Origin of the sequence: Microbacterium sp. SCN 69-37, from assembly GCF_001724435.1 — a bacterium.
Classification (GTDB): Bacteria; Actinomycetota; Actinomycetes; order Actinomycetales; family Microbacteriaceae; genus Microbacterium; species Microbacterium laevaniformans.
The window spans coordinates 1-113,845 of the sequence record NZ_MEEL01000017.1 but is presented as its reverse complement, the minus strand read 5'-3'; the positions used below and the strand labels follow the sequence as shown (position 1 = coordinate 113,845).

The following is a 113,845-nucleotide window of genomic DNA, read 5'->3' as shown; positions in this document are numbered from 1 at the left end:
TCAGAGCGGTCGAAGGAAGCGATGAGGCGATTATTCCGCCACGAGCTGCTTCGCCGCAGCGCACTGTTCTCCCTCTCGATAGTGGCATCCACTGTGGTCGGTGTCTTCTCGCTGCCTGTGCTCATCGCGGCCATCGGGGCAACGCAGTGGGGACATCTGGTCGTGATGCAGGCGGTTACTCAGTTCGCCTCCGTCGTGATCGCCTTCGGCTGGGGAGCGACGGGCCCGAGCATGGTTTCGGCACTCGCGGCCAGTGAACGCAAGACGATGTTCACTCAGTCGCTTCAGGTGCGCGGCGTCCTGTTCCTCGTCGCGCTCCCACTGGCGGTCTCGCTGTGCATTCTCCTGACCGGTGAGTCCCTGACGAACGCACTGCTGGCCTTCTGCACATACGGGTTGGGCGGTCTGAGCGCGGCGTGGTACTTCATCGGGACCAACCGTCCGATCGCGCTCTTCTCTCTTGACGCGCTTCCGGTCATCGTCGGGCAGGTCGTGGGACTTCTCGCGGTGACGGTGATGCGGGATCTGACGGCCTACCTGGCGTGCACCGCTGTGTTCGCGCTCGTCGGCACGACCGCATCGGCCATCTACGTGATGACACGAAAGCAAGATGGTTCAGCGAGTTTCCGGGGAGGCACAAAGTGGGGGCCGGTGCTCCGCTCCCAGTCCGCGGGAGCGCTGAGCACCGTGTCTGCGAGCATGTGGACATCTGCGCCGACGGTACTGGTCCAGGCTTTCGCGCCAAGTGCGGTACCGGTGTTCGCAATGGTGGATCGACTGATGAAGTACGGGGTCTTGGCGCTGGCTCCGGTCCTGCAAGCGGTTCAGGGGTGGGTCCCGGAATCGGGGCGGGAGTCCGTCGCGGCCCGCGCCGTGACGGGACTGAAGGTCGCGGCTGGTGTCGGTGTGCTGGGCGGAGTGACACTCGCGTGCCTGTCGACTCCGGTATCCGCGTTGCTCAGCGTCGGGCAGGCCGTCGTGCCCTGGTCGCTCGCCGTGATCGCCGGCGTCGCCTTCGCGTTCGAATGTCTCGCTCAGGTCGCCGGTCTGTCTGGGCTGGTGGCGTTGGGAGGTGCGCGAGAGCTCGCTGCTTCGTCCATCGCGTCCGCGCTGGTGGGCATTCCCCTCATCGCGGCCCTCGTGCTGTGGCTGGGTCTCTACGGTGCGGTACTCGGAATCCTCGTGGTCGCCATGTCGCTCGCGGTGTATCGCGTGGCATACGTTGTGCGCTATGCGGCCAGGTACGGGTGACGTGGGGGTGCAGGTAGCCTTGACGGGTGCGCGCCTCGCGCGCGGGAATGGGTGTCATGGATCTTCTTATCGTCGGCTCTGGTTTATTCGGTCTCACGATCGCTGAGCGGGCTGCCGCGGCCGGCCGCAAGGTCACGGTCATCGACCGTCGTCCCCACATCGGGGGGAACGCGTTCAGCGAGGCTGAGCCGACGACGGGGATCGAGGTGCACCGGTACGGCGCGCATCTGTTCCACACGTCGAACGCGACCGTGTGGGAGTACGTCAACCGGTTCACGACGTTCACGAACTACGTCCACAGGGTTTACACGAACCACAAGAACGTGGTCTTCCCGCTCCCCATCAACCTCGGCACGATCAACCAGTTCTTCCAGGCCGCGTACTCGCCGGACGAGGCCCGCGCGCTCGTGCACGAACTCGCGGGGGAGTACGACCCGAAGACCGCGCAGAACCTCGAGGAGCGCGGCATCGGGCTCATCGGACGCCCCCTGTACGAGGCGTTCATCCGCGACTACACCGGCAAGCAGTGGCAGACCGATCCGAAGGAGCTGCCGGCGGAGATCATCAGCCGCCTGCCGGTGCGGTACACGTACGACAACCGGTACTTCAACGACACGTGGGAGGGTCTGCCGACAGACGGCTATACGGCGTGGCTCGAGCGGATGGCGGATCACCCGAACATCGACGTCAAGCTCTCGACGGACTTCTTCGATGAGTCGCAGCCGTTGAACAAGCGGGCGACGGTCGGGCAGGTCCCCGTCGTGTACACGGGTCCGGTGGATCGCTACTTCGACTACACCGAGGGGGAGCTGTCCTGGCGGACGCTCGACTTCGAAGAAGAGGTGCTCGAGGTCGGTGACTTCCAGGGCACCAGCGTGATGAACTACGCGGATGCCTCGGTGCCGTTCACTCGCATCCACGAGTTCAAGCACTTCCATCCCGAGCGCGCGGACCGGTACCCCAAAGACCGGACGGTGATCATGCGGGAGTTCTCCCGGTTCGCCGAGCGCGCCGACGAGCCCTACTACCCCGTGAACACGCCCGATGATCGGGCGCGACTGCTCGCCTACCGCGACCTCGCCAAAGGCGAGGTCGACGTGCACTTCGGCGGCCGTCTGGGCACATACCAGTACCTCGACATGCACATGGCCATCGGATCCGCACTGTCGATGTGGAACAACCAGCTCGCGTGAGCCGCACCTCATAGACTCATCCCCGTGACCACCGCAGTCGTCGGCGCCCCTGGCTCCGCCCGGCGCTACCTCCACTCGCTGTGGTTGCTGTCGGCGCGCGACCTCAAGGTGCGGTACGCGACGAGCGCTCTCGGGTACCTCTGGTCGGTCCTCGATCCGCTCGTGATGAGCGCGATTTACTGGTTCGTGTTCACGCTGATCTTCCAGCGCGACGGCATCGGCGGCGAGCCGTACATCGTGTTCCTGCTCGTGGGGCTTCTCCCCTGGGTGTGGTTCAACGCATCGGTCATCGACTTCACGAAGGCGTTCCGGAAGGATGCCAAGCTCGTCCGCTCCACGGCCATCCCACGCTCCATCTGGGTGGGCCGTATCGTCCTCAGCAAGGGCATCGAGTTCCTCTTCTCGATCCCCGTTCTCATTCTCTTCGCACTGTTCGCGCAGCCCCGCGTGCAGTGGAACCCGCTCATCCTGCTCTTCCCGCTCGGCATCGTGCTGCAGGCGGTGCTGCTCGTCGGCCTCGGCCTGCTGGTGGCGCCGCTGTGCGCACTGTGGGGCGACCTGGAGCGGACGACCCGGCTCATCCTCCGCGCCCTCTTCTACGCGTCGCCCATCATCTACGGACTTTCCGACCTCCCGTCGCCCTTCCACGAGATCGCTCTCTTCAACCCCCTGTCGGGAATCTTCACGCTCTACCGCTCCGGTATGTTCCCCGAGGAATGGAACCCGCTCGCGGTGGCTGTCGCCGCGGCGATGTCGCTGGCCTTCCTCGTGCTCGGCGCTCTCGTCTTCCGGCGCCTCGAGCCGTCGGTGCTGAAGGAGCTGTGATGAGGGAGGAATTCGCCATCCGCGTCGACGACCTCGGCGTGCGCTTCCGCCGGGGTCGCCGAGGCGGCCGCACTCTGAAAGATCTCTTCGGGGGCGCCGCCCGTCGCATGCGGCCGGGAGAGTTCTGGGCCCTCCGCCACGTGACGTTCGACGTCGCCCAGGGCGAGGCGATCGGCGTCGTCGGTCGCAACGGGCAGGGCAAGTCCACACTCCTCAAGCTCGTCGCGGGCGTGCTGCTGCCCGACGAAGGCTCGGTCACGGTTCATGGGGGAGTGGCGCCGCTCATCGAGATCACCGGCGGCTTCGTCGGTGACCTGACCGTGCGCGAGAACGTCCGCCTCACTGCGGGCCTGCACGGCATGTCGAAAGCGGCGATCTCCCGTCGGTTCGACGACATCATCGGCTTCGCTGAGCTCGAGGAGTTCGTCGACACGCCCTACAAGCACCTCTCCAGCGGCATGAAAGTGCGCCTCGCCTTCGCCGTGGTCTCGCAGCTCGATGAGCCGACGATGCTCGTCGACGAGGTGCTCGCCGTCGGTGACAAGGCCTTCCGGGAGAAGTGCTACCGGCGCATCGACGAGATGCTCGCGGAGGGGCGGACGCTCTTCTTCGTCAGCCACAACGAGAAGGACCTGCGCCGCTTCTGCACGCGGGGCCTATACCTCGACAAGGGTGCGCTAAAGCTCGATGCGCCCATCGCGGATGTCCTCGCCGCGTACAACGCGGACTACGCGCCGCGCTGAGCGGACTCCCGCTCGAAGTACGCCAGCCACGCGTCATGCGAGGTCAAGTCGCCGAGCGCCCTACGGTACTGGCGCGACAGGCGCGGCCAACTCCGCTGCAGACGCCAGTGCAGGCGGACGGTCTCGGTGAGCATGCGGCGGAAGGTCGCGCGATCGCGCGTGTAGATGTTCTTGCCCGAACCGTCCGCGGCGCTGACGAGTGCGCTGTCGTAGAGGGGGAGGCGCCACCAGTTGGCATCCCCCTTGCCGAACTCGACCTCGGGTTGGGCGACGTTTTCCGGCCGGGGGGAGTGGAACCAGTGCGAGAGCAGGACGCTCGCCGTGAAGGTGCGCAGGCGCAGGCCCGTGGGACTGTCGAACACATTGCGCTTGAGGCGGCTGAAGACCTGACGGCCCCTGCGCGCGCGGAGGAGGCCGTCGATGTCCTTGTGGATCACGGTCTCCGGGAAGCGCTTCGCGACTTCGCGCGCCGCGGGCATCGCCGTCGCGAGGTTCCGCCACATGTGGTCGGGGCCGGAGAGCACGTCGCGCAACGCGCGCAGGCGCAGCTCCACCGGGTAGTACTGCATCATCATGAGGTGCTTCAGGTCGACGCGGCGACTGTGCCGGATCAACGTGCCGCCGCGATCGGCCCGGGAGTGCAGCAGCGCCGCGACCAGTCGATTGCGCGCGTGGAAGTACGCCTGCCAGTCGATCGCGTCGTCCTTCCCGAGCCAGGACACGTGCCACAGCGCGACGCCCGGCATCGACACGATGGGGAAGCCGGCCTCACCGGCGCGGAGGCAGAACTCCGCGTCGTCCCACTTGATGAACGCCGGCAGCGACAGGCCGACCTCGCGGATCGCGGCGACGGGGATGAGGCACATCCACCAGCCGTTGTACTCCGCGTCCATCCGCAGGTGTAGCAGCGGCGATTGGCGGAGATTCTGCGTGCTGAAGTCGTGCGGCATCTTCTCCTGGAAGAGATTGCGCCACATGAAGGGGGTGTTGTCGACCACCTCGGCCCACGCGTGCAGCTTGGGCCGGTCGAGCAGGTCGAACATGTGACCGCCGACGAGCATGGGCGTTCGCGCGAAGCGGCCGAAGACGATCGAGCGCCGGATGGACTCCGGCTCGACCCGTACGTCGTCGTCGAGCAGCTGGACGAAGTCGCTCTCCGGCCGGGCGAGGGTTTCGGACATCGCGCGGGCGAAGCCGCCCGAGCCGCCCAGGTTCGGCTGGCGCAGCACCTGGAGCTGGTCGCCCAGGAGCTCTTCCAGCTTCGGGTACTCGGGCCGGTCGGCGACGAGCTGCGTGCCCTGATCGACGACGAAGATGCGGTCGACCAGTTCGAGCACATCGGGGGAGTCGGCAAGGGTCGCGAGCGTTTCGACGCAGTACTCGGGCTTGTTGTAGGTGGTGATGCCGAGGGATGCCTTGCCGGCGCGGGCAGGCTCGTCTTCGGTGACCCACTCGGCGCCCGTGAACTGCGCCGTCGCGTCGTCGGCGACGACGTCGAACCAGATCCAGCCGCCGTCGCTGTACTGGTTGAGGATTATCGGCAAGGACACCTCGCTCACGCCGTCGACCTCGAAGGTCTCGATGCGCTGGCGCACGCCGCCGCCGTTCGACCGGTAGACGAGCACCGTGACCTTGCCCTCGGTGCGCACCCGCAGGGTCACGCTGCGCACGGTCGTCCAGTGCTGCCAGTACGACGCCGGGAAGGCGTTGAAGTACGTGCCGAACGACACGCGCCGTCCGGGCAGGATGCGCGCGCGATCGCGACCCAGGATGTTGCCCAGCTGCGCGCGGCTGGAGACGCGGACGGGCTCCTCGTCGATCGTCGACCAGGTCTCGGGGTCGACATACAGGGGCAGGATGTCGGGGTCACGATCGAGCGGCAGGACGGTCTTCTGCAGCAGGTATTCCACGCTGTGAACTCCAAAGTGTCGAGGGTTGATGCCCGCATGGGGAGACGAACGATGGGTGCGGGTCGGCGGTCAGCCGCGCGCCGGGACGAGCGCCGGCATCGGCTGCCAGTCGCGGTCGCGGGAGATCTTGCGCCCGTCGCGGAGGCCCCGGAAGAGGTGCGAGGTGCCCGACGCCTTCCGCTCGACGAACAGCAGGCGGATGACCTCCTTGCCGAAGGTCAGCGTCGTGCCGAGCGCGAACGAGACGGGGTGGTAGACGCCGAGCGCCCGGTAGTACTGCTTGATGTGCGCGCGGTTGCGCATGATGTAGTACCGGTACGCGTCGCTTGACGCGTTCATGTGGCGGATGCCCATGTCCCACTGCTTGATCTCGCGCGTGCGGCGCAGCACGAACTCGTCGACGATCACCGACGTCGTCACCCGCGACGCGAGCCAGCCGTAGGTCTGGTCATCCCAGTAGATGAAGAACCGCGGATCGGGCAGGCCGATCTGCCCGACGACGTCCCGATGGATGAACATCCCCTCGAAGCAACCGGAGTTCATCTCCTTGTAGCCCGACTCGTCGAATCCGCTCGGCGCGAAGGGGATGGGGATGCCGAGGCGCTCGGCCACCCGGTACTGCCAGTAGAACTCGCTGCCGTCGAAGTCGTAGCGCCGCCCCTGGATCGACCGGAACCGCGGCGCCCACTTGCCCATCTTCGCGAGACCATCGGGCACGACCTCGACGTCGTCGTCCATCAGCCAGATCCACGTCGAGCCCAGCTCGTACGCGACTCGCATCCCCTCGCTGAACCCGCCCGACCCGCCGGTGTTCGTGTCGAGACGCCGGTAGACGATCTCGGTGCCGATCGAATCGCGGAACGACTCCACGACGTCGGTCGTGTCGTCGGTCGACGCGTTGTCGATGATCACCACGTGCCCGGGCTTCGGGTCCATCGCCGCGATGCTCGTCAGCAGGCGCGTCAACAGCCCGGAACGGTTGAAGGTGACGATCGCGATCGTCGCGCTCGACGGCGCGAACTGCTCGTTCTGAGCCGCGTCGGGGCGCGAAGAAGTGAGTGTCATGACCGGAGCATTCTACCCCGGCGCTCTGTGAGAGCCTGAGTCACGAATCTGCGCGAACGCGCAGAAATGGATGCCGACGCGGCCGACAGCCAGCCTCCAGCATCCTGAATCTGCGCGATCGCGCCGACCGCAACCGCTTGGTCGCGCGCACTCTCGCCCACCGCCGCCAGCTGGCGGCGTGAGCGGTCAGGGGCGAAACGGCGGCTGGAGGCCCTCGAACATCGGGAAGTGTCTGGTGTTCAGTGTCGCCACCGTCGCTCCGACCGTGTCTGCCGTCCCTGCGATCAGATAGTCACCCAGGGAGATGCCTTGGTGGCTGCGTCGGAACTCCCGCTGCAGATCGCCAGCGCGTGCCCCGATGACCTCGCTCACCGGTATCGCGGGCAGCGCTGACAGCAGCGCGCGCACGGCTGTGCGCTCAGCCGAGCGCATGCCGCCCATGATCTCCGCGACGGTCACGACGCTGATCGCGAGATCCTCATCGGCAGCAACGCGCCGGAGCCACGCGTGAGCGCTTGTGGAGCCTCGGAGATGGGCGATGAGCACGTCGGTGTCGACGATGATCACACGGTGTCCTGTCGCAGTCGCTCGAGCCACTGCTCGCGCTCGCTCCCTGCGCGTGCGGGCACAGACAGCTCCGGGGCCGCACCCGCCGACGCGTCGATGGCCGCGAGGAGAAGGTTTCGCCGATCCGCGCCTGTGTCGAGCGCACGGTCGATGAGTCGACGGATGATCTCCGCCCTCGACGTCCCCTCTGCGTCGGCGAGCCTGTCGAGAGCGCGGGTCTGGCGCTCCTCCAGGTAGATGTTCGTGCGCCGCATACACCAGATCATACGCCGCCATCCGCGTCGCTGGCGGCGTGCGAGGCTACCGCGGCAGCGAGAACGACCCCGTCGGGACGTCGCCGGTCAGCCGGTCACGCCATGACCGCGACTGCCCGGCCCGCACCGCGCACAGGCACAGCAGCATCCACCCCACCCCGAACAACGCAACCGACTCGAACACGCTCGTCACCGCGAGCGCCACGAGCATCAGCGGCGTCCACGCGTAGACGATCGAGCGCCGCTGGCTCGCGGTGATCCACGACCGCACGAGCGCCACGCCCCCGAGCGCGCACAGCAGCAGCAGACCCGCCCACCCCAGCTGCAGCAGCACGTCGACGTAGGCGTTCAGCGCGGTCGTGTGATGCTGCCCCAGCAGCTGATTGATCGTGAAGAACGGCTGCTCGCCCGGCTCCCACGGCCCGAACCAGCCCCAGCCCTGCACCGGCCGCTTCGACGTGTAGAACCCCGCCAGCGACCACAGTCGTGTCCGCATCGACAGGTCGTCGGTCGCTCCGAGCGCGTCGAGGATCCGCGCGCGCTGCACGTATCCCGCGACGGATGCCGCGGCCACCACCGCCGCGAGCGACCACTGCACCGCGCGGCGGCGCTCCGCCGGCACGGCGCGCACCAGCATGAGCACCGCCGTCGCCGTCCCCACCGCCACCGCGAGCACGAGCACGGTCGGCGACGCCGACAGCAGGCCGAGCGCGGCCGCCAGCGTCAGCGACGCGGCCGCCGTCCCCGGGTGCACCGACTGCGTGCGCATCTCCACGGCGAAGGTGATCATCGCGACCACCGTGATGATGCCCAGCATGTTGCGCGTGCCGAAGATCCCCTGGATGGGGCCGAGCGCCGCGATGTTCCCCTGGATCCCGAGAAACTTCAACGGCACGTCCAGCAGGATGCCGGAGAGCACCTCGAGCCCGAGTGAGAGCCCCAGCGCGGCGCGGAGCACGTCGCCCAGCGCCCGCACCGTCTGCAGCGTGTCGCGGATGTGCCCGATCGTCACCGCCAGCAGCGCCACCGCCGCCATCGCGGTCCACCGTCCCAGGCTTGTGAACGGGTCGGAGCTCCAGAACACGCTCGCAAACGCCCACGCCACCAGCAGCAACAGGGTCGTCGGCACGAGGCGCAGCAGCGAGATCTCCTCACGCCGTGCCCAGAGGATGCCGAGGGCGAACACGCACAGGCCCGCCACCACCGCCCGCAGCGTCACGATCCCCGCCACCCGCTCGATGAGATGCGAGCCCACGAGCGCCGCGAACGTCGTCAGCGTGAACGCCCGCGCGAAATCGGCCGACCCCAGCAGCCGTCGCACCGCTCCGCGCGCGTCGCGGCCGCGACCGGCGTCGCGGGGGCCGGTGCCCGCGGCATCCGCCGTCATCGCGCCATCCGTGCGAGCTCGCCCTGCTCGCCGATGAGGCGCTGCTCCGACGGGCCGCGACCGAGGAGCGGCGCCTGCTTGATCTTGAACGCCAGCATGATGACGAAGAACCAACCCCACCCGAGAAGCGGCCCCGACTCGGCGAGCCCCTGCACGAGCAGAATCGCCGCGACGAGCGTCGGCAGCAGCGTCACCGCCGAGTACGGCCGGTCGGCGACGAGGTCCCACCGGGGCCGGTCGACAGCGAAGAACCACGACCGCCAGACGTAGGCGAGGAAGGTCAGGGCAACGAGGACGAGCCCGATGATCCCCAGCTGGAAGTACACGTCGAGCCACATGTTGTGCGCCTGCATGACCGTCTCGCCGTGGTCGGTGATCCAGCCGTCGAAGAACGGGTCGCTCGGCACCCACGGCGTGGAGAACCCCCAGCCGACGACGGGGCGCTCGGCCGCCTTCTGGGCGACGATCTCCCAGATCCCCTCCCGCCCGGTGAGGTCGGACGACCGACCCAGCGCCGAGAAGATGCGCTCGCGCAGCAGCCACAGCGCCGTGAGCCCGCCGATGCCGACGACGGCATATGCCACGTAATACCGGGTGCGCTCGCCGGCGCGCCGGGTGGTCCGCATGAGCAGCGCCGTCGTGAGCACCACGACGACCGCCACCGCGGCGAGCCACGCCGTCGCCGATCCCGCCCGCACGAACAGGAACGCCGCCAGCGCGAACCAGGCCACGAGGAGGCTCCGCCGCGGCGCCCGCGACGCGAAGCGGATGGCGAACACGACCATCCCCAGCAGCGCGGCGTAGGCGAGCGGGTTCGCGTTGCCGAACACGCCCTGCAGTCGTCCGCCGTCGAACAGGTTGTCGCGCACCCAGTACACGATCGGGTCGTGCTTCGTGCCGGGGTCCGGCCGCACGAACTCCGGCAGCATCGGGCCGTGCCAGAAGAGCGAGACCCACAGCTCGAGCAGGAGCGACAGCGCGAGGATCCACTTCAGCGCCGACGCGATCGCCCGCACGAGTTCGCGCCAGGTCAGCACCGACCCGACGAACATCGCCTGCACGGTCGTCGTGAGAAGCAGCAGCAGCGTCAGCGTCGTCGCCGACGGATACGCCGTCCAGATGAGCGACGTCACCGCCCACACCACGTAGAGCACGCCGAACCACGGCAGACGGCGCCACTGCACCTCGGGGCGCAGGACGATCCACAGCACGATCGACACGATCCCCGAGCCGAACGCGACGACCCCCGAGCCGACGGTCCCGAGCGCCATCAGCCAGGAGGTCCCCGCGATCGCTGCGGCGATGACGAAGATGCACCAGCCGCGCAGCAGGATGTGGCCCGTCTTCTCCCGGATCGGCGCGGACGGCGGCGCCGCGACGGGATGCTTCGTGTGGACGGCCATGGTGGAATCAGGGTATCGCGCGCACCCGTGCCGGATCGGGCTGCGCCGGCGCCGGTTCTAGGCTGGTCGCATGCTGATCCCGATTTCCAACACCCCGCGCGACTACTCCTGGGGATCGGTCGATCTCATCCCCGCGCTGGAGGGGCGCGAGCCCACCGGGCGCCCCGAGGCCGAGGTCTGGTACGGCGACCATCCCGGCTCCCCCTCCGTCGTCGCCGACGGGTCGGGACAGACCCTCGACGCGGCCCTGTCGGCCGCGGGCGAGCCGCCGCTGCCCTTCCTGCTGAAAGTGCTCGCGGCGGCATCTTCGCTGTCGATCCAGGCCCATCCGACGATCGCCCAGGCCCGGGAGGGCTTCGCGCGCGAAGAGGATGCCGGGGTGCCCCGCGACGCCGCGGATCGCCTCTACCGCGACGCCAACCACAAGCCGGAGATCATCGTCGCGCTCAGCGACGAGTTCCGTGCGCTCGTCGGGATCCGCCCGCTCGACGACACCCGGCGCCTCGTGGCGGCGCTGGGGGAGGGGCCCGCCCGCGCCGCGCTGATGCAGCGGCTCGGGGCGCCTGTCGGTGCGGAGGGCGCCGACGGTGCGGCGACGGGGGCGGATGCCGCGGCCCCGGCATCCGTCGTCCGCGATCTGCTGGCGTGGGCGCTCACCGACGCCGATGCCGACCTCGTCGCGGACCTCGTCCGGGCGCTCGAGCGCGCCGACAGCGATGAGTTCGCCGAGGAGATCGCCACGCTGCGCGCCGCGGCCGCCGACTTCCCCGGCGACCCGGGCCTCATCGTCGCGCTGCTGATGAACCTCGTGATCCTCCGGCCCGGTCAGGCGCTGTTCGCCCCCGCCGGCGTGCTGCACGCCTACCAGTCGGGGCTCGGCGTCGAGCTCATGGCCGCCAGCGACAACGTGCTGCGCGGCGGACTGACCCCCAAGCACGTCGATGTGCCTGAGCTCATGCGCGTGGTCGACGTCGCAACCGGGCCCGCCCCGCTCGTCGTGCCGCAGGAGATCGCGCCGGGCGTCCGCGAGTACGCCCCGCCGGTCAGCGATTTCGCGCTCACGGCCGTCACCGTCACCGCCGACCAGCCGGTCACGGTGGCGCTGCGGGGCCCCGCGATCGTCTTGGCGACGGCGGGCGGGGCCGAGGTGCGCACCGCGGATGCCGTGGTCTCGCTCGTTCCCGGCGCCGCCGTGTACGTCGGACGCGAAGACCGCGTGGACATCGCCGGCGCCGGCGCGGTGTTCGTCGCGCAGCCCGGTCGTGCGTGAGGTGCGGCGCGCGCACCTCTCGTGCGCGCGTCTCACGCCGGTTCCGCGCGGGCGACACGCCGGGCGGGACGCGGGTGAAGGTTCAATCCGGCCTTGAGGGTTTACGATCTGCGACTTGACCGCGGCGAATGACAAGGGTGTAATTATCCCAACACGCGCACCAGCGCCAGCCGAAAACGTGGGGAGAACGATATGACGGGTTACCGCTCCGGCGTCCCCGACAACTGGTTCGTCGACCCGGTCAATCTCGGCGTCCCGGGAGTCCGTCGCCCCTCCGCTGTCGATGAGGACAGCGCCCTGGCGTGGCAGGCCGATGCGCTGTGCGCACAGACCGACCCCGAGGCCTTCTTCCCGGAGAAGGGCGGCTCGACACGCGACGCGAAGCGCATCTGCACCTCGTGCGACGTGCGCGGCGAGTGCCTCGAGTACGCCCTGCAGAACGACGAGCGCTTCGGCATCTGGGGTGGACTCAGCGAACGCGAGCGCCGCAAGCTCAAGCGTCGCGCCTGATCGCGGCGACCGCTTCGGCGGCGTGACCGATCACGAGACTCGCGGGCGACGTCCGCGTTCTGCGCCGGCTCCCGCTTAGGCTGACGACGTCATGCCCGCCCGAGTTCACGCACTACTGGTCGTGCGCCCTGATGCGCGCGTGGCCACCGACATCCGTCTCGACCGCGTCCTTTCCGCGCTCGCGGCCCAGGCGCGCCCGGTGGACACGCTCACCATCGTGCTGTGCGGCCCACACGCGACCGATCGCGAGCTTCAGCGCATCGCGGGCGAGTCCGCCGCCGAAGCCGTCATCACCGCCGATCGCGGGACGTCCTTCGCCGACGCCCTCGCACTGGCGAGCCGACGGCTCGGTGGGGATGCCGTGTGGGTGCTCGACCAGGACACCACACCCGCGCCCGACGCGCTCGTTCGCCTCATGGGCGCTCTCGAGACCGCGCCCTCGGTCGCGATCGCCGCGCCGAAACTCGTCCGCGCCGACGACAACGACCGCATCGTGTCTCTCGGTGTGTCGATGACGCGGGGCGGCCGCGCCGTCGGTCTCGCCGACGGGGAGCATGATCAGGGTCAGCATGACGCCAGCGAGGACGTTCTCGGCTCGGATGTCCGCGGCATCCTGGTGCGCACCGACGCGTGGCGCGCGCTCGACGGTCTCGATTCGGCGCTGGCGGGCGCGGACGAAGGCCTCGACCTCGGTGTGCGCGCGCGTCTGCGCGGCGGCCGTGTCGTCCTCGCGCCCCAGGCTTTCGTCGCCATCGCAGATCCCGATCGCACCGACCCGCCGACCCTCGGCGACCGCTTCGAGCCGGTCGGGGTGCGTCGGGCCTACAGCCGCCGCACGGCGCAACTGCACCGCCGACTCGTGTACGCGCCGGCGGTCGCCGTCCCGCTGCACTGGCTCTCCCTGCTGCCGCTGGCGGTCCTCCGCTCGGTCGCCCTGCTCCTCGGCAAGCGTCCGTCGATGATCGGTCCGGAATGGGGCGCCACGCTGACGGTGCTGCTGCGTCCCGCCGCCGTCGCCCGCGCACGACGCGGCATCCGTGCCGGCCGCCGCGTCTCCTGGGCGCAGCTGGCACCGCTGCGGGTCAGTCGGGTCGAGCTGCGTCAGCGTCTCGACGACGACGTGATCATCGACGGCACCGCGCGCGGTGAACTGCACTTCTTCTCCGGGGGCGGTGCCTGGATCGTCCTCGGAGCGCTGCTCGTCTCGGTCCTCGCCTTCCTGTCCCTGCTCGCGTGGCCGGTGCTCGGCGGGGGAGGCCTTGCGCCGCTGCGGGCGACCGTCGGCCAGCTCTGGGCCGATGCAGCATCCGGGGCCCGGCCTCTCGGCTGGGACACGCAGGGGCCGGCCGACCCGTTCAGTGCCGTCGTCGCCGTGCTCGGCTCGCTCTGGCCCGCCGCGCCCTCGCGCGTCCTCGTCGTCGTGTGGGTGCTGGCGATCCCCCTGTCCGCCCTGGGCGCCTGGTTCGCCGCCACGCGTCTGACCGACAACGCGCTCTCCCGCGCCGTCGTGGCCGTGGGCTACGCGCTCGCGCCGAGCCTGCTCGACGCCCTGGCGTCGGGACGGCCGACCGTCGTCATCGCACACCTCCTGCTTCCGTGGTTGCTGTGGACCGCGGTCGCGGCGCACCGCTCGTGGACAGCGGCGGGCATGGGATCGGTGATCGCCGTCGCGGTGCTCGCCAGCGCCCCGTCGCTGGCTCCGGCCCTCATCGCGCTGTGGCTCGTGGCGATCGTGCTGACGGCGGCGCTCGGTCGGGGGCGAGGCCTCGCGCGCGTCGTCTGGCTGCTCGTTCCGTCGGTGATCGTCTGGGCGCCGATGATCTGGCGTCGCCTCACCGCCGGCGAGCCGTGGGCCCTGATCGCCGACCCCGGCGTGCCGCTGCCGTCGGGGGAGTCGACAGATCTCGCCCGCCGTGTCGCCCTCGCGCTCGGATTCCCCACCGCTCGCGGTTCGGAGTGGGGTCAGCTCCTCGACGGCACGGGGGCGTGGCCGTTCCTGCTCGTCGTGCCCGTGATCGTGCTCGCGGTGGCCGCCCCCATCGTGTCGCGCACGCTGTCGTCCGCGATCGTCCTCATGATCGCGCTCAGCGCCCTCGCGACGGCGGTCGCGGTCATCGGCATCGTCGTCACCTCGGATGCCGGGACTACCATCGCGGTCTGGCCGGGCGCCGCCCTCAGCCTGTACTGGCTCGCCCTGCTGGGATCGGCAGCGATGACGATCGACGCGCTGCCGGCGCGCCCCCGACTCCGTGGACCGCTCGCCGCCCTGGCGCTGACCGCCCTCGCGGTCAGTGCGGTCCCCGTGATCACCGCGCTGCCCCGCGGCACGTCGGCCGTCACGAACGGCCCGAGCAGCACCCTGCCGGCCTACGTCGAGGCGGAGGGGCGATCGGGGTTGGGCAACGCCACCTTCGTGCTCGCCGCCGCGGCCGACGGATCCGTCGTCACGGATGTCGTCTGGGGTGAGACCTCGGCCCTGGGCGGGCAGAGCACCCTGCGCTCGGCGCGCTCCTCCACCGACGCCGGCGACGCCGAAGCCGCGGAGCTGACGGCCGAGCTCATCGCCGTGCCCTCGGGCGACGCGGTCGCGCGTCTGGGGGCGCACGGGGTCGCGTTCGTGCTCCTCGGCGGCACCGCCGAGGGTGAGAGCGACGCGGCGCGCGCGGTGCGCATCGCGGCCGAGACCGCCCTCGATCAGCGTCAGGATCTCGAGATCGTCGGCGACACCGCGAAGGGCAAGCTGTGGCGGGTCACCGCCCCGGTCACGGATCGCGTGGCGGCGTCGGCGGTCGACAACGCCCGCACCGCCGCGGTGCAGATCGGGGTCGTGCTGATCGCCCTGCTGCTCGCTCTGCCCACCCGACGCTCGCTGCGGCTGAACCGTCGTCGCCCGCGCGTCATCGGCGCGCGGCGCGCGTCCGGAGGAGGACTCCGATGAGCACCCGCCTGCCCGGCGTTCGTCGCCTCACGACCGTGCGGTTCGCCGTCGGCACCGTCATCACGGCAGCCGCGGTGGCGGCGGGCGTGGCATTGGTCGCACTGCCGCTTCCCACGCACACCGACGACTCCGACCTCTCGATCGCGGCGCACCCGCCCGCGACGGCATCGATCGCGACGTGCATCGGTCCCGTCCTGGCCGCGGGACGCGACGCGACCCGCGCCGCCCAGCTCACCGATGCCGCCCCGGCCGCGCTGACCTCCGCCGCGCTGTCGAAGGCGGCCTCGACGGATGCCGCGACCTCCACGTTGGCTGCCCCCGACGTCACCGGCGGAACGGGGCCGACCACCTTGCGCGCCGCTCCCGTGGACGGGGAGCCCGCCGACATCGCCGCAGCGACCTCGGCGCAGGTGAGCGCGGACGACCTCGCCGGGTTCGCCGCGTCATCCTGCGCGCGGCCCGAAATGGAATCGTGGCTCGTCGGCGGCTCCGGGGCGACCGGCGCCTCGGATCTGGTCGTTCTCGAGAATCCGGGTGTGGTCGCGGCGCGCGTCACGATCACCGTGTACGGCGCCGGCGGCGGCGCCGTCCCCGTCGCGGGCAACGCGATCGTCGTCGCCGCCGGCACGCAGCGGATCATCCCGCTCGCCTCCCTCGCCCTGCGTGAGGACAACCCGGTGCTGCGCGTGACATCGGCGCAGGCCCCGATCCGCGCCGCTCTGCAGACCAGCCTCACGCGCGTGCTCGTGGCCGGAGGCGTCGATCAGGTCGGCGCCACCGCCGTCCCCGACACGGATCTCGTGATCCCGGGCGTTCCCGTCGTGACGACGCAGGGCGGCGCAGGCGAGAGCAACGCCCCGACGTCGCTGCGGCTGCTCTCCCCGGGCGCCGACGCCCAGGCGACCGTCACCGTCGTGCGCGACGGTGCGGCAGTGGGCGCACCGCAGGCGGTCCCCCTGAAGGCGGGCGTACCTCTCAAACTCGATCTGGGCGGACTCGCCACCGGCACGTACGCGGTGCGGGTGAGCGCGACGGCCCCGGTGACGGGCGCCGCCTGGGCCACGTCCGGCTTCGCAGCCGGAAGCGACTTCGGCTGGTTCGTCGCCGCCGACGCGATCTCCGCGCCCGCGCTCGTCGCCGTCGCCGCGGGAGCGGCGCCGACGATGACCATCGTCTCGTCGACAGGCGAGCCCCAGACGGTCGTGCTCACGGCGGCATCCGGTACCGGCGCGAAGACCGACATCTCTGTGCCGGGTGGCGGCGCCGTCACCGTCTCTGTGCAGGCCGGGGACGTCTACCGCCTCGATCCGGGAACGGGAAGTGTCCGCGCTGCCATCACGTACGCCGGTGCCGGCGCTATCGCCGGCTACCCCGTCGCGCCGAGCGCGGCGGCGGCGTCGGCGGTCACCGTCTACCCCCGCTGAGCGCCCCCGACACCGCCCGTCGGTGCGGAACGCTCAGAGAAAGCGGAACCGCTCCGGCCCGAGATCCCACGGGTCGCGGTCCAGATACTGCGCGGCCGCGCGGAAGACGCAGCCCTCGATGGCCATGCGCCGGTGCAGCTCGTCCTCCCGATGCAGGCTCCCGAGCCGTTCGATCGGCAGGCGGTACAGCACGATGCGCCGCTCTTCGGTCGAGACCGTCCACCGCGGGATGCCGTCCTCATCGGATGCCGGTGGCATGGCCGCCACCTCGAAGCGGACCTCTCGCAGCTCCGGCCAGGCGCTGCGCAGGAACTCCGCCGCCGTGCCGACGACGAAGTCGAAACGTTCCTCGCGCGTCTCCTGCGCCGGAAGCGGCGGCCGCACCACGGGACTGCGGTCCTCCCGACCGTGGCGTCCGTGGCGGGACGGCCGCACCCGCGGGGGAGTGCTCGCGCGCCGCCTCATCATGTTCCGAGTCTAGGTCAGCGTTCCCCGCCCGGGTCGGCGATGCGTCCCGCGGCGGCGCGGCATCCCACGCCTCGTGCGCCGCCGCCGGTAGCGTGAGGGCGATGCGTACCCGACTGTGTTCGAAGGTGGGCTGTGCCCGCGAGGCCGTGACGACCCTGACCTACGACTACGGCGATCAGATGGCCGCCCTCGGCCCGCTCGGCGCAGCGACCGACCCGCACGCGCACGACCTCTGCGCCATCCACACCGACCGCCTGTCGGTGCCCAAGGGGTGGGTCGTCGTCCGCCACGAGACGCTGCGCGTCTGAGGCTCGGCCGGCGTCCGGACGAGGGTGCGAGAATGGGCGGATGCCGACCACTGCCGCCCCCGCCCGCATCCATGACTTCGTCGTCGCCGACCTGAGCCTCGCCGAGGCGGGTCGTCATCAGCTGCGCCTCGCCGAGAACGAGATGCCCGGCCTGATGGCACTGCGCGAGGAGTTCGGTCCCCTCCACCCGCTGGCCGGTGCCCGCATCGCCGGCTCGCTGCACATGACCGTGCAGACCGCCGTGCTCATCGAGACGCTCGTGGCTCTGGGTGCGCAGGTGCGCTGGGCCAGCTGCAACATCTTCTCGACGCAGGACGAGGCGGCCGCCGCGGTCGCGGTCGGCCCGCACGGCACCGTGGACCAGCCGGCCGGAGTTCCGGTCTTCGCGTTCAAGGGTGAGACGCTCGAGGAGTACTGGCAGCTGGCCGATCGCATCTTCGACTGGTCGGCCGAGGGCTTCGACGGGCCCAACCTCATCCTCGACGACGGCGGCGACGCGACCCTGCTGGTGCACAAGGGCGTCGAGTTCGAGAAGGCGGGCGCGGTGCCCGCGGCATCCCCGTCCGACTCGCACGAGTACCGCATCGTCCTCGACACGCTCCGCGCGAGCCTGGCCCGCGACCCGCAGCGCTTCACGCGGATGGCGGCGCAGATCCTCGGCGTCACCGAGGAGACCACCACCGGCGTGCACCGGTTGTACGAACTCGCCGCAGCCGGGACGCTGCTGTTTCCGGCCATCAATGTCAACGACTCGGTCACCAAGAGCAAGTTCGACAACAAGTACGGCATCCGCCACTCGCTTCCGGACGGTCTCAACCGCGCCACCGACGTGCTCATCGGCGGCAAGGTCGCCTACGTCGTCGGCTACGGCGATGTCGGCAAGGGAGCGGCCGAGGCGCTCCGCGGTCAGGGCGCCCGCGTGATCATCGGGGAGGTCGACCCCATCTGCGCGCTGCAGGCGGCGATGGACGGTTTCCAGGTCGCCCGCTTGGAGTCGGTCATCGGCGATGTCGACATCCTCATCACGGGCACGGGGAACACCCGGGTGGTCACGGTGGATCACCTTCAGAACCTCAAACACCTTGCCATCGTCGGCAACGTCGGACACTTCGACGACGAGATCGACATCGCCGGGCTCGAAGCGATCCCGGGTGTCGAGAAGATCGAGATCAAGCCGCAGGTGCACGAGTACCGGCTGCCGGGCGGTGACGACCGTGCGCCGCGCAGCATCCTGGTCATGAGCGAGGGGCGACTGATGAACCTCGGCAACGCGACCGGGCATCCCTCCTTCGTGATGAGCGCGTCGTTCACCAACCAGGTGCTGGCCCAGATCGAGCTGTACACGAAGCGGGAGCAGTATCCCGTCGGCGTGTACGTGCTGCCGAAGATCCTGGATGAGAAGGTGGCGCGACTGCATCTGGCGGCGCTCGGTGTTCAGCTCACCGAGCTCACGCCGGAGCAGGCCGCGTACATCGGTGTTCCCGTGGAGGGGCCCTACAAGCTGGAGCATTACCGCTACTGACGGTCGATGTTCCCCGGACCGGGTGCAGGCGACCCATAGCTGCGGCACAGCGAATGTTCACCCCACTTTTGTTTTGATTTCTTCAAAACTAGGTAAGGTGGAGGCATGGCCTCGCTCGCAACACCCGCGCACGGCGCAGACGCCGTCGACGCCGCGGCGGCGCTGCGGGCGGCAGGGCTGAAGGTCACGGATTCGCGTGCAGCGGTCTACGACACGCTGCGAACGCACGCGCACGCCAGCGCGGAGGACGTCTTCCTCGCGATCGTGGAGCGGATGCCGCGTGCGAGCCGCCAATCGGTGTACAACGCGTTGGGTGATTTCGCCGATGCGGGGCTCGTACGCCGCATCGAGCCGGCGGGCCGGCCGATGCTCTTCGAGCTGCGGGTCAGCGATAACCACCATCACCTCGTGTGCACCTCGTGCGGCGCGGTCGTCGACGTGGACTGCGCCATCGGCGCGGCGCCGTGTCTCGAGCCCTCCGACAGCCACGGCTTCATCCTCACCACGGCGGAGGTGACGTACTGGGGCGTGTGCCCCGCGTGCGCACGAGCCGCCACCCCACCCCTCACGGAAGGAACATCATGACAGACCAGGACCCGACCAGCGCCGGCATCGGCGCTGACGCGACCGACATCGACCAGTCCGTCACCGTCACCGACACCGGCGAGGCGTACGCCGAGGAGGCCGCGACCTGCCCGGTCATCCACGCGCAGCCGCACCCGACGAGCGGGTCGGCCAACCGGGTCTGGTGGCCCAACCAGCTCAACCTCAAGATCCTCGCCAAGAACCCCCAGGTGCGTAACCCTCTGGACGCGGACTTCGACTACGCCGCCGCCTTCGAGTCGCTCGACCTGGCGGCCGTCAAGAAGGACATCGAGGACGTGCTCACCACCAGTCAGGACTGGTGGCCCGCCGACTTCGGCCATTACGGGCCGCTGATGATCCGCATGGCGTGGCACTCGGCCGGCACCTATCGGGTGACCGACGGTCGCGGTGGCGGCGGCGCCGGTCAGCAGCGATTCGCCCCGCTGAACAGCTGGCCCGACAACGTCAACCTCGACAAGGCGCGGCGACTGCTCTGGCCCGTCAAGAAGAAGTACGGCCAGTCGATCTCCTGGGCCGACCTCATGATCCTCGCCGGCAACGTCGCGCTGGAGTCGATGGGTTTCCGCACGTTCGGCTTCGCCGGCGGCCGCGCCGACGTCTGGGAGCCCGATGACGACGTGTACTGGGGTCCCGAGACCACCTGGCTGGGCGACGAGCGCTACTCCGGAGACCGCGAGCTGGACAAGCCTCTCGCGGCCGTGCAGATGGGCCTCATCTACGTCAACCCGGAAGGACCGAACGGCAATCCCGACCCGCTGGCCTCCGCCCGCGACATCCGTGAGACGTTCGGTCGCATGGCGATGAACGACGAGGAGACCGTCGCGCTGATCGCGGGCGGCCACACGTTCGGAAAGACGCACGGCGCGGCATCCGACGACAACCTCGACGACAACCCGGAGGCTGCGGGCCTGGAGGCTCAGGGCCTCGGCTGGAAGAACAACCACGGCACGGGGCGCGGTGACGACACGATCACGTCCGGCCTCGAGGTCACGTGGACCTATCACCCCACGCGCTGGGACAACGAGTTCTTCCACATCCTCTACGCGTACGAGTGGGAGCTCATGAAGAGCCCCGCCGGTGCGCACCAGTGGCGGCCGAAGGGCGGCCAGGGCGCCGACATGGTTCCGCTCGCGCACAGCGACGGCAAGCGCGAGCCGCGCATGCTCACGAGCGATCTCGCCCTGCGTATGGACCCGGAGTACGACAAGATCTCGCGGAAGTTCAAGGACGACCCCGACGCCTTCGCCGATGCGTTCGCCCGTGCATGGTTCAAACTCACGCACCGCGACATGGGACCCGTCACCCGTTACCTCGGACCGGAGGTGCCGGCGGAGGAGCTGCTCTGGCAGGACCCGGTCCCCGCGCCGACCGGCACCGGGCTGGACAGCACGCAGGTCGCCGACCTGAAGGCGCGCGTGCTCGACTCGGGTCTGACGGTCTCCGAACTGGTCGCGACGACGTGGGCGGCGGCATCCTCCTTCCGCGGCAGTGACAAGCGCGGGGGCGTCAACGGCGCACGCATCCGCCTCGCGCCGCAGAAGGACTGGGAGGTCAACAACCCCGCCCAGCTGCACCGGGTGCTCGGCGTGCTCGGCGGTATCAAGACGGATGCCGCCCAGGCCGGTATCGACGTCTCCCTCGCCGACCTGATCGTCATCGCGGGCAATGCCGCCGTCGAGAAGGCGGCGGCCGATGCGGGCGTCGCGGTGGACGTGCCGTTCCACGCGGGACGCACCGACGCCTCGGAGCAGCAGACCGACGTCGAGTCCTTCGCCTACCTGGAGCCCGCGGCCGATGGCTTCCGCAACTACCAGGGTCCGCTGGCCCCGATGCCCGCGGAGTACCACCTCATCGACAAGGCGAACCTCCTCACCCTCACGGCTCCGGAGATGACCGTCCTGGTCGGAGGCCTGCGTGTGCTGGGCGCGAACTGGGACGGTTCGCCGTACGGCGTGTTCACGGACCGGGTCGGGGTGCTCTCGAACGACTTCTTCGTGAATCTGCTCGACCTCGGGACGACGTGGACGCCGCTGGACCCCGGCTCCCACGCCTTCGCGGGGGTCAAGGACGGCTCGGGCGAGAAGGTCGGCGTCGGCACGCGCGTCGATCTGCTCTTCAGCTCGAACTCCGAGCTGCGCGCGCTTGCCGAGGTGTACGCCTCGGACGACGCGACCGAGAAGTTCGTCCGCGATTTCGTCGCCGCGTGGACCAAGGTCACCGAGCTGGACCGCTTCGACCTCCACCGCTGAGCACGCATCCACACGACGCCGGGGCCCCTTCCGATCGGAAGGGGCCCCGCCGTCGTCCTGCGCGGCACGCGGTCTCAACCCAGACACGTCGGATACTGTGTTGTTGCGCCCTGCCGCGCCGCGGCATCCGGCCCACCCGAAGGACGAATCAGGCCATATGACTTCCCGCATCCTCGTTGTCGACGACGACATCGCGCTCGCCGAGATGATCGGTATCGTGCTGCGCACCGAGGGCTTCGAACCGCTGTTCTGCGCCGACGGCACCGCCGCCGTCGAGATGTGGCGGGAGGAGCGGCCCGACCTCGTGCTCTTGGACCTGATGCTGCCCGGCATGGACGGCATCGAGATCTGCACGCGCATCCGCTCCGAATCGGGCGTTCCGATCATCATGCTCACCGCGCGCACCGATACGGCCGACGTCGTCCGCGGGCTCGAGTCGGGCGCCGACGACTACATCGTCAAGCCGTTCAACCCGAAAGAGCTCGTGGCGCGGATCCGCACGCGGCTTCGTCCCGCCGCCGAGGCGACCGGCGGCGATCTGCGCATCGGCGACGTCATCGTCGACGTCGCCGCCCACGAAGTGCGCCGGGGGAGCGAGGTCATCGCGCTCACCCCGCTGGAGTTCGAGTTGCTCGTGGCGCTCGCCTCGAAACCGCAGCAGGTGTTCTCGCGCGAAATGCTGCTCGAGCAGGTCTGGGGCTACCACTACAAGGCCGACACCCGTCTCGTGAATGTGCACGTGCAGCGGCTGCGCGCGAAGGTCGAGATCGATCCCGACAACCCGCGGATCGTCATGACGGTGCGCGGCGTCGGCTATCGCGCCGGCGCGGTGGTGTGATCGGCCGCTCATGACGCCGCAGACGGCGACCGTGCCGACGTTGACCGGCTGGCGCGATTGGCGCAGCTGGCCTCGCCGGGTGGCGTACGCCTGGACCCGGTCGCTGCGTTTTCGCACGCTCGTCATCACGATCGGTGCGACGGCTCTCGCCATCCTCATCGCCTTCGTCGCGATGGCGCTTGCGATCCAGAACGATCTCTTCGAGTCCCGCGTCCAGCAGGTGCAGGAAGCCGTGCAGCGCGCCACGCAGTCCACCCAGCAGACGCTCAACGCCGCGCAGATCGATGGCGACGGCGCCGCCTTGCAGTCGCTCTGGAACAATGCGACCGACTCGATCGCCCGCCAAGCCGGCACCGACATGATCGCCGCGTTCCGCATTTCGGATGAGCCGTCGACGATCGCCCCGCAGGACTTCCAGCGCGGCGGGCTGAACGCAGGATTGATCACGCCCGGGCTGCGCGGCGCCGTTCAAGGTGACAGCCAGAAGCGCTGGTGGCAGTCCGTCGGTCTGCCGGCAGCCGACGGCAGTACGGTGCCCGGGATCATCGTCGGGCAGCAGCTCGAGTTTCCCGAGGTCGGTGCCTACGAGTTCTACTTCGCCTACGACTTCGCCCCGGAGCAGCAGACCCTGCAGTTCGTCCAGATCACGCTGTGGCTCGTCGGTGCCGGGCTGGTGCTCCTGATCGCCGCGATCTCCTCCTTCGTGCTGCGCTCGGTGACCGTCCCGATCGCCGAGGCCGCCGAAACGAGTGCGACCCTCGCCGCCGGCGATCTCGCCGTGCGTCTGCCGGTACGGGGTGAGGACGAGTTCGCGATCCTCGGCCGCTCGTTCAACGCGATGGCCGACAGCATCGAATCCCAGATCAAGGAGCTCGCCGAGCTCTCGCTCGTGCAGCAGCGCTTCGTCTCCGACGTCTCCCATGAGCTGCGCACACCGCTGACGACGATCCGCCTGGCCAGCGACATGCTCAACGATCAGCGCGACTCCTTCGATCCGACCACCGCCCGCGCCGCGGAGCTGCTGCATGCACAGGTGCAGCGCTTCGAGACGCTTCTGACCGACCTGCTGGAGATCAGCCGCTACGACGCGGGGTCGGTGCAGCTGGAGTATGAGCCGACCAGCCTCGCGCATCTCGCCGAGGACGTCATCGCCTCGATGCAGCAGTTGGCCGATCAGCACGGGACGGATGTGCGCCTGGTCGCTCCGGGAGGCTACTCTCCGGTCGACATGGATCCCCGCCGCGTCCGCAGGGTCGTGCGCAACCTGCTCGGCAACGCCATCGAGCACGGCGAGGGCCGTCCCATCGTCGTCACCGTGGACAGCAACCAGCGGGCGGTTGCGATCGGTGTCCGTGACTATGGACTCGGCATGAGCGCCGCCGACGCCGAGCGCGTGTTCGACCGCTTCTGGCGCGCCGACCCGTCGCGCAAGCGCACGATCGGCGGCACGGGATTGGGGCTGTCGATCGCGCTCGGCGATGCGAAGCTGCACGGGGGCACTCTGGCTGTCTGGTCGGATCTCGGCCGCGGCACGAACTTCGTGCTGACGCTGCCGCGGCAGGGTCAGCCCATCGACGGCTCGTCACCCGTTGCCCTCGACCCGGGCGAGGACGGCGTCTCGCTCGATGACCTCGGCTTGACGCAGCCGATCACCGTATTCGACAAGGGGGGACGCTCATGAGTCTTCGGCGTCTGCGCCGGGCGAGCATCACGGTGCTCGCGGGGGCGCTCATGGTGGCCCTCGCCGCGTGCGCGGGGCTGCCGACCTCCGGACCGGTCAACCCGGGCGTGCGGATCGTGGACGACGGGACCTCCGGTGACATCGCATTCATCCCGAAGGGGCCGGTGAAGGACGCCACGCCCCAGCAGATCGTCGAGGGCTTCATCGCGGCCGGTACCGGCCCCACCAACAACTGGGAGACGGCGCAGCAGTTCCTCGCCCCCAGCTACAAAGGCACCTGGAAGCCGCAGGCCGGCGTCACGATCTACGCGTCCGGGCAGCGCACCCTGCAGCAGAGCGCATCCGGCGACATCGTGCTGACGGTCTCGCCGGTGGCGACGGTGGATGCCACGGGGGAGATGAGCCCGGCATCCGACAACGGCCCCATTCCCCTGACCTTCAAGCTCGCTCAGCAGGACGACGGGCAGTGGCGGATCACCCAGGCGCCCGACGGGATCGTGCTCGACAAGGCCCAGTTCCTGGCCGTGTTCGGGAACTATTCGCTGATGTACTTCGATCCGACGTGGACCTACCTGGTGCCCGACGTACGGTGGTTCCCGCGGTACTACGCCGCCACCAACATCGCTCAGGGCCTCGTCGACGGTGCGCCCGCGCCCTGGCTGCGCGGGGCGGTGGTGAGCGCGTTCACGGATGGTGCACGGCTCGAGTTGACCTCCGTTCCGCGTCAGTCCAACGTCGCGCAGGTGACCCTGCAGGACGGCGCCCGCTCGCTCGACCAGACCGCGCTGAACCGCATGCAGACCCAGCTCGAGGCGAGCCTGGACGTCCCCGGGATCACGAGCGTGGACATGCTGCTTCCCGGGGGCCAGCAGCTGACGGCCCACCGTGTGGACGTGCGTTCCACCGCGGTGGCGGCCAACCCCTTGGTTCGCACCGATGACGCCTTCGGTTTCGTATCGGGCACGACCATCTCGCCGATCGCGGGGCTCTCCGACGCGCTGATGCAGATCTCGGCGACCGACATCGAGGTCAATGCCGATCGCACCGCCGCCGCTGTCCGCGACGTGTCGGGAGCGGTTCTCGAGGTCCCCGCCGACGGCCCCATCCGCCGCCTCGACACGCGTCCGGATCTCGTCGCTCCCTCCATGGATCCCGCGGGATACGTGTGGTCGGTGCCGTCGGACGCGCCCGGATCGGTGATCGCGTACGCACCGGGCGGCACCGCCGTTCCGATGTCCGGGGGATGGGCGGGCGCCTCCGCGGTCATCGCGCAGCGCGTCTCGCGCGACGGGACGAGGCTCGTCGCCGTGGTGCGCGACGGTGACCGCTACGCCGTATGGGGGGCGGGGATCCAGCGGGACCGCACCGGGGCGCCCACCGCGCTCGCGTCTCCCGTGAAGAAGCTCGCGACGCTGTCGGATGCCGCAACGGATCTCACCTGGCTCGATGCGAGCACGCTCGGCGTGCTCGCCGGCACCGGGCAGGACCAGTATGTCGAGGCGGTGCACGTGGGCGGCTTCCCGGACGCGCCGATCCGTACGCCCGGGGACACCTCGACGCTCTCGGGGCAGACGTCGAACGCGAGCGTGAGTGACACCGACGGCGAGCTCTATGCGCAGCGGGGTGCCAACTGGCAGCAGCTGATGGGGGGCGTCCGGGTCCTGGCGGTGCAGCAGGGGATGCCGCGCTGAGGCGGATCCTCCTCCCCGCGTCGCGCTGCGAGAGCGCTCCTCCACAGATGCGCATCGGGGTCCCCGCACGTGACGTGCATTCGACATGGTGGCATCATGCTCGATCCGGCTTGGCTCCGCGCACCCGTCTGGCGCCGCGTGGGCGACGCTGCGGCCGGGGCGCTCTCGCTGGTACTGCCCGTGTGGTGCGCGGGCTGCGACGAGCCGGACGTCGGTCTGTGCGCGCGCTGTCGTGAACTCCTTCTGCCACGGGTGCGCGTACGTTCGCTGCTGCCGGGGCTCGCCGTCTGCTCCGCACTGGATTTCTCCGGCGTGCCGGCGCGCGTCCTGCGCGCGTTCAAAGAGGACGGGCGTACGGGGCTGGCCCGACCGCTCGGCGGTGCCCTGGCCGCTGCTGTGGCGCGCGTCGAAGGCGCCGGCGCCGAGGTGGCGATCGTGCCCGTGCCCTCGTCGCGACGTGCGTTTCGCCGGCGAGGATACGAGACCAGCGCCCTGCTGGCGCGCCGGGGCGGTCTGGAGCCGCTGCGGGCGCTGAGCTCGCGCGGCGCGGTCGCCGACCAGCGTGGTCTCGGCCGCGAGGCGCGCGCGCAGAACGTCGCGGGAACCCTCCAGGCGCGCGGTGTCGCGGGGCTGTCCGTCATCGCCGTCGACGACGTGCTGACCACCGGCGCGACGTTGCGCGAGGCCGCGCGAGCCCTGACGGCCGGCGGTGCGCGCGTGATCGGGGCCGCGACGGTCGCTGCGACCGCGCGACACGCCCCGTGAGCGCGGATCCATTGCGGATCCTCAGGGGATCGGTCCGTTACTCCCGGGATTGGCGCGTGACAGTACCGCCGCACGCCGATAGCGTGGGAGAGACCAAGGCGAACTCAGGGTCCGCCCTTGACCGGCCGGACCCGGAACAAGGAGGTCAGGATGGAAACCAGCATCGTCGGCGTGGGTGTGAGCATCTCGGATCGTTTCCGCACCGTCACCGAAGAGAAGTCCGTCCGCATCGGAACGCTGTCCCCCCGAGCGCAGCGTCTCGACGTCAAGGTCACGCACCGCGCGTATCACAATGGAAGCCGCGAAGAGGAGACGGTCGAGCTGACCGTCACGGGCAAGGGCCCACTCGTGCGTGCGGAGGCCACCGACAGCGACAAGTTCACGGCGCTCGACATGGCGGTCGACAAGCTCGCCGAGCAGCTGCGTCGTGCCAAGGACAAGCGCGTGGACGCCCGAAACCACCCGCGTGGCGCCAAGCTCGACAAGGGCAGCGGTGCGCTGTCCGGCATCGATGTGCAGCCGGCATCCGTGGAGACGCTGCGTGCTGTCGCGACCGGCGAGATTCCGATCGCCGTCGGCGACGAGGGCGAGGACGACTACACCCCGGTCGTGATCCGCACCAAGAACTTCGACGCCGAGTGGATGACGGTCGAAGAAGCCGTCGACCGCATGGAGCTCGTCGGACACGACTTCTTCCTCTTCATCGACGCCCGCACCGACCACCCGAGTGTCGTCTACCGCCGCAAGGGCTGGGACTACGGCGTGATCTCGCTCACGGCCAGCGCTCCGCCGGCCGCGGAGCTCGCGTCCTGACCGACCCGACCGGCCCCCGGAAACGGGGCGAGTGAACAGAATCGGATGCCGCCGCGCGCGGCATCCGATTCTGTGTGCGGGATCCGATTCCGGTGCGCGACGTCGATTCAGCTGGATGCGTCGTGGCGTGGGAAGGTCGCGTCCAGATCCAGCCGTTCCGTCAGCAGCTGTGACCAGAGATCCGCTATCTTCTCGACCGCGTCCGCCGAGGTGACCGCCTTGCGGCAGAACTCGTTGAGTCCGGTGCGGTCATCGGTCACCGGCTCCCCGTGCCACCGCATCCACGCGCGGGGGCCGAAGTAGACGTGGAGGAACTTCTGGTGCACTTCGAGCAGTCCGATGCGTCTGCCGCCGCACTCGATGGTCCAGTGACGAGTGTTCCCGACCTGCATTCCGACGACGAGTTCGAGCCCCCTCGGAAGATCGATGTCGACGAGTCGGTCGACGAGCCGTTCGGCGAGCTTGTAGGTCGTTCGCAGCTTCGGCTCTGTCGCGAAGCGATCCTGCCAGGCGGCGAACCGTTCGTCGGACAGATAGAACTTGTGTCCCCACTTGTGGGTCGGGGGTCGTTCGTCGGAGGAGTCCGAACGTGTGCCCGTAATGGCCGACTGCAGGAGCGCGCTGAGGAAGGACTCGCGGTCGAAGTCCCCCTCCGCGTCGGTGAACACGCGCCGCAGGCACACGGCGAAGGCCTGCATCGCCCGGCAATCGGCCACCGTCGCGAGTCCCCAGTGCTGCCGCAGGCCGGTCGCGGCATCCGCGTCCATCCCGATGTCTTCCGAGAGCGCCTGCGGGAGACTGTCCAAGCCGTCGTCCTGGGCGAACACGGCGAGCAGGGGCTCCGTGAATGCATCGGAGCCGAGGTCGGCGAAGACGTGCGGATGCGCGAGCTGGAGACACAGCACCGCGAACAATCTCTCGACGGGGATCTGCGTGCCGAGGATTCCGCGCAGGAGCATGAGGGTGTTAATCAGTCGCTTGATCGAACGCGGGTTGTTGCGCACCGAGGTGCCGATCAGATCGCGGAACTGTGTCCGCTGATCGTCGTTGAGCTCGATTCCGGCGCTCGCGCAGCTGTGCAGGAGAAGCGTCTCGACCTGATAGTTGGCGACTGGCATGTGGAAGGGGACCTGAATGATCTTGTCGAAGAACGAGCCCGCCTTCTTCGCATCGATCCGATTCGAGCCGTATTTGTCGCTGACGCCTTGAGCGACGACATCGAAGTCGATCGCCAGGACGAATACGCAGTGGTCAAGGTCGAGGAAGATCTTCAGCGTCTCCATCAGTTCGACCGCGCGTCGCGGCTCAAGGCGGTCGAGGTCGTCGACGAAAATCACGATCCGCCCCTTATCGGCCGGATCGGCGGGATTCTCCACGGCTGCGCTCACGAGCTCGGAGAGGTGCTGACGCAGCATGCCCAGGAGCTCGAAGGGAGAGTGGGCCATTTCGTCCGCTTCCGACGTCGTGGGGACCGACACGAGCTCGCCGACGCTGACTCCCAGGGTGGCCTTCGAGACGATGTTCGCCAATGCGTTCGTGAGCATCTTCGCGTACCGGGACGACGCCAGCAGTCGTTCCGCCCACTTCTGCTTCGAGTCGGGCTCCGGGGCGATCTTCTCCAGTTCCGCCACCAGGGTCTGAAGCATCATGACGGCCAGCTGTCCGTCGAGGTCGAACTGGGAGTATTGTCACGTGTTGAAGCTGATCGTGAACAGCGGCGCTGTGCTCGACGCCGTCAGCTGAGCAGCCAGCCGACGACGCTCCGCGTTGCCGTGGACGGTGGACAGACGTGCCGTGGGGGAGAGGGCGCGCTCGATGAGGAGCATCGTGTTGGTCTTTCCCGAACCCCAGTCTCCTTGGATCGCGAGCGTCAGCGGCGTCGCGCACTGGCGAATGAAATCTGCGAGCCCGTCGATGTAGCGCCCGAGTTCGAGGTAGTCCTGCGCTTGCGGCCGGTCGGAGAGTCCTTGACTGGTGCGGGTGCGGCTGACATTCGAGGCTGCGGTGCTCACGCTCGTGACCCTAGCCGCTCACCGCCGCTGGCTGGGTGCGGCCACGCGCCGTCAGTCGAAGATGCCGTCCAGGATGCTGCCGATCACGAGGCCGCCGAGGATGCCGCCGACCATGTCGCCGCCGCTTCCGCCGCGCCGGCTGCCTCCCCAGCCGCCACCATTTCCCCAGCCGCCGTCATTCGGGCGGGAGGAGTCGATGTCGCGCTGGGCCAGCTGCAGAGCCTCCGCCGCCAGCTGCCCGCATCGACGGGCGTCGGCGAGGGCCTGTTCACGATCGTCCTCGCCGATGGGCTGTGCGCTCAGCGCCGCCAGGTCCAGACGGATCCGTTCCGCTTCGGCCAGACGGGTACGCGCATCGGCTCCGATCCATCCCCGGTGACCGGAGATGACGCTGCGCGCGACGCCGAGCTGGCGGTCCGCGTCGTCGATCGCGTGGCGGACGTGGCTCTCAGGCGGTGCGGGGTGGGCCAGACGTGCACGGGCCTTGGCGACCGCGGCATCCAGTGCGGCGTTGGCCTCACGCAGTCGGGTGAGCTCACCGAACGGGTCGGGAAGCTCGCCCGCCGGGGTGAGTGCGGAAAGCTCGTTCTCGAGCGCAGCCATGGCAGCGCTCACGGCGGGGATGCTCTGCAGCTCACGAGCGGCCACGAGGTCGCCGCGCGAATCCTCCACGATGGCGTCAAGCGTGGATTCGGCACGCAACGCCTCCACTTCGAAGGCGTCCACGGCATCCAACAGGGTGGTCGCGCGGCGCACCGCCTCCATCGCCGTCTCCAGCGCGAGGTTCGCCTGCTCCCGCTGACCACTCTCGCGTCGTGCCGTGGAGACATCGGCGCCGTGCGTGGCGAAGGCGAAGAGCTGGGCAGCTTCGGTGGCGTTCTTCTCGATGCGTCGCACAGCGGCAGGCGCGTACCGGGCGTGCACGCGCGCGAGAGTCGCCTCGGCGCGTTCGAGTCGCTGTGTGCCCCGTTCGACGTCGGCGCGGATGCCGGCGATGATCTCCGGAGCGCGGCGGGCGCGCTCGACGGGCTCGGCGAGAGCTTGGAGGCGATCGTCGAGGAGCTCCTGTGCCCAGTCGCACAGCTGGATGATGCGCGCGTTGCGCGTGCGCAGCTCCTCGGGGGTGTCCGGGATGTGGTCGTGGTTGAGCTGGTTCAGCTGGAACGCCTCGCCCATGTGGCTGCGCACCGCGTTCAGCGCCTCGCGGAGGCTCTGGGTGGGCTCGGTGCCCAACTCGATCTCGGCGAAGACGAGTTCGTCCTCCGTGGTGCGCAGGCGCTCGTCGATCTCGACGAGCGCCGCGTCCGCCCGGCGGCCGAGCTCGGCGTCCTCGGCCGCCCGCTGCTCGCGTTCCTGCTTGCGTGCGCCCCAGAATCCGGCCATGTCACGATCCTATGCGCGTGTTTTCGAGGTCTCGCGCAGGTAAGCAAAGTCACAGCCAGGTAACATGGCCCCGTATGCCGTGCCTTCGCGCGCGGTCGAGGCGGCGTCGCGCGTCGCCCGCACCCGATAGATGGAGATGCTCCGTGGCCAACCCTCTCGAGAAACTGCTCCGCGCCGGCGAAGGACGCATCCTGCGGCGGCTTCAGCAGGTCGTGAAGGCGGTCGGCGCCCTGGAGGAGGACTATGCGCAGCTGACCGACGAGGAGCTGCGCGGGGAGACCGCCGAGCTGCGCGCCCGTCACGAGGCGGGGGAGAGCCTCGACAAGCTGATGCCGGAGGCCTTCGCGGCCGTGCGCGAGGCCGCCAAGCGCACGCTCGGCCAGCGTCCGTACGACGTCCAGATCATGGGTGGCGCGGCGCTGCATCTCGGCAACATCGCGGAGATGAAGACCGGTGAGGGAAAGACGCTGACCGCGACCTTCGCGGTCTACCTCAACGCCATCGCCGGCCAGGGCGTGCACGTCATCACCGTCAACGATTTCCTCGCGTCGTATCAGGCCGAGCTCATGGGTCGCGTCTACCGCGCACTCGGCATGTCGACCGGCACGATCGTCGCCGGGCAGACACCCGAGGTGCGCCGTGAGCAGTACAACGCCGACATCACCTACGGCACGAACAACGAGTTCGGCTTCGATTACCTGCGCGACAACATGGCCTGGCAGAAGCAGGACCTCGTCCAGCGCGGTCACTTCTTCGCGATCGTCGACGAGGTCGACTCGATCCTCATCGATGAGGCGCGCACGCCGCTCATCATCTCCGGCCCGTCCTCCGGCGAGGCGAACCGCTGGTTCGTCGAGTTCGCGAAGATCGCGAAGACTCTCGAAGCCGGCGTCGACTACGAGGTCGACGAGAAGAAGCGCACGATCGGTGTTCTCGAGCCCGGCATCGAGAAGGTGGAGGACTACCTCGGCATCGACAACCTGTACGAATCGGCCAACACCCCGCTCATCTCCTTCCTGAACAACTCGATCAAGGCGCTGGCGCTGTTCAAGCGCGACACCGACTACGTCGTGATGAACGACGAAGTCATGATCGTCGACGAGCACACCGGCCGCATCCTGGTCGGGCGCCGGTACAACGAGGGCATCCACCAGGCGATCGAGGCCAAGGAGAACGTCCCGGTCAAGGCAGAGAACCAGACACTCGCGACGGTGACGTTGCAGAACTACTTCCGCCTGTACGAGAAGCTCGCCGGCATGACCGGCACCGCCGAGACCGAGGCGGCAGAGTTCATGTCGACCTATAAGCTCGGCGTCGTCCCGATCCCGACGAACAAGCCGATGATCCGCAAGGACCAGCCCGACCTCGTCTACAAGAACGAGCAGGCGAAGTTCGCTCAGGTGGTGGAGGACATCGCGCGCCGTCATGAGAGCGGGCAGCCGGTGCTCGTCGGTACCGTCAGCGTCGAGAAGAGCGAGTACCTCTCGCGCCTGCTCGCCAAGAAGGGCATCAAGCACGAGGTCCTCAACGCCAAGAACCACGCGCGTGAGGCCGAGATCGTCGCTCGCGCCGGTCGCCTCGGCGCCGTCACCGTCGCCACCAACATGGCCGGCCGCGGCACCGACATCATGCTCGGCGGCAACGCCGAGTTCCTGGCGGTGCAGGAGGTCAAGGCGAAGGGACTGGACCCCGTCGAGACGCCCGACGAGTACGACGCCGCATGGACCGAGACCTACGCCGCGATGCGCGACATCGTCGCCGAAGAGGCGACGAAGGTCGTCGAGGCCGGCGGACTGTACGTCCTCGGAACCGAGCGTCATGAGTCCCGCCGTATCGACAACCAGCTGCGCGGCCGCTCGGGCCGTCAGGGCGACCCCGGCGAGAGCCGCTTCTATCTGTCGCTGACCGACGACCTGATGCGCCTGTTCCAGTCCGGCGCCGCCGAGGCGATCCTCGCCCGCACGAACTTCCCGGACGATGTCGCGATCGAGTCGACCATGGTTTCGCGCGCGATCAAGAGTGCGCAGTCGCAGGTGGAAGCCCGCAACGCGGAGATCCGCAAGAACGTGCTCAAGTACGACGACGTCCTCAACCGCCAGCGCGAGGCGATCTACGCCGACCGCCGGCAGATGCTCGAGGGCGACGACCTCTCCGACCGCGTCCACCACTTCATCGAGGACGCCATCGGCGCGATCATCGACGACCACACCGGTACGGGCCACAACGAGAGCTGGGACTTCGACGCGCTGTGGACGGAGCTGAAGACGCTGTACCCGGTGTCGGTGACGATCGACGAGGTCGTCGCCGAAAGCGGCAACCAGGGGCGCGTCACGCCGGAGGTGCTCAAGCGCGAGATCCTCTCGGACGCGAAGATCGCGTACGCGGCGCGTGAGGAGAAGCTCGGTGAGCCAGCGATGCGCGAGCTCGAGCGGCGGGTCGTGCTGCAGGTGCTCGACCGCCGGTGGCGCGATCACCTCTACGAGATGGACTACCTCAAGGACGGCATCGGCCTGCGCGCGATGGCACAGCGTGATCCGCTGATCGAGTACCAGCGCGAGGGCTACGAGATGTTCCAGACGATGATGGGGCAGATCAAGGAGGAGTCCGTCGGCTTCCTCTACAACCTCGAGGTCGAGGTGCGCCAGAGCGGCGAGGAGGTCGAGGCGAAGGGCCTGCAGGTCGCGCCCTCGGTCGAGAACCAGAAGCTCCAGTACACGGCCGCCAACGATGCGGGCGAGGTGGAGGTCCGCAACGACCGCGGACAGGTGCAGCAGGCGGCGACGAGCAAACTCCGCCAGCAGAGCGCGCCCGCCGCGCCGGCCGCACCCGCCGCCGAGGCTCCGCGCGGGGCATTCGGGCAGCGCACGGATGCCGCGGCATCCGCGCCTGCGGCGAACAACCGTGCCGAGCGTCGCGCCGCCGGCAAGAAGAAGTAGGCGGACGCCCGGGCCACCGGGCGGCGATTGGCCTCGTCGGGGCGGCGATATCCTGATCCGATGAGTCCCCGCATCCTCGATCAGTCATCCAAACTCAAGGACGTCCTCTACGAGATCCGTGGAGCCGCCCTCGTCGAGGCTGACCGGCTCGAGGCCGACGGACACCGCATCCTCAAGCTCAACACCGGCAATCCCGCCGTCTTCGGCTTCGAGGCGCCGTACCAGATCGTGCGCGACATGATCGAGGCGGTCCCGCACGCACACGGCTACAGCGACAGCCGCGGCATCATGTCGGCGCGGCGCGCTGTCGTGTCGCGGTACGAGCAGGTTCCCGGGTTCCCCGCGTTCGATCCGGACGATGTCTACCTGGGTAACGGCGTCTCCGAGTTGATCACCATGACCATGCAGGCGCTGCTGGACAGCGGCGACGAGGTTCTCATCCCCGCTCCGGACTATCCGCTGTGGACGGCCATGACGAGCTTGGCCGGGGGCACCCCGGTGCACTACCGCTGCGACAACGAGAACGGCTGGCAGCCCGATCTCGAAGACATCCGGTCGAAGGTGACGCCGGCCACCAAAGCGATCGTCGTCATCAACCCGAACAACCCGACCGGGGCGGTGTACTCCCGTGAGGTGCTCGAGGGAATCGTGGAGATCGCTCGGGAGCACTCGCTGCTGCTGCTCAGCGACGAGATCTACGACCGCATTCTGTTCGACGATGCCGTGCACATCCCGCTCGCCACGCTCGCGCCGGATCTGCTCTGCCTGACCTTCAACGGCCTGTCCAAGACGTATCGCGTGGCCGGGTATCGCTCGGGCTGGATGGTCATCACCGGCCCGAAGAAGCACGCCGTCGGGTTCCTCGAGGGGATTCAGCTGCTCGCCTCGACGCGGCTGTGTCCCAATGTGCCCGCTCAGCATGCGGTGCAGGCTGCGCTGTCCGGCGTGCAGTCGATCGACGCGCTGATCGCTCCCACCGGACGGCTCCATGAGCAGCGGGATGCCGCATTCGAGGCGCTCACCGCGATTCCGGGGGTGCAGTGCCACAAGCCGCGCGGCGCTCTCTACGCGTTCCCCCGGCTCGATCCTGAGATCTATGAGATCCACGACGATGCCAAGTTCGTCTACGACTTCCTCGTCGCAGAGCACGTGCTGCTGGTGCAGGGAACCGGCTTCAACTGGCCGACGCCGGATCACTTCCGGATCGTGACGCTGCCGGAGGCGCGCGTGCTCACCGAGGCGATCGAACGGCTCGGCAACTTCCTCTCCTCGTACCGCCAGTAGGGATCGGCGACCGCGCCGACCCCGCTTTCGGCGGGTGGTCAGAGAAGCGCGAGGGACGTGGCGCGCCAGCGCCCGTCCCAGCCCTCCAAGCGGAGGGCGACGGCGCGGGTGCGCGCCGGTCCTGCCACGATGACCACTCCTTCGATGACGCCGTCGGCGGGGGAGGAGTGACGAGTCGAGAGGATGTGGTGCACGGGTCGGGCCGGTGCGACGCCTCGGGCGCTGCGTGCGCGAGCCGACAGATTGGCTCGTGTGATCAGAGCGCGGAACGCGTCCTCGCCGAACCAGCGTGCGAGTTGATCGACCTCGCGCACGCCGGCGAGCGCTTCGAGGACGCCGATGGTCAGGTTCTTCAGCAGCGGCTCCGGAGCGGGCAGCGCGTCCGTGCCGGTGCGCTGGGGGGCGAAATACTCGGCGACCTCCAAGGCGGAGCCGCGGCGCGGTGTCGAAACGCTCCGTCGGGTTGTGCCGGCAGCGTCGGGGGATGCGGTGGCCATGCTCCGTCCTCCTCTGTCGTCCTCCGCCCGGTCGGGCGTCTGACGAGTACAGCACAGCCCACGCACAGGGTGGATGAGAATCCTCCAACCTGTGGAGAGGCTGCTGTGGACAGAATCGGCGGGCGGCGGCATCCTTCCCCTAGGGTCACCGCGTGCGCTGGGACCGCTTCTTCGAGGATCTGGAAGACCAACTCGACTCCGAGTGGGAGGCTGAGCGCGCCGCCCTGGACACCGAAGCGGAGCGCCTGCGTCTGGCGCGCGTCCCCGTCCGCGATCGGCTCGTGGTGCTCGCGGAGACCGCCGATGTCGCCGTCGGCCTCGAGCTCACGGACGGCACGACGCTGTCGGGGACCGTCACGCGCGTCGGATCGGACTGGGTCGCCGTCACCGTGGAGGGCGGATCGACGGGCACGGTCTGGATCGTGCCACTGGCCGCCGTGGCGACCATGGCGCTCGCAACGCAGCAGCTTCTCGGCAGTGTGCGCGCCGCTCATCCCGGCGGCGCACTCGCGCAGCGCATGTCCCTGGGTTTCGTCGTGCGCGATCTCGTTCGCCGGCGCATCCCGGTGACGGTGCATCTCGTGACGGGGCGCGCACTGTCGGGAACGATCGACCGCGCCGGCGCCGATCATCTCGACCTCGCACTGCACGAGATCGGTGGGGTGCGCCGCGCCGACCAGGTGCGCGGCTTCCGGATCGTCCCATTCGTGGCGGTGTCCGCGATGCGGATGGATGCGCTCGTCGACCTCGTCTGACGCAGTCGGAGGGCGCGCGGCGATCAGTCCGGGTTGCGCACCGCGCCTCGACCCCACAACTCCGGAAAGCTCGCCGCATTCGACTCACGCCACAGCGCCATCCGCCGCGCGTCCTCCGCTTGATCGTCGAGGTAGACAGCGACGCTGCCGGCATCGATGCGCCAGCGCGCCGGCGAGCCCGCCTTCATGCCGCGAAGACGGCCGTCGATCACGAGAGCGACCACCTCGTCGACGGCGATCTGCAGCATCTCCGCCACTTGGGCAGGTGTCAGCAGGCGCGCGCCGGCTTCGGGTGATTCGGGCATGAGGCCATTATGCGGCCCGCCAGGCGAGGCCTCACGGGTCCACGCCGCGCTGTGGATAACCAGCCCGTGCCGGCGGGACGCTGCGTCACCATATCGACATGAGCGACTCCGTCACGGCCCGACCTCGCCCTCGCGCTTTCTGGGCAGACCTGCGATTCCTCCTCGGGATCGCACTGATCGTCGTCTCGGTGGCCGGCGTCTGGTTCGTGGTCGCCGCAGCGCGCCAGACGGCGCCCGTGTTCGCCGCAGCCACGACGCTGCTCCCGGGCGAGGCCGTCGAATCCGCCGACCTGCGCGTGGTCGATGTCGCGCTCGGGCCCGTGCACGACTCCTACGCGACGCCGACGACGCTTCGGCCGGGAGCCGTCGCGACCCGCGTCGTGCGCGCCGGCGAGCTCGTGCCGAACGATGCGCTCGGTGACGCGGCCGGCGTGCGCAGCACCACGGTCGTCATCACGAGCGCGAGCGAGGTGCCCGCCACCGTCGGCACGGGATCATCGGTCGATGTCTGGGCCGCGGCGCCGCGGGAGCGCGGTGCCTACGACACGCCCCGCATCCTGGTCGGCTCCGCGACGGTCGCATCGGTCGATCGCGACCGGTCGATGATGGGCGCGACCGCCGTCGCGGTCGAGATCGTGATCGACCGCGCCGACGTCGCCGCCACCCTCGCCGCGATCGCCGACGGGTCCAGCCTGTCGATCGTCCCCAGCGGCGGAGCGGGCTCATGAGCGTGCGCGTGGTGCTGGCGTCCGACCGGCTGGACACCCCCGTCGTCGTGGACGGTCTCCGCGACGACGATGCCGAGGTTCTTCTCGTCGTGGCAGCGGATGCTCCGGCGGATGCCGCCGCCGACGCTGTCACGGGCCGCGCCGCGGCGGAACTGCTCGGCGCGCTCGCCGCCGCCGACGTCCTCGCCGTCGACGCCGGCCGAGACACGCTGACTCCTCAGCTGGTCACCGTGTGCGACCGCTTCGGAGTGCGCATCGTCGCGGTCTGCGGCGGCGCGGCCGATCGCCGACTCGCCGAGATGTTCGGCATCACCACGTGCGCGCCGGACGGCGTCCGCACCGCGGTGCTGCACGCGGCGACGGCGGCGGCGACGGCGCCCCCGCGCGGTCGCATCGTCGCGGTCTGGGGCCCCGCCGGCGCACCCGGCCGCACCACCATCTCCATCGAGTTGGCGGCGGAGCTCGCTCGGGATGGCCGCCGTGTCGGCCTCATCGACGCGGACACGCATGCCCCATCGGTCGCGATGCTGACCGGGCTCGCCGACGAGGGGCCGGGCTTCGCCGCGGCCTGTCGGGCGGCGGAGCGCGGGACGTTGAGCGCGGCCGAGCTCGAGAGGATCGCGCTGCCCCTCGGTGATGTCGCGGTCCTGGCGGGGATCAACCGGCCGGGGCGCTGGCCCGAGTTGTCCTCGGCGCGAGTCGGCGGTGCTCTCGAACAGTGTCGTACGTGGGTCGAGGATCTCATCGTCGATGTCGCGGCGCCGCTGGAGCGCGACGAGGAGATCGTGAGCGATATCGAGGGTCCACGCCGCAACGCGGCGACGCTCGCGGTACTGGCCGCGGCGGACATCGTCGTCGCGGTCGTCTCCGCAGACCCCGTCGGAGTTGCACGCTTCGTCAGGGCGCACGCCGATCTGCGCGCCGCGGCCGGCGCCGCGCCCATCCACGTCCTGGTCAACAAGACGCGGTCCTCGACGCTCGGGATCGACGCGCGGTCACAGGTGCGCCGCACGCTCGAGCGCTACGTCGGCGTCGCCGCGTGCTGGTTCGTCCCGTGGGATCCGAAGGCTGCCGATGCCGCGGTCCTGCAGGCGCAGCCGGTCGGGCATGTGGCGCCACGCTCGGCTCTGTCTGGCGCCGTTCGTCGATTCGTCGGCGAGGCGATCGATCCGCCACCGGCGCGCGCTGCGGTGCCTCGATCGCGTGCGGCAGCCGGCGCCGACAGCGAGGGCCAGCGCAGGGACGCTCGGCCCCGGACGCGGCGCACTCTTCGCGGCGTGGCCTGAGGCGCGCTCGGCCGCGTCACCGATGAACGATCTCGCCTAGGCTGGGTGCGTGTCGACGCTCAGCGATCTCGTCTATGCCCAGGGCCGATCCACGGGGGCGGACGTCGAGTGGCTGCACCGCCTCGCCGGCGACGGTCAGCTCCTCGCCGACCTGGCCTTCGCCGACATCGTCATCTGGGTGCCGACGGTGGACGACTCGTTCATCGCCGTCGCCCACACCCGGCCGAGCGGTGCGGCGACGCTGTTCTACCGGGACATCGTCGGCGACATGGTGCGCCCGCAGTGGCGCACGCAGGTGCGTGATGCGTTCACGCGCGTCGAGATCGTCGATTCGGCATCCCCGGACTGGTTCGAAGAGACCCCCACGCGCGTGCGCGCTGTGCCGATCGTGCGCGCTGCCGGCGCCGGTGAGCAGTCGCCGATGGTGGTGGGGGTGCTCACACGGCACACCAACCTCGGCGAGGCGCGCACGCCGTCACGTCAGCAGATCACCTTCAACGACTGTGCCGACGATCTGTTCGGGATGATCGCGAGCGCCGACTTCCCCGACCTCGCCGCACCGACCTCGCCCCGACGGGGTGCGCCGCGCGCTTCCGACGGTCTGATCCGCATCGACGTCGACGGCACCACCACCTTCGCCAGCCCCAACGCCCTCTCCGCGTTCAATCGCCTCGGCTTCGACGACGAGCTCGAAGGGGAGTCCCTGCTCGAAGTGGCCACCGGCATTCTGCCGAAGGGGCGCGACTTCGATGAGTCGTTGCCGATCGTCATGGCCGGTCGCGCACCGTGGCGGGCCGACCTGGAGGCGCGCGGGGTCACGGTGTCGCTTCGCACCATCCCCCTCAAGGACCACGGCAACCGGATCGGCGCCATCGTGTTGTGCAGGGACGTCACGGAGATCCGCCACCAGGAGCAGGAGCTGATCACCAAGGACGCGACGATCCGTGAAATCCATCATCGCGTCAAGAACAACCTGCAGACGGTCGCGTCGCTGCTGCGCATCCAGTCGCGGCGCACGCACTCGGATGAGGCGCGCGACGCTTTGACGCATGCGATGCGCCGGGTCGCGGCGATCGCCGTGGTCCACGACACGCTGTCGGAGGGGCTCGCTCAGAACGTCGACTTCGACGACGTCTTCGATCGGGTGCTCAAGCTCGTCGCGGAAGTCGCCGCGTCACCCAACACCCGCGCGCGGACGCGGAAGACCGGCACGTTCGGCACACTGCCCAGCGAGTACGCCACGCCTCTCGCTCTTGCTCTCACAGAGCTCGTCACCAACGCCGTCGAGCACGGTCTGGTCGATCAGGAGGGCGAGGTCGAGATCATCGCGGAGCGCACCGAGGATCGACTGGGCGTGAAGGTGCGCGACACCGGCGTCGGCCTGCCGGAAGGACAGGTCGGGCGGGGACTCGGCACGCAGATCGTCCGCACCCTCATTCAGGGCGAGCTCAGCGGCACAATCGACTGGCACACGCTCGTCGGCTCGGGCACCGAGGTGACCATCGAGATCCCGATGCGCTATCTGGGGCGCACCCAGAGCTGAGTCCCCGCGACGCCGACGAGATCATCGTCGACGGTGCGAGCGGGAGCGGGCGGGCGCCGTCTCAGCTTGCGCGGCGGGCGCGGGCAGCGCGGCGCTTCAGAGCACGGCGCTCGTCCTCGGACAGCCCGCCCCACACGCCCGAGTCCTGACCGGTCTCGAGGGCGTACTGCAGGCAGACCTCCGTGACGGTGCAGCGCGCGCACACGGACTTGGCTTTCTCGATCTGATCGACAGCAGGCCCGGTGTTCCCCACGGGGAAGAACAGCTCGGGGTCGACAGTCAGGCAGGCGGCTTTGTCGCGCCAATCCATAGGGGGTGCTCCTTGATGCGGGATGAGAAGTCGGGTGGGTGTGACGTCGGGCGTCGATTACCCTGATGGTGTGCGAGCAGACGCTCGCCCCACGCCACTGTGGGAGCACACGGATAGATCAATGCTCCCATGGTCATTCAGATGAATCAAGGGTGAACTCGGCATTTCCCCCGGCGTGTGCTGTGTACTGCCTGTATCGGAGGGCCTGCCCGCATGATGACGACGCCAGCAGAGCGGACCGGTTCGGCCATTCTGGCGCTGGAGGCGCTCGCCGTTCTCCTCGTGACCGGCTGGGAGATCGTCGCGCTGGTCACCGGCGACACCGACGACGTGGTCAGCTCGATCGCGCTCATCGTCCTCACAGCGATCGGGGCGGTGGCGCTCGCCGCCTTCGCGGCCGCCGTGTGGCGGGGTCACTCCTGGGGGCGGTCCGGGGGGATCGTCAGCCAGCTCCTGATCCTGGCGGTGGCGCTCGGCGCCATCACCGGCCCGACTCCGTCCGTCTCCACGGCGTTGGTCACGGCGATTCCCGCCGCCATCGGGTTGGTCGCCCTCGTCGTCGCAGCCCGGACAGTCGCCGCGCGGCGCGACGACGAGCGCCGCTGAGCGACCCCGAGCGCCGCTGTGGACGCGACGGGTCAGCCGACGCCGAGCAGGGAGCGCACCCGGGCGACGTGCCCGGTGGCCTTCACGTTGTACAGAGCGTGCGTGACGATACCCTCGGCATCCACGACGATCGTCGAGCGGATGACGCCCTCCACCGTCTTGCCGTAGTTCATCTTCTCGCCCCAGGCGCCATAGGCGTCGTGCACGGCGTGGTCGGGGTCGCTGAGCAGCGGGTAGGTGAGCCCATCGCGCTCGCGGAACCGGCGCAGGGTGGCGGGGTCATCGCGCGAGATCCCCATCACCGCGTAGCCCGCCGCCTCCAGCGGTGCCAGGCTGTCGCGGAAATCGCAGGCTTCCGTCGTGCAGCCGGGAGTCATGGCGGCGGGATAGAAGAACAGCACGGTCGGCGTGCCGCGCAGGTCGTGGAGGCTGACCGGTGCGTCGTCCTGATCGACGAGCGTGAAGTCGGGAGCGGGGGTACCGGGTTCGAGGCGTGGCATGGCTCCAGCCTACGATCAAGCGAACGTGGAGAGCAGACGCTGCAGCGAATCCAGTCGCGCCGCTCCGCGCTCTCCCAGGCGTCCCTCAGCCACCGCCTCGATCAGTGCGCAATCGGGCGCGTCCGGAAGGTGCGTGCAGCCGCGAGGACACTCCTCGGCGACGACGGCGAGATCCGTGAATGCCCGCAGGATGTTCGCGGGGTCGACGTGTCCGAGCCCGAACGATCGCACGCCGGGGGTGTCGATCACCCACCCGCGGCCCTCTGCCGTCACGTAGCGCAGCGACACGGTCGAACTCGAGGTGTGCCGGCCGCGGCCCGTCACCTCGTTCACGTGCCCTGTTGCGCGATCCGCCGTGGGGACGAGGGCGTTGACCAGCGTCGACTTGCCGACACCGGAGTGGCCGACGAAGACGGTCGAGTGGCCGATCAGGCGTCGCCCGATCTCCTCGACGGGCATCTGGCCGCGGCCGCTCGTGAAAATCTCCAGATCGTCCACGCCCTCGAAGTGCGCAACGAAGGAGGCGGGATCGGCCAGGTCGGTCTTGGTCACGACCAGGAGCGGATGGATGCCGGCGTCCAGAGCCGCGATAAGGTAGCGATCGACCAGCCGAGGCCGCGGCTCGGGATCGGCGGCGGCGACGACGACGAGCATCTGGTCGGCGTTGGCGACCACGACCCTCTCCACCTGGTCGGTGTCGTCGGCGCTGCGCCGCAGGAGCGATGTGCGCTCCTCGAGCCCGACGATGCGCGTCAGAGTGCCCTCATCGCCGCTGGTGTCGCCCACAACGCGCGCACGGTCGCCGGTGACGATCGGCTGCTTGCGCAGTTCGCGCGCCCGGGCGGCGAGAGCGGTGTGCTCGTCGGGACCGTCTTCGTCGATCAACACGGTGTAGCGGCCCCGGTCGACGCCGAGCACCCGACCGATCACCGCATCAGCGTGGGCGGGGCGCCGTTTCGTGCGCGGGCGATTCGCCTTCGGATTGGGGCGTACCCGGATGTCGGTCTCGTCGAACTCGAGTTCGTCGTCATCGTCGTCGAGATCGAGCCAGCTCATTGCACGCCTCGCACCGGCCGGCTCAATCGTTCGCAGACCCGGACAGCATCCCGCTCCACAGGGCGGGAAACTCCGGCATGGTCTTCGCCGTGGTCTCGATGTGGTCGACCTCGACGCCGGGCACGCGCAAGCCGATGAGGGCGCCGGCGGTCGCGATGCGGTGGTCGTGATGCGCGCGCCAGAGGCCCCCGTGGAGGTCAGCGGGCACGATGCGGATGCCGTCGGGCAGCTCCTCGGCGCGTCCGCCGAGTGCCTCCAGATTGGCGATGAGGGCCTCGATACGGTTCGTCTCGTGGCCGCGGATGTGTCCGATGCCGTGGAGGGTCGTTGGGGCGTCGGCGAAGGCGGCCAGCGCGAACAGAGTCGGCGTCAGCTCGCTCGCCGCGCTCAGGTCGAGGTCGACGCCGGCGATGCGGGGACCGCCGGTCACGGTGAGAGCGCCGCCGCGGCGGGTTGCCCGCCCGCCCAGGAGAGTGAGGATCTCGGGCAGGAGCGCGCCGGGCTGTGTCGAACTCGCGGGCCACCCGGGGATCGTCACCGAGCCCTCCGTCAGCATCGCCGCAGCGAGGAAAGGCGCCGCGTTCGACAGATCCGGCTCGATCGCGGCGTCGCGTCCGCGCAGGGTGCCAGCGGGAACGACCCACTCAGTGGGTGTGGGGTGCTCGACCTGGATGCCGCGACGCGCGAGCGTCTCGATGGTCATGTCGATATGGGGGACCGACGGGAGGCGCTCGCCGGAGTGGATGAGGTGAAGGCCCACGTCGAAGCGGGGCGCGGCCAGGAGCAGTCCGGAGACGAACTGGCTCGAGCCGCTCGCGTCGATCGTGACCTCGCCGCCACGGATGTGCCCGCGCCCGCGGACCGTGAAGGGCAGCGACCAGGTGCCACCGTCGTCGATGTCGGCACCGATCTCGCGTAGCGCCTTGATCATCTCGCCCATCGGGCGGTGCAGGGCGCTCGGGTGTGCCGTGAGGGTGACGTCGCCGTGGGCCAGTCCGGCGAGGGGGGCGATGAAGCGCATGACGGTGCCGGCCTGACCGCAATCGATCTCGACGTCACCGCGGAAGGATGCCGGAGGGGTCACCAGCAGGTCGGGTCCGAACCGACCGGAGCCGGGCACCTCGGAGACCTCCACGCCCAGTGCGCGCAGCGCCGCGATCATGCGTTCCGAGTCCTCGGAGTGCAGGGGTGAGGTGAGCGTGCTGGGGCCGTCGGCCAGTGCGGCGAGGACGAGCTTGCGGTTGGTGAGCGACTTCGAGCCGGGCACCGAGACCGTCGCATGCACGGCCTCGTCCGCACGCGGCGCCGGCCAGGGAGAACCTGCCGGCGGAAGAGGGGAATACCCGGTGACTGTCATCGGGTTCTACCCTAACGAACCCGTCCGACAGTGCCGCCTTCGGCGCGACGGGTGCAGCCTGCCGAACGGTGGACGCCGACGAAGAGAGGAGCCCCGTGACCGCGACACTCGCACCCCTGGTGCCGGACATCGCCGACGTAGACTGGGCCCTGATGGAAGAGCACGCGGCCCTCGAGTCGCCGACCCCCGAAACCCCGGCCACAGACCTCGTCCCGGCGGACGAGGTCGACAGCGCCGCGGACGCCCGTGCGCAGTTCGAGCAGCAGGCGCTGCCGTTCATGGATCAGCTGTACGCCGCGGGCATGCGGATGACGCGCAACCCGGCGGATGCGGCCGATCTGGTGCAGGAGACGTTCGTCAAGGCCTTCGCATCCTGGTCCTCTTTCACGCAGGGCACGAACCTCAAGGCGTGGCTGTACCGCATCCTGACGAACACGTACATCAACACGTACCGCAAGAAGCAGCGCGAGCCCTATCAGGGCACGATCGACGATCTCGAGGACTGGCAGCTCGGCGGCGCGGAGTCCACGACAGCCACCAGGAGCCGCTCGGCGGAGGCGGAGGCGATCGACCACATGCCGGCATCCGCGGTCAAGGACGCGCTGCAGTCGATTCCGGAGGATTTCCGTCTCGCGGTGTACCTCGCCGACGTCGAGGGCTTCGCGTATCAGGAGATCGCGGACATCATGAAAACCCCCATCGGCACGGTCATGAGCCGCCTGCATCGTGGCAGGCGCATGCTGCGTGACCTCCTCGCCGACTACGCGCGCGAGCGCGGCATGGACGTGCCGGTGCCCGCGACTTCATCAGGGAGCAAGAAATGAGTGACTGCGGCTGCGACAAAGCACGCAAGGACCTGGAAGAGTACCTCCGCAACGAGGTCTGCAAGACCGAGCACGCCGACATCCGCGCGCACCTGGAGAACTGTCCGTCCTGCCGCGACGAGGCGCTGGTGGCCACGACGCTGACCGCCGTCGTCGCACGAGCCTGCAAGGAGACGGCTCCCGAGGAGCTGCGCGACCAGGTCTTGGCCCGCTTGCGCGCGGAGCAGGCGAGCCACCACTGACCGCAACCGTCGGATCGGTCCGTGACCCGGCCCGGAAACGGGATCAGCGCGCCGCCGGCGCGAAGACGCGGAGCGCACCGGGAACGACGTCGATCTCCAGTGGCAGCATCCCCACCGCATCGCCGTCGCGTAGGCGGTGGTCGCGGGGGCGGACAGTCCCACCCGCCGCACGCGTGCGGTGACGACCTCGTCCAGGCCGGCATGCGTGCCGCGGTAGACGCGGGGCAGCAGCCGGAGCAGGCGCGTCCGTCCGAGCGGGCGCACGAGCGTGACGTCGAGCAGGCCGTCGGCGAGGTCGGCATCCGGACAGATGGGGATGCCGCCGCCATAGGTCGGGCCGTTGCCCACCGTCGCCATGAGCAGGTCCTCGCCGCGGCGTTCGATCGTGCCGTCGTCGTGCTCGAGCTCCACCTCGAAGGCGACGCAGCGCAGTCGCAGGAACTCGATGAGGATCGCGAGGTCGTAGCGGACGTGGCCGCGGGGCCAGCGCATGCGGTTGGCGCGGTCGTTCACCCGCGAGTCGAATCCGCTCGCCAGCACGGTCGCGTACAACGACGTCGAGCCGTCCGCGCGACGCACGCGCGCGAGATCGATCGTGCGTGTGGACCCCGCCGCGACGGCTTCGGCGGCTCCGCGCGCGTCGCGCTCGCGCAGCCCGAGGGCGGTCGCCACGTCGTTACCGGTGCCCGTCGGTACGATGCCGAGGGAGATGCCGGTTCCCGCCAGCTCCTGCGCGGCGAGATTGACCGTGCCGTCCCCGCCCGCGACGAGCACGGCATCGGCACCCGCCTGGAGGGCGAGGCGCAGCAGGTCGGTGGACTCGACGGCGCTGCCGCCCGCGATCAACGTCGTGCGGATGCCGTGGGCGCGCAGGCGCGCGGCGACGTCCTCCGCGGCGTGGCTGCGTGCGGAGGCACGGGCTGTCGGATTGACGAGGAGTGCGACGTCCATGTCGTCCTGTCGGAAGGTCGGCCGGTGCGAGCTCGGCGGCGTGCGGGTGTTCGCCTCATCATGCCCTGTCGCAAGATCGCGACACGGTCGCGACGCGGCTGCGACATCCGATTCGTAACGTTGTCTGCATGAACACGCTACGCCGCCCTCTCGCTCTGTCCTTCGCGCTCCTGATCGCGGGCTGCGCACTCGCCGGCTGCAGTGTCCGGGTGTCCGACGCCGGCGCCGCGACCTCGACGGCCGCCGATGCGGCCGCATCCCCCTCTCCGACGGCAGCGGCGCCCTCGCCGTCGCCGAGCGACAGCGCGAACGTGGGCGGTGTCGTCGATGACGAGCGCATGGCGAAGCTGCAGCGCAGTCGCTGGAGCGACAAGGTCACCCAGCACGTGGCGTGCGTGGACGGCGTGTACACGGTCGACCGCAACGCCGACGCACTGGTCGTGGAGGTGACAGGCGACTGCCGGGAGGTCACGATCCTGGCCTCGGCGGCGACCGTCCTGCTGCCCGCCGTCGACGAGCTCAGCGTTCAGGGCGACGGGAACATCGTCATCGCCACCGCGGCCCGCGAGATCGTGCTGGACGCGGGCGCGGACGCGAACCTCGTCGGCTGGGAGAGCGGCGCTGCTGTCGTCAAGGATGCCGGCACCCTCAACGGCACGACGCCGATCTCCTGATCGGTACGATCCGTTCATGACCTCCGCGCCGCCGCGTCTGCTCCTCGTCGACGATGAGAGCTCGATCACCGACGGCCTCGCCCCGTTCCTGACGCGCAGCGGGTTCGAGGTGCGCGTTGCGGCGAACGGTCAGCAGGCGTGGGACGTCGTCACGCAGTGGGTACCCGACATCATCGTCAGCGATGTCATGATGCCGGTGCTGGACGGTCGGGAGTTCGTCCGCCGGCTGCGCGCGGCCGGAGACAGCACGCCGGCGATCCTGCTCACGCGAGTCGGAGAGTCGGGCGAGCGTTCGGCTGCGCTCGAAAAAGGCGCCGACGACTACCTCAACAAGCCGTTCGACCCGCAGGAGCTCGTCGCCCGCGCACGCGCGGTGCTGCGCCGCGTCGCTGCGGGAGCCGCCCCGTTGGTGACGTCGCAGACGCTCGTCACCGGCGGCCTGCGACTGGATCGCCCCGGACGTCGCGTCTGGCGTGGCGATGCCGAGGTCTCGCTGACGCCGAAGGCGTTCCAACTGCTGGAGTACCTGATGGCGCGCCCCGGCGAGGTGCATACCCGCGAGCGACTGCTGTCGGCGCTGTGGGGCTTCGACTTCGCTTCGCACACGCGAGCGGTCGACCACCGTGTCGCGGAGCTGCGGTCTGCTCTCGGCGACGACGCGACGGACCCGCGCTACGTCGAGACCGTTGCGGGTGTCGGCTATCGGTTCCGTGCCGAGGTGCGCCGCGCATGAACACTCGCGTCGGGGTGCTGGTTCTCGCCGCTGCCGCTGTCGTCTCAGCCGGTGCCGCCGTCGCCGGCGTCATCGGAGGAGACCGGCGATCGATCGTGGTCGAGGCCGGCGTTCCGGCCGTAGGCGTGGGCGCCGCGGTCCTGTTCGCCGCGGCGGCCGCGGCTCTCGCACTCGCGGCTCACCGCCGGAGTCGTCTCCTCGAGACGACACGGCGCACCACGCGCGACACGGCGGCCTCGGAGCACCGACGCTTTCTCGCTCGACTCGACCACGAGTTGAAGAATCCCGTGACGGCGATCCGCGTCGCCGTCGCCGCGAGCGAGGCCGATACGCCCCAGCTCGCGACCATCGATGCCCAGACGGCCCGGCTCTCGCGGCTGGTCGCCGACCTTCGCAAACTCTCCGAACTGCAGACGTCCGAGGTCGAGCGCTCGCGCGTGTCGGTCGCCGCGCTGGTGACGGACGTCGTCGACGCGGTCCGCGACGCTCACGGGCGCGAGGTGGCGGTGACCCTGCCGGCGGCGCCCTGGCCGCTGCCGGACGTGGTGGGCGATCCCGACCTGTTGTTCGTGGCTCTGTTCAACGTGGTGGCGAACGCGGCCAAGTACTCCGAGCCGAGCGATGTGATCGAGATCCGCGGCGACGAGAAGCACGGTGCCGTCGTCCTCGACGTCGCCGACACCGGCCGCGGCATCCCCGCCGACGAGATCGATGCGGTCTTCGACGAGTTGGCTCGGGGCCGAAACGCGCGTGATCGCGGGGGCAGCGGTTTGGGCCTGGCACTGGTGCGCACCATCGTCGACAGGCACGGCGGCGAGGTCACGATCGCCTCCCGCGAGGGCGACGGCACGCGTGTGCGCCTGGCGCTGCCCGCCGCCGGCTGAGCGGCAGTCAGGTCAGACGGTGAGAGCCTTCTCGAGGATCGCGGCCTGCTCGCGCGCGTGCACCTTCGGTGAGCCGGTCGCGGTGGAGGCGGCGGCGGCGCGGGACACGCGGCGGATCGTGCGTCCGTGCAGGTGCTTGACGACCTCGAGCGCGATGAACGGCCAGGCGCCCTGGTTCTCGGGCTCGTCCTGCACCCAGACCAGCTGGGCGTTCGGGTAGCGGTCGATCACGGCGTTCAGCTGATCGATCGGAGCCGGGTACAGCTGCTCAAGACGGACGAGAGCGACCTGCGGGTTCGGCTTCTTGTCGAGCTCGGCCTTGAGGTCCCAGTGGATCTTGCCCGAGTGCAGCAGCACCTTGGTGACCGCCGACGGGTCGAGGTTGCGATCGTCGTCCAGCACGGGCTCGAACCGTCCGGTGGTGAAGGCCTCGACGGGACTCGTCGCTCCGCGAAGGCGCAGCATCGCCTTGGGGGTGAACACGATCAGGGGACGACGGGGACGGGCGTACGCCTGGCGGCGCAGGAGGTGGAAGTACGACGCCGGGGTCGAGGGTCGCGCAACGGTCATGTTCTCCTGCGCGCACATCTGCAGGTAGCGCTCGATGCGGGCGGAGGAGTGGTCGGGACCCTGACCCTCGTAGCCGTGGGGGAGCAGCAGCACGACGCTCGACTGCTGGCCCCATTTCTGGTCGGCCGCGGAGATGTACTCGTCGATGACCGACTGGGCGCCGTTCGCGAAATCGCCGAACTGCGCCTCCCACAGGGTGAGGGTGTCGGGACGCTCCACGGAGTACCCGTACTCGAACGCCATCGCCGCATACTCGCTGAGAAGGGAGTCATAGACGTAGAACCGGCCCTGGCTCTCGGACAGGTTCGCCAGCGGTAGCCACTCCTGGCCGTTCGCCCGGTCGTGGAGCACGGCGTGGCGCTGGACGAACGTTCCGCGGCGGGCGTCCTGGCCGGCCAGGCGCACGTTCGTGCCTTCCATCAGCACCGAACCGAAGGCCAGCAGCTCGCCGAAGCCCCAGTCGATCTGCCCGTTGCGGCTCATGTCGAGGCGCTTCTCGAGCAGCTGCTGCAGCTTATTGTGCACCGTGAAGCCGTCGGGCTTGTTGACGAAAGCGTCGCCGATCTGGTGCACGACCGCGGTGGATACGCCCGTGGTCTCGGGCTCGCCGACGGCCTGCTCCACGCCGCCCGTGACGGCGGGGGAGACGATTCCGGTCGCGCCGGTCTCGGCGGCGTGGGTCTCAGCGAACGCGATCTCGAGGCGGTTCTGGAAGTCCTGCTTCGCCTTGTCGTACTCCTCCTCGGTGATGTCGCCACGACCGACGAGCGACTCCGTGTAGAGCCGGCGCACCGAGCGTTTCGCCTCGATGAGGTTCGTCATCAGCGGCTGCGTCATCGACGGGTCGTCGCCCTCGTTGTGACCGCGACGGCGGTAGCAGACGAGGTCGATGACGACGTCGCGGTTGAACTCCTGGCGGTAGGCCACGGCGAGCTCGGCCACGCGCACGACGGCTTCGGGGTCGTCGCCGTTGACGTGGAAGATCGGCGCCTGGATCGTCTTGGCGACGTCGGTGGCGTAGACCGAAGTGCGGCCGTCCTGCGGGAGCGTCGTGAAGCCGACCTGGTTGTTGACGACGACGTGCACCGTGCCGCCGGTGCGGTACCCGCGCAACTGCGACATCTGCAGCGTCTCGACGACGACGCCCTGGCCCGCGAAGGCCGCGTCGCCGTGCACGAGGATCGGAAGCCACGAGAACGTGCCGATCGGCATGCGGTCCTGCTTGGCGCGGACGACGCCCTCCAGCACCCCGTCGACCGTTTCGAGGTGCGACGGGTTGGCGGCCAGGTACACTGGCAGCTCCTCCCCGGCATCCGACACGAACGTGCCCTGCGTCCCGAGGTGGTACTTGACATCGCCCGAACCGCTCTTGGAGCCGATCGCGACGGAGCCCTCGAATTCGCGGAAGATCTGGCTGTAGGTCTTGCCGGCGATGTTGGTCAGCACATTGAGGCGACCGCGGTGCGCCATGCCGATGGCGGCGCCGTCGAGGCCCGCGCCGGCGGCGCCCTGCAGGATCTGGTCGAGCAGCGGAATGAGGGACTCGCCGCCCTCGAGGCTGAAGCGCTTCTGGCCGACGTACTTGGTCTGCAGGAACGTCTCGAACGCCTCGGCCTGGTTGAGCTTGTCGAGGATGCGCAGCTGCTCGTCGTGGCTCGGCTTCTGGTACTTGACCTCGACGTTGTCCTGGAACCACTTGCGCTGGCCCGGGTCCTGGATGTGCATGTACTCGACGCCGATCGTGCGGCAGTACGAGTCGCGGAGCACGCCGAGGATGTCGCGGAGCTTCATCAGGCGTCGTCCGCCGAAGCCCCCCGTGACGAACTCGCGGTCGAGGTCCCAGAAGGTGAGGCCGTGGTTCTCGATCTCGAGGTCGGGGTGCGTGCGCTGCACGTACTCGAGCGGGTCGGTGTCGGCCATGAGGTGGCCGCGGACGCGGTAGGAGTTGATGAGCTCCTGTACGCGGGCGGTCTTGTCGACGCGTTCTGCGATGTCGACGTTGATGTCGCCGGCCCAGTGGATCGGCGCGTAGGGGATGCGCAGGGCCGCGAAGATGCCCTCGTAGAAACCGCGCTGACCGGTGAGCAGCTCGTGCACGATCTTCAGGAACTCGCCCGAGCCCGCGCCCTGGATGACGCGGTGGTCGTACGTGCTGGTCAGCGTGATCGTCTTGCCGATGCCGAGCTCGACGAGGGTCTTCTCGCTCGAGCCCTGGAACTCGGCGGGGTACTCGAGGGCGCCCGCGCCGACGATGCAGCCCTGTCCCTTCATGAGGCGCGGCACGGAGTGGACCGTGCCGATTCCGCCGGGATTGGTCAGCGAGATCGTGGTGCCCTGGAAGTCGGCCGCCGTCAGCTTGTTGCCGCGGGCGCGCTTGACGAGATCCTCGTAGGCAGCGAGGTACTCGCCGAAGGTGAGCGATTCGGCCTGCTTGATCGAGGGGACCATCAGCGCGCGCGAGCCGTCGGGCTTGGGCAGATCGATCGCGATGCCGAGGTTGATGTGCGCCGGCGCGACGACGGAGGGCTTGCCGTCGATCTCGGCGTAGGACACGTTCTGGCTGGGGAAGGCCTTGAGGGCTTGGATCAGGGCCCAGCCGATGAGGTGCGTGAAGCTCACCTTGCCGCCGCGGGTGCGCGACATGTGGTTGTTGATCACGATGCGGTTGTCGATCATGAGCTTCGCCGGCACGGTGCGCACGCTCGTCGCGGTGGGCACGGTCAGCGACTCGTCCATGTTCGCGGCAAGAGTCTTCGGCATGCCGCGCAGCGGTGTGACGACGTCCTCGCGGGCGGCGGGAGCCGGCGTCGGCTCGGTGCTGGGTGCCTGCGCCGGCACAGGCTGCGGGGAGGCGGGGCGGGCCGTCGTGCGGGCGACCGGCTGGGCGCCGACGACCGGGATCGGTGCCGTCATCGGGCGCGGCTCGGCGGCCGCCGCCGGCGACGCGGCGGGAGCGGGCGCGGCGGCCGGAGCGGTGGGAGTGGGGGCAGCATCCTTCTGAGTCTTCTCGTACGCCTCAAGCACAGGCCACCACGCCCGGTCGACCGAGTCGCGATCCTTCGCGAACTGGTCGTACATCTCGGCGACGAGCCATTCGTTGGCCCCGAATTCGCCGTCGCTCGAAGTTCCCACGCCGGTCACCTGACTGGACACGGTTGCGCCTGCTTTCATCGATGAACTTCAGATCGTGCGAGGCCCGCTGCCGTGTATGGCGCGGCCCACACGCACACGTTCATCAAGGGTATCCCAGGTTTTCTGTCGGTACCGTGGGAGTCATGCAGTTCTCCGGCGCACAGCCCACCGTCGACCTCACGTACTCGGACGTCTTCCTCGTGCCGCGACGATCCGGTGTGACCAGCCGCCTGGACGTCGATCTGTCGCCCCGCGACGGGACCTCGGCGACGATCCCGCTCGTCGCCTCCAACATGAACTCCGTCACCGGACCGCGTCTGGCCGCCGCCCTCGCCCGACGCGGAGGGCTCGGTGTGCTGCCGCAGGACATGCCGCTGCAGGAGATCGACACGGCGATCCGCTGGGTCAAGGACCAGCCCGTGCGGTGGGACACCCCGCTCGTGCTCGGCGCCGACGCGACCGTCTCGCAGGCGGCGGCGCTGCTGCCCGCGACCGAGGGCCACGGCATCGTCGTCGTCTCCGGAGACCTCACGCAGGTGCACGTCGACGACATCCTGGGCGTCGTCCCGGCGACGCGGCTGGGCACGGCCCTGCCCGACGCCCGCCTGGGTGACCTCACCCGCGGTCGCGGTGTCTCGATCGACGCCGACGACGTCACCGACGCCCGCCACGCCTTCGATCTGCTCGTCGCGGCGGATGCCGAGACCGTGTGCGTCCTGCACCACGGCTACCTCGTCGGCACCCTGTCGCAGCGCACCGCGCTGCGCTCGACGCTCTACCGGCCCGCGGTCGACGCGCACGGTCGGCTGATCGTCGCGGCTGCGGTCGGCATCAACGGCGACGTCGCCGCGAAGGCGAAGGCGCTCGCCGCCGCCGGGGTTGACGTGCTCGTCGTCGACACCGCGCACGGCCACCAGGAGGGCATGCTGCGCGCCCTGCAGACCGTGTCGGGGCTCGGCCTCGGCATCCCCATCGCGGCCGGCAACATCGTGACGGCGGAAGGCGTGCACGACCTCGTCGGAGCCGGCGCGTCGATCCTGAAGGTCGGGGTGGGGCCCGGCGCGATGTGCACCACCCGCATGATGACGGCCGTCGGCCGCCCCCAGTTCTCCGCGGTGCTGGAGACCGCGCAGGCCGCCGCCGAGCTCGGGGCTCACGTCTGGGCCGACGGCGGCGTCCGCTATCCGCGCGATGTCGCGCTCGCCCTGGCGGCGGGGGCGGCATCGGTCATGATCGGCTCGTGGTTCGCCGGCACCATCGAAGCGCCCGGGCAGCTGCAGGTCGATGAGGGGGGCCGCGTCTACAAGGAGTCGTGGGGCATGGCGTCCACGAAGGCGGTCCAGGGGCGGTTCGGTCGGCTGGACGCCTACGAGCGTGCGCGCAAGGAGCTGTTCGCCGAGGGGATCTCGTCGTCGAAGATCTACCTCGATCCGCTGCGGCCGTCGGTCGAGGACCTCGTCGACATGATCACCTCGGGCGTGCGCTCGTCGTTCACCTACGCGGGGGCGTCGACCGTCCCCGAATTCCATGAGCGTGCCACGGTGGGACTGCAATCCGCAGCCGGCTACGAAGAGGGCAAGGCCCTGCCTGTCAGCTGGTGACAGCCCGCGGCATCCACTCCCGCTCGCGCGGCCGAAATCGGCTCGCGCTGCGTTGATTTGAGGAGCGGATGCCGGTATCGGCAGCGCGAGCGCGGTCAGCGCAACACCGGATCGCGGGAATGGGGCCGCGGCTTGGTGCTGCGCAGGCCGTCGGCGGTGAGGATGTCGTAGACGCGTTGCGGGCGGTCGGCGTCGGTGGCTTGGAGGCGCGAGAACCCGCGCACCTCGCGGCGGATCTCGTTCTCACGGTTCTTCTCGTCGATGACGATGGCCGCAGGCGTCCGCCCCGCCGTGTACTCGGGACTGAGATACTTCCCGCGCCCGTCGATCTCGAGCCAGTGATCGGCATCCGGGAAGTACAGATCGCCGTACACCAGCCGGCCGCTGCGCAGCACCCGCCGCTCCTGCAACCGCGTCGGCGGAAACCCGAGCGCCGCCACCAGCAGCCGCACGTGGGTCTCACGGACATTTGCCGACAGCGGCGCCGACGATGCGAGCGCACGGCGCGCACGAGCATCGCCCCGCACGGGCCTCTCGTCGTCGAGGAGCGCTTCGATCTCGGCCGCCGTCGTGAGCGCTCCTCCGGCGCGTCCGGTCCAGAACGCCTGATCGATCGCCGTCACTGCGCGCAGGAACGGCAGCAGACGGGCGATATCCAGCGCGGTCTGGGCGGGAGTGGTGATCCGGTGGCGCCCGAACGGCACCGACATCCGTCCATCGCGCCCGAGCGCTCGCCGAGTGATCGCTCCTCCAGAGCGACCGCCCGTGGCGCGGTCGACCGTCACCTCGACCCGCGTCGGCCAGGCGCCGAGCACATCGATGCCCCACACGGCCGCCGCCGCGAAATGCGAGACGAGCGCGGGAGCGCGTACCCGCGCCATCACCTCCTGGACCCGAAGGCAGTGCTGCGCCACGGGGGCCAGCTGCCGCCAGTCGGCGCCCATGACGAAAGCCCCCGGCGCGACGCGCACCCAGGTGCCGTCCGCCAGCATCCGCCGTGCGCGCCGATCGTCCAGCGGTTCGCGCAGTTCACGTCGGCGCAGAACCGCGATGCCCACAGAAGCCGTCATGTGTCGACCCTCGCAGGCGCCGACGCCCCGGCATCCACGCCGACCGGCCCCGTGGACACCCGCGCCCGCAGCCCTGCCGGGGGAGGAGGCTGTGTGCTCCCTCTCGCGCGGTCGAAATCGGCTCGCGTGGCGTCGATTTCGGGCGCCGATGCCGATCTCGGCAGCGGCTGCCCGGTGGATGCCGAGTGGCGGCATCCAGCGCCGACACGGGCCGGGTGCCGTAAACTTCTTCGCACCATGGACGACCCTCCCAGTTGCAGACGATCGCCCCACCGACCCTCCCCGAGCATGATCGGGGGTGACGTGTGATGGAACTCGTCATGCTGGGCGTGGGGCTCCTGCTCACCATCGGAACCGGACTTTTCGTCGCGAGCGAATTCGCCCTCGTCAACCTCGATCGCGCGGATCTCGAGGCGCGTCAGGCGGCCGGGGAATCGCGGTTGTCGCTGACCATCAGCGCGTTGCGGATCACCTCGACGCACCTGTCCAGCGCGCAGCTCGGCATCACGCTGACCACCCTGCTCACCGGTTACACGATGGAACCGGCCCTCACCACCCTGCTCAGCCCCGTGCTGACGGCGTGGGGCGTTCCCGACGCGGTGGTTCGCGTCGTCGCCACGACCGTCGCGATCGCCGTCGCCACGACGTTCTCCATGATCCTGGGTGAGCTCGTGCCGAAGAACTTCGCGCTGGCCATCCCGCGTCAGACCGCGAAACTCGTCATGCCGTTCCAGGTCGCGTTCACCACGGTGTTCCGTCCTGCGATCACCGTCCTGAACGGCTCGGCCAACGGCATCCTGCGGGGGATGGGGATCGAACCCAAGGAGGAGCTTTCCGGAGCCCGCACGGCAGAAGAGCTCTCCAGCCTGGTGCGACGCTCGGCCAGTGCCGGTGTGCTGGAGGAGGACACCGCCTCGCTGCTGGATCGCACGCTCACCTTCGCGCGGCTGACGACCGCGGATGTCATGACGCCGCGTCCCAGCATCCATGCGGTCGCCGCCGGCGACAGTGTCGAGGACGTCATCCAGCTGGCCCGCCGCACGGGCCACAGTCGCTTCCCGGTGTTCGACGAGTCGATGGACGACATCACCGGCATCGTCCACCTCAAACAGGCCGTCAGCGTGCCGCGCGAGCGTCGCGGCGACGTTCCTGCGGCCGCCATCGCGGAAGAGCCGCTGCGAGTGCCCGAAGCCGTCCACCTCGACGCCGTGATGTCGGAGCTGCGCTCGCGCGGCTACCAGATGGCCGTCGTCGTCGACGAGTACGGGGGCACCGCCGGCGTGGTGACGCTGGAGGACCTCGTCGAGGAGATCGTCGGCGAGGTGCTCGACGAGCACGACCGCTCGCGCGCGGGCGTCGTGCGGGTCGCCGGCGCCGTGACGTTCCCGGCGGAGCTGCGTCCCGACGAGGTCCTCGATCGCACCGGCATCCGAGTGCCCGAGGGCGACGTGTACGACACCGTCGGCGGCTTCTTCATGTCGATGCTGGAGCGCATTCCCGTCGTCGGGGACCGCATCGATCTCGAGGACGGGACGCTGGAGGTGCAGCGGATGGACGGCCGGCGCGTCGACCGCGTCAAATTCACGCCGCACCCGCTGCCCCACGCGGCGCTCGACGGCGCCGATGCGTCCGACGCGGCGAACGAGGCAGGTGAGGGTCGATGAGCGACTGGGCCGGAATCGCGTGGCTGGTGGTGCTGCTCGCGTTCAACGCGTTCTTCGTCGGCGCCGAGTTTGCCGTCATCTCCGCCCGCCGCTCGCAGATCGAGCCGCTCGCCGAGAAGGGCTCCAAGACCGCGGTGACCGCGTTGTACGCGATGGAACACGCCACGCTCATGCTCGCCACGAGTCAGCTCGGCATCACCATCTGCTCGCTGCTGATCCTGAACGTGTCGGAGCCGGCGATCCATCACCTGCTCGAAGTGCCCCTGGGGCTGACGGGCTGGAACGAGGCGGTCATCGGCGGCGTCGCGTTCGCCATCGCCCTGGTCCTCGTGTCGTACCTGCACGTGGTGTTCGGCGAGATGGTGCCGAAGAACCTCGCGTTCTCGCTCCCCGACCGGGCCGTGCTCATGCTGGCGACACCGCTGGTGTGGACCTCGAAGCTCTTCTACCCGATCATCGTCGCCCTCAACTGGCTGGCCAACCACATCGTGCGCCTGTTCCGGGTCGAGCCGAAGAACGAGGCGGCGTCGACGTTCACCCTCGACGAGGTGGCCACGATCGTGAACCAGTCACGGATCGAGGGCGTGCTCGACGACGCTTCCGGCGCCGTGACGGCCGCGTTGGAGTTCACCGACAAGAAGGCGCGGGACGTCGCCGTACCCCTGTCGGAGCTCGTGACGCTTCCCGAGACGACGACGCCCGACGAGATCGAGCGCGCCGTCGCCAAGCACGGCTTCTCGCGCTACGTGATCGTGGATGCCGAGGGCATCCCTCTCGGCTACGTCCATCTCAAGGATGTGCTCCGCGCGGCTGAGGGCGCCGGCGCCGATGAGAAGGTCGCCGTGCCGATCAAGCCGAAGCGCATCCACCACATGGTTCCGGTCGCCGAGACGACCGACCTGGAGGATGCGCTGGCCCTCATGCGCCGCACCAGCCGTCACCTCGCGCAGGTGCGCAACGCTCGGGGCGAGACGACGGCGGTGCTCTTCCTCGAGGACATCATCGAGGAGCTCGTCGGCGAGGTACACGACGCGACACGCCGGGGCTACTGAGCCCGTTGCCGCCGCAGGGCCGGGTGTGTGGACCCGGCCCTGCGGCGCTCGCTCACCGAACGGGAGCGATACGGGGGCGTCCGCGCTCGTACTGCGGGGGCCACAGCGCGGCGTCGGCGCCGCCGAGCTCGACCTCGGCACGCAGCGCGAAGTGCGGGTCACGCAGCCATTCGCGACCGGCCAGGATCACGTCGGCGGCTCCGGACGCCAGGATCTCCTCCGCCTGCACACCCGAGGTGATCTCCCCCACGGCGCCGACCGCGACGTCGGCGACGCGGCGCACCTCGGCGGCGAGCGGCACCTGGTAGCCGGGGCCGGTCGTGATGCGCTGGTGGGCGACGAGACCGCCGCTGGAGATGTCGAAGAAATCGACGCCGCGCGCGGCCGCCCATCCGGCGACGGTCGCCGTCTGCGCGGCATCCCAGCCGCCGTCGGCCCAGTCGGATGCCGAGAAGCGCACGAGAGTCGCGGCATCCGGGGCGGCGCTGCGGACGGCGTCGACGACCTCGAGCAGCAGCCGGGCGCGGTTCTCCAGGCTGCCGCCGTACTCGTCCTCGCGCGCGTTCGACAGCGGCGAGAGGAACTGGTGGAGCAGATAGCCGTGCGCGGCGTGGACTTCCAGCACCTCGAAGCCGGCGGCGACCGCCCGCACCGCGGCGGCGGCGAACGCCACGACGATGCGGCGGATGCCCGCGGCATCCAAGGCCTCCGGCGCCTCGAATCCGTCGTAGGCGATGGCGGAGGGGGCGAGCGTGGTCCACCCGCCGTCGGCGGCGGGGACGCTGCCGCGGCGCCCGGAGAACGGTGAGAAGGTCGAGGCCTTGCGTCCGGCGTGGGCCAGCTGCACGCCGGGAAGAGCTCCGCGGGCGCGGATCGCGGCAACGATGGGCGCCCACGCGTCGCGCTGTTCGTCGTTCCAGAGGCCCACGTCCTCGGGGGAGATGCGTCCCTCCGGGCTCACCGCGGTCGCCTCGGCGATGACGACACCGGCGCCGCCGGACGCGAACTGGGCGAGGTGAACGTGATGCCAGTCGTTGGGCACGCCGTCGGTCGCCGAATACTGACACATCGGCGCGACCCAGAGGCGGTTGCGGACGGTGCGTCCGGCCAGTTCGTACGGGGTGAACAGCAGGCTCATGATGGCTCTCCGCGGGCTCGATGCGGGTGGGCGTTTCGACTCGGCGCTGTGCGCCTCGCTCAACGACCGGGGGACGGGGACGGGTAGGGTGGCGCGCATGAGCACACCCTCGCCGTGGACGGCACCCGAGACGGCCACCTTCCTCAGGGTGCCAACGGCGAGCGACGACAAGTATTCCCGAGGCGTCGTGGGCATGCGCACCGGATCGGAGGAGTTTCCCGGCGCGGCTGTTCTGGGCGTCGAGGCCGCGTGGCGGACGGGGACGGGAATGGTGCGCTACCTCGGTCCGCGTCGGGCCACCGACCTCGTGCTCCAGCGTCGCCCGGAGACGGTGACGGCCGACGGGCGGGTGCAGGCGTGGGTGGTCGGTTCGGGGACGTCCCCCACCGCTCGCACCCCTGCCGAGACCGCGGCGGTCCGGACGATCCTCTCCGGGGACGTGCCGGTCGTCGTCGATGCCGGCGCGCTCGATCTCGTCGTCGCGGCATCCGCCGTCACGGGCGATCCCGCGCCGCTGGTGCTGACGCCCCACGATCGCGAGCACGCCGCATTGCGCGATCGGCTGGGGCTGGCCTCGGCCATCGGTCGGGAACAGGCCGCCCTCGAGACGGCCGCTGTCACCGGCGCCGTCCTGCTGCTGAAGGGTTCGACGACGCTGATCGCGACGCCCGAGGGCACGGTGCGCTCGGTGACATCGGGCGTCGCATGGCTGGCGACGGCCGGCACCGGCGACGTGCTCGCCGGCATTCTGGGAGCGCTCGTGGCAGGGGCTCCGGATCGTGTCGCGGATGCCGCCGCGTGCGCGGCCTGGCTGCACGGCAGCGCCGGAGCTGCCGCCTCCGCCCGACACGGCGGAGGGCCGCTGGTCGCTCTCGACGTCGCCCGTGCGGTGTCGAGCATCGTGGGCGAGCTCGTCTCGGAACGCTGAGGTCGCCTCCCTAGGATGGGGGGATGATGAGGCGGAGCGTGCTGTGGGCCGCCTTCGCGATCGTTCACGTCGGTGTCGCCTGGCTCGGCTTCGTCCTGCCCAACGAGCCCATGGGAGACGTCTACCGCGTCTACGAGCCGTGGTCGACGAGCGCGCTGCAGGGGCACGGCATCGTCGGCATCGACCAGTCGTGGGTGTATCCGCAGCTCGCGCTGTTGCCCATGCTGCTGGCGCACGCGTTCGCGTGGATCGCCGGGTACACCGTCGGCTGGGCGATCGTCGTCATCGCCGCGGATGCCGTCGCATTCGCCATCCTCATCGGGCGCGCCCGCTCGGTGGGACGCGTGACGGCGGGATGGTTCTGGCTCGCCTACGTGGCGCTTCTCGGTCCGGTCGGGTTGTACCGGCTCGACGGGTTCACCGTGGCGCTGGCCGTGCTCGGCTGCCTGTGGCTCGTCGGACGTCCGTGGGCGGCGTCGGTGCTGCTGTCGGTCGCGACATGGATGAAGGTGTGGCCGGCCGCGGTGCTGGCCGCTGCGGTCGTCACGCTGCGTCGCCGCGGCGCGCTCGTGGGAGGTGCGGTGGTGGTGAGCGCGGCGACGCTGCTCGTGATCGCCGCTCTCGGGGGTGGGGCGCACGCTTTCGGCTTCATCGGCGACCAGACGACGCGGGGACTCCAGGTGGAGGCGCCGGTCAGCATGCCCTACCTCTGGGGCGCTCTGCTCGGCATCCCGGGGTTCTGGGTGTACTACGACCAGCATCTGCTGACGTTCCAGGTCACCGGCACTCAGATCGATCCCGTGATCGCCGCGATGACTCCCGCGCTCGTCGTGGCGATGCTCGTGGTCGCGGGTCTCGGGGTGTGGGCCGTGACGCGCGGCGTGCGGTACGCGACGCTGTTCCCGACGCTCTCGCTCGCCTTCGTTCTCGGGTTCATCGTCTTCAACAAGGTGGGCTCGCCGCAGTACCTCTGCTGGCTGGTGCCGTCGGTGGTGCTCGGGCTCGTCATCGATCGCCGCCGCTGGATGGCCCCGGCGTCGACGGCGCTGTTCGCCGCGCTGCTCACGCAGCTCGTCTACCCCCTGACCTACAACGGCGTCCTCTACCCGCAGCTCGTGCCCGTGAGCCTTCTGACTCTTCGCAACCTCGTTCTCTGCGCGATGTTCGTGTGGATGATCGTGCGCCTCGTCTCCGTTGCCCGCCATGCCCCCGCCTCGACCCTTTCGACGCGGGCGCTCCCCGAGAACGCCACGACGGGGCTCGTTCCCTGATCCCGTTCCCGCCGACCCGAACCCGCCGACCCGAAGGAGCCCCATGCTCGTCGCTTTCTCCGTCGCCCCGAGCGGCACCTCCACTCCCGCCGGGGCCGCCGCCGACGGCTCTGTGCACGACGCGGTCGCCGCGGCCGTGAAGGTCGTCCGTGACTCGGGACTACCGCACCGCACGACCTCGATGTTCACCGAGATCGAGGGGGAGTGGGACGAGGTCTTCGCGGTCGTGAAGGCCGCGACCGATGCCGTCATGCCCTTCGGCTCACGCGTCTCGCTGGTGCTCAAGGCCGACATCCGCCCCGGCCGCGTTGGAGAGCTCGACGGCAAGATCGAGCGGTTGGAAACCGCGATCGCGGCGTTGGAGGTCGACGGGTAGGCCGCCCGGGACGCCGCCGGCGCCCGGTAGCATGGCCGGGTGATCTCCTCGACCCCGTCGAGGGGTGCGGCGATGTGGGCGCTCCTCTCCCTCGCCATCGGCTCGTTCGGCATCGGCATGACCGAGTTCGTCGTCATGGGCTTGCTCCCGAACATCTCCGCCGACCTGCTGCCGACGACGTGGGCCTCCTCTCCCGAGGATGCCGTCGCGCAGGCGGGGTGGCTCATCACCCTGTACGCGCTCGGCGTCGTCATCGGCGCCCCCACGATCGCGGGAATCGTCGCGAAGTATCCGCGCCATCGCGTGATGCTGGCTCTGGCGGCGGCTCTGACGCTCGGCAACACGCTGACGCTGCTGGCTCCGACCTTCGAGCTGGTCGCGGCATCCCGCGTGCTGGCGGGCCTGCCGCACGGCGCATACTTCGGTATCGGCGCCCTTGTCGCCGCCGACGTCATGGGGCCGGGAAACCGCGCCAAGGGCGTCGCCTTCGTGCTCACGGGCCTCACGGTCGCCAACGTCGTCGGTGTGCCGTTCGGCACCTTCCTCGGGCAGCGCTTCGGGTGGCGGATCGCATTCCTCGTCGTCGCCCTCATCTTCGCCCTCGCCGCAGTGATGATCGCGCTGACCGTGCCGGCCCATGCGGGCGATCCCGGACGGACGCTCCGCGCGGAGCTGCGCGCGCTGCGGATCGGCCAGGTGTGGCTGACCCTGGGGGTCGGTGCGATCGGGTTCGGCGGGTTCTTCGCGGCCTACAGCTACGTCGCGTCGATCGTCACCGAGGTCGCGGGAGCTCCCGCGGCCGTGGTGCCGGTGATCCTCATCGTCATGGGCATCGGCATGACGATCGGGAATCTCGTCGGCGGCCACCTTGCCGATCGCGACCTGAAACGTACGATGCTGGCGGGCCTCGGCGCTCTCGTCGTGGTGCAGGTGCTCCTCGCCCTCACTGCGGGCGCGCTGATCGCGCTCGGGCTGTTCATCTTCCTCGTCGGCTTCGTGTCGTCGGTGCTGAGCCCGTCGATTCAGACACGGCTGATGGACGTCGCGGGCGACAACCAGTCGATCGCCGCGGCGCTGAACCACTCCGCGCTGAACATCGGCAACGCCACCGGGGCGTTTCTCGGCGGCGTCGTGATCGCGGCCGGTTTCGGCTTCGTCGCACCGGTCTGGGTGGGAGCGCTGCTCGCGGCATCCGGCCTCGTGCTCGCCCTCGTGAGCTTCGGGATCGAGGCGCGCTCCGCACGAACCGCCGCCGCGGTGGCCTGACGCCGGGATCAGGCCTGCAGCAACCGCCGCAGGTGCGCTCCGACGGCGGTCGTCTCGATGAGGAAGCCGTCGTGACCGAAGTCGCTCGACAGCACGATGGCGCCGTCGTCGATCGTCGAGCGGATGCCGCGCGCGATGCGGTGCTGTCCATCGATCGGGAACAGGCGGTCGCTATCGGTGCCGAGCACGAGCGTCGTCGCGGTGACACGCGCGAGGGCATCCTCGACCCCGCCACGGTCGCGTCCCACGTCGTGGGAGTTCATGGCCTCGACCAGCGTGATGTAGGTGTTCGCGTCGAAGCGGCGCGTGAACTTGTTGCCGTGGAAGTCGAGATAGCTTTCCACGGCGAAGCGGCCCCCGTGACCGAGCGGGCTCTTTCCCGACTGCCACGATCGCTGGAAGCGCTGGTTGAGTTCGGTGGGGCTCCGGTAGTTCAGCAGGGCCATGCGGCGGGCGAGCGCGAGGCCGCGGTGCGGTCCCTCGCCGTCGGGAGCGTCGTAGTACTCACCGTCGGCGAAGCGCGGATCGATCTGGATGGCTTCCAGCTGCACGCCGTTGAGCGCGATCTGGTCGGCCGTCGTCGTCGGCGGAGAGGAGAGTACGGCGAGCCGCGCGACGCGCTCGGGCTGGCCCACACCCCACTCGAGCGCGTGCATGCCGCCCATCGAGCCGCCGACGACCGCGGCCCACACATCGATGCCGAGCGCATCCGCAAGGCGCACCTGGGCGGCGACCTGGTCGCGGACGGTCAGGTACGGAAAGCGTCCCGCCCATTCGTACCCGTCGGGGGCGATCGATGACGGCCCCGTCGAGCCCTGGCATCCACCGAGCATGTTCGGGGCGACGACGAACCAGCGGTCGGTGTCGATGGGGGCGCCCGGGCCCACGATGTCGTCCCACCAGCCCGCGGTGGGATGACCGGGTCCCGCGGCGCCGCGCACGTGACTGTCGCCGGTGAGGGCATGCAGCACGAGCACCGCGTTGTCACGGGCGGGCGACAGCTCGCCCCAGGTCTCGTAGGCCAGGCGGATGCCGGGAAGCTCCCGACCGCCCTCGGTCGTGAAGGCGCCGAACGCGGCGAAGCGGCGGTCGCCGGCGGGATCGCCGTCGCGCCAGGCGCCCGTCGCCGGGGGGCGGCCGCGCAGCAGGCGCGCGTCGGCCTCCGTGATCGGTGCACTCGGCACCGTGTCTTCGGAGGTCTGCCAGTCCATGACGTCCATTCTCCCGGGTCTCGGATATCGCAAACGGACTGTTACGACCACCACCTCCGCAGAAACGCACGAACTCCGCAGCGGGAAGCGTTTCCGGCTGCGGAGTTCGCGGCATCCTGCGGAGTTCGTGCACCCGTCGGGGACGGGTATGCTGCTCCGCGGCGGGGCAGGGCTCAGGCGCGGGCAGCCTCGGAGACCTTGCGCGCGGCGGCGAGGGCCTGCTCGAGGTCGGCCTTGAGATCCTCGACGTTCTCCAGACCCACCGACAGGCGGACCAGGCCCGGGGTCACACCGGCCGTGAGCTGCTGCTCCGGCGTCAGCTGCGAGTGCGTCGTGGATGCCGGGTGGATGACGAGCGAGCGGACATCGCCGATGTTGGCGAGGTGGCTGAAGAGCTCGAGCGCGTTCACGAACTCGCGACCGGCCTGGACGCCGCCCTTGAGCTCGAACGACAGCACCGCGCCCACGCCCTTCGGGGCGTAGCGGTTCGCGGCCGCGTACCAGGGCGAGGTCGGCAGGCCGGAGTAGTTGACCGAGGCGATGTCGTCGTGGTTCTCCAGCCACTCGGCGATCTCCTGCGCGTTCTGCACGTGACGCTCGATGCGCAGCGACAGGGTCTCGATGCCCTGGATGAGCAGCCAGGCGCTCTGCGGCGAGATGGCGGCGCCGAGGTCGCGCAGCAGCTGCACGCGTGCCTTGATGACGTACGCCAGGCCGTCGCCGACAGCCTGCGTGTAGACCGCGCCGTGGTAGGAGGGGTCGGGGGTGGTCAGGCCCGGGAAGCGGTCGGCGTGCTCGGACCACGGGAACGTGCCGCCGTCGACGATGGCGCCGCCGATGACGGTGCCGTGGCCGCCGAGGAACTTGGTGGCCGAGTGCACGACGATGTCGGCGCCGTGCTCGAACGGGCGGATGAGGTAGGGCGTTGCGATCGTGTTGTCGACGATGAGCGGCACACCGGCCTCGTGGGCGACGTCGGCGACGGTGCGGATGTCGAGCACGTTGATCTGTGGGTTGCCGATCGTCTCGGCGAAGAACAGCTTCGTGTTGGGGCGGACCGCGCGGCGCCATTCCTCCGGGTCGTCCTGGTTCTCGACGAACGTGACCTCGATGCCGAGCTTGCCCAGCGTGTACTTGAAGAGATTGTAGGTGCCGCCGTAGATCGAGCTCGACGACACGAAGTGGTCACCGGCCTCCGCGATGTTGAGGATCGCGAATGTCTCCGCTGCCTGGCCCGACGCGACGAGGAGGGCGCCGGTGCCCCCCTCGAGGGCCGCGATGCGCTGTTCGACGACGTCCTGCGTGGGGTTCTGGATGCGGGTGTAGATGTTGCCGAACTCCGCCAGAGCGAACAGGTTCGCGGCGTGGTCGGCGTTGTCGAACACGTAGGAGGTGGTCTGGTAGATCGGCGTGGCTCGCGCCTTGGTCACGGGGTCGGGCTGCGCGCCCGCGTGGATCTGCGTGGTCTCGAAGCGCCAGTTCTCGGATGCGGACATGTCGGGCTCCATCGGGTGAATCGGAAGTGGTGGGGAGCCGGGGTCGGATGCCGCGGCCATCACTGACAGTAGAGTTCGCGCCCGTTGTCAACAACGGTCGGGAAATGTGACGTAATGAACGCACTCGCCTCGGCATCCGATGCCGTGACGTAGCGTGGGGGCATGACTTCGCCGCAGGAGAGTTCTCAGGACCACCGTCGTCGCGCCGTGGTGACGGGAGCGAGCTCCGGCATCGGTGCGGCGACCGTCCGCGCCCTGCGGGCGTCGGGCTGGGACGTGGTGGGTGTGGCTCGCCGCGCGGAGCGGCTGGTCGCGCTGGATCGCGAAACCGGGTCGGCATCGTTCGCCGCCGACCTGTCGAACGAGGCCGACGTGGCGGCGCTGGCCGAGCACCTGGCACGCACCGGGGCGGTGCACGCCCTCGTGCACGTCGCCGGCGGCGCGCGGGGCACCGACCGGGTCGAAGACGGCGACCCGGCGGACTGGCGCTGGATGTTCGAGGCGAACGTGCTCTCGGCGCAGCTGATCACGGCGGCCCTGCTGCCGTTGCTGCGGGCAGGGATCGACGACGGCGGTCACGCCGACACGCTGTATGTCACCTCGACCGCGGCGCAGACGGCGTATCCCGGAGGAGCCGGTTACAACGCGGCGAAGGCGGGCGAGGCGATGCTCGTGCACGCCCTGCGTCTGGAGCTGAACGGGGAGCCGATCCGCGTGACCGAGGTCGCGCCGGGCATGGTCTACACCGAGGAGTTCACCCTCAACCGACTGGGCGGCGACCGCGCCACGGCCGAGAAGGTCTACGAGGGCGTCGAGCACCCGCTCACCGCGGACGATGTCGCGGATGTCATCGTGTACGCCCTTCAAGCTCCCGGCCACGTCAACCTGGACCTCGTGACGATGCGCCCGGTCGCCCAGTCCGCGCAGCACCTGCTCGCGCGCGGTCGCCTCCGCCCGCGCGCCTGACCCCGCGGAAGAGGCCCGCGGCGTCAGGATGCGGGGGCGTCGGCGAACGCGACCTTCGGAACGAACACGAGCAGCAGGGCGGCGAGGAATCCGCCGCCGGCGCAGATCGCCCACACCGTCAGGTAGCCACCGAGGGAAGCCGCGGTCTGGCTGGCCACGGCGCCGGCGCCGGCCGCGAGCACCACGCCGAACACGGCTGAGGAGAACGACCCGCCGATCGTCTTGGTCGTGTTGGTCAGTGCCGTCGCGATGCCGGTCTGCCCGCGCGGGGCGGCGGCGGCCGCGGCGGCGGGAAGCGCACCGACCAGCGCGCCGCAGCCGAGCCCGGCGATCGAGAGGTTGAGCAGCACCTGCCACAGCTCCACGTGGAACGGCAGGAAGAGCAGATAGCCGATACCCACGAGCAGGGATGCCGCGATCAGTACGACCCGTGGGCTCGCCCGCCGCGAGGTCACGGCGAACAGCACGGCGCCCACGATGAGTGAAACGAGGTAGACCCCGATGATGTTCGAGCGCTCCGTGGCATCCAACCCGAGCCCGTAGCCGAGGGAGGGATCGGTGCCGGCGTACGTCGACAACGGTCCCTGCGCGCCGAGCAGGCTGATCCCGATGAGGAAGGCCGTCGCCTGCACCGGCCACATCTCGGGTCGGCGCAGCACCCGGATGTCCACCGCCGGGTCGTCCTGGCGCAGTTCGAAGCGCACGAACCACACGAACACCGCGACCCCGGCCAGCAGCAGGGCAATGACCCAGATCCAGGCGGCGGCGCCGAGCGCCAGCTCACCGATCATCCGCATCCAGGCCAGACCGCCCGTCACGAGCAGCAGTGCCCACGCGAGGAGCACGAAACCCCTCGTGTCGAGGCGTCGTCCACCCTCCGGGGCGGATTCGGGAACACCGATCCAGATGACGAGTGCGACGAGCGTCACGGCGATCGCCGGTACGATGAGCGTCGCGGTGAGGTTCTGGCCGCTTGCGGCGAAGATCCGTCCGGCGGCGAGAGCGCCGACGATCGCGCCGACCTCCAGCCCGACGACCAGCAGACCCGCCGCGCGGCGGGTCGTCGACACTCCGCGCTGCTGCACCCGGCCGCGCTCGAAGATGAGGGCGATCTCCAACGGCAGCCAGACGACGTAGAAGCCCTGCAACGCCCAGGCGATCAGAAAGCTCCAGAACGAGGTCGCGAACGCCAGCCACCACGTCGCCCCGGCCGTGAGGACCGCGGCGATGAGCAGGATGCGCTTGTGGCCGTACATGTCGCCGAGTTTCGCGAGCACCGGGACGACGAGCGCCGACAGCAGCAGCTGCGCCGCCTCGAACCAGTTGACATCCGAGTCGTGGATGCCGAGGGAGACGACGATGTCGCTGAACAGCGGCACGTAGTACCCCTGCAGGATGCCGCTGACGATCTCGACCAGGATGAACCATCCGATGAGGCCGGCGGTGATGCCGAGGCCCCGGGGAAGGCGGGCCGAGCGGGTGCGGGGGCTCTTCGCCGTCGAGGAGCCTGCGGAGGAGGAGGTCACGGCGTTCACTCTAGCCACGCGTGTGTGTCGCGCACCGCAGCGGCGCCTAGGCTGAATGCCGTGACGAGCGAGCGCGAAGTACTGACATGGGACGGTTTCGGCGAGGCGACCCGGGCGCTGTCCCGATCGATCGTGGCGGACGGGTTCGTTCCCGACGTCGTGGTGGCGATCGCCCGCGGGGGTCTGCTGCCCGCCGGCGCGATCGCCTACGGTCTGGGCGTCAAGAGCTGCGGTGCCCTGAACGTGGAGTTCTACACCGGCATCGGCACCGTGCTGGAGGCTCCGGCGCTCCTGCCCCCCGACCTCGACCTCGGCTACCTTCCCGGCAAGCGCGTCCTGCTCGTCGACGACGTCGCCGACAGCGGTCGCACACTCGCCCTCGCGGTGAAGATGCTGCGCGACGCCGATGCCGACGTGCGATCAGTGTGCATCTACACGAAGCCCGGCAGTGTCGCCCAGCCCGACTTCTCCTGGCGCGAGACCGACCGTTGGATCGATTTCCCCTGGTCGGCCGCCGGTTCTGTGATCGAGGAGGATGCGGGCGCGGAGGCGAGCGCTTGATGGCGATGGCCCTCGATGAGCTGGCCGATGCCGGACTCATCGACGCGGATTGGGCGCACGCGCTCGCTCCGGTGGCGCCCGACATCGCGGCGCTCGGCGAACGACTGCGCGCCGAGACCGCGGCAGGGCGGCCGTATCTCCCCGCGGGCGACAAGGTGCTCCGCGCCTTCGCGAGACCGCTCGCGGACGTCAAGGTCCTCATCGTCGGGCAGGACCCCTACCCGACCCCGGGCCACCCGATCGGGCTCTCGTTCGCCGTGGACGCGCACGTGAGGCCCCTGCCGCGAAGCCTCGCCAACATCTACCAGGAGCTGGAAACCGACCTCGGCATCGCACGGGCACCGCACGGCGACCTCTCCGCATGGAGCGATCAGGGCGTCATGCTGCTCAACCGCGTGCTGACAGTGGCCCCCGGAGCTCCCGCATCGCATCGCGGGTGGGGATGGGAGAAGGTCACCGAACACGCCATCCGCACCCTCGTCGCCCGCGACCGACCGCTCGTCGCGGTGCTCTGGGGGCGGGATACCGCGAACCTGCGGCCCCTTCTCGCGGGGACCCCGACCGTGGAGTCCGCCCACCCTTCGCCGCTGTCGGCCAGTCGGGGCTTCTTCGGCTCGCGTCCCTTCTCGCGTGTCAATGAGCTGCTCGTCCAGCAGGGTGCGACGCCGGTCGACTGGCGTTTAGGCTGAGCCACATGCTGGAGGAGGAGTACGACAAGAGTCGGCGGCGGCTGCCCGTGCACCTGCGCCGCAGCGAGCAGGAGCGCCCCTTCTCCTACGAGATCCGGCCCGTGCGGGACGGCGATATTCCGGACATCCGCGAGATCTACAACTACTACGTCACCAACTCGGTGGTGACCTTCGACGAGAAGAAGTGGTCGCTCGCCCAGTGGCGCGAGAAGCTCGAGCATCTCTCCAAGCTCGGCATGCCGTTCCTCGTGGCGCAGTCGCCCAGCGGGCAGATCCTCGGCTATGCACTCGTGCAGCCGATGTCGGCCAAGTCGGCGTACCGCTACAGCGTGGAGAACTCGATCTACCTCGGCCAGGCGGCGACGGGAAAGGGCCTCGGCCGCGCGCTCCTGGAGGCGCTGATCGCAGCCAGCGAAGCGGCCGGCATCCATCAGATGGTCGCGGTGATCAGCGACAAGGGGGCCGAGTCCTCCATCGCCCTGCACGAGAAGCTCGGCTTCGTCGAGGTCGGACGCATGGGACGCGTCGGCTTCAAGTTCGGCCGCTGGCTCGGCACGATCTACCTGCAGAAGCAGCTGTCGCCGGTGAAGAAAAAGCGCTCGCTGTTCTCGCGCTCGGAGCGCTCAGAGGGGTGAGGGCGCGGCGTCGCGGACCGCGTCGATCAAGATGCGCCAGGCGCCCTCGGCGTCCGCCTCGCTGACGATCGCACGGTGGGAACGACCGTCGACGTGAGCTTCGATGGTCCAGGTGAATCGGTCGGCGCCCGGCGCGGTGGGGGCAGCGGCCGAGCCCGGGAGAGGCTCGCCCCTGTCCTCGGCATCCCAGGGGCAACGTTCCACGAGCTGCTTCCAGCGCGCACTCTCGTGGGGAGGTGCCGAGAGGTGCCAGCGGCGCGTGAATCCCGCGACGCCGCCGGAGCGGACCATGCTCACGGTCAGGGCGTGCGCATCGGCGTCATTCGCGGTCTCCGGCAGATCGCGCGGATCGGGATGGTTCGTCACGGGCGGTCACACCGACGGCGTTCCACGCGGTGCGGACGGCGTCGGCTTCCTCCGATCTCTCACCGTACTCCCGCTGCGCGACCGCCGTGGTCGCCGCCGCGAACGCCGAGAAATCCGCCGTCGGCGGCACGGCGCCCTGCGTCACGGTGAGGTACCAGATGCGGCCCGCTCGTTCCCACGCGTGACCGCCGAGCGCGGTGGCGACGAGGTGGAAAGCCTTGTTCGGGATGCCGGAGTTGATGTGCACGCCGCCGTTGTCCTCGCTCGTGCGGACGTAGTCGCGCATGTGGGCGGGCTGAGGGTCTTTGCCGAGAACGTCGTCGTGGTAGGCCGTTCCGGGTGCCTTCATCGAGCGCAGCGCCACGCCCTGAACGGCGTCGGTGAAGATGCCGGCCCCGATCAGCCACGACGCCTCCGCGGCGCTCTCGCCGGCGCGATGCTGCTCTGTCAGCGCGCCGAAGACGTCGGCTACGGACTCGTTGAGCGCTCCCGACTGTCCCTGGTACTCGAGACCGCCGCCGTGTTCGATCACGCCGTGGCCGAGCTCGTGCCCGATGACGCTGATCGAAGAGGTGAAGCCCCGGAACACCTCGCCGTCGCCGTCGCCGAAGACCATCCGCTCGCCGTTCCAGAACGCGTTGTCATAGCGGTCGCCGTAGTGCACGCTCGCCGCGAGGGTTCCGCCGGCGCCGTCGATCGAGCGGCGTGCGAACGCGTCCCAGAACAGCTCGAAGCTCGCGCCGAGCCCCTCGAAGGCCTCGTTCACGGCGACGTCGGCGACGGCCGGGTCGTCTTCGCCGCGCACGCGCATGCCGGGAAGCGTTTCGCGGTGCTGCGCGTCGGAGATGACGCGGTCGGGCGCCGGCTCTCCCTGCAAGATGAGGGCGTCGCCGTCGGCCGACAGATCGAGCCGTGCCCGACCACGCGCGGGCGCCGGGTGGGAGGGCCGTGCGATCGCCAGGGTCGCGCGGGCGGCCTCTGCCGCGTTCGCGAGGTGCGGGGCGTCGGTGGCGGCCAGGCGAGACAGCAGGTACGGCGGAACGATGGCGAACATGGCGTCACCCTACGCCCGGCATCCGACGTGCGCGCCTGTCCGATGCCCTCGCCCGCGCAGCGATCAGTCCCGCGGTGGGTCGATCACCGGGATGGAGGCGAGCAGCCGACGCGTGTAGGCGACCTGCGGCGCGAGCAGGACCTTCTCCGTCGGGCCCTCCTCGACGATGCGGCCGTCCTTCATGACGATCACCTCGTCGCAGAGGTTCTGCACGACGCCGATGTCGTGCGACACCATCACGAGGGTGAGCTGTTCGCGCTGGCGCAGCTCGCGCAGCAGTTCCAGGATCTGCGCGCGTACGGTGACATCGAGCGCCGAGAGCGGCTCGTCGCCGACGAGGATGCGCGGGCGGTGCACGATCGCGCGCGCCAGGGCGATGCGCTGGCGCTGCCCGCCCGAGAACTCGTGCGGGTAGCGGTCGGCCATCGCCGCCTCGAGGCCGACCGCCTTGAGCACCTCGCGCACGCGCGCACGACGATCGCCCGGGATCTCCAGCGCCCAGAGCGGCTCGCCGATGATCCTTCCGACGCTCATCCGGGGATCCAGCGACGCGTACGGATCCTGGAACACGATGCCGGTCTCGCGTCGCAGCCAGTGCAGCGAGCGCGCAGAGGCCCTCGCATCCACCGTGCGTCCGGCCACCGTCACCGTGCCGGTCGTGGGCGCGTCCAGCCCCAGCAGCACACGCACGAGCGTGGACTTGCCCGAGCCCGACTCGCCGATGATGCCGACGGCGGAGCCCTCGAAGACGTCGATGTCGGCGTCCTCGAGCGCCGTGGTCCATCGTGTCCGCTCGAACAGTCCGGTTCCGCGTTGGCGGAAGCGACGGCTGACGGCCCGCGCGCTCAGCAGGGCGTCCGCACTCATGCCGCACCCCCCGGTCGCCACAGCGTCGCGGTGGCGTCGCGCAGCAGGCCTTGCGTCACCGGGGATGCCGGTGCCGTGAGCAGTCGTGAGAGCGGCCCGTGCTCGACCACGCGCCCGTCTTCGAGCACGACGGCGTGCGTGGCGATCTGGGAGAGCACCGCCAGGTCGTGCGTGATGAACACCAGCGACATGCCGTCCCTCGCGACGAGGCCGGCGAGCAGCTCGAGCACCTCCGCCTGGATCGTGACGTCGAGCGCCGTCGTCGGCTCGTCCGCGATCAGCAGGCGAGGACGGCAGGCGAGGGCCATGGCGATGGCCACCCTCTGGCGCTGACCGCCGGAGAGCTGGTGCGGGTAGCGACGGACGATCTGGGCGGGGTCGGGAAGCCGAACCCGCTCGGCCTCTGCGATGGCGCGGGCCGCGGCATCCCTGCGCCCGAGGCCCTCGTGGATGCGCACGGACTCGGCGATCTGGCGGCCGACGGTGCGGATCGGATTGAGGGCGGTGCGCGGCTCCTGGAAGACGATGCCGATCTCATCGCCGCGCAGTCGGGCGAGCTCGCGGTCCGGCAGACCGATCAGCTCGCGCTCGTTCCATCGGATGCTGCCCGTGGCCGTGGCGGCGTCCGGCAGCAGGCCGAGGATCGCGAGGGCGGTGAGGGACTTGCCCGACCCCGACTCTCCGATCAGGCCCACGCGCGCGCCGTCGGGGACGTCGAAGGAGATGTCGTCCACGACGCGGCGACCGTCGATCTCGATCGACAGATTGCGCACCACCAGGCTCACGAGATCACCGCCGTCGTGTGGGTCTGCGCCGCCGTGCGCCGACGCGTGAGGGTGGGGTCGGTCGCCTCGCGCAGTGCGTCCCCGAGGAGGTTGAGCCCCAGCACCGTGATCGTGATCGCCAGTCCCGGCCAGACGACGCTCAACGGGTGCACCGAGATGTACTGCTGCAGGTCTTTCAGCAGCAGCCCCCAGCTGGGTTCGGTGAGGGGGGCGCCGAACCCGAGGTAGCTGAGCCCGGCTTCGGCGAGGACGGCGACGGCCATGCCCCACGACAGCTGCACGATCAAGACCGGGGCGATGTTGGGCAACAGGTGCCGGTACAGGTTCTGGAAGGGAGTGAGACCGGCGGCTCGACCGGCGAGAACGAAGTCGCTGTGCAGCACGCGGCGGAGTTCCGGGCGCGTGACGCGCGCGATGTTGACGCCGAAGCCGATGCCGACCGAGACGATCACCACCCACAGCGAGCCACCCCACACGGACGAGATCATCATGGCGATCAGAAGAACGGGGAACGCGATGAGGATGTCGACGAGCACGGCGACGCTCTCGCGCAGCCACCGCGCGGTGAGTGCGCCGAGGGCGGCGAGGGCGACACCGATCACCGTCGCCACGAGACCGGCGCCGAGCGCCACCCAGACCGTCGTGCGAGCGCCGGCCATCAGCAGGCTCAGGATGTCGCGGCCCGCGCCGTCCGTGCCGAGCAGATGCGGCCACCCCGGCAGAGCCCACCGGCCGTCGACGTCGACCGCCTGCGGATCGAACGGCAACCAGAACCGTGCGACGAGTGCGACGACGCCGATCGTCAGCACGACGAGGAGACCGAAGCGTCCCGTCGACAGCGCCCACAGTCGACGCAGCCAGGCGAACCTGCTCATTCCGCCTCCCGCTGCCGAGGGTCGATCAGCCGGTGGACGAGGTCGACGGCGAAGCCGACGACGAGCACGAACCCGGTGAGCGCGAGCAGTTCGCCCTGAACCTTGAGCAGGTCACGCTTGCCGACGTCCTCCACGAGCATGCGTCCGATGCCGGGCAGGCTGAACAGCTGCTCGATGACGACGGCGCCGACGATGATGCCGGCCACCTGCAGCCCCAGAACCGTGATGATCGACAGACCCACCGTGGGCAGTCCGTGCCGGATGAGGGCCTGCGTGCGGGTGAGGCCCTTCGCCGCCGCGGTGCGGACGAAGTCCTCTCCCGTCGCCTGGAGGGTCGCCGAACGGACGAACCGCATGAGCATCGCGCCCTCGACGACGCCGATCGTGATCGCCGGCAGCAGCAGAGCACGGATCGCGGATGCCGGGTCGCTCCACCCCGCGCGGGGAAAGCCCTGGGCGGGCAGCCACCCGAGCCAGACAGCGAACACGAGCACCAGCATCATGCCAGCCCACACCACCGGGACGGCGGCCACGGCCTGGGCGCCGACGGAGAGGGCGGTGCCGTCGGGACGGCCGCGGCGAACGGCGGAGAGCACTCCGAACGGCAGTGCGATCAGCAGGGCGACGGTCATCGCCATCAGTCCGAGCGGAATCGTCACCTGCGCCTTCTCGGCGAGCTGCCCCGCCACGGGGGCGCCCGTCAGCAGCGACTGGCCGAGATCTCCGCGGAAGACACCGCCGATCCACGACAGGTACTGCACCGCAAGGGGCTCTCCGAGCCCGAGGCGCTCACGGATCGCGGCGACCTGCGCCGGGCCCGCATCGATCCCGGCGATGAGCTGAGCGACGTCGCCGGGAAGGACCCGGAGCGTCAGGAAGATCAGCGCACTGGCGACGAACAGGCCGAGCAGCAGCAGGGCCAGTCGCGTCAGCGCGTAACGGATCACCCCTTGCTCTTGGCCAGCTCGGCGAGGTTGATGCGCTCGTTGACGTTGACGGAAGGGAAGCCGCTCACGTTCGTGCCCACCGCGACGATGGACGCACCGTTGTACAGCCAGTCGGCGGCCTGATCGTCCGCGACGATCTTCGCGGCCTGCTTCAGCAGGTCGGCGGAGGTCTGCTCGTCGGTCGCGCTGAGTGACTGCTGGTAGAGCTTCTGCACCTCCGGGTTGTTGTAGGTGAAGTAGTAGTTGGGGTTCGCCCAGTTCTCGAAGTCACGGGCCTCGGTGTGCAGCACGAAACTGAGGTCGTAGTTCTTGTTGATGTAGACGTCGTTGAGCCACGTCGGGAACTCGACGGCCTTCACCTTCAGGGTGATGCCCACGTCGTTGAGGTTCGACACGAGGATCTGAGACACGGTCGTGCCGTAGAACGACGGGATCGTGAGCGTCAGCGTGAGGTCCGACACCCCGGCGTCGGCCAGGAGCTTCTTCGCGGCCGCCGGGTCGAACGGGGCGGTGGACGACAGATCCGCGTAGCCGGGGTCGAGCTCGGGAATCGGACCGTACAGCGTCTGGCCGGCCCCGAGAGCCTTGACGATCGCGTTGTGGTCGATGGCCTGACGGATCGCCTGGCGCACCCGCTTGTCGGACAGGGGCGCCTTCGTCGAGTTCATCGCGAGCGTGCCCTTGTCGGTGGACTTGCCGAGCACGAGTGTGAAGTCACCGTTCGCCTCGATCTGGTCCTTGAGGTTGGCGTCGAAGCCCGTGACCACGTCGAGCTCGTGTGCGAGGGCACCGTTGAGGGCAGCCTGGTTGTCGGGGATGTAGCTGAACACCACCTCCTTGACCTTGGCCTTGTCGCCCCAGAAGGCGTCGTTGCGGTCGAAGGTGATCGAGTCGCCCTGCTTCCAGCTGGTCAGCTTGTACGGCCCGGTGCCGTTCGCCTTCGTCTTGCGATCGGTGGTGTCGTCCTTCTTGAGGACGAGACCTGCCCGGCCGGTGAGGTTCCACAGCAGGCTGGAGTCGGGCTGGCTCAGCGTGAGCACGACGTCCTTGCCGTTCGCGACGATGCTCTGTACGCGTGCGAGGCGGTCGGAGTCGCTGTACGACGCGGTGGACTTGACCTGTTCCAGCGACCAGACGACGTCATCGACGGTGAGCGGGGAGCCATCGTGGAAGGTGACGCCGTCGCGGAGCGTGAACGTGTAGGTGAGGCCGTCGGACGAGATCTTGTAGTCGCTGGCCAGCTCCGGCTCGATCTTCTGATCGGGCGTGCGCGAGACGAGGCCCTGGTAGACGTTGTCGATCAGGATCTGGTCCAGGGCGGCGCCGGCGGTCTCACGGATGTCGAGGTTGCTCGGCTCGGAGACGAGGCGCACGGTCACGACGGCGTCGGGGTCGGGCGTGACCGCGGTGGGGGAGGCGTCGGGTGCGGATCCGCCGGAGCAGGCGCTCAGCAGCAGGGCCCCGGCGGCGAGAAGCGCGGCGGCGACGGTGGTGCGGCGAAGCATGTGAGAGGTGTCCTTTCGGCAGCGCGGGCGTGCGCGTGTGCTGTGCGCAGCGGCCCGCGGACTCGGGTGCGCGTTACAGCCTAGGCTTTGCGGCGGTCGGTGCGGTCATCGGTCTTCGCTGGGGTGACACCGAGCGTCATGCGACCGGTCGACTCAGCCGCGCGCGACCTGTGCGATGAGGCGGGCCAGTTCCACCGGCTGCTCCTCCTGCACGTTGTGGCCCGAGTCGACCTCGACGACGGATGCCGTCGGGAGGCGGTGCTGGAAGTCGTCGGCATCCGCGGGCGTCACGAACCCGCGACATCCGCGCACGAGCGTGATCGGAGCGGCAGCGGCGGCGAGGTCGTCCCACCCCGCGGCGGTCAGCGCGCCGCGGATCGCGTGACGTTGCGCCTCTGCGCTCGCCGCGGCATCCGCGTCACCGGCCAGCGCGTTCGCGAGGTGCGCGAAATGGTGCTTCCATTCGACGCGGCCGTCCGCGCGCACGCGCGAGTTGAGGGTGACACCGCGCGTCGCAGCCCCACGGGATCCGCCGAGGCCGAACGAGAGCGCCCGTTCGACGAGCTCGTCGCGGCTGGCCCAGTCGGTGGGGCCGGCGAAGAAAGCGGCGATCTGTGCGGCATCGCCGTCCGGGTCGATGCCGGGGGTGATGTCGACGACGATCAGCTCGCGCACCAGCTCCGGGTGCGCAGCGGCAAGCGCGGCTGCTGTCAGGCCCCCGAGCGATTGGCCGACGAGCACCTGCGGCGTGGCCGCGGTCCACGCGGCGACAGCGGGCGCGATGTCGGCCGCGAGGACGCCTCCGGTGTACGCGGCATCCGCCCGCCATGACGAGTCGCCGTGACCCGGCAGGTCGACGGCGAGGGCGGGGATGCCGAGGGCGAGCACCGTCGTGTCCCACGTGTGCGCGTTGAGGCCGGCGCCGTGCAGGAGCGTCACCTGCGGGGGAGTGAAGGCGGCCGTGACGGGATCCCCGTACTGCAGCGCGCTGACGACACGACCGTCGTCGAGGCGGTGGGTGAGGCGGCGGACGGGCGGCACGGCATCGATGCCGAGCTCGGCGGACTGATCGGCCAGGAAGGAGAACTCATCCATTCGGACATTGTGCCGCGATCCGCGCTCGCAGCGGTCGTCGTCTACCCGTCCTAGGCTGATCGCATGAGCACCGAGCGTCGCGTCCACCTGTCCCGGTCGGCCCGTCCCGCGTATGACGCCCTCGAGGCGTTCTCCCAGACGGTCGGCACGATCGCCGCCGAGGCGGGCATCGATGCGCGGTTGCGTGAGCTTGTGCTCATCCACGCCTCGCAGCTCAACGGCTGCGCGTACTGCGTGCGCGTGCACGTCGACCGCGCGGTCGCGGCGGGTCTCGGCATCGATGAGATCGCCCAGCTCGCCGCCTGGCGGGACTCGGGCGTGTTCTCGGCCCGCGAGCGCGCGGCTCTCGAACTGGCGGAGTGCTACGTCTTCATCCACGAGGAGGGTGTGCCCGACGAGGTCTACGACCGCGTCGGCGGCATCCTCTCGGAGCAGGAGTACGTCGCGATCAGCTGGCTGCTCGTGTCGATCAACGCCTTCAACCGCATCACGATCGCCGGAAAGTACCCGGTCCCGCCGCGCGGGGGCCAGACGGGCGCGGGAGACGATCCGGCATGAGCATCGTCTCCGGCGCCCTGAACTTCCGCGACGTCGGCGGGCTCCCGGCGGGCGGTGGCGTCACGCGTGCGGGTGTGCTGTTCCGTTCCGGCAATCTCGCCGGGCTGGACGAGGCCGGCCGCGAGGATCTCGTCGGTCTCGGAATCCGTCGCGTCGTCGACCTCCGCGCCGACGACGAAGTGGCCGTCGAGCCCAGCCGCGTCGCCGGCCTCGATCTCGAGACGATCCGGATCCCGCTCTTCCTCGGTTCGGTCGCCTCCTTCTTCGTCGAGGACCGCTCGCTCGCCGACGTCTACCGCGGCCTCGTCGACGAGTCGGCCGATCGGATGGTCGAGGTCGTCCGCGCCGTCCTCGAGGGCGCACCGGCGCTCGTGCACTGCACCGTCGGGAAGGACCGCACGGGCGTCGCCGTCGCGCTGCTGTTGGACGCCGTCGGCGTCGAGCATGACGCGATCGTGGCCGATTACGCGCGTACGGAACAGCTGCTCCCGGCGCGGCGCAATGCTCGCGTGCTCGCCTATCTGCGCAGCGTGCACCCCGACGCTCGCCATCTCGAAGACCTCGCGACACGCTCGCCGGCACCCGTCATGCAGGCGCTATTGGAGGATGTGCGCGAGCGCTTCGGGTCGGCGGCGGGCTACCTCGTCGCGCACGGCCTCCGCCGCGACGAGGTGGACGCGCTCGCGACGATCCTCATCGAACGCTGAGGTAAGGCTCGCCTTAATGGGCGTATGATCGAAGGATGACCTCCTCCGCGCTGCGTGCTGTGCACGACGAGTCCGCCTGCAAGGCGTCTCGTCACGCGCGGGTGCAGCAGCTCATCACGGCGGACGAGCATGCGCTGGCCGAGCTGGAGGCGCTCATCGCGACGCTGCCGATCTGCTCGACCGGTCGTGTCTTTATCGAGGTTCCCGACGCCTCGTGGATCACGCCGATCGCGGTTCCGGCGCGGATGGTCGTCACCTGGCTCGACCGCTCACGTCGCAGCGGCCAGCCCGGAAGCGGCCGCTCCTGTGCTCCCGGCCAGGCCGTCAGCCGGGCCGTGACGGCGTGGGCCGATGAGATGCTCTGCGCAGACGGCGATGAGTCGACGTGCCAGGACGGCACCCGTATCCACCTTCTCGGCGGATTCCTCGGCACCGCCGACATCTTCGACCACCTCACCGAGCGCCTCGGAATCTCGCCTGCGGCGGTGCACACACCGGCGCGTTTCGGGCTGGTCAGCTCTCGCTGACCGTGCCTGCCCACGCTCCGCGCGCCACATAGTTGCCCTCTTCGAGGCCGGCGAGGATCTCGAACCGGTTCGTCAGCGGGTCGCGTCCCGCCAGGGCGTACAGCAGCGGCATGAGAAAGCCGTAGCGGCGCCATTGGCGCGCGTGCACGGCTTCGTGACGCAGCACGTCATCGCTGATGCGCGGTGAGTCGGTCAAGAAGCACCCGCCGACGCAGACCCCGCCGCGGCCGAACGTCCACGACGGCATGCCGGTGAACACCCAGAGGCCTCCGCGCCGATCGATGCGACCCGTCGACCACAGCGAGCCCCAGATCCAGCCCACGGCGGTTCCCCACCAGAAGCCGACGAGGCTGAGGGGGGAGTCGAGCAGGATGCCGGGAATCAGCGTATCGAGGCGGCGTCCGCGCGCCACGGCGCGGGCCGCCCGTTCCTGCCAGCCCGGCGGGGGCGACGCGATCACGCGAGCGCCCCGACGACCCGCAGGATCGTGCCGAGGTCGTCGACGGCCGCGGCCGGAGACGCCGGAGCGAATCCGGCGATCGACGCACCCACCAGGGGGAGGGTGCGTCGCGCGGCGGCGATCGCCGCGGTCAGCTCCCGCAGCGTCAGGCCGAACGGCGTCGGCCGGGTCACACCGGTGAGCTCGGCCGGGTCGAGCACGTCGAGGTCGACGTGGATGTAGACGGCCTCCGCTCCCGTGGCTGCCACGGCGGCGGCGATCGCCGCGCCGTCGCCGATCGCGTCGGCCGCGACGCTGCGGATATCGCTCTCGGCGAGGTGCACGGCCTCGCCCGGGTCGAGATCGCGGGCGCCCACCAGCACGAGACGATCGGCCGTCACGGCGCCGCTTCCGGGCACCGGTCCGCTCTCGTGCACGGCGCGCAGGGCCATGCCGCCGAACGCGCCCGACGGCGAGGTCGCGGCCGTGTTGAGGTCGCCGTGCGCGTCGAACCAGACCACCGCGAGCTCCGGGTGTCGGGCGGCATAATGGGCGATCGCGGGGACGGCGACGCCGCAGTCGCCGCCGACGATGAGTGCCGCCTCGTCGCTGACCGCGAGTTCCGCGGTGAGGGCGTCGGCGACGCGATGCAGCGCGCTGAAACGCCGGATGCCGGTCTCCAGCGCTTCACCGGCTTCTGCCGGCACGTCCACGCGCGCGGTCGCCGCGCGAGGCAGGTCGCCCGCGATCGCCTCGGCGCCGTCCACGAGCAACATCGCGCGCGCGGCGGGGGAGCCCTGCCACTGCGGAACCACCACGAAGCGGGTCATCTTCCCTTCCTTCCCTGCGCGCCCCGCGACGTCCGCGTCCCGGCATCCGCCGTGCGGCGAACCCCGGGACGCGGACCGTCATCCTGCCTACTTCTCCAGCGCCGCCGCGCCGGTGCCGCCGCTCTTCAGAGCAGCCAGGCGCGCCTCGACCTCGGTGAGCTCACCCACGTCCTCGAGCTCGTTGAACTGCGCGTCCAGGGTGGATGCCGCCAGCTCCGCCTTGCCGGCGGCGAGCGCCTCCTGGCGACGCACCTTGTCTTCGAAGCGGCCGAGCTCGCTCGTGGGGTCGAGCACGTCGATCGACTTGACCGCGTCGTGCACCTTGTTCTGCGCTTCTGCGGTCTTGGCGCGGGCGAGCAGCTCGCTGCGCTTGGCCTTCAGCTGCTCCAGCTTCTGCTTCATGCCGTTGAGGCCGTCCTTGAGCTTGGCGACGACCTCCGTCTGAGAGCTGATCGTCGGCTCGACGGCCTTGGCTTCGTTCTCCTCGCTGATCTGGCGCTGCAGCGCGATCTTGGCGAGGTTGTCGAACTTGTCGGCATCCGCGGTGCTGCCGCTCGCACGCAGCTCGTCGGCCTTGCGACTGGCGGCGAGAGCCTTGTTGCCCCATTCGGCGGCGGCGCGCACGTCTTCTTCATGGTCGCGCTCGAGCAGGCGCAGGTTGCCGATGGTCTCGGCGATCGCGGACTCGGCGTCGGCGATGGAGTTGGTGTAATCGCGCACCAGCTGATCGAGCATCTTCTGCGGGTCTTCGGCGGCGTCGAGCATGGCGTTGACGTTCGCCTTCACGAGCGTCGAGATGCGACCGAAGATGGACTGCTTTGCCATCGTTTTTCCTTTCCTAACGGGAGACTTCCCAGGGTGCGAGGGGATCGTGCGGTCGAAGTCGGCGAGCGGATGCCGGGCTCAGAAGCGACCTCCGCCGCGGCGCGCGCGGCTGCCGGCGCCGCCGAACCCGCCGGGGGAGATGCTGCCGCCCCCGCCCAGGCCGCCGAAGCCGCCGCCGGAGCGCGAGCGGCTGCCGCCGCCACCGTTGAGCAGGGAGTTGAGGACGATGCCACCGAGGATGGCGCCCATCATGTCGCCGCCCGAACCCGTGCGCTGCGATCCGCCGGAGCCGCCGAACATACCGCTCTGGAAGACGCCGACATCGTTCTGCGCCGCCTGCATCGCCTGCGTCGCCAGCTCGTGCGCGCGCTGTGCGGCGGCAAGAGCCTGTGCGGGATCGTTCTGCTGCAGCTGGCGGGCCTGCACGAGTGACGCGCCCGCCTCGGCGAGACGGGTACGTGCCTCGGCGCCGACCGCGCCTCGGCGTGAAGAGATGAAGTCCTCTGCCGCGGAGATCTCGCCCTGCGCCTGTGCGAGGAGACCGCCCAGCTGCGCGGACGCGCGCGCGGCGCGCTCCTGCTCGTCGCGGATGCCGGCCAGAACCGCGTCGATCTGTGCGTTGGCGCGGTCCAGGCCCTCGCGGGCGAAGAGGGGACGCTTGCCGGGCCCGGTGACCAGCGGCCGCGCCGCCTCGACCTGCGCGCGCGTGGCCGCGATCACGGGGGCCAGACGCCCGTCCGGATCGGGCAGGGCCGTTGCCGCGGCGAGGTCGGTCTCCAGGTCGGCGATGAGGGCCGCGGCATCCGTCTCCGCCTGGGCGAGGTCGGCGCTCATGCGCGCGACGGCGTTGTGCAGCATCTCGGCCTGGGCCACGGCGTCCTCCGCGGCGCGGATGCTGACCGCCGCGGCGGACGTGTTGCCGGCGGCGATCTGCGCGGCGGCGGTGTCCAGCAGCGTGTCGGCGAACGCGAGGCGCTGCGATGCCTGCTCGGGGTTGTCGGCGATCGCGGTCAGGGCCAGCGGGTCGTACGCGCTCGTCAGGCCGGTGAGCGTCGCGACGGCGGCGTCGTGCGCGCCGGCCACGCTCTCCTTCTTCTCGCGGAGGCGCGCGAGCGCGTCGGGGGCGTTCTGCTCGAGCTTTCGCAGGTCGTCGAATGCCGCGGCCTTCTCGTCGAGGTGCGCGTCGGCGGCCTCGCACAGCTCGATGATGCGCATGTTCCAGGCGCGCGTGTCGTCGTCGCTGTCGGGGCTCTCGTCGTCGAGCTTCTGCCTGAGGGCGAACGCCTCATCGAGCTGAGCCTTCGCGCTGGCCAGCGCCGACTCGAACTCGCGGGCGGCCTCGTCGCCGAACTGCGCACGGGCGAACCCGAGCTCCTGCTCGCTCGTTTTGACCGCGTCGTCCGTCTGAACCAGAGCCGAGGACGCGCGGCGCGTGAGATCCTCGATGCTCACGGGCGCGGGCGGTGTTTCCGTGCCGGGCCCCGCGGGCGATCGACGCCTGCGCGAGCGCATCACGATCCAGATGATGAGCCCGGCCAGGGCGATCACCACGATGACGAGCAGGATCGGCGTGATGATGCCGGCGGCGTCGACCCCGGCGCCGCCGGTTCCTCCCGCGATGGCGTCGGCCAGGCCGTCGGCAGCGGAGGTGGCGGCGCCGACCCAGTTGTCGGCCGACAGCGCCGGCTGCACCCGTTCGCGTTCGATCGTGGTGAGCTCATCGCCGGTCACGGGGCCGGCCGAGGAGCCCGACAGATAGTACTGACGGCCGTCCGTCGAGATCGCCAAGAGGTACTGGTGCGGGCCCAGACCGTTGTTCTGCGCCGTCTGGTTCGCCCAGTCCTCGGGCGTCGACGGATCGGTGAACTGCGGGACGTACGCAACCCAGAGATCGACACCCGACTTCGCGGTCAAGGCACGCAGGCGTGTGTCGACCTCGGAGACCTGCGCACCGGAGAGCACACCGGACTGATCGACCACGCGTGACGAGCTGAGGGCGACGGGACCCGTGGCGATCGCCGCGGTCGCGCCGCCCAGGACGATCGCCGTGGCGCTGCCCAGGACGATCGCCGCCGCCGCCGTCAGCGCCAGCCACAGACGCGCACGCATGCGTGTTCCTCCCCTGCGCGAGGTGCGGGATCCTCGCTCCTCACGCCGATCCTATGTCGCGAACGGCATGACCCGATAGACGGCCTGCGGGGATGCCGTGGGTCTTGCCCTTCCCGGCCTGTCCCTGCGTCGGCACCGATGCGGGCCGGTATGGTGTCGCGTTCGGAGGAACCATGAACAACGACGGATTCGGTGCCGATCGCTACGGCGCAGATGTGCTGGCGGCGGGGTGGCGAGACGCGGGCCGCCGCGCGGTGCCGCGCGTCGCAGCCACGCCGGAGCTCGTGGTGGAGATCGCCGGTGACGGCTTCTGCGGTGCCGTCACCGGCATCCAGTCCGGTCACGTCGAGCTGGAGGACCGCCTCGGCCGCCGCCGCCTGTTCCCCCTGGGGGGAGGCTTCCTCATCGACGGGCAGGCGGTCGTCCTGGAGGCGCCGAAGGCCGCGGCATCCGGCCCGCGCCGCACCGCCTCCGGATCGTTCGCCGCCGAGACTGCTCGCGCCCGCGTGGCCCGCGCCTCGCGGATCCTCGTGGAGGGACGCCACGACGCCGAGCTCGTCGAGAAGGTGTGGGGCGATGATCTTCGCGTCGAAGGGGTCGTGGTCGAATACCTCCAGGGCGTCGACCTGCTCGAAGACGTGCTGCGCGAGGAGCCGCCCGGGCCGGGACGGCGCTACGGCGTGCTCGTCGATCACCTCGTGCCCGGCTCGAAGGAGTCGCGCATCGCCGACGCGGTCGCCCGGGGCCCCCACGGCGCTCACGTGCGGATCGTCGGTCACCCGCACATCGACGTGTGGCAGTGCGTGACGCCGCGCGCGCTCGGCATCGCGGCCTGGCCCGACGTGCCCCGCGGTATCGAGTGGAAGGTGGGTGTCAGCCGCGCTCTCGGCTGGCCCGCGCACGATCAGGCCGACATCGCCCGTACGTGGCAGCGCATCCTCGGAGCCGTGCACAGCTACCGCGACCTCGATCCGGCGCTGCTGGGCCGTGTCGAAGAGCTCATCGACTTCGTCACCGCCTGAGCCCGTCGCTCGGTCGTCACCGCCGCAATCAGCGTGCCCGCCGGTAGCCTGGTCGGGTGCCGCACGAGAGAGATGCTCCCCGTTTCCGCGACAAGCCCGTCTCGTTCGTGCGCCGCAGCGGCCGGATGAGCGACGCGCAGGAGCGCGCGTGGGCGGAGTTGTCACCGCAGTACGTCATCGACGTGCAGCGGGATGCCGCGGCCACCAGCATCCTTCCGGGGACCGCGATCGTGCCCGCCGAGGTGTTCGGGCGCACGGCGCCCCTGACCGTCGAGATCGGGTCGGGTCAGGGTCATGCGATCGTCAGCGCTGCGGCCGCCGCGCCCGAGCGTGATTTCCTCGCGGTGGAGGTGTTCCGCGCGGGGCTGGCGCGCACCATGCTCGATGCCGACCGCGCCGGCATCCGCAACCTCCGTCTCGTCGAGGCCAATGCTCCCGAGGTGCTCGAGCACCTGCTGCCGGCGGCGAGCGTGGATGAGCTGTGGATCTTCTTCCCCGACCCGTGGCACAAGGCGAAGCACAACAAGCGTCGCCTGATCGCGCCGCCGTTCCCGCCGCTCGCCGCGCGGGCGCTGCGTGACGGGGGACGGCTGCGGTTGGCGACCGACTGGGAGGAGTACGCCCTGCAGATGCGCGAGGTCCTCGCCGGCGTCGACGCGTTCGCGCCCGCGTTCGACGGTGAGTGGGCCGAGCGGTTCGGGGGCCGCGTGATGACGGCGTTCGAGCGCAAGGGTCTCGCGAAGGGCCGCGAGATCCGCGACCTCGTCTACCGCCGCCTGCCGCGCGTGGCCTCGGGCGCGTGAGCGCGGCGCCCCCCGCCCGCGATCGCTGGCGGGCCGTGCGGCCTCTGGCGCACCGTGACTTCCGCATTTTGTTCGGCGCGGTCGTGCTGTCGATCTCGGCGGCCGGGATGTGGGCCGTCGTCATGGTCTACGCGGTCATCCGCATCGACGACGATCCCGTGCAGCTGTCCCTCGTCGCCGCCGCGAACGCGATCGGTCTTCTCGCCTGTGCAATCCCGGGAGGTATCGCCGCCGACCGCCTGCCGCGCCGGGTGATCCTGCGTGCCGTGGAGACGGCGAATGTCCTCGCCGTCGGCTCGGTCGTCGTGGTGGGCCAGTTCGGCACCCTCACGATCGTCCACCTCACGATCGTCTCGCTCGTGCTCGGCGCCGGGGCGGGCTTCTTCTTTCCCTCCTACAGCGCGATCCTTCCGCGCATCCTTCCGGCCGAGCACCTGCTGCCGGCGAACGGGCTCGAAGGCGCGGTACGTCCCGCCCTGCAGCAGGCCGCCGGCCCCGCGATGGCGGGACTTCTGCTCGCCGCGCTGATCCCGAGCCAGGCCGCCGTCGCCGTGCTCCTCGCCCACGCGGCGGCACTCGTGCTGCTGCTGTTCCTCCGCCCCGAACCGGCTCCCGCCCCCGCCGACGCGTCCGACGGCGCCGTGTCGGGCCGGAGCATCCGTCACGACCTCGTCGAAGCCGTGCTCTTCACGATCCGCACCCCGTGGCTGCTGTGGACGCTGCTGTTCGCGACGATCTGGGTCCTCGTGACGATGGGCCCCGAGGAGGTGCTGCTGCCGTTCGTCACCCGTGAGCGCTTCGGCGACGATCCGCGTCTGTTCGGCTTCCTGCTGGCCTGCTTCGGTGCCGGCGGGGTGGTGGGATCGGTCGTCGTCTCGTCGCTGCGGATGCCGCGGCGCTACCTCACCACGATGACCCTCGTCTGGGGGCTCAGCACCCTTCCCTTCGTGATCATCGGCCTCACTCACGAGTACTGGCTGATGGCGGTGAGCGGCTTCGCGTGCGGCTTCGGCTTCAGCTACGGCAACGTCATCTGGGGGACACTCCTGCAGCGCAGGGTGCCGCGCCACATGCTCGGGCGCATCTCGAGCCTGGACTTCTTCGTCTCCCTCGCGCTCATGCCCATCTCCATGGCGCTTGCCGGACCCCTGTCCACCGTCGTCGCGATCCCCGTCATCTTCATCGTGGCGGGGCTCGTCCCCTTCGTGCTGTCGCTGATCGTGCTGTGGATCGCGCGGATGCCGCAGGACGAGATCGCTCATCCCCTCGACGATGACGAGGAGGGCTCACCGTGAGAGAGGCCGTGGACACGCGGCGGCTCGGGGTGGGCATTGTTCCCGCGGCGGCGGTGTGCCTGGCCGCACCCGCGTTCTTCGTCCTGCTGCAACCGCTGCTCGGCATCGCGCTGCTGGTCATCGGGGTGGGGGCAGCCGTCGCCCTCGAACGGCGGCGGGTCGCGGCATCCGCACCGTCGCTCGCGCGCGACCTGTCGCTCATCGCGATGGGGATGCTCGTGGTGAGTTCGATCTCGCTGGAGGCGAAGCTCGACACCCTCTCGATGCTGCGATTCACCCTCGCGCTGGGCGGTGCGGTCGCGCTGCCCTACGCCGTCTCGCGGTGGGTGTACCGCGATCGGGCGATCCGATTCCCATGGCGCGGCGGCGGACGCTGGCGCGGCTGGCAGTGGGGATGGCTCGCCGCCGTACTCGTGCTCGGTTGGCTGATCCTGCCGTTCTACTTCATCACCTCGGGCGTGTACCGCAACTGGCCGGTGGTGGACAGCCCCGACCTCATCGGCCGGCTGTTCGTCGGCGTGGGTGCGGTGGGCATCTGGGACGAGCTCTTCTTCATCTGCACGGTGTTCGCGCTGCTGCGCCGTCATCTCCCGGATGCCGCGGCCACCGTGCTTCAGGCGGTCGTGTTCGTCTCGTTCCTGTGGGAGCTCGGCTACCGCGCGTGGGGGCCGGTGCTGACGATTCCGTTCGCTCTGCTGCAGGCGGTCATCTTCCTCAAGACCCGCTCGCTCGGCTACGTCGTCACGGTGCACCTGCTCTTCGACGCCGTCGTGTTCGCGGTGCTCGTGCACGCCCACAATCCGGGGCTGCTGGACGCGTTCTTCCTCGTGGCGCCCTGAACGCGCCGCAGCATCCGTCGACGCTCAGCGCTCGCCGCGCAGGAGCTCCAGACCGGCGCTGGCGAACTGCCGCGTCGTCGCGGAGGGCAGGAACGCGCGCGTGAGTCCCGCCCCGATCCGCGGCAGGTCGGCCTCGTCGCGGAACAGCAGCGACATGGTCTCGTAGCGCGGGTGGAACTTGTGCTTGAAGCGGTGCAGCGACTGGAATCCGTACACCGGTTCGAGCGCGTCGGACAGTCGTGTGCTCAGCGCCGCCAGCCCCTGGGCCTCGGGCGGGTACTCGTGGGTGAGCGGCGCGCCCGACAGCGACATGAACTCGGCGCCCTCGTCCCGGAAGGCTAGGGCCGAGCTGCCGATCAGATACTCCATCACCGGCCCGAACCCGTGCTCGCGGCGGCGCATCAGGTCAAGCGTCCAGCCGCGCACGACGCCTTCGCCGTACACCGGCATCCACGACAGGAAGCCGTGCACATCGCCGCGCGCGTCGAGGGCGAGCGCGATGCGCACCTCGGGATCGTCCGCTTCGGCGAGCGTTCCCAACGTGAAGCGCATCTCGGGCAGCTGCTTCTCGCCGACCCACTGGTTCGAGATCGCCTGCAGCTGCGTGCGCACGCCCCACGACTCGTCGCGCAGGTGCGTCAAGCGGAAGGCCATCTCCTCGCGGCTGGCCCGGTTGAGGGTGGTGCGCACCGAGTTCCACCGCTTGCCGGTGTAGGCCAGACCCGGCAGGTCGACGATCGTGTCGTCCGCGACGACGAGCGCGCGCCACGAGTCCGGCACGGCCGCCTGCGTGGCGGCTCCCGCGCTGAAGAAGCACGGGATGAGGGCCGCCTCCTCGGATGCCGCGATGAACTCGGCCACAGAGGCGGCCCGTCCCTCTTCGGGCCCGAGCGGGTCGGCGAGGGCGATCGCCGCCCCGGCGCGGATCTGATACGCGACGACGCCGGTGCTCGTGCGCAGGTAGCTGTTGCCCTCCCACGTCGTCATCCACGACAGCGTGCCGCCGCCGTGCGTGCGGATGAGGTCGGCGACCTCGGCGGTGCTCGGCTGCGCGCCTGGTGCCCCGAGCGCGCTGCGTCGGGCGCCGGAGAACGCGGCGCGCACCACGATCAGATAGACGAGCAGCACGAGCGCGATCAGGCCGCTGCCGATCTCGATCGCCGTCTCGCCGTCGACGGGGACGCCGAGGTCGAGCCGCACGTCCGTGACGATGACCGCGAGCAGCGCCGCGGCCAGGATGTTCAGCGCCAGCAGCACGAGAGCGCAGATCCACGCCCAGCGCCGCGCGCGCCGGAGGCCCTGTGCGATCACGAGCACCACGACGACGTCGATGGCCGTCGTCGTCCAGTGGCTGGAGAGCGGGTCGGTGGTCCCGAACGGGCCGTCGGTAGGGATGAGCGTCAGGATCACTTCGATGCCGACGAAGGCGAGCATGCCGATGAAGGCGATCAGGCGCTGCTCGCGGATGGTGGCGCGACGCGGTCGCAGGGTCCGATCGAACGCGAGCACGACGAGCACGGCGATGAGGTGGGAGAGGTCCGCCACGGTTCCCAGCACGAGGAGGCCGACGATGACGACCGCGATGAGCACGAGCCATGCCCGCAGCCGCCACGGCGAGGCGAGCAGACCGATCACGGCGGCGATGCATGCGAAGGTGCCGCCGCTGGCACCGACATCGAGCGTGGTGGCGGTGTCTTGCACCCACTCCCAGCCGGAGAAGACGCTGAGCGCGGCCAACAGCAGCGATGTCGCCAGGACGGCGACGATCTGGCCGACCCAGAAGTACGCGAGGGCCACCCGGGTGCCGCGGGCGTACTCGAGCACACCCATCCCGATGAATCCGATCAGGGTCGGCAGGAACAGCCAGGGCTCAGCGACGAAGAACGTGCCGGTGATCGGCGTCCACCATCGACCGGCTTCGAGCGCGGGCAGACCGTACGCCCACGTGTCCATGCCTGCGCTTTCGTCGAAGGGCGACCACAGGCCCTGCGAAAGGAGGCCGACGATGAACACGGCGGCCACGGTGAGCAGCGTGGCCGGCAGATGGCGCACGAGACGCACGAGAGCGTGGGCCCGCGTCGTCGCGAGCTGATCTGCGCCTGCGGGGGAGGCGGCAGGCGCTGTCTCCGTCATGCCTTCACCGTACCGGCAGCGACGGTCACCGCGTCGTCTCCGGGCGGTCGCCGAACGCTCAGAAGCGAGCCAGCAGAGCGGGACCGAAGACGAGGAGGGCTGCGGCGGGAACGACGAGCAGGCCGATGGCGATGACGCCGATCGCCACCATGCTTCCGAGCACCGAGAGGATGGCGGCGCGGAGGGAGGACGAGGAACGGGTGAGGCTCGAGGTGGTCATGTCTCGACGCTATGAACCGCAGGGCGGGCTCCACATCGTGCCGCGGGTGCATCGGCATCCCCCGGGAGGATGATCCTCCCAGGCCTCTCACACCGGGGCGATAGGTTGCCTCTGACACGATCTGTCGGTGTCTCGAACGTCTCGTCCCGTCTCACGCCGCGTGCAGATCCGGCGCCGCCGGGTGACCGTGGGAGTTCTCGCCGTGTTCGTCGCAGCCGTCATCGCGGTGGTGGCCGTCGTGGCCTCCGACCTCAACGGCATCCACCGCTCCGACATCGCGATGCCGTCGGCCAGCCCCGGGGTCGCGCAGAACACGGGTGAGGTCAACATCCTGGTGATGGGACTGGACAGTCGCGTCGATCAGGACGGCAAGCCCTTCCCGCAGGAGATCTACGACGCGATCCACGCGGAGGATGAGAGCGTCGGCGGCTACAACACGAACGTGCTGATGTTCATCCACATCCCGGCCAACGGCGGCAAGGCGGTCGGCATTTCGATCCCGAGGGATGACTACGTCGACTACGCGAACGCACCCGACGGGGTCACGAAGGGCAAGATCAAGGAGGACTACGGCCGCACGTTCCAGGCGACGTACGACGAGCTGACCGGCAACGGTACCGACGAAGCGACGGCGTATCAGCGGGCCCGCGACGCGGCGCGGCAGGCACAGATCCAAACCGTCTCGTCGTTTCTCGGCGGGGTGCGCATCGACCACTTCGTGGAAGTGACGATGGCCGCGTTCTATCGCGTCGCGCAGGCGGTGCAGCCGATCACGGTGTGCCTCAACCAGGCGACGGCCGACACGTTCTCGGGTGCGAACTTCGCCGCGGGGATGCAGCAGATCGATGCCGCGCAGGCGATGGCGTTCGTGCGGCAGCGTCGCGACACGCAGTACGAGAACGTCGATCTCACCGACCTCGACCGCACGCGCCGGCAGCAGGCGTTCATGATCTCGCTCGCGGTCAAGCTCAAGAGTGCGCAGACGTTCACGGACTTCGGGGCGATGCGCTCGCTCATCGACACGGCGAAGCAGTACGTCGCGATCGATCAGGGCTTCGACCTGCTGAGCCTCGCGAGCACCGCGCAGCGCCTCGCCGGCGGTGACATCACCTTCCAGACGCTGCCGGTCGAGCGGTTCGGCACGATCGACGGCGAGAGCGTCAACATCGTCGACCAGGACAAGATCGCGGGCATCGTGCGCGACCTGCTCAACCCGCCGTCGCCGACCGCCGCGCCGACCGACGCCGCGAGCGACGCGCCGAGCTCTCCCTCCGACGGGGGAGACGGATCGTCGCCGTCACCGTCGGGTTCGCCGACCCCGCAGAGCTACACGAACTCGCAGCAGCCGATGGTCTCGGGTGCGGTGCCCTGCGTCAACTGACCCTCGACGGGTCCCTGGCTGCGCGCCCTGTCGATGGCGTCGGGTGTCGCGTACCCGTGGGGGCCGCCGAGTAGCTCACGTCGGCGATGGTGGCGCACAGTGTGAGCGCGTGTGCCGTTGCCTCGTGAAGACGACGATGATGCGCGTGCGCGCGGTCACCATGGGCGAGATCGTACGACAGCCGACCTCGGATACGTGGAGTGCCCCCGACAGGAATCGAACCTGCGACCTTTGGTACCGGAAACCAACGCTCTATCCCCTGAGCTACGGAGGCGTACCGATCGAGAGTATCACCGACGACGGCTCCGCCACGCCGCCGGTGGCCCGGATCTGCGGCGATCGACGGTCGGCGGGGGTGCGTTGCGGCATCCCTCTGGAGGGTCGAAACATCGGTGTACGCGGAGGCCATCGCGGCGTGCGAGGATACTGCGGTGCAACGCCTCGTGACCGCCGAACTGGACCTCGATCTCGGGGCTTCCGTCGACCTCATCTTCCAGATCGCCGCGGCCCAACCGGCACCCGTTCTGCGGGAGGAACTGACGTTCACGCAAGGCGATCGCGTCTACACGCCCACCGAGATCATCGACCAGTCCGGCAGTCGCCTGCACCGCCTGCTCGGCGAGGCCGGCCGCCTCGAGGTGCGCTATGAAGCCCTCATCGACGGACAGGTCGCGCAGCGCGCCACCAGCGACCTCGAAGCCATCACCTACCTGCGTCCGAGCCGCTACTGCCAGTCTGACGAGGTGTTCTCGCAGGCGCGCCGCCAGTTCCGCGGCCTGCAGGGGCTCGAGCTGATCACCGCGGTCAGCGAGTTCGTCGCCTCCAGCACGACGTACACGCCGGGGCTGAGTCAGGGCACCGACTCGGCTGTCACCACTCTCATGACCGGCCAGGGTGTCTGCCGCGACTACGCGCATGTCGTCATCGCGCTGCTGCGCGCGATGGACATGCCTGCCCGCTACGCCGCGTGCTTCGCCCCCGGCCTTCGCCCGATGGACTTCCACGCCGTGGCCGAGGCCTACCTCGACGGCAGCTGGTACGTCATCGACGCGACCCGGCTCGCCAACCGCCGCTCGCTCGTGCGCATCGCCACAGGTCGCGACGCCGCCGACTGCGCCTTCCTCAGCTACCACGGCGGCTATGTGGGCCTGCAGCGCATGCGCGTCGACGCGTGCGTCCTGCCCGACGATGCGGCCGACGTTCAGGCGCAGGATGCCGCCGCGGCGGCATCCGACCCCGCCCTCGACGACTTCGCCGAGCTCGTCCAGCTCGCCTGACCGCGACCGGTGGCTGCTCGGCCGGCGCGCACCCCAGCGCGGATGCCGAGGTGCGCACGCAGGTGGGGGACAGCGGGCGCCCGTAGACTTGACGGGCTATGAATCCCGATGCCCTCGCCGCCGCCCTCCTCGCCGTCATCGCCCCGCTCGCCGAGGCACGACGTCCCGGCTCGAGCGCCGGTCTGACCGCGGCCGATCTCCCCCTGGAGCGCCCGCGCAACCGTGACCACGGCGACTGGGCGTCCAACGCCGCCCTGAAGCTCGGCAAGGTCGTCGGGGTGAACCCGCGCGAGTTCGCGCAGGAGATCGCCGACGCGCTCGCCGCGACCGACGGCGTCGCCCGTGTCGAGGTCGCCGGGCCGGGGTTCATCAACATCCGCCTCGAAGCGGGAGCGGCCGGCGCCCTCGCCAAGACCATCGTCGAGGCAGGCGCGGCCTACGGCACCAACGACACCCAGCGCGGACAGAGCATCAACCTCGAGTTCGTCAGCGCCAACCCCACCGGTCCCATGCACATCGGGCACACCCGGTGGGCAGCGCTCGGCGACGCGATCGCCCGCGTGCTGCTGGCCAGCGGTGCGACGCTCGTGCGCGAGTTCTACATCAACGACGCGGGCGCGCAGATGGACCGCTTCGGACGTTCCGTCCTCGCCGCGATCAAGGGCGAGCCGACGCCCGAGGACGGCTACCCGGGCTCGTACATTGGCGACCTCGCCAGCCGCGTGCTCGCCGAGCTGCCCGGCATCCTCGATCTCTCCGACGACGAGCAGCTGGTGCAGGCGCGCGACCGCGCCTACGCCCTGCAGCTCGCCGATCTGCAGGCGTCGCTGGAGAAGTTCAACGTGCACTTCGACGTCTTCTTCAGCGAGCGCACGCTCCACGCGCACGGCCCGAACGGCGAGCCTAGCCTCGTCGACGAGGCCGTCGACCGTCTGCGCGCGCAGGGCCACGTGTTCGAGCAGGACGACGCCATCTGGGTGCGCACGACCGACTTCGGCGACGACAAGGATCGTGTCATCCGCCGCTCCAATGGCGAGTACACCTACTTCGCCGCCGACGCCGCGTACTACCTCAACAAGAGCGACCGCGGCTTCCTGCACAAGATCTATCTGCTCGGCGCCGACCACCACGGCTACGTCCACCGCCTCAAGGCCCTCGCCGGTGCCGCCGGCGACGACCCCGAGAAGGACATCGAGGTGCTCATCGGTCAGCTCGTGTCGGTCAACGGCGCCCGCCTGTCCAAGCGTGCCGGCAACATCATCGAGCTCGACGACCTCCGCGACTGGCTCGGCACCGACGCGCTGCGCTACTCGCTGGCGCGCTACCCCGCCGACTCGCCGCTCACGCTCGATCCCGAGATCCTCACCAAGCGCACGAATGACAACCCCGTCTTCTACGTGCAGTACGCGCACGCCCGCACGCACAACGTCGCGCGCAACGCGGCGGACTCGGGCGTGGACCGCAGCGTCTTCGCGCCCGAGCTGCTGGACCACGAGAGCGAGTCGGCGCTGCTCGGCGCCCTGCAGGAGTTCCCGCGCATCGTGGCCTACGCCGCCGAGGTGCGCGAGCCGCACCGCGTCGCGCGCTACCTCGAGGAGCTCGCGAGCCTGTACCACCGGTGGTACGACACCTGCCGCGTCACGCCGCTGGGTGACGAGCCGGTCACCGAGCTGCACCGCACGCGCCTCTGGCTCAACGACGCCACCGGACAGGTGCTCCGCAACGGCCTGGACATGCTCGGAGTGAGCGCACCGGAGCGGATGTGACGTGAACGACCAGCACCCCACGCAGCCGCTTCCCGACCCCTCTGCGCGGTGGGTGCTGTCGACGGATGCCGCGGCATCCGCCCCGCGACGGCGCAGCCGCCGCTGGCCCTGGCTGATCGCGGTGCTCGCGGTCGTGGTGCTGGCGGTCGGCGCGTGGTTCGCCGGAGAGTACATCGCCCGCGGCATCGTGGAGCGCACGATTCGCGACCAGGTCGCCTCTCGCCTGGATATCCCCGCCGACCAGCACGTCGACGTGGATGTGCGCGGTCAGGTGATCCCGCAGCTGATCGGCGGACGCCTCGACGACGTGACGGTGTCGGCCCCCGATGTGAGCCTCGGCGCGCTGACTGGCGACGTGGAGGTGCATGCCGCGGGTGTGCCGATCCGCGGTGATTCCCCGTTGCAGAGTGCGTCCGCGACCGTGCGTCTCGATCAGGAACAGGTGCGCACGCTCCTCGGCACCGTCGACGGCTTCCCCGCGGATGCCGTGACGCTCGAGGCCCCCGACATCGTGATGTCCACCGAGCTCAAGCTCTTCGCCCTGTCGGTGCCGGTGGGCGTGAGCCTCACTCCCACCGCGTCCGGCGGTGACCTGGTGCTCACCCCGCGGACCCTTCGTGTCTCGGGGGCCGAAGTATCGGCCGATGTGCTCATCGACCAGTTCGGAGCGTTGGCGCGAACGGTCGTGCGCGACTGGGATGTGTGCGTGAAGCAGTACCTGCCGGTGGGGCTCACGCTGTCGGGTGTGCGCGTGGACGGAGCGCAGGTGGTCGCCGACATCGCCATCGATCCGCGGATCACCGTCGATGCGGCGCTGCAGCAGAAGGGCACGTGCAGCTGAGGGAGCCTCTCCCACCGACGCGTCACATGCGCGGGCCGGTATGCGCAGGTGCCCTAGACTTCTAGGACTGCCGGGCGTGACGTCACCGACGGCAGCCCGACCCCACACGATTGGTTCCGCACGTGTCCGCCGCCTCCGACCGCCCGCTCGTGCCCGCGTGGCTTGCCGAACCGGCCGACGCGAACGCGCTCGCCCCGCTGGTGTGGCCGTCCTCGGCCGCGCGTGATGCCGACGGCCAGCTCGAGATCGCGGGCGTCGGCGTTCGGGACCTGCGCGCGCGGTTCGGCACTCCTTTGTACGTCCTCGACGAGGACGGTGTCCGCTCACGCGCGCGCGAGGTGCGTGACGCCTTCACCGTGGCGGCCGCGCGCCGCGGCGTGCAGGCACGCATCTATTACGCCGGCAAGGCGTTCCTCTCGACCGAGGTCGTGCGCTGGGTGACCGAGGAGGGCCTCGCCGTCGACGTCGCCACCGGCGGCGAGCTCGCTGTCGCGCTCGCCGCGGGTGCCGATCCGTCCCGCCTGGGTCTGCACGGCAACAACAAGTCGGTCGCCGAGCTCGAGCGCGCCGTCGAGATCGGCATCGGCTCGATCGTGATCGACTCACGTATCGAGCTCGAGCGTCTCGCCGGGATCGTCGAGCGGCGCCGCGCGGACGATGCGGCCCCGCAGGCGGTGCTCGTCCGCGTCAACAGTGGCGTGCACGCCGAGACACACGATTTCCTGGCGACCGCCCATGAAGACCAGAAGTTCGGCTTCGCCCTGTCCGACGCCCCCGCGGTCGTCGCCCGCATCCGCGAGCTTCCGGGCCTGCGGTTCGTCGGGCTGCACTGCCATATCGGCTCGCAGATCTTCGGCACCCGCGGATTCGAAGAGTCCGCGGCGCGCGTGGTCGACCTCCACGCCGAGCTGCTCGCGGGCGGCGACATCCCGCTCCTCAACCTCGGTGGCGGCTTCGGCATCGCCTACACATCGGTCGACGAGCCCACGCCGATCGCCGATCTCGCCGAGGGCATCGTCGAGGCCGTCGCGCGCGAGTGCGACGTGCGCGGCATCCCCCTGCCGAATCTCGCGTTCGAGCCGGGCCGCACGATCGTCGGACGCGCCGGCGTCACGCTCTACGAAGTCGGCACGGTCAAGCCCGTCCACGCCAGCGACGAGGTGACCCGTCTCTACGTGAGCGTCGACGGCGGCATGAGCGACAACGCCCGACCGGCGCTATACGGCGCGCAGTACTCGGCGCGCCTCGCCTCGCGCACGTCGGATGCCGCGTCCGTCCTGTCGCGCGTCGTGGGCCGTCACTGCGAGTCCGGCGACATCGTCGTCGACGCGGAGTACCTGCCCGGCGACATCACACCCGGCGATCTCCTCGCCGTGCCCGCGACCGGCGCCTACTGCTTCTCGCTGTCGAGCAACTACAACTACGTGCCCCGTCCGCCGGTCGTCGCCGTGCGGGGCGGCACCGCCCGCGTGATCGTCCGAGGCGAGAGCATCGATGACCTGCTGGCGCGCGATCTGGGGGTCGCGACCCCCGCATCCGCCGAGACGTCCCCGGCCGAGGAGAAGGAATGACCGACTACCGTCGACTGCGCGTGGCCCTGCTCGGAGCCGGAGCCGTCGGATCCCAGGTGGCGGACCTCCTGCGCACGCACGCGGACGAGCTCTCCGACCGTGCCGGCGCGGCTCTCGAGCTCGTGGGGATCGCCGTACGCAACCCCGACGCTCCGCGCGACGCCGATCTGCCGCGCGAGCTGTTCACCACCGATTCGGAACAGCTGATCGTCGGCGCCGACATCGTCATCGAGCTGATGGGCGGCATCGAGCCCGCGCGCACCGACATTCTGCTCGCGCTGTCGTCGGGCGCCGATGTCGTCACCGCGAACAAAGCCCTGCTGGCCACACACGGCCCCGAGATCTTCGACGCTGCCGACCAGGTGGGCGCCTCCGTCTATTACGAGGCCGCCGCCGCCGGCGCCATCCCGATCATCCGCCCGCTGCGCGATTCGCTGGCCGGCGACCGCGTACAGCGGATCATGGGCATCGTCAACGGCACCACGAACTACATCCTCGATCGCATGGACGCCGAGGGCAGCGAGTTCGCGGACGTCCTCGCCGACGCGCAGCGACTCGGTTACGCCGAAGCCGACCCTACGGCCGATGTCGAAGGCTACGACGCGGCGCAGAAGGCCACCATCCTCGCGTCTCTCGCGTTCCACACGGCCGTGCCCCTCGAAGCGGTGCACCGCGAGGGCATCACCGGCATCGACCGCCAGACGATCGACGCGGCTCGCCACGCCGGCTACGTCATCAAGCTGCTCGCGGTGTGCGAGCGGATCACGGATGCCGAGGCGCACTCGCCCACCGGCGAAGCCATCTCGGTGCGGGTGTATCCCGCGCTGATTCCGCGCGAGCACCCGCTGGCGAGCGTGCACGGCGCCAACAATGCGGTGTTCGTGCAGGCCGAAGCCGCCGGCAACCTCATGTTCTACGGCGCGGGTGCCGGCGGCGTGCAGACCGCGTCGGCGGTGCTCGGCGATGTCGTCTCGGCCGCCCGCCGCCACATCGCCGGCGGTGTGGGCGTCGGTGAGTCCACGCGCGCCAATCTTCCGGTCGTGCCGATCGGCCGCGTGACGACGCGCTACCAGATCACCCTCGAGGTCTCCGACCAGCCGGGCGTTCTCGCCACCGTCGCGGGCATTCTCAGCGAGGGTCGGGTCTCGATCGCGACGGTCGAGCAGACCATCGAACCGGCTGCTGAGCAGAGCCTCGTCCCCGCCGAACAGGGCATCGCGGACATTGCGCGCCTCGTCATCGGCACCCACACGGCCCGCGAGCAGGATCTCAGCGACACCGTCGACCGTCTCGCCGCCAGTGGCGTGGTCGACCGGGTCGTATCGGTCCTCCGCGTCGAAGGCAACTGAACTCGCGGTCGCGGCACCGCAAGAAGGAGATGGAGATGGCACACGTCTGGCAGGGAGTCCTGCGCGAATACGCCGACCGGCTCGGCGTCACCGAGGCGTCCACGGTCGTGACGCTCGGCGAGGGAGGCACGCCGCTGATTCCGGCCGCCGCGCTGTCGCAGCAGACCGGCGCGAACGTCTTCATCAAGTTCGAGGGCATGAACCCGACCGGCTCGTTCAAGGACCGCGGCATGACCGTCGCGCTCTCGCGCGCCGTCGAGCACGGTGCGAAGGCCGTCATCTGTGCCTCGACCGGCAACACCTCGGCATCCGCCGCCGCTTACGCGGCCCACGCGGGCATCACCGCGGCCGTGCTGGTGCCGGAGGGCAAGATCGCGATGGGCAAGCTCAGTCAGGCGGTCGTGCACGGCGGTCGGCTGATCCAGGTGCGCGGCAACTTCGACGACTGCCTGGATATCGCTCGCGAGCTCGCCGACAACTACCCCGTCCACCTCGTCAACTCGGTCAACCCCGACCGCATCGAGGGTCAGAAGACGGCCGCCTACGAGGTCGTCTCGCAGCTCGGCGACGCCCCCGACTTCCACCTGATCCCGGTCGGAAATGCCGGCAACTACACGGCGTACTCGCGCGGGTACCGCGAAGAGGCGGCGCGTGGCGTGGCGACCAAGGTGCCGCGGATGTTCGGCTTCCAGGCTGAAGGCTCGGCGCCTCTTGTGCGCGGCGAGGTCGTCCGCAACCCCGAGACGATCGCCTCGGCCATCCGCATCGGCAACCCCGCGTCGTGGGAGCTTGCGCTCGAAGCCCGCGATGCGACGCAGGGCTGGTTCGGCGCGATCGACGATGCACGCATCCTCGCGGCGCAGAAGCTGCTGGCCAGCACGGCCGGCGTCTTCGTGGAGCCGGCGTCGGCCATCGGCGTCGCGGGTCTGCTCGACCGTGCCGAGGCGGGCGTCATCCCCGCGGGCGCCACGATCGTCATCACGGTCACCGGCCACGGCCTGAAGGATCCCCAGTGGGCCCTGCGCAAGGCCGACGGCACCGAGGTCGAGCCCACGGTCGTCGATGCGACGACCAGTGAGGTCGCCTCCGTCCTCGACCTGGCATGACGGCCATGGCTTCGGCGGGACGTTCCGTCGCGGTACGTGTTCCCGCCACGAGCGCCAACCTCGGTCCCGGCTTCGACACGCTCGGACTCGCGCTGAGCTCGTACGACGAGTTGACCGTCACCGCGTTGGCGGACAGCGCTCTGGAGATCGTCGTGTCGGGGGAGGGGGCGGGCGAGGTGCCGACCGACGCCTCACACCTCGTCGTGCGCTCGATGGCGTACGCCTTCGAGGCCGTCGGCCGTGAGATGCCCGGCATCCGCCTCGAGGCGCACAACACGATTCCACACGGGCGGGGCATGGGATCGTCCGGCGCCGCGGTCGTTGCGGGCCTGCTGGCAGCGAAGGGCCTGCTTGCCGGCGACGTCGAGATCGGTCCCGACGCGCTCCTGCGCCTGGCGACCGAGCTCGAGGGTCACCCCGACAATGTCGCTCCCGCACTGTTCGGCGGATTGACGATCGCGTGGATGGACGAGAACGGTCCGCAGCACAAGAAGCTGCTCGTGCATCGGGGCGTTTCTCCTCTCGTGTTCGTCCCCGACTTCACGATGTCGACCGCCGTCGCTCGGGGCCTCGCGCCCCTGCAGGTGCCCCGCGAGGATGCCGTGTTCAACGTCTCGCGCTCGGCGCTGCTGATCGCGGCACTCACGCAGAGCCCCGAGCTGCTGATGGCCGCCACCGAGGACAAGCTCCACCAGTCGTACCGCGCGCAGGCGATGCCGGCGACCGACGAGCTCGTCCGTGCGCTGCGCGCGCACGGCTTCGCCGCCGTCGTCTCCGGCGCCGGCCCGAGCGTCCTCGTGCTCGCGGACGGCCCGGGGCAGCGTCTGGAGGCGGCGGAGGTCGCGGCATCCGTCACGGACACCCCGTGGGAACCGCGCATGCTCGCCGTCGACGTCAAGGGTGGTACAGTGAGGAACCATACGGAGGGTGCCACGGCGTGACCGTGAATCTGGCCTCCGTCGCAATTCTGCGAACCACCGCATAACCCTCACGTTGCACCATCGCGCGTCTGAGCTAGACGTGCATGCGCGCACGAGAGCGGTAGCGCCTGTCGTGGACGGCGCGATGCGGACGGTATCCGTCCACATGCCTACGAAGGAGAACTCGTGGAGTCCCTCTCCGAGATCCAGACCGAGAACACCGAGAACGTCGAGAGCGCGCAAGCCACCGGCGTCGAGGAGAACACCGCCGAGGCGACCCCGGTCGCCGAGAGCACCGAGACCGCTGAGGTCGAGGCTCCCGCCGAGGAGTCCGCCGCCGCTGCCGCCGAGGCCGTTCAGACCGAGGCCCCCGACGTGGAGGTGCCGTCGGATGCCGAGGCTCCCGCCGCCGCCGAGGTCGAGCCCGCCCCCGTGGAGGCTGAGCCCGCCCCCGTGGAGGCTGAGCCCGCTGCGGCGGAGGCGGCGCCGGTCGTTCCCGAGGAGAAGCCAGCGAAGGCTCCCCGCAAGCGTGCGCCGCGCCGCGCGAAGAGCGCCGACGTCGCGCCCGCTGAGGATGCCGCCACGGACGCGGTGACCGAGACCGCTGCCGCCGCGCAGGACCCGGCAGAGTCCGCCGCTTCGACGCCGACGGCGGCCGACGAGACCCCCGCGGCCGAGGCTGCGGCCGAGACTCCTGCCGCCGACGCCGCCGAGACCGCCGCCGACGCCGCCGAGACCGCCGCCACCGGCGACGCGTCGGGTGCCGAAACGACGGACAGCGCCGCGGCAGACGCGGCAGGCGCCGCCGAGGGCGAGACCCCCAGCCGCAGCCGCTCGCGCAGCCGCAGCCGCAGCCGCAACCGCGGTCAGCGCGGCGAGAACGGCCAGAACGCTCAGGGTGCGCAGAACGCCCAGAACAACGCTCCGGCCGCTCCGGCCGCCGAAGAGAGCGCAGACGGCGACGACGAGCAGGCCCAGGGCCGCGGTCGCCAGCGCAACAAGCGTCGGGGCCCGGCGCAGAACGGCGACGAGTTCGAAACCGAGATCGGCGAGGACGACGTCCTCATCCCGATCGCCGGCATCCTCGACGTCCTCGACAACTACGCTTTCGTGCGCACCACCGGCTACCTGCCGGGGGCGAGCGACGTCTACGTGTCGCTCGGCCAGGTCAAGAAGTACAACCTGCGCAAGGGCGACGCCGTCGTCGGCGCCATCAAGCAGCCGCGCGAGGGCGAGCAGTCCAGCCGCCAGAAGTACAACGCGCTGGTCAAGGTCGACGCCATCAACGGGCTGTCGGTCGACGACGCCGCCGAGCGTGTCGAGTTCGGTAAGCTCACCCCGCTCTACCCGCAGGAGCGCCTGCGCCTGGAGACGGCGCCGGAGAAGCTCACGCAGCGCATCATCGACCTCGTCGCGCCCATCGGAAAGGGCCAGCGCGGCCTCATCGTCGCGCCGCCCAAGGCCGGCAAGACGATCGTGCTGCAGCAGATCGCCAACGCGATCGCGACGAACAACCCCGAGGTCCACCTCATGGTCGTGCTCGTCGACGAGCGTCCCGAAGAGGTCACCGACATGCAGCGGACCGTCAAGGGTGAGGTCATCGCCTCCACCTTCGACCGTCCCGCCGAAGACCACACCACGGTCGCGGAGCTGGCCATCGAGCGCGCGAAGCGCCTCGTCGAGCTCGGCCGCGATGTCGTCGTGCTCCTCGACTCGATCACGCGCCTGGGCCGCGCGTACAACATCTCTGCACCCACGAGCGGCCGCGTGCTCAGCGGCGGCGTCGACGCGTCGGCGCTGTACCCGCCCAAGCGCTTCTTCGGGGCAGCCCGCAACATCGAGAACGGCGGCTCGCTGACCATTCTCGCCACGGCGCTCGTGGAGACCGGCTCGAAGATGGACGAGGTCATCTTTGAGGAGTTCAAGGGCACCGGCAACAGCGAGCTGCGCCTGTCGCGCCAGCTGGCCGACAAGCGGATCTTCCCGGCCGTCGACGTCAACGCGTCCTCGACCCGCCGCGAGGAGATGCTGCTGAACCCCGATGAGGTGAAGATCACCTGGAAGCTGCGTCGCGCCCTCGCCGGCCTCGACCCGCAGCAGGCCCTCGAGGTGGTGCTCGGCAAGCTCAAGGAGACGAGCTCCAACGTCGAGTTCCTCTACCAGATGCAGAACGTGCAGATGAAGTCGGTGTCCACGGCCGGCGGCGGCCACAGCCACGGGCACGAGAACAGCATCCGCTGAGCGGGCTCTTCGTGTTCGAGTCCGTCCAGGCGCTGATCGACGAGCACCGCGCGGTCCAGGAGGAACTCTCCGACCCCGCGGTGCACGCCGATGCCGCGCGCGCCAAGCGCGTCAACCGGCGCTACGCCGAGCTGTCCAGGATCGTCGCGGCCCACGACGCATGGCGGGCGGCGGACGACGACCTCGCGGCGGCGCGTGAACTCGCCCGCGAGGACGACGCTTTCGCCGAGGAGGTCCCGGCGCTCGAAGAACGGGTCGCGGCGGCGCAGGAGAAGCTGCGGCGCCTGCTCATCCCACGCGACCCCGACGATGCGCGCGACGTGATCCTCGAGGTCAAAGCGGGTGAGGGCGGTGCCGAGTCGGCGCTGTTCGCGGCCGATCTGCTGCGGATGTATCTGCAGTACGCGGCATCCATGGGCTGGAAGACCGAGCTGCTGGAGCGCAACGAGTCCGACCTCGGCGGCTACAAGGACGTCCAGGTCGCCATCAAGGGAAGCTCGACCGATCCGGCGCAGGGCGTGTGGGCCCACCTCAAGTACGAGGGCGGCGTGCACCGCGTGCAGCGGGTTCCCGCGACCGAGTCGCAGGGGCGCATCCACACCTCGACGACCGGGGTGCTGGTCTTCCCGGAGGTCGACGAGCCCGAAGAGGTGCAGATCGACGCCAACGACCTGAAGATCGACGTGTTCCGCTCCTCGGGACCGGGGGGACAGTCGGTCAACACGACCGACTCCGCCGTGCGCATCACGCACCTTCCGAGCGGCATCGTCGTCTCGATGCAGAACGAGAAGAGCCAGCTGCAGAACCGCGAGGCGGGCATGCGCGTACTGCGTGCGCGACTGCTCGCGAAGCAGCAGGAGGAGCGGGATGCCGCGGCATCCGACGCCCGTCGTTCGCAGATCCGGGGGATGGACCGTTCGGAGCGCATCCGCACGTACAACTTCCCCGAGAACCGCATCGCGGACCACCGCACGGGCTACAAGGCCTACAACCTCGATCAGGTGATGGACGGGGCGCTCGGCCCGCTCATCGAGTCGGCGATCGCCGCCGACGAAGAGGCGCGACTCGCGGCGCTGGGCGCCGACTGACCCCCGCGGACGGATCGAGGCTCGCAGGGGCGCTACGCTCGCGTCATGATCACGTTCCTGCTGCGAGCCGCCGTCTTTCTCGCCTCCGCTGCGGTCGGCCTCATCGTCGCCGACATCGTGCTGCCGGGCTTCAGCAGCGATTGGCGCAGCCCGGTGGGGTTCATTCTCGTGATCGTCATCTTCGCCGTGCTGCAGAGCGTCCTCGCGCCGTGGTTGGCCCGGGTGGCGCAGAGAAACGCTCCCGCCTTCCTCGGAGGCATCGGGATCGTCGCGCCGATGATCGTCTGGGTCGTCACCGCGATCGCGGCGTTCCTGTTGCCGGCTGTGCTGCTGAAGAAGAAGGTCCAGGACCGGCGCGAGAGCTGAGGCGCCGGGGCCGGCGGTGGTGGCGGCGCGGTGGTCCTCGTCCCACTTTCGGTGACCGTTGTCCCCTTTGCTGCGGCGAGTGTCCCGGAAGGTGCTGTTGTGGCGGCGTGTCGCCAGCGTTTTGTGGGACATGGACGGCGGGCCGGCGTTCGCCACCACCGGCATCCGCACCGTCATCGCTACTCGGCACCCCACGCCGCCACCCGTAGCAGCGGCCATCACCCGCATCGCCACCCGGCGCGCGTCTCAGATGAAGTACTCGGGCGTCGTCAGCAGCGCGCGCGTCTCTTCCCCTGCGCGGCGGGAGCGAGCCGTGGCGGGGACGCCGACCAGCACGGAATCCGCGGGAGCATCGCGAGTGACCACGGCATTGGCGCCGACGACCGAGCCGGCGCCGATCGTGATCGGGCCGAGGATCTTCGCTCCCGCGCCGACCGCGACGCCGTCACCGAGGGTGGGGTGCCGCTTACCGGCGTCGCGTGTGCGTCCGCCCAGCGTCACGCCGTGGTAGAGCATCACGTCGTCGCCGATCTCGGCGGTCTCACCGATCACCACGCCCATGCCGTGATCGATGAAGAAGCGGCGGCCGATCGTCGCGCCGGGGTGGATCTCCACTCCCGTCACCCACCGCGCCGCCTGGGAGAGAGCCCGCGCGGCGAAGCGCCACCCGCGACGCCACAGCGCGTGCGCGACGCGGTAGATCCAGATGGCGTGCAGACCGGAGTACAGAACCGCGATCTCCGCTGCGCCGCGGGCTGCGGGGTCTCTCAGCTTCGCGGCCGCGATGTCTTCACGGACGCGTGCGAAGGCCCCGAGCCGCGGCGCAGCGGTATCGGTAGAGGTGCCACTCACGCGGGGGATCAGTCCTCGCGCAGGTGCTCGTAGAGCGCGGTGGAGAGGTAGCGCTCGCCGAAGGAGGGGATGATCACGACGATGTTCTTGCCCTCGGCCTCCGGACGCGCGGCGATCTGCAGGGCTGCCCAGATGGCGGCGCCCGACGAGATGCCGACCAGGATCCCCTCGGTGGTCGCCACCTCTCGTGCCACGCGGATGGCGTCGTCGAACTCGACATCCACGACCTCGTCGATCACGCCCTGGTCGAGGATCTCCGGAATGAAGTTGGGACCGATGCCCTGGATCTTGTGGGGTCCGGGGGTTCCCTTGGTCAACAGCGGGGAGTCGGCGGGCTCGACGGCGATGACCTTCGCCTCGGGCACGCGCTCCTTGAGGACCTGGCCGACACCCGTGATGGTTCCGCCGGTGCCGATGCCGGCGACGAAGTAGCTGATCTCCCCGTCGGTGTCGCGGAGGATCTCCTCCGCCGTCGTCTTGCGGTGGATGGCGGGGTTCGCCTCGTTCGCGAACTGCTTGGCCAGGACCGCGCCCGGCGTGGCGGCGGCGATCTCCTCGGCCTTCGCGACCGCGCCCTTCATCCCGAGTGCGGGCTCGGTGAGCACGAGCTCCGCTCCGTATGCCTTCAGGAGCATGCGGCGCTCGACCGACATCGATGCCGGCATCGTGAGGATGACCTTGTAGCCGCGTGCGGCGCCGACCATCGCCAGTGCGATGCCGGTGTTGCCGCTCGTGCCCTCGACGATCGTGCCGCCGGGCTGCAGTGCACCGGAGGCTTCGGCCGCATCGACGATGGCGATGCCCAGACGGTCCTTCACGGAGGACGCGGGGTTGTAGAACTCGAGCTTGGCGAGCACCGTGCCGGGCAGGCCCTCGCTGATGCGGTTCAGGCGCACCAGTGGGGTGTTGCCGAATGCGCTCGTGATGTCGGAGTGGATGCCGGACATGGCTTGCCTTTCGTGCGGGGCGGGTGTCGCCGGGTCGCGCGTTCGTGCGCTCCCTCGTCAGCGTGTCGAACCAGCCTAAGCGTCGCCTGTATTCCCGAGTCGAATGTGACGAATCTTCACGGTGGGTGCGGGGCTCCCGCGGCGGGTCCGAGCGCTCGCGGCTAGGGTGGAGAAGCTGATGACCTCTCCGCCTGTCTCCGGCCCGCCTGCCGACCTGTCCGCGCTGCTGCGCGCCGCGTCGGCGACCCTCGCCGCCGCGGGCGTCCCCACGCCCGACGTCGATGCCGAGTTGCTCGCCGCCCATGTGCTCTCCCTTCCGCGGGGTGAACTGCTCGCCGCTGCTCTGCGCGGCGATCGGGCTCCGGACGATACCGCGGCGTTCGACGAGCTCATCCGCCGCCGTGCGACGAGGGAGCCTCTCCAGCACCTCATCGGCGTCGCACCGTTCCGCCATCTGGAACTGCGCGTCGGGCCCGGGGTGTTCGTCCCGCGTCCCGAGACGGAGATGGTCGCCCAACTCGCGATCGACGCGTTGCGTGCCGTGCCGGATGCCGCGCCCATCGCCGTTGACCTCGGGACGGGATCCGGGGCGATCGCCCTGGCAATGGCGACCGAGGTTCCGCACGCGCGCGTGCACGCCGCCGAGAACGCCGTCGACGCGTATGTCTGGGCGAAGGAGAACTTCGCGGCCCACGCCCCCCAGGCGCGACTCGCGTTCATCGACCTCGCCGATGCCTTCCGCGAACTCGACGGCACGGTCGCGGTGCTGGTGTCCAATCCGCCCTACGTTCCCGATGCCGCCATCCCGCGTGACCCGGAGGTACGACACTGGGACCCTCCGAGCGCCCTCTATGGCGGAGCGGATGGCCTGGACGTCGTCCGAGTGCTCTCCGAGGTCGGGCTGCGCCTGCTGCGTTCGGGCGGAACACTCGTGATCGAGCACGGAGAGTGGCAGGGGGCGCCGATCCGTGCGCTCCTGGACGCGGCCGGGTGGCGGGCGTGCGCCACGCATCCGGACCTCACCCTGCGCGACCGGGCGACGACGGCCGTACGTCCCTGACCGCTGCGGTCGTTGAGCGATCCGAGCCGCTCGAAACGTAGACTGGTGGGGATATGTCTGAGTTCTTCGACGCACGCGACGCCGAGCAGCTGCTTCCCGGGCTGCGCAAGGCGCGCCAGGCCATCGGTCGCGGCGAGCTCATCGTGATGCCGACGGACACGGTCTACGGCATCGCCGCCGATGCCTTCAGCGCCAGCGCCGTCGCGGCTCTCCTCGCCGCCAAGGGTCGCGGGAGGCAGTCGCCGCCCCCCGTGCTCGTTGCCGGTCTGTCGACCATGCGCGCGCTCGTGGCCGAGGTGCCAGCCCCCGTGGAACGGCTCGTCGAGGAGTTCTGGCCCGGGGGACTGACGATCGTCCTACCGTCGCAGCCCTCGCTGTCATGGGATCTGGGTGACACCCACGGTACCGTCGCGGTGCGCATGCCTGCCGATCGCATCGCGCTCGAGCTGTTGGAGGACTGCGGGCCGCTCGCGGTCTCCAGCGCCAACCTCACGGGCAAGGCCGCGGCCGTCGACGCGCACAACGCCTACAACATGCTGCGTGACAGTGTCGCGGTGTATCTGGACGGCGGCCCCTCCACGCACGGCGTCGCTTCGACGATCGTGGACGCGACCGGACTGGTCGGCGCCGGCGATCGTCCCGTCCGGGTCCTGCGTGAGGGCGCCGTGTCGCGCGCGCGCCTGCGCGAGGTGCTCGGTGACCTGCTCGAACCCGATCCCGAACCGCTCCACGACGCCTCCGCGTCATGAGGTTCTATCTGCTCACCGTCCTGCTGACGGGCGCGGCGACGCTCGCCTTCACGTGGGCGGTGTGGCGGATCGGCATGCGCTTCAAGCTCTATCCCGAGATCCGCGAGCGCGACGTGCACACCACACCCAAGCCGCGCGTCGGCGGCGTCGCGATGTTCCTCGGCGTGCTCGTCGCCTTCGCGCTGTCGTCGCAGATCCCGTACTTCTCCATCTTCTGGGCCGATCCCGCCGTGATCTGGTCGCTGCTGGGCGCCTCCGCACTGATCGTCGTCGTGGGCGTCGCCGACGACCTCTTCGACCTGGACTGGATGATCAAGCTCGGGGCGCAGTTCCTCGCCGCCGGCATCGTCGTCGGCTTCGGCGGCATCCAGATCTTCTTCATCCCCTTCGGACAGCAGTTCGTCGTGTCGAGCTTCGCCAGCTTCGCGATGTCGGTCGTCGCCATCGTCATCGTGATGAACGCGGTCAACTTCATCGACGGCCTCGACGGCCTCGTCGCCGGTGTCGCTCTCATCTCCAACGCCGTCTTCTTCGTCTACTCGTATCTCGTCGCCCGCGATACCGGCGCGTCGAGTTACTCGAGCCTGGCATCGTTCATCGCCGTGGCCCTCATCGGAGTGTGCATCGGGTTCCTTCCCCTCAACTGGAATCCGTCGAAGCTGTTCATGGGCGACTCCGGAGCGCTGCTGCTCGGCCTTCTCATGGCGTCGTCGGCGATCGTGTTCACGGGCAACCTGCCGCCGGCGCTGCTGGGCGACAACGACGTGTTCGGGCGCTCACAGCTTCTGGGCGCGTTCATCCCGATCCTGCTGCCCGTGGTCGTCGTGCTGCTGCCGCTGCTCGATTTCGGCATGGCGATCGTCCGCCGGATGGCGCGCGGCAAGTCCCCCTTCTCACCCGATCGCAAGCACCTGCATCACCGCATGCTCGATATGGGACACAGTGACCGTGATGCCGTGCTCATCTTCTACGCGTGGACCGCCGTCGTCTCGGTGGGCGTGCTGCTCATGTACATCGGCACGACCCAGGCGTGGCCGGGTGACTACTGGATCGGCGTCGTGTTCGTGCTCATCGGCGTCGCGGCCTGCCTCGTCGTCACCCTGCAGCCGTCCGTGCGTCCGCCCGCGTCACCGACCGGTGCCGCCACGTTGTCCGATCCGACCCCGAGGAATCCATGACCTCCCTCTCCAGCACCCCCGTCCTGCGCACCACGCTGCTGTGGTCGGCGGCGGCCACGGCCGCGCTCGCCGTCGCCGGCGCGATCGTCGGCTTCGCCGTCGCCGGGCCCTCCGGACTGTGGAGCGCGATCGTCGCGATCGTGCTGGCCGCCGTGTTCCTCGGCTTCACCGCCGGGACCATCCTCATCGCGAACCGGTGGTACGGCGACGCGCTCTACGTGCCGATCTTCTTCGGCGCCGTCATGGGCGGCTGGCTCCTGAAGTTCGTCGTCTTCCTGGTCGTGCTGTTCCTGCTGAGGGGACAGTCGTGGCTCAACCCCGGAGTCTTCTTCGTGGCGCTGGTGGTCAGTGTGGTCGCTTCCCTCGTCATCGACGCGGTCGTCATGACCCGGATGCGCATCCCCGCCGTCAGCGACGTGACGCTGCCCACCCTTGCGGATATCGCCGACGAGGCGCGTCAGCCGGCACCGCCGGAGGAGGGGGATGCCGCGAGCGGTACGTCGCACGCGGACGATAACGCCCCGCGGGGCTGATAGGCTGTCTCTGCGCCCGTTCGCGCTCCGCGAAACGCGTGCGCAGTGACGCTCACACCGACCATCGTCGCCCCGGATCACTCCGGTGCCCCGAAGCTGGAGCCAGCGCTGTTTACCCAAGCTGCGACACTGATCGCCAAGACCGCCGAAGACGGCGGCTTCCACGGCCCGTCCATCGATGACTTCTTCCCGGACGTCCTTTTCAGCGTCCTGGGTGTCCCGGTCACGCGGATCCACCTCATCCAGTTCATCGCGACGATCGGTCTCGTGCTCTTCCTGTGGCTCGGCACTCGCCGTATGCGGGTGGTTCCGGGTCGGTTCCAGAGCATCGCGGAGATGGGCCTCGACTTCGTGCGGGTCAACATCGCCGAAGACCTGCTGGGCAAGAAGGACGGCCAGCGGTTCCTGCCGATCCTGACGACCATGTTCTTCATGATCCTGTTCTTCAACATCACAGGAATCATCCCGTTCATGAACCTGGCGGGCACGAGCATCATCGCCGTCCCGCTCATGCTGGCGGTCATCAGCTACGTCACGTTCATCTACGCCGGGATCAAGAAGAGCCCCAAGAACTTCTTCAAGAACGCCCTGTTCCCCTCGGGCGTGCCCCCGTTCCTGTACATCATCGTCACGCCGCTCGAGTTCCTCTCGACGTTCATCATCCGACCCGTCACCCTGACGCTGCGACTGCTGATGAACATGATCGTCGGACACCTGATGCTCGTCCTGTTCTTCTCAGCGACGCAGTTCTTCCTCATCACCCTCGGTGGCTGGTGGTCGGCTCTGGCGGCGGGTTCGCTCGCCTTCGGTCTCGCCTTCACGCTGTTCGAGATCCTGGTGGCCTTCCTCCAGGCGTACGTCTTCACCATCCTCACCGCGGTCTACATCCAGCTCGCGGTCGCAGAAGAGCACTGAGCGGGAGCGGCTTCCGCCTCTCCCACCCAACCCCGAAAGGAAACACCCCGTGGACGCAATTACGGTTCTCGCCGAGCTCAAGGGCAACGTCGCGACGATGGGCTACGGCCTCGCCGCCATCGGCCCCGCCATCGGCGTGGGCATCGTCGTCGGCAAGACGATCGAGGGCGTCGCCCGTCAGCCCGAGCTGGCCGGTCGACTGCAGGTCCTGATGTGGATCGGTATCGCCTTCACCGAGGCGCTCGCCTTCATCGGCATCGCCGCCGGCTTCATCTTCGTCTGATCGCCCGCACCAGTTCTTAAGGAGACAGGATGCGCAATCTTGTCGCGTACGCCGCGGAGGAAACGGGTCACAACCCGCTCATCCCCGCCTGGTACGACATCATCTGGTCGGGTGTCTGCTTCATCGTCATCCTCATCGTCGTGTGGAAGGTCGCCCTCCCCAAGATGAAGGTGCTGCTGGATCAGCGCGCCGCCGCCATCGAAGGCAACATCGCCAAGGCCGACGAGGCCCAGCGAAAGGCCGAAGCCGCTCTTGAGGAGTACACGGCGCAGCTCGCCGAGGCTCGCAAGGAGGCCGGCGAGATCCGTGACGCCGCCCGCGAGGACGGCAAGAAGATCGTCGCCGAGGCCAAAGAGACGGCATCCGCCGAGGCCGCGCGCCTCACCGCCACCGCGCACACGCAGATCGAGGCGGAGCGTCAGTCGGCGCTCGTGTCGCTGCGCAGTGAGGTCGGCACCCTGGCGCTCGACCTGGCCAGTGGTGTCATCGGCGAGTCGCTGACCGACGACGCCAAGGCGAAGGGCGTCGTGGACCGCTTCCTCGCCGACCTCGAGAAGGCGAAGTAATGGGCAGCGCGACCACTCAGGCACTGGCGACGACCACGGCGGAGCTGACGACGGCGAACGTGGGGGACCTCACGGTCGCTCGCGAGCTGTTCTCGGCCGCGCGCGAGATCGCCGACTCGGCGCAGCTGAGCGGCGCGCTCTCCTCGTGGGGCGCGCCCGCTGAGGCGCGCGCACAGGTCGCCAAGGCCGTCTTCGCCGGGTACAGCCCCGTTGCGGTCCAGCTGCTGAGCTCCGCGGTCTCGCAGCGCTGGTCCTCCACGGAGGATCTCGTCTCGGGCATCGAGGAGCTCGCGATCCGCGCGGCCGCGATCGGTGCCCCGTCGACCGATGTCGAAGGCGAGCTGTTCCAGCTCGTCGGCGTCGTCGCCGCCAACCCGGAACTCGAGCTCGCGCTCGGCAGTCGGCTCGGCGACGCTGCGGCCAAGGGCGCTCTCATCGAGAAGCTGCTGGGCGGCCGGGCGGGAGAGGCGACGGTACTCGTCGCGTCGCAGCTCGTGCAGCAGCCCCGTGAGCGTCGGGTGCGCTTCCTCCTGAACCGCGCACTGCATCTGGTCGCAGACCAGCGCGGCAAGAAGGTCGCGACCGTGCGGGTGGCGGGCCCGCTGGATGCCGCGCAGCAGGAGCGCCTCGCGGGCGCGCTCAGCACCCGATACGGCGCCGACGTCACGGTCAACGTGGTCGTCGATCCCGAGGTGCTCGGCGGTATGCGCGTGGAGATCGGTGACGACGTCATCGACGGCACCGTCTCCTCTCGAATCAACGACTTGCGCCAGCGCCTCGCTGGCTAGAACAGAAGGAACACCATGGCAGATCTGACCATCAGCCCCGACGTCATCCGTGACGCGCTGAAAGACTTCGTCGCCGCTTACGAGCCCACCGGCGCCGCCGCCACCGAGGTCGGCACGGTCGTCGACGCCGCCGACGGCATCGCCCACGTCGAGGGTCTTCCCGGCGTCATGGCCAATGAGCTCGTGCGGTTCGAGAACGGCGTCGAGGGTCTGGCGCTGAACCTGGACGAGAACGAGATCGGTGTCGTCGTGCTCGGCGAGTTCTCCGGCATCGAGGCAGGCCAGAAGGTCACCCGCACCGGCGAGGTTCTCTCCGTCGCCGTCGGCGATGGCTACCTCGGGCGCGTCGTCGACCCGCTGGGCAACCCCATCGACGGACTCGGCGAGATCGCGACCGAGGGCCGCCGCGCCCTCGAGCTGCAGGCCCCCGGCGTCATGCAGCGTAAGAGCGTGCACGAGCCCATGCAGACCGGCATCAAGGCCATCGACGCGATGATCCCCGTCGGACGTGGCCAGCGTCAGCTGATCATCGGCGACCGCCAGACCGGCAAGACCGCGATCGCGATCGACACGATCATCAACCAGAAGGCCAACTGGGAGTCGGGCGACGTCAACAAGCAGGTGCGCTGCATCTACGTCGCGATCGGTCAGAAGGGCTCGACGATCGCCTCCGTCAAGGGTGCGCTCGAGGATGCCGGTGCGATGGAGTACACGACGATCGTCGCGGCCCCGGCATCCGACCCGGCCGGCTTCAAGTACCTCGCCCCGTACACCGGCTCGGCCATCGGTCAGCACTGGATGTACGGCGGCAAGCACGTCCTGATCATCTTCGACGACCTGTCGAAGCAGGCCGAGGCCTACCGTGCCGTGTCGCTGCTGCTGCGCCGCCCGCCGGGCCGCGAGGCGTACCCCGGTGACGTCTTCTACCTCCACTCGCGTCTGCTGGAGCGTTGCGCCAAGCTGAGCGACGAGCTGGGTGCGGGATCGATGACGGGTCTGCCCATCATCGAGACCAAGGCCAACGACGTCTCGGCGTACATCCCGACCAACGTGATCTCCATCACGGACGGCCAGATCTTCCTGCAGTCCGACCTGTTCAACGCCAACCAGCGCCCCGCGGTCGACGTGGGTATCTCGGTCTCTCGCGTCGGCGGTGACGCCCAGGTGAAGTCGATCAAGAAGGTCTCCGGAACGCTCAAGCTCGAGCTGGCCCAGTACCGCTCGCTCGAGGCGTTCGCGATGTTCGCCTCCGACCTGGACGCGGCCTCGCGCCGCCAGCTCGAGCGTGGTGCCCGTCTGACCGAGCTGCTCAAGCAGCCCCAGTACGACCCGTACCCCGTCGAGGAGCAGGTCGTCTCGATCTGGGCCGGCACCAACGGCAAGCTCGACACGATCGCGGTCGAGGATGTGCTCCGTTTCGAGCGCGACCTTCTCGACTACCTCAAGCGCAACACGACCATCCTGGACACGCTGCGTGACACCAACGTGCTCGACGACGCCACCGTCGCAGAGCTCACCAAGGTCACCGACGAGTTCATCCTGGAGTTCCAGGGCGGCAAGGGCCAGGCGATCAACAAGCCGGGTCACGAAGAGGTCGCCGCCGCGCACGAGGAGGACGTGAACCAGGAGCAGATCGTCAAGGGTCGTCGCGGCTGAGGCCGGGCGCAATCTGAGACCGAGAACTCATGGGAGCACAACTCAGGGTCGCAGAAGATCGCTTCTGCTCAGACGACCAAGAAGATCACGAAGGCGATGGAACTCATCGCGGCTTCGCGCATCCAGAAGGCGATGGCGCGCGTGCGCGCATCCTCGCCCTTCGCGCGGGCCGTGACGCGAGCCGTCTCCGCCGTGGCGACGCATTCGAACGTGCAGCACCCGCTGACGACCGAGCGCGAGACGATCCGCCGGTCGGCGGTCGTCATCTTCGCCTCGGACCGGGGCCTGGCGGGCGCGTTCAACTCGCAGATCCTGCGCGAGGGGCTGCAGCTCGGCGAGCTGCTGCGTTCGCAGGGCAAGGAGGTCGAGTACTTCCTCGTCGGGCGCAAGGCAGTGGGCTACTTCCAGTTCCGTCGGATGGCATCGGCAGGGGAGTGGGTGGGTGACACCGACACGCCGCACTTCAACACGGCGGAGCAGATCGCCGGCGCCCTTCTGGACGCCTACGACCGCGGCGGCCAGGAGCAGGGCGGCGTCGACGAGATCCACCTCGTGTTCAACCGCTTCGTCAGCATGATGACGCAGGAGCCGCAGACCGTGCGTCTGCTGCCCCTGGAAGTCGTCGAGGCCGACGAGGTCGTCGAGTCCGCCGGAGCGAGCAGTCAGGTCTATCCGCTGTACGAGTTCGAGCCCAGCCCCGAGGTCGTGCTCGACGCTCTGCTGCCGGTGTACGTGCAGAGCCGCGTGTTCAACGCGCTTCTGCAGTCGTCGGCCGCGAAGCACGCTGCGACCCAGAAGGCGATGAAGAGCGCCAGCGACAACGCCGACAAGCTCATCACCGACTACACCCGCCTGCGCAACAACGCGCGTCAGGCCGAGATCACTCAGCAGATCGCCGAGATCGTCGGCGGC

Annotated in this window: 104 protein-coding genes, 1 tRNA gene and 3 pseudogenes (1 of these 108 cut by a window edge); 69 read left to right on the top strand and 39 right to left on the bottom strand. The window is 69.8% G+C overall.

Annotation, left to right across the window (positions count from 1 at the left end):
- The 5 genes in view from ABS64_RS02885 to ABS64_RS02865 are tightly spaced (at most 56 nt apart) and all read left to right on the top strand, a layout consistent with a single transcriptional unit that may run on beyond the window.
- On the top strand, positions 1-25 hold the final stretch of the coding sequence (locus ABS64_RS02885) for a glycosyltransferase (RefSeq protein WP_292680628.1). The gene continues 923 nt to the left of window position 1, outside the view; the window shows 25 of its 948 coding nt (coding positions 924-948); the start codon falls outside the window, past its left edge; the stop codon is at positions 23-25.
- Positions 22-1,251: a hypothetical protein gene (locus ABS64_RS02880; RefSeq protein ID WP_292680625.1), complete on the top strand. Its 1,230-nt coding sequence runs from the start codon at positions 22-24 to the stop codon at positions 1,249-1,251. Before ABS64_RS02885 ends, ABS64_RS02880 begins: the two co-directional genes overlap by 4 nt.
- 56 nt (positions 1,252-1,307) lie before the next feature.
- Positions 1,308-2,444: a UDP-galactopyranose mutase gene (gene glf / locus ABS64_RS02875; RefSeq protein WP_292680623.1), complete on the top strand. Its 1,137-nt coding sequence runs from the start codon at positions 1,308-1,310 to the stop codon at positions 2,442-2,444.
- Positions 2,445-2,468: 24 nt separating this feature from the next.
- Positions 2,469-3,269, top strand: a complete 801-nt coding sequence (locus tag ABS64_RS02870) for an ABC transporter permease (protein WP_292680621.1) — start codon at positions 2,469-2,471, stop codon at positions 3,267-3,269.
- The gene (locus ABS64_RS02865) at positions 3,269-4,012 is read left to right on the top strand and encodes an ABC transporter ATP-binding protein (RefSeq protein WP_292680619.1); all 744 of its coding nucleotides are present in this window, start codon (positions 3,269-3,271) and stop codon (positions 4,010-4,012) included. The genes ABS64_RS02870 and ABS64_RS02865 overlap by 1 nt, the downstream gene beginning before the upstream one ends.
- Here the strand turns inward: ABS64_RS02865 and ABS64_RS02860 are convergent.
- The 6 genes from ABS64_RS02860 to ABS64_RS02835 form a co-directional block, all read right to left on the bottom strand.
- Positions 3,997-5,922 carry a glycosyltransferase gene (locus tag ABS64_RS02860; RefSeq protein ID WP_292680618.1) on the bottom strand — a complete coding sequence of 642 codons (1,926 nt, stop codon included), beginning with the start codon at positions 5,920-5,922 and terminating at the stop codon, positions 3,997-3,999. The genes ABS64_RS02865 and ABS64_RS02860 overlap by 16 nt on opposite strands.
- A gap of 69 nt (positions 5,923-5,991) precedes the next feature.
- A complete protein-coding gene (locus ABS64_RS02855; RefSeq protein ID WP_292680615.1) occupies positions 5,992-6,987 on the bottom strand; it encodes a glycosyltransferase family 2 protein in 996 nt (331 codons plus the stop codon).
- 186 nt (positions 6,988-7,173) lie between these two features.
- Positions 7,174-7,554, bottom strand: a complete 381-nt coding sequence (locus ABS64_RS02850) for a type II toxin-antitoxin system VapC family toxin (RefSeq protein ID WP_292680613.1) — start codon at positions 7,552-7,554, stop codon at positions 7,174-7,176.
- Positions 7,551-7,808 carry a CopG family transcriptional regulator gene (locus ABS64_RS02845; protein WP_036285596.1) on the bottom strand — a complete coding sequence of 86 codons (258 nt, stop codon included), beginning with the start codon at positions 7,806-7,808 and terminating at the stop codon, positions 7,551-7,553. Before ABS64_RS02845 ends, ABS64_RS02850 begins: the two co-directional genes overlap by 4 nt.
- A 46-nt stretch (positions 7,809-7,854) precedes the next feature.
- The gene (locus ABS64_RS02840; RefSeq protein ID WP_292680611.1) at positions 7,855-9,195 is read right to left on the bottom strand and encodes an O-antigen ligase family protein; all 1,341 of its coding nucleotides are present in this window, start codon (positions 9,193-9,195) and stop codon (positions 7,855-7,857) included.
- Entirely contained in the window at positions 9,192-10,598 is a 1,407-nt protein-coding gene (locus ABS64_RS02835) for an O-antigen ligase family protein (protein WP_292680610.1), read from the bottom strand. Before ABS64_RS02835 ends, ABS64_RS02840 begins: the two co-directional genes overlap by 4 nt.
- Before the next feature lie 70 nt (positions 10,599-10,668).
- On the opposite strand from ABS64_RS02835, the gene manA reads away from it, so the two are divergent.
- The 4 genes from manA (at position 10,669) to ABS64_RS02815 (ending at position 16,740) form a co-directional block, all read left to right on the top strand.
- On the top strand, positions 10,669-11,868 hold the full coding sequence (gene manA, locus ABS64_RS02830; protein ID WP_292680608.1) for a mannose-6-phosphate isomerase, class I: 1,200 nt from the start codon (positions 10,669-10,671) through the stop codon (positions 11,866-11,868).
- A 192-nt stretch (positions 11,869-12,060) separates the two neighbouring features.
- Positions 12,061-12,378 carry a WhiB family transcriptional regulator gene (locus tag ABS64_RS02825; protein ID WP_076691402.1) on the top strand — a complete coding sequence of 106 codons (318 nt, stop codon included), beginning with the start codon at positions 12,061-12,063 and terminating at the stop codon, positions 12,376-12,378.
- Between the two features lie 91 nt (positions 12,379-12,469).
- Complete coding sequence (locus ABS64_RS02820) at positions 12,470-15,316, top strand: glycosyltransferase (protein WP_292680604.1); 2,847 nt, start codon at positions 12,470-12,472, stop codon at positions 15,314-15,316.
- Positions 15,313-16,740, top strand: a complete 1,428-nt coding sequence (locus ABS64_RS02815; protein ID WP_292680602.1) for a DUF5719 family protein — start codon at positions 15,313-15,315, stop codon at positions 16,738-16,740. The genes ABS64_RS02820 and ABS64_RS02815 overlap by 4 nt, the downstream gene beginning before the upstream one ends.
- 33 nt (positions 16,741-16,773) lie before the next feature.
- Here ABS64_RS02815 and ABS64_RS02810 read toward each other — a convergent pair whose 3' ends face one another.
- Positions 16,774-17,208 (bottom strand): metallopeptidase family protein, encoded by a 435-nt coding sequence (locus tag ABS64_RS02810; RefSeq protein WP_036282608.1) that lies wholly within the window; start codon positions 17,206-17,208, stop codon positions 16,774-16,776.
- A 101-nt stretch (positions 17,209-17,309) separates the two neighbouring features.
- Between ABS64_RS02810 and ABS64_RS02805 the strand changes: the two genes are divergently transcribed.
- From ABS64_RS02805 to raiA, 9 genes are all read left to right on the top strand, one after another.
- Positions 17,310-17,516 carry a DUF3499 family protein gene (locus ABS64_RS02805; RefSeq protein WP_005048283.1) on the top strand — a complete coding sequence of 69 codons (207 nt, stop codon included), beginning with the start codon at positions 17,310-17,312 and terminating at the stop codon, positions 17,514-17,516.
- Between the two features lie 40 nt (positions 17,517-17,556).
- Positions 17,557-19,038 (top strand): adenosylhomocysteinase, encoded by a 1,482-nt coding sequence (ahcY, locus tag ABS64_RS02800; RefSeq protein WP_292680599.1) that lies wholly within the window; start codon positions 17,557-17,559, stop codon positions 19,036-19,038.
- 105 nt (positions 19,039-19,143) lie between these two features.
- On the top strand, positions 19,144-19,623 hold the full coding sequence (locus ABS64_RS02795) for a Fur family transcriptional regulator (RefSeq protein ID WP_288121025.1): 480 nt from the start codon (positions 19,144-19,146) through the stop codon (positions 19,621-19,623).
- Positions 19,620-21,893, top strand: a complete 2,274-nt coding sequence (gene katG, locus ABS64_RS02790) for a catalase/peroxidase HPI (protein ID WP_292680596.1) — start codon at positions 19,620-19,622, stop codon at positions 21,891-21,893. Before ABS64_RS02795 ends, katG begins: the two co-directional genes overlap by 4 nt.
- A gap of 157 nt (positions 21,894-22,050) precedes the next feature.
- Positions 22,051-22,731, top strand: a complete 681-nt coding sequence (gene mtrA / locus ABS64_RS02785; protein WP_005048291.1) for an MtrAB system response regulator MtrA — start codon at positions 22,051-22,053, stop codon at positions 22,729-22,731.
- Positions 22,732-22,741: 10 nt separating this feature from the next.
- Positions 22,742-24,412, top strand: coding sequence for an MtrAB system histidine kinase MtrB (mtrB, locus tag ABS64_RS02780; RefSeq protein ID WP_016463363.1), 1,671 nt, complete (start codon positions 22,742-22,744; stop codon positions 24,410-24,412).
- Complete coding sequence (locus ABS64_RS02775) at positions 24,409-26,103, top strand: LpqB family beta-propeller domain-containing protein (protein ID WP_292680592.1); 1,695 nt, start codon at positions 24,409-24,411, stop codon at positions 26,101-26,103. The genes mtrB and ABS64_RS02775 overlap by 4 nt, the downstream gene beginning before the upstream one ends.
- A gap of 96 nt (positions 26,104-26,199) precedes the next feature.
- Positions 26,200-26,868 (top strand): phosphoribosyltransferase family protein, encoded by a 669-nt coding sequence (locus ABS64_RS02770; RefSeq protein ID WP_292680590.1) that lies wholly within the window; start codon positions 26,200-26,202, stop codon positions 26,866-26,868.
- A 150-nt stretch (positions 26,869-27,018) separates the two neighbouring features.
- Positions 27,019-27,681 carry a ribosome-associated translation inhibitor RaiA gene (gene raiA / locus ABS64_RS02765; protein WP_005048298.1) on the top strand — a complete coding sequence of 221 codons (663 nt, stop codon included), beginning with the start codon at positions 27,019-27,021 and terminating at the stop codon, positions 27,679-27,681.
- A 107-nt stretch (positions 27,682-27,788) separates the two neighbouring features.
- Here the strand turns inward: raiA and ABS64_RS02760 are convergent.
- Positions 27,789-29,693 (bottom strand): annotated as a pseudogene (locus tag ABS64_RS02760) (P-loop NTPase fold protein).
- A gap of 51 nt (positions 29,694-29,744) precedes the next feature.
- Complete coding sequence (locus tag ABS64_RS02755) at positions 29,745-31,076, bottom strand: hypothetical protein (RefSeq protein ID WP_292680588.1); 1,332 nt, start codon at positions 31,074-31,076, stop codon at positions 29,745-29,747.
- A 143-nt stretch (positions 31,077-31,219) separates the two neighbouring features.
- Between ABS64_RS02755 and secA the strand changes: the two genes are divergently transcribed.
- Both secA and ABS64_RS02745 read left to right on the top strand, forming a co-directional pair.
- Positions 31,220-34,012, top strand: a complete 2,793-nt coding sequence (secA, locus tag ABS64_RS02750) for a preprotein translocase subunit SecA (RefSeq protein WP_292680586.1) — start codon at positions 31,220-31,222, stop codon at positions 34,010-34,012.
- Between the two features lie 60 nt (positions 34,013-34,072).
- Entirely contained in the window at positions 34,073-35,296 is a 1,224-nt protein-coding gene (locus ABS64_RS02745; protein WP_005048303.1) for a pyridoxal phosphate-dependent aminotransferase, read from the top strand.
- A 38-nt stretch (positions 35,297-35,334) separates the two neighbouring features.
- Here ABS64_RS02745 and ABS64_RS02740 read toward each other — a convergent pair whose 3' ends face one another.
- Entirely contained in the window at positions 35,335-35,793 is a 459-nt protein-coding gene (locus ABS64_RS02740) for an Rv3235 family protein (RefSeq protein ID WP_016463358.1), read from the bottom strand.
- A gap of 152 nt (positions 35,794-35,945) precedes the next feature.
- Here ABS64_RS02740 and ABS64_RS02735 point away from each other — a divergent pair, with 152 nt between their 5' ends.
- Positions 35,946-36,548 (top strand): hypothetical protein, encoded by a 603-nt coding sequence (locus tag ABS64_RS02735; RefSeq protein ID WP_292680583.1) that lies wholly within the window; start codon positions 35,946-35,948, stop codon positions 36,546-36,548.
- 23 nt (positions 36,549-36,571) lie between these two features.
- Here ABS64_RS02735 and ABS64_RS02730 read toward each other — a convergent pair whose 3' ends face one another.
- The gene (locus ABS64_RS02730) at positions 36,572-36,853 is read right to left on the bottom strand and encodes a helix-turn-helix domain-containing protein (RefSeq protein ID WP_121190664.1); all 282 of its coding nucleotides are present in this window, start codon (positions 36,851-36,853) and stop codon (positions 36,572-36,574) included.
- Between the two features lie 98 nt (positions 36,854-36,951).
- Here ABS64_RS02730 and ABS64_RS02725 point away from each other — a divergent pair, with 98 nt between their 5' ends.
- Genes ABS64_RS02725 through ABS64_RS02715 form a run of 3 tightly spaced genes read left to right on the top strand, consistent with a single transcriptional unit; the run spans position 36,952 to position 40,410 of the window.
- On the top strand, positions 36,952-37,581 hold the full coding sequence (locus ABS64_RS02725) for a hypothetical protein (RefSeq protein WP_292680579.1): 630 nt from the start codon (positions 36,952-36,954) through the stop codon (positions 37,579-37,581).
- Positions 37,578-38,867, top strand: a complete 1,290-nt coding sequence (locus ABS64_RS02720) for a P-loop NTPase (RefSeq protein WP_292680577.1) — start codon at positions 37,578-37,580, stop codon at positions 38,865-38,867. Before ABS64_RS02725 ends, ABS64_RS02720 begins: the two co-directional genes overlap by 4 nt.
- Positions 38,868-38,916: 49 nt before the next feature.
- Positions 38,917-40,410 carry a PAS domain-containing sensor histidine kinase gene (locus ABS64_RS02715; protein ID WP_016463354.1) on the top strand — a complete coding sequence of 498 codons (1,494 nt, stop codon included), beginning with the start codon at positions 38,917-38,919 and terminating at the stop codon, positions 40,408-40,410.
- A 61-nt stretch (positions 40,411-40,471) separates the two neighbouring features.
- Here ABS64_RS02715 and ABS64_RS02710 read toward each other — a convergent pair whose 3' ends face one another.
- Positions 40,472-40,720: a WhiB family transcriptional regulator gene (locus ABS64_RS02710; RefSeq protein WP_005048317.1), complete on the bottom strand. Its 249-nt coding sequence runs from the start codon at positions 40,718-40,720 to the stop codon at positions 40,472-40,474.
- Positions 40,721-40,933: 213 nt separating this feature from the next.
- Here ABS64_RS02710 and ABS64_RS02705 point away from each other — a divergent pair, with 213 nt between their 5' ends.
- Complete coding sequence (locus tag ABS64_RS02705; protein WP_005048319.1) at positions 40,934-41,326, top strand: hypothetical protein; 393 nt, start codon at positions 40,934-40,936, stop codon at positions 41,324-41,326.
- A 32-nt stretch (positions 41,327-41,358) separates the two neighbouring features.
- Here ABS64_RS02705 and bcp read toward each other — a convergent pair whose 3' ends face one another.
- From bcp to aroA, 3 genes are read right to left on the bottom strand one after another with little or no spacing between them, the layout of a single operon-like run.
- Positions 41,359-41,826 carry a thioredoxin-dependent thiol peroxidase gene (bcp, locus tag ABS64_RS02700; RefSeq protein WP_005048321.1) on the bottom strand — a complete coding sequence of 156 codons (468 nt, stop codon included), beginning with the start codon at positions 41,824-41,826 and terminating at the stop codon, positions 41,359-41,361.
- Between the two features lie 15 nt (positions 41,827-41,841).
- On the bottom strand, positions 41,842-42,882 hold the full coding sequence (rsgA, locus tag ABS64_RS02695; protein ID WP_061683363.1) for a ribosome small subunit-dependent GTPase A: 1,041 nt from the start codon (positions 42,880-42,882) through the stop codon (positions 41,842-41,844).
- 22 nt (positions 42,883-42,904) lie between these two features.
- Positions 42,905-44,239: a 3-phosphoshikimate 1-carboxyvinyltransferase gene (gene aroA, locus ABS64_RS02690; protein ID WP_061683362.1), complete on the bottom strand. Its 1,335-nt coding sequence runs from the start codon at positions 44,237-44,239 to the stop codon at positions 42,905-42,907.
- 95 nt (positions 44,240-44,334) lie between these two features.
- On the opposite strand from aroA, the gene ABS64_RS02685 reads away from it, so the two are divergent.
- Positions 44,335-45,063: a sigma-70 family RNA polymerase sigma factor gene (locus ABS64_RS02685; RefSeq protein WP_061683361.1), complete on the top strand. Its 729-nt coding sequence runs from the start codon at positions 44,335-44,337 to the stop codon at positions 45,061-45,063.
- The gene (locus ABS64_RS02680; RefSeq protein WP_036317410.1) at positions 45,060-45,305 is read left to right on the top strand and encodes a zf-HC2 domain-containing protein; all 246 of its coding nucleotides are present in this window, start codon (positions 45,060-45,062) and stop codon (positions 45,303-45,305) included. Before ABS64_RS02685 ends, ABS64_RS02680 begins: the two co-directional genes overlap by 4 nt.
- Before the next feature lie 201 nt (positions 45,306-45,506).
- On the opposite strand, the pseudogene ABS64_RS02675 reads toward ABS64_RS02680, so the two are convergent.
- Positions 45,507-46,256: pseudogene (locus ABS64_RS02675) on the bottom strand (diacylglycerol kinase family protein); the annotation flags it as partial.
- Positions 46,257-46,384: 128 nt separating this feature from the next.
- Between ABS64_RS02675 and ABS64_RS02670 the strand changes: the two are divergent.
- From ABS64_RS02670 to ABS64_RS02660, 3 genes are read left to right on the top strand one after another with little or no spacing between them, the layout of a single operon-like run.
- On the top strand, positions 46,385-46,930 hold the full coding sequence (locus ABS64_RS02670) for a DUF3060 domain-containing protein (RefSeq protein ID WP_292680569.1): 546 nt from the start codon (positions 46,385-46,387) through the stop codon (positions 46,928-46,930).
- A gap of 16 nt (positions 46,931-46,946) precedes the next feature.
- Complete coding sequence (locus ABS64_RS02665; protein WP_292680567.1) at positions 46,947-47,663, top strand: response regulator transcription factor; 717 nt, start codon at positions 46,947-46,949, stop codon at positions 47,661-47,663.
- Positions 47,660-48,547 carry a HAMP domain-containing sensor histidine kinase gene (locus ABS64_RS02660; RefSeq protein WP_292680566.1) on the top strand — a complete coding sequence of 296 codons (888 nt, stop codon included), beginning with the start codon at positions 47,660-47,662 and terminating at the stop codon, positions 48,545-48,547. The genes ABS64_RS02665 and ABS64_RS02660 overlap by 4 nt, the downstream gene beginning before the upstream one ends.
- 12 nt (positions 48,548-48,559) lie before the next feature.
- On the opposite strand, the gene ABS64_RS02655 is transcribed toward ABS64_RS02660, so the two are convergent.
- Positions 48,560-52,270, bottom strand: a complete 3,711-nt coding sequence (locus ABS64_RS02655) for a multifunctional oxoglutarate decarboxylase/oxoglutarate dehydrogenase thiamine pyrophosphate-binding subunit/dihydrolipoyllysine-residue succinyltransferase subunit (RefSeq protein WP_292680705.1) — start codon at positions 52,268-52,270, stop codon at positions 48,560-48,562.
- 122 nt (positions 52,271-52,392) lie between these two features.
- On the opposite strand from ABS64_RS02655, the gene ABS64_RS02650 reads away from it, so the two are divergent.
- Positions 52,393-53,850 (top strand): GuaB1 family IMP dehydrogenase-related protein, encoded by a 1,458-nt coding sequence (locus ABS64_RS02650; RefSeq protein WP_288121055.1) that lies wholly within the window; start codon positions 52,393-52,395, stop codon positions 53,848-53,850.
- 95 nt (positions 53,851-53,945) lie between these two features.
- On the opposite strand, the gene ABS64_RS02645 is transcribed toward ABS64_RS02650, so the two are convergent.
- Complete coding sequence (locus ABS64_RS02645) at positions 53,946-54,920, bottom strand: hypothetical protein (protein WP_288121056.1); 975 nt, start codon at positions 54,918-54,920, stop codon at positions 53,946-53,948.
- A gap of 308 nt (positions 54,921-55,228) precedes the next feature.
- On the opposite strand from ABS64_RS02645, the gene ABS64_RS02640 reads away from it, so the two are divergent.
- Complete coding sequence (locus ABS64_RS02640; protein ID WP_288121058.1) at positions 55,229-56,584, top strand: hemolysin family protein; 1,356 nt, start codon at positions 55,229-55,231, stop codon at positions 56,582-56,584.
- On the top strand, positions 56,581-57,636 hold the full coding sequence (locus ABS64_RS02635) for a hemolysin family protein (protein ID WP_061683357.1): 1,056 nt from the start codon (positions 56,581-56,583) through the stop codon (positions 57,634-57,636). The genes ABS64_RS02640 and ABS64_RS02635 overlap by 4 nt, the downstream gene beginning before the upstream one ends.
- Before the next feature lie 52 nt (positions 57,637-57,688).
- Here the strand turns inward: ABS64_RS02635 and ABS64_RS02630 are convergent, their stop codons facing one another.
- Complete coding sequence (locus ABS64_RS02630) at positions 57,689-58,774, bottom strand: NADH:flavin oxidoreductase/NADH oxidase (RefSeq protein WP_288121060.1); 1,086 nt, start codon at positions 58,772-58,774, stop codon at positions 57,689-57,691.
- A 97-nt stretch (positions 58,775-58,871) separates the two neighbouring features.
- On the opposite strand from ABS64_RS02630, the gene ABS64_RS02625 reads away from it, so the two are divergent.
- The 4 genes from ABS64_RS02625 (at position 58,872) to ABS64_RS02610 (ending at position 62,615) form a co-directional block, all read left to right on the top strand.
- Positions 58,872-59,702 (top strand): ADP/ATP-dependent (S)-NAD(P)H-hydrate dehydratase, encoded by an 831-nt coding sequence (locus ABS64_RS02625; RefSeq protein WP_288121062.1) that lies wholly within the window; start codon positions 58,872-58,874, stop codon positions 59,700-59,702.
- 23 nt (positions 59,703-59,725) lie between these two features.
- On the top strand, positions 59,726-60,973 hold the full coding sequence (locus ABS64_RS02620) for a glycosyltransferase family 87 protein (RefSeq protein WP_288121064.1): 1,248 nt from the start codon (positions 59,726-59,728) through the stop codon (positions 60,971-60,973).
- A 43-nt stretch (positions 60,974-61,016) separates the two neighbouring features.
- Positions 61,017-61,349, top strand: a complete 333-nt coding sequence (locus tag ABS64_RS02615; RefSeq protein WP_288121066.1) for a thiamine-binding protein — start codon at positions 61,017-61,019, stop codon at positions 61,347-61,349.
- Between the two features lie 72 nt (positions 61,350-61,421).
- Positions 61,422-62,615 (top strand): MFS transporter, encoded by a 1,194-nt coding sequence (locus ABS64_RS02610; protein WP_292680702.1) that lies wholly within the window; start codon positions 61,422-61,424, stop codon positions 62,613-62,615.
- Positions 62,616-62,623: 8 nt separating this feature from the next.
- Here ABS64_RS02610 and ABS64_RS02605 read toward each other — a convergent pair whose 3' ends face one another.
- The gene (locus ABS64_RS02605) at positions 62,624-63,826 is read right to left on the bottom strand and encodes a homoserine O-acetyltransferase (protein ID WP_036285807.1); all 1,203 of its coding nucleotides are present in this window, start codon (positions 63,824-63,826) and stop codon (positions 62,624-62,626) included.
- A 173-nt stretch (positions 63,827-63,999) separates the two neighbouring features.
- Positions 64,000-65,322: a bifunctional o-acetylhomoserine/o-acetylserine sulfhydrylase gene (locus ABS64_RS02600; RefSeq protein ID WP_036285912.1), complete on the bottom strand. Its 1,323-nt coding sequence runs from the start codon at positions 65,320-65,322 to the stop codon at positions 64,000-64,002.
- Between the two features lie 162 nt (positions 65,323-65,484).
- Between ABS64_RS02600 and ABS64_RS02595 the strand changes: the two genes are divergently transcribed.
- Positions 65,485-66,288, top strand: coding sequence for an SDR family oxidoreductase (locus ABS64_RS02595; protein WP_288121070.1), 804 nt, complete (start codon positions 65,485-65,487; stop codon positions 66,286-66,288).
- A 23-nt stretch (positions 66,289-66,311) separates the two neighbouring features.
- Here ABS64_RS02595 and ABS64_RS02590 read toward each other — a convergent pair whose 3' ends face one another.
- Positions 66,312-67,814, bottom strand: coding sequence for an MFS transporter (locus ABS64_RS02590; protein WP_292680558.1), 1,503 nt, complete (start codon positions 67,812-67,814; stop codon positions 66,312-66,314).
- A 60-nt stretch (positions 67,815-67,874) separates the two neighbouring features.
- Here ABS64_RS02590 and ABS64_RS02585 point away from each other — a divergent pair, with 60 nt between their 5' ends.
- From ABS64_RS02585 to ABS64_RS02575, 3 genes are read left to right on the top strand one after another with little or no spacing between them, the layout of a single operon-like run.
- Positions 67,875-68,375, top strand: coding sequence for a phosphoribosyltransferase (locus ABS64_RS02585; protein ID WP_016463342.1), 501 nt, complete (start codon positions 67,875-67,877; stop codon positions 68,373-68,375).
- Complete coding sequence (locus tag ABS64_RS02580; RefSeq protein ID WP_288121075.1) at positions 68,375-69,064, top strand: uracil-DNA glycosylase; 690 nt, start codon at positions 68,375-68,377, stop codon at positions 69,062-69,064. The genes ABS64_RS02585 and ABS64_RS02580 overlap by 1 nt, the downstream gene beginning before the upstream one ends.
- A 5-nt stretch (positions 69,065-69,069) precedes the next feature.
- Positions 69,070-69,699, top strand: coding sequence for a GNAT family N-acetyltransferase (locus tag ABS64_RS02575; RefSeq protein WP_036320838.1), 630 nt, complete (start codon positions 69,070-69,072; stop codon positions 69,697-69,699).
- Here the strand turns inward: ABS64_RS02575 and ABS64_RS02570 are convergent.
- The 8 genes from ABS64_RS02570 to ABS64_RS02535 all read right to left on the bottom strand — a co-directional run bounded on the left by ABS64_RS02570 (position 69,688) and on the right by ABS64_RS02535 (position 77,193).
- Positions 69,688-69,990, bottom strand: a complete 303-nt coding sequence (locus ABS64_RS02570) for a protealysin inhibitor emfourin (protein ID WP_288121118.1) — start codon at positions 69,988-69,990, stop codon at positions 69,688-69,690. The two genes, ABS64_RS02575 and ABS64_RS02570, sit on opposite strands and share 12 nt — an antisense overlap.
- A gap of 28 nt (positions 69,991-70,018) precedes the next feature.
- Positions 70,019-71,119, bottom strand: coding sequence for a M4 family metallopeptidase (locus ABS64_RS02565; protein WP_288121077.1), 1,101 nt, complete (start codon positions 71,117-71,119; stop codon positions 70,019-70,021).
- 63 nt (positions 71,120-71,182) lie between these two features.
- Positions 71,183-71,986, bottom strand: a complete 804-nt coding sequence (locus tag ABS64_RS02560; RefSeq protein WP_288121079.1) for an ATP-binding cassette domain-containing protein — start codon at positions 71,984-71,986, stop codon at positions 71,183-71,185.
- Complete coding sequence (locus tag ABS64_RS02555) at positions 71,983-72,771, bottom strand: ABC transporter ATP-binding protein (RefSeq protein ID WP_288121081.1); 789 nt, start codon at positions 72,769-72,771, stop codon at positions 71,983-71,985. Before ABS64_RS02555 ends, ABS64_RS02560 begins: the two co-directional genes overlap by 4 nt.
- Positions 72,768-73,646: an ABC transporter permease gene (locus tag ABS64_RS02550; RefSeq protein ID WP_288121083.1), complete on the bottom strand. Its 879-nt coding sequence runs from the start codon at positions 73,644-73,646 to the stop codon at positions 72,768-72,770. The genes ABS64_RS02555 and ABS64_RS02550 overlap by 4 nt, the downstream gene beginning before the upstream one ends.
- The gene (locus ABS64_RS02545) at positions 73,643-74,593 is read right to left on the bottom strand and encodes an ABC transporter permease (RefSeq protein WP_288121085.1); all 951 of its coding nucleotides are present in this window, start codon (positions 74,591-74,593) and stop codon (positions 73,643-73,645) included. Before ABS64_RS02545 ends, ABS64_RS02550 begins: the two co-directional genes overlap by 4 nt.
- Complete coding sequence (locus ABS64_RS02540) at positions 74,590-76,098, bottom strand: ABC transporter substrate-binding protein (protein WP_288121087.1); 1,509 nt, start codon at positions 76,096-76,098, stop codon at positions 74,590-74,592. Before ABS64_RS02540 ends, ABS64_RS02545 begins: the two co-directional genes overlap by 4 nt.
- A gap of 153 nt (positions 76,099-76,251) precedes the next feature.
- Positions 76,252-77,193, bottom strand: coding sequence for an alpha/beta hydrolase (locus ABS64_RS02535; protein WP_288121089.1), 942 nt, complete (start codon positions 77,191-77,193; stop codon positions 76,252-76,254).
- A gap of 63 nt (positions 77,194-77,256) precedes the next feature.
- Here ABS64_RS02535 and ABS64_RS02530 point away from each other — a divergent pair, with 63 nt between their 5' ends.
- The 3 genes from ABS64_RS02530 to ABS64_RS02520 are packed head-to-tail and all read left to right on the top strand — an operon-like array spanning position 77,257 to position 78,985.
- Positions 77,257-77,751, top strand: a complete 495-nt coding sequence (locus ABS64_RS02530) for a carboxymuconolactone decarboxylase family protein (protein WP_288121091.1) — start codon at positions 77,257-77,259, stop codon at positions 77,749-77,751.
- Positions 77,748-78,458, top strand: a complete 711-nt coding sequence (locus ABS64_RS02525; protein WP_005048393.1) for a tyrosine-protein phosphatase — start codon at positions 77,748-77,750, stop codon at positions 78,456-78,458. Before ABS64_RS02530 ends, ABS64_RS02525 begins: the two co-directional genes overlap by 4 nt.
- A 35-nt stretch (positions 78,459-78,493) precedes the next feature.
- On the top strand, positions 78,494-78,985 hold the full coding sequence (locus tag ABS64_RS02520) for an SIP domain-containing protein (protein ID WP_292680545.1): 492 nt from the start codon (positions 78,494-78,496) through the stop codon (positions 78,983-78,985).
- Here ABS64_RS02520 and ABS64_RS02515 read toward each other — a convergent pair.
- The 4 genes from ABS64_RS02515 to ABS64_RS02500 all read right to left on the bottom strand — a co-directional run bounded on the left by ABS64_RS02515 (position 78,972) and on the right by ABS64_RS02500 (position 83,188).
- Positions 78,972-79,445 (bottom strand): hypothetical protein, encoded by a 474-nt coding sequence (locus ABS64_RS02515; protein WP_016463334.1) that lies wholly within the window; start codon positions 79,443-79,445, stop codon positions 78,972-78,974. The genes ABS64_RS02520 and ABS64_RS02515 overlap by 14 nt on opposite strands.
- A complete protein-coding gene (locus tag ABS64_RS02510; RefSeq protein ID WP_016463333.1) occupies positions 79,442-80,254 on the bottom strand; it encodes an arginase family protein in 813 nt (270 codons plus the stop codon). The genes ABS64_RS02515 and ABS64_RS02510 overlap by 4 nt, the downstream gene beginning before the upstream one ends.
- An 87-nt stretch (positions 80,255-80,341) precedes the next feature.
- The gene (locus ABS64_RS02505; RefSeq protein WP_016463332.1) at positions 80,342-81,079 is read right to left on the bottom strand and encodes a PspA/IM30 family protein; all 738 of its coding nucleotides are present in this window, start codon (positions 81,077-81,079) and stop codon (positions 80,342-80,344) included.
- A 78-nt stretch (positions 81,080-81,157) separates the two neighbouring features.
- Positions 81,158-83,188, bottom strand: coding sequence for a TPM domain-containing protein (locus ABS64_RS02500; protein ID WP_292680543.1), 2,031 nt, complete (start codon positions 83,186-83,188; stop codon positions 81,158-81,160).
- 173 nt (positions 83,189-83,361) lie between these two features.
- On the opposite strand from ABS64_RS02500, the gene ABS64_RS02495 reads away from it, so the two are divergent.
- The 4 genes from ABS64_RS02495 to ABS64_RS02480 are packed head-to-tail and all read left to right on the top strand — an operon-like array spanning position 83,362 to position 87,147.
- Entirely contained in the window at positions 83,362-84,210 is an 849-nt protein-coding gene (locus tag ABS64_RS02495) for a DUF3097 family protein (protein ID WP_292680541.1), read from the top strand.
- Positions 84,211-84,266: 56 nt separating this feature from the next.
- Positions 84,267-85,013, top strand: coding sequence for a tRNA (guanosine(46)-N7)-methyltransferase TrmB (gene trmB, locus ABS64_RS02490; RefSeq protein WP_292680539.1), 747 nt, complete (start codon positions 84,267-84,269; stop codon positions 85,011-85,013).
- A complete protein-coding gene (locus ABS64_RS02485; protein WP_292680537.1) occupies positions 85,010-86,308 on the top strand; it encodes an MFS transporter in 1,299 nt (432 codons plus the stop codon). The genes trmB and ABS64_RS02485 overlap by 4 nt, the downstream gene beginning before the upstream one ends.
- Complete coding sequence (locus ABS64_RS02480) at positions 86,305-87,147, top strand: CPBP family intramembrane glutamic endopeptidase (RefSeq protein ID WP_292680535.1); 843 nt, start codon at positions 86,305-86,307, stop codon at positions 87,145-87,147. The genes ABS64_RS02485 and ABS64_RS02480 overlap by 4 nt, the downstream gene beginning before the upstream one ends.
- 24 nt (positions 87,148-87,171) lie before the next feature.
- Here ABS64_RS02480 and ABS64_RS02475 read toward each other — a convergent pair whose 3' ends face one another.
- Complete coding sequence (locus ABS64_RS02475; protein WP_292680533.1) at positions 87,172-89,280, bottom strand: DUF2156 domain-containing protein; 2,109 nt, start codon at positions 89,278-89,280, stop codon at positions 87,172-87,174.
- A gap of 58 nt (positions 89,281-89,338) precedes the next feature.
- Positions 89,339-89,500, bottom strand: a complete 162-nt coding sequence (locus ABS64_RS02470; RefSeq protein WP_288121107.1) for a hypothetical protein — start codon at positions 89,498-89,500, stop codon at positions 89,339-89,341.
- A gap of 127 nt (positions 89,501-89,627) precedes the next feature.
- On the opposite strand from ABS64_RS02470, the gene ABS64_RS02465 reads away from it, so the two are divergent.
- Positions 89,628-90,881 carry an LCP family protein gene (locus ABS64_RS02465; RefSeq protein WP_288121109.1) on the top strand — a complete coding sequence of 418 codons (1,254 nt, stop codon included), beginning with the start codon at positions 89,628-89,630 and terminating at the stop codon, positions 90,879-90,881.
- Between the two features lie 201 nt (positions 90,882-91,082).
- Here the strand turns inward: ABS64_RS02465 and ABS64_RS02460 are convergent.
- Positions 91,083-91,155 (bottom strand) — tRNA-Arg (locus tag ABS64_RS02460).
- A 157-nt stretch (positions 91,156-91,312) separates the two neighbouring features.
- On the opposite strand from ABS64_RS02460, the gene ABS64_RS02455 reads away from it, so the two are divergent.
- The 10 genes from ABS64_RS02455 (at position 91,313) to ABS64_RS02410 (ending at position 103,406) form a co-directional block, all read left to right on the top strand.
- Positions 91,313-92,158: a transglutaminase family protein gene (locus ABS64_RS02455; protein ID WP_292680528.1), complete on the top strand. Its 846-nt coding sequence runs from the start codon at positions 91,313-91,315 to the stop codon at positions 92,156-92,158.
- Between the two features lie 98 nt (positions 92,159-92,256).
- Positions 92,257-93,924, top strand: coding sequence for an arginine--tRNA ligase (locus tag ABS64_RS02450; RefSeq protein WP_292680526.1), 1,668 nt, complete (start codon positions 92,257-92,259; stop codon positions 93,922-93,924).
- Position 93,925: 1 nt separating this feature from the next.
- Entirely contained in the window at positions 93,926-94,765 is an 840-nt protein-coding gene (locus ABS64_RS02445; RefSeq protein WP_292680525.1) for a DUF2993 domain-containing protein, read from the top strand.
- Between the two features lie 122 nt (positions 94,766-94,887).
- Entirely contained in the window at positions 94,888-96,336 is a 1,449-nt protein-coding gene (gene lysA, locus ABS64_RS02440; protein WP_292680523.1) for a diaminopimelate decarboxylase, read from the top strand.
- Positions 96,333-97,685 (top strand): homoserine dehydrogenase, encoded by a 1,353-nt coding sequence (locus ABS64_RS02435; RefSeq protein WP_288119263.1) that lies wholly within the window; start codon positions 96,333-96,335, stop codon positions 97,683-97,685. The genes lysA and ABS64_RS02435 overlap by 4 nt, the downstream gene beginning before the upstream one ends.
- 35 nt (positions 97,686-97,720) lie before the next feature.
- The gene (gene thrC, locus ABS64_RS02430) at positions 97,721-98,791 is read left to right on the top strand and encodes a threonine synthase (protein ID WP_288119261.1); all 1,071 of its coding nucleotides are present in this window, start codon (positions 97,721-97,723) and stop codon (positions 98,789-98,791) included.
- Positions 98,788-99,732, top strand: coding sequence for a homoserine kinase (gene thrB, locus ABS64_RS02425; RefSeq protein WP_016463319.1), 945 nt, complete (start codon positions 98,788-98,790; stop codon positions 99,730-99,732). The genes thrC and thrB overlap by 4 nt, the downstream gene beginning before the upstream one ends.
- A gap of 165 nt (positions 99,733-99,897) precedes the next feature.
- Positions 99,898-101,952 carry a transcription termination factor Rho gene (gene rho, locus ABS64_RS02420; RefSeq protein WP_288119259.1) on the top strand — a complete coding sequence of 685 codons (2,055 nt, stop codon included), beginning with the start codon at positions 99,898-99,900 and terminating at the stop codon, positions 101,950-101,952.
- A gap of 11 nt (positions 101,953-101,963) precedes the next feature.
- Positions 101,964-103,040, top strand: a complete 1,077-nt coding sequence (prfA, locus tag ABS64_RS02415; protein ID WP_288119258.1) for a peptide chain release factor 1 — start codon at positions 101,964-101,966, stop codon at positions 103,038-103,040.
- A gap of 45 nt (positions 103,041-103,085) precedes the next feature.
- Positions 103,086-103,406 carry a hypothetical protein gene (locus ABS64_RS02410; protein WP_036285878.1) on the top strand — a complete coding sequence of 107 codons (321 nt, stop codon included), beginning with the start codon at positions 103,086-103,088 and terminating at the stop codon, positions 103,404-103,406.
- 246 nt (positions 103,407-103,652) lie between these two features.
- On the opposite strand, the gene epsC is transcribed toward ABS64_RS02410, so the two are convergent.
- Both epsC and cysK read right to left on the bottom strand, forming a co-directional pair.
- Entirely contained in the window at positions 103,653-104,258 is a 606-nt protein-coding gene (gene epsC / locus ABS64_RS02405) for a serine O-acetyltransferase EpsC (protein ID WP_036285880.1), read from the bottom strand.
- Between the two features lie 8 nt (positions 104,259-104,266).
- Positions 104,267-105,205: a cysteine synthase A gene (cysK, locus tag ABS64_RS02400; protein ID WP_036285882.1), complete on the bottom strand. Its 939-nt coding sequence runs from the start codon at positions 105,203-105,205 to the stop codon at positions 104,267-104,269.
- A 178-nt stretch (positions 105,206-105,383) separates the two neighbouring features.
- On the opposite strand from cysK, the gene prmC reads away from it, so the two are divergent.
- From prmC to ABS64_RS02350, 10 genes and pseudogenes are all read left to right on the top strand, one after another.
- Positions 105,384-106,265: a peptide chain release factor N(5)-glutamine methyltransferase gene (gene prmC, locus ABS64_RS02395; RefSeq protein WP_036285884.1), complete on the top strand. Its 882-nt coding sequence runs from the start codon at positions 105,384-105,386 to the stop codon at positions 106,263-106,265.
- Between the two features lie 53 nt (positions 106,266-106,318).
- Positions 106,319-107,014, top strand: coding sequence for an L-threonylcarbamoyladenylate synthase (locus ABS64_RS02390; protein WP_036285886.1), 696 nt, complete (start codon positions 106,319-106,321; stop codon positions 107,012-107,014).
- Positions 107,011-108,192: an MraY family glycosyltransferase gene (locus ABS64_RS02385; RefSeq protein ID WP_036285888.1), complete on the top strand. Its 1,182-nt coding sequence runs from the start codon at positions 107,011-107,013 to the stop codon at positions 108,190-108,192. The genes ABS64_RS02390 and ABS64_RS02385 overlap by 4 nt, the downstream gene beginning before the upstream one ends.
- On the top strand, positions 108,189-108,725 hold the full coding sequence (locus ABS64_RS02380) for a hypothetical protein (RefSeq protein ID WP_288119254.1): 537 nt from the start codon (positions 108,189-108,191) through the stop codon (positions 108,723-108,725). Before ABS64_RS02385 ends, ABS64_RS02380 begins: the two co-directional genes overlap by 4 nt.
- A 45-nt stretch (positions 108,726-108,770) precedes the next feature.
- Positions 108,771-109,640, top strand: a complete 870-nt coding sequence (atpB, locus tag ABS64_RS02375) for a F0F1 ATP synthase subunit A (RefSeq protein WP_081767965.1) — start codon at positions 108,771-108,773, stop codon at positions 109,638-109,640.
- 49 nt (positions 109,641-109,689) lie between these two features.
- Positions 109,690-109,923 (top strand): ATP synthase F0 subunit C, encoded by a 234-nt coding sequence (gene atpE / locus ABS64_RS02370; protein ID WP_005048632.1) that lies wholly within the window; start codon positions 109,690-109,692, stop codon positions 109,921-109,923.
- A gap of 29 nt (positions 109,924-109,952) precedes the next feature.
- Positions 109,953-110,489, top strand: a complete 537-nt coding sequence (locus tag ABS64_RS02365; protein ID WP_061682837.1) for a F0F1 ATP synthase subunit B — start codon at positions 109,953-109,955, stop codon at positions 110,487-110,489.
- A complete protein-coding gene (locus ABS64_RS02360; protein WP_292680511.1) occupies positions 110,489-111,277 on the top strand; it encodes a F0F1 ATP synthase subunit delta in 789 nt (262 codons plus the stop codon). The genes ABS64_RS02365 and ABS64_RS02360 overlap by 1 nt, the downstream gene beginning before the upstream one ends.
- 15 nt (positions 111,278-111,292) lie before the next feature.
- On the top strand, positions 111,293-112,933 hold the full coding sequence (gene atpA, locus ABS64_RS02355) for a F0F1 ATP synthase subunit alpha (RefSeq protein ID WP_039414518.1): 1,641 nt from the start codon (positions 111,293-111,295) through the stop codon (positions 112,931-112,933).
- 29 nt (positions 112,934-112,962) lie between these two features.
- Positions 112,963-113,845: pseudogene (locus tag ABS64_RS02350) on the top strand (F0F1 ATP synthase subunit gamma); the annotation flags it as partial.

Coding starts and splice junctions, on each gene's coding strand:
- ABS64_RS02570 (WP_288121118.1), bottom strand. CDS start 69,990: ATGGTCCGCTCCGGCGGCGTCGCGGGATTCACGCGCCGCTGGCACCTC.
- ABS64_RS02605 (WP_036285807.1), bottom strand. CDS start 63,826: ATGGACTGGCAGACCTCCGAAGACACGGTGCCGAGTGCACCGATCACG.
- ABS64_RS02840 (WP_292680611.1), bottom strand. CDS start 9,195: ATGACGGCGGATGCCGCGGGCACCGGCCCCCGCGACGCCGGTCGCGGC.
- rsgA (WP_061683363.1), bottom strand. CDS start 42,882: ATGAGCTGGCTCGATCTCGACGACGATGACGACGAACTCGAGTTCGAC.
- ABS64_RS02820 (WP_292680604.1), top strand. CDS start 12,470: ATGCCCGCCCGAGTTCACGCACTACTGGTCGTGCGCCCTGATGCGCGC.
- ABS64_RS02500 (WP_292680543.1), bottom strand. CDS start 83,188: ATGCGTGCGCGTCTGTGGCTGGCGCTGACGGCGGCGGCGGCGATCGTC.
- ABS64_RS02435 (WP_288119263.1), top strand. CDS start 96,333: ATGACCGACTACCGTCGACTGCGCGTGGCCCTGCTCGGAGCCGGAGCC.
- bcp (WP_005048321.1), bottom strand. CDS start 41,826: ATGCCACGCCTCGAACCCGGTACCCCCGCTCCCGACTTCACGCTCGTC.
- ABS64_RS02610 (WP_292680702.1), top strand. CDS start 61,422: ATGTGGGCGCTCCTCTCCCTCGCCATCGGCTCGTTCGGCATCGGCATG.
- katG (WP_292680596.1), top strand. CDS start 19,620: ATGACAGACCAGGACCCGACCAGCGCCGGCATCGGCGCTGACGCGACC.
- ABS64_RS02540 (WP_288121087.1), bottom strand. CDS start 76,098: ATGCTTCGCCGCACCACCGTCGCCGCCGCGCTTCTCGCCGCCGGGGCC.
- ABS64_RS02855 (WP_292680615.1), bottom strand. CDS start 6,987: ATGACACTCACTTCTTCGCGCCCCGACGCGGCTCAGAACGAGCAGTTC.
- glf (WP_292680623.1), top strand. CDS start 1,308: ATGGATCTTCTTATCGTCGGCTCTGGTTTATTCGGTCTCACGATCGCT.
- ABS64_RS02625 (WP_288121062.1), top strand. CDS start 58,872: ATGAGCACACCCTCGCCGTGGACGGCACCCGAGACGGCCACCTTCCTC.
- ABS64_RS02650 (WP_288121055.1), top strand. CDS start 52,393: ATGCAGTTCTCCGGCGCACAGCCCACCGTCGACCTCACGTACTCGGAC.
- ABS64_RS02880 (WP_292680625.1), top strand. CDS start 22: ATGAGGCGATTATTCCGCCACGAGCTGCTTCGCCGCAGCGCACTGTTC.
- ABS64_RS02410 (WP_036285878.1), top strand. CDS start 103,086: ATGATCACGTTCCTGCTGCGAGCCGCCGTCTTTCTCGCCTCCGCTGCG.
- ABS64_RS02475 (WP_292680533.1), bottom strand. CDS start 89,280: ATGACGGAGACAGCGCCTGCCGCCTCCCCCGCAGGCGCAGATCAGCTC.
- ABS64_RS02720 (WP_292680577.1), top strand. CDS start 37,578: ATGAGCGTGCGCGTGGTGCTGGCGTCCGACCGGCTGGACACCCCCGTC.
- ABS64_RS02770 (WP_292680590.1), top strand. CDS start 26,200: ATGCTCGATCCGGCTTGGCTCCGCGCACCCGTCTGGCGCCGCGTGGGC.
- atpA (WP_039414518.1), top strand. CDS start 111,293: ATGGCAGATCTGACCATCAGCCCCGACGTCATCCGTGACGCGCTGAAA.
- ABS64_RS02740 (WP_016463358.1), bottom strand. CDS start 35,793: ATGGCCACCGCATCCCCCGACGCTGCCGGCACAACCCGACGGAGCGTT.
- ABS64_RS02710 (WP_005048317.1), bottom strand. CDS start 40,720: ATGGATTGGCGCGACAAAGCCGCCTGCCTGACTGTCGACCCCGAGCTG.
- ABS64_RS02835 (WP_292680610.1), bottom strand. CDS start 10,598: ATGGCCGTCCACACGAAGCATCCCGTCGCGGCGCCGCCGTCCGCGCCG.
- ABS64_RS02510 (WP_016463333.1), bottom strand. CDS start 80,254: ATGACCCGCTTCGTGGTGGTTCCGCAGTGGCAGGGCTCCCCCGCCGCG.
- ABS64_RS02385 (WP_036285888.1), top strand. CDS start 107,011: ATGAGGTTCTATCTGCTCACCGTCCTGCTGACGGGCGCGGCGACGCTC.
- ABS64_RS02670 (WP_292680569.1), top strand. CDS start 46,385: ATGAACACGCTACGCCGCCCTCTCGCTCTGTCCTTCGCGCTCCTGATC.
- raiA (WP_005048298.1), top strand. CDS start 27,019: ATGGAAACCAGCATCGTCGGCGTGGGTGTGAGCATCTCGGATCGTTTC.
- ABS64_RS02360 (WP_292680511.1), top strand. CDS start 110,489: ATGGGCAGCGCGACCACTCAGGCACTGGCGACGACCACGGCGGAGCTG.
- ABS64_RS02390 (WP_036285886.1), top strand. CDS start 106,319: ATGTCTGAGTTCTTCGACGCACGCGACGCCGAGCAGCTGCTTCCCGGG.
- ABS64_RS02810 (WP_036282608.1), bottom strand. CDS start 17,208: ATGATGAGGCGGCGCGCGAGCACTCCCCCGCGGGTGCGGCCGTCCCGC.
- ABS64_RS02725 (WP_292680579.1), top strand. CDS start 36,952: ATGAGCGACTCCGTCACGGCCCGACCTCGCCCTCGCGCTTTCTGGGCA.
- ABS64_RS02730 (WP_121190664.1), bottom strand. CDS start 36,853: ATGCCCGAATCACCCGAAGCCGGCGCGCGCCTGCTGACACCTGCCCAA.
- ABS64_RS02805 (WP_005048283.1), top strand. CDS start 17,310: ATGCGTACCCGACTGTGTTCGAAGGTGGGCTGTGCCCGCGAGGCCGTG.
- ABS64_RS02560 (WP_288121079.1), bottom strand. CDS start 71,986: ATGAGTGCGGACGCCCTGCTGAGCGCGCGGGCCGTCAGCCGTCGCTTC.
- ABS64_RS02575 (WP_036320838.1), top strand. CDS start 69,070: ATGCTGGAGGAGGAGTACGACAAGAGTCGGCGGCGGCTGCCCGTGCAC.
- mtrB (WP_016463363.1), top strand. CDS start 22,742: ATGACGCCGCAGACGGCGACCGTGCCGACGTTGACCGGCTGGCGCGAT.
- ABS64_RS02520 (WP_292680545.1), top strand. CDS start 78,494: ATGACCTCCTCCGCGCTGCGTGCTGTGCACGACGAGTCCGCCTGCAAG.
- ABS64_RS02795 (WP_288121025.1), top strand. CDS start 19,144: ATGGCCTCGCTCGCAACACCCGCGCACGGCGCAGACGCCGTCGACGCC.
- ABS64_RS02865 (WP_292680619.1), top strand. CDS start 3,269: ATGAGGGAGGAATTCGCCATCCGCGTCGACGACCTCGGCGTGCGCTTC.
- ABS64_RS02450 (WP_292680526.1), top strand. CDS start 92,257: ATGAATCCCGATGCCCTCGCCGCCGCCCTCCTCGCCGTCATCGCCCCG.
- prmC (WP_036285884.1), top strand. CDS start 105,384: ATGACCTCTCCGCCTGTCTCCGGCCCGCCTGCCGACCTGTCCGCGCTG.
- ABS64_RS02365 (WP_061682837.1), top strand. CDS start 109,953: ATGCGCAATCTTGTCGCGTACGCCGCGGAGGAAACGGGTCACAACCCG.
- ABS64_RS02550 (WP_288121083.1), bottom strand. CDS start 73,646: ATGAGCAGGTTCGCCTGGCTGCGTCGACTGTGGGCGCTGTCGACGGGA.
- ABS64_RS02815 (WP_292680602.1), top strand. CDS start 15,313: ATGAGCACCCGCCTGCCCGGCGTTCGTCGCCTCACGACCGTGCGGTTC.
- ABS64_RS02380 (WP_288119254.1), top strand. CDS start 108,189: ATGACCTCCCTCTCCAGCACCCCCGTCCTGCGCACCACGCTGCTGTGG.
- aroA (WP_061683362.1), bottom strand. CDS start 44,239: ATGACAGTCACCGGGTATTCCCCTCTTCCGCCGGCAGGTTCTCCCTGG.
- ABS64_RS02665 (WP_292680567.1), top strand. CDS start 46,947: ATGACCTCCGCGCCGCCGCGTCTGCTCCTCGTCGACGATGAGAGCTCG.
- ABS64_RS02630 (WP_288121060.1), bottom strand. CDS start 58,774: ATGAGCCTGCTGTTCACCCCGTACGAACTGGCCGGACGCACCGTCCGC.
- ABS64_RS02470 (WP_288121107.1), bottom strand. CDS start 89,500: ATGACCACCTCGAGCCTCACCCGTTCCTCGTCCTCCCTCCGCGCCGCC.
- manA (WP_292680608.1), top strand. CDS start 10,669: ATGCTGATCCCGATTTCCAACACCCCGCGCGACTACTCCTGGGGATCG.
- ABS64_RS02635 (WP_061683357.1), top strand. CDS start 56,581: ATGAGCGACTGGGCCGGAATCGCGTGGCTGGTGGTGCTGCTCGCGTTC.
- ABS64_RS02615 (WP_288121066.1), top strand. CDS start 61,017: ATGCTCGTCGCTTTCTCCGTCGCCCCGAGCGGCACCTCCACTCCCGCC.
- ABS64_RS02755 (WP_292680588.1), bottom strand. CDS start 31,076: ATGGCCGGATTCTGGGGCGCACGCAAGCAGGAACGCGAGCAGCGGGCG.
- ABS64_RS02525 (WP_005048393.1), top strand. CDS start 77,748: ATGAGCATCGTCTCCGGCGCCCTGAACTTCCGCGACGTCGGCGGGCTC.
- ABS64_RS02505 (WP_016463332.1), bottom strand. CDS start 81,079: ATGGCAAAGCAGTCCATCTTCGGTCGCATCTCGACGCTCGTGAAGGCG.
- thrC (WP_288119261.1), top strand. CDS start 97,721: ATGGCACACGTCTGGCAGGGAGTCCTGCGCGAATACGCCGACCGGCTC.
- ABS64_RS02775 (WP_292680592.1), top strand. CDS start 24,409: ATGAGTCTTCGGCGTCTGCGCCGGGCGAGCATCACGGTGCTCGCGGGG.
- cysK (WP_036285882.1), bottom strand. CDS start 105,205: ATGTCCGGCATCCACTCCGACATCACGAGCGCATTCGGCAACACCCCA.
- thrB (WP_016463319.1), top strand. CDS start 98,788: ATGACGGCCATGGCTTCGGCGGGACGTTCCGTCGCGGTACGTGTTCCC.
- mtrA (WP_005048291.1), top strand. CDS start 22,051: ATGACTTCCCGCATCCTCGTTGTCGACGACGACATCGCGCTCGCCGAG.
- ABS64_RS02580 (WP_288121075.1), top strand. CDS start 68,375: ATGGCGATGGCCCTCGATGAGCTGGCCGATGCCGGACTCATCGACGCG.
- ABS64_RS02565 (WP_288121077.1), bottom strand. CDS start 71,119: ATGTTCGCCATCGTTCCGCCGTACCTGCTGTCTCGCCTGGCCGCCACC.
- ABS64_RS02595 (WP_288121070.1), top strand. CDS start 65,485: ATGACTTCGCCGCAGGAGAGTTCTCAGGACCACCGTCGTCGCGCCGTG.
- ABS64_RS02845 (WP_036285596.1), bottom strand. CDS start 7,808: ATGCGGCGCACGAACATCTACCTGGAGGAGCGCCAGACCCGCGCTCTC.
- ABS64_RS02745 (WP_005048303.1), top strand. CDS start 34,073: ATGAGTCCCCGCATCCTCGATCAGTCATCCAAACTCAAGGACGTCCTC.
- ABS64_RS02705 (WP_005048319.1), top strand. CDS start 40,934: ATGATGACGACGCCAGCAGAGCGGACCGGTTCGGCCATTCTGGCGCTG.
- ABS64_RS02495 (WP_292680541.1), top strand. CDS start 83,362: ATGAACAACGACGGATTCGGTGCCGATCGCTACGGCGCAGATGTGCTG.
- ABS64_RS02825 (WP_076691402.1), top strand. CDS start 12,061: ATGACGGGTTACCGCTCCGGCGTCCCCGACAACTGGTTCGTCGACCCG.
- ABS64_RS02530 (WP_288121091.1), top strand. CDS start 77,257: ATGAGCACCGAGCGTCGCGTCCACCTGTCCCGGTCGGCCCGTCCCGCG.
- ABS64_RS02645 (WP_288121056.1), bottom strand. CDS start 54,920: ATGACGGCTTCTGTGGGCATCGCGGTTCTGCGCCGACGTGAACTGCGC.
- ABS64_RS02600 (WP_036285912.1), bottom strand. CDS start 65,322: ATGTCCGCATCCGAGAACTGGCGCTTCGAGACCACGCAGATCCACGCG.
- ABS64_RS02660 (WP_292680566.1), top strand. CDS start 47,660: ATGAACACTCGCGTCGGGGTGCTGGTTCTCGCCGCTGCCGCTGTCGTC.
- ABS64_RS02640 (WP_288121058.1), top strand. CDS start 55,229: ATGGAACTCGTCATGCTGGGCGTGGGGCTCCTGCTCACCATCGGAACC.
- ABS64_RS02620 (WP_288121064.1), top strand. CDS start 59,726: ATGATGAGGCGGAGCGTGCTGTGGGCCGCCTTCGCGATCGTTCACGTC.
- ahcY (WP_292680599.1), top strand. CDS start 17,557: ATGCCGACCACTGCCGCCCCCGCCCGCATCCATGACTTCGTCGTCGCC.
- ABS64_RS02535 (WP_288121089.1), bottom strand. CDS start 77,193: ATGGATGAGTTCTCCTTCCTGGCCGATCAGTCCGCCGAGCTCGGCATC.
- ABS64_RS02680 (WP_036317410.1), top strand. CDS start 45,060: ATGAGTGACTGCGGCTGCGACAAAGCACGCAAGGACCTGGAAGAGTAC.